The organism is Chromobacterium violaceum ATCC 12472 (assembly GCF_000007705.1).
GTDB classification, from domain to species: domain Bacteria; phylum Pseudomonadota; class Gammaproteobacteria; order Burkholderiales; family Chromobacteriaceae; genus Chromobacterium; species Chromobacterium violaceum.
Genome location: NC_005085.1, coordinates 1,811,709 through 1,927,051, shown reverse-complemented (window position 1 = coordinate 1,927,051; position 115,343 = coordinate 1,811,709). Strand labels below are relative to the sequence as shown.

Below are 115,343 nucleotides of genomic sequence, written 5' to 3'. Positions count from 1 at the left end.
GACGTGCTGGCCTACGTGGGGCTGGGCAAGGACTACTACGAACCGGCCGCCCACTCCGCCATCGGCGAGATCACCCGCCGCGCGGTGGAGCAGGACCAGATCATCATCGAGAACGACCTGCGCCAGTACCGGGTGGCGGACTTCCACTCGGTGATCATCATTCCGCTGCGCGAAAACGGCCGCGTCACCGGCACGCTGAAGATCTTCTTCCGCCAGAGCGGCGGCATCACCGGCTCGCTGCGCGAGCTGGGGCTGGGCCTGTCGCAGCTGATCTCCACCCAGATGGAGGCGTCGCGCATCAAGCAGCTGCAGGAGATGGCGCGCAAGGCCGAGTTCGCCGCGCTGCAGAGCAAGATCAACCCGCACTTCCTGTTCAACGCGTTGAACGCCATCTCGTCCTTGATCCGCATCCAGCCGTCGGAGGCGCGGCAGCTGATCGCCAAGCTGGCCGACTACCTGCGCTACAACCTGTCGCTGGGCGACACCCTGATCGACATCCAGGAAGAACTGAAGCAGGTGCGCGACTACGTGGCCATAGAGCAGGCACGCTTCGGCAGCAAGCTGTCCGTCGCATTCGATATCGACGAAGTCCACGCCCGCGTGCCCAGCCTGCTGCTGCAGCCCTTGGTGGAAAACGCGATACTGCACGGCATCCAGCCGCGCAAGGAGGCGGGCGAGGTGCGCATCGCGGTGAAGAAGCTGGACGACCGCATCCGGGTATCCGTGCGCGACACCGGCTACGGCATCAGCCAGGAAGTGATGGACGGCATCGCCGAGGGCAAGGTGGAGAGCCGCAGCATCGGCCTGTCCAACGTCAACGAGCGCATCAAGCTCTTGTACGGCGAGGGCCTGCGGCTTACCCGGCTGGAGCCGGGCACCGAAGTCAGTTTCGAATTGCCGCTGGAGGAAAAAGCATGATGAAGGCGCTGATCGTCGAGGACGAATACCTGGCGCGCGAAGAGCTCGCCTACCTGATCCGCGAGCACAGCGCCATCGAGATCGCCGCCAGCGTCGAGGACGGGCTGGAAGCGTTCAAATTCCTGCAGGAAAACGACGTGGACGTGGTGTTCCTGGACATCAACATCCCGTCGATAGACGGCCTGCTGCTGGCCAAGAATCTGCACAAGACCACGCGGCCGCCGCGCATCGTCTTCGTCACCGCCTACAAGGAGTTCGCGGTGGACGCCTTCGAGCTGGAAGCCTTCGACTACATTCTCAAGCCCTATAACGAAACCCGCATCGCCAGCGTGCTGGCCAGGCTGGAAGCGCAGGAGCGGCCTGTTTCCGCGCCCGCAGCGCCGGCCGCGCCTCAGCCAGCCGAAAGCGCGCCCGTCAGCCGCACGGTGAACCTGGCCAAGGGCGACAGCATCATCGTCACCCCCTGCGACGACATCTATTACGTCGAGGCGGACGAGAAAGTCACCCTGGTCTACACCGCGCGCGACCGCTACGTGATGGCGATGAGCATCAGCGAGTTCGTGTCCCGCCTCCCAGCAGACAGCTTCTTCCGCTGCCACCGCTCCTTCTGCGTCAACATCCACAAGATCCGCGAAATCGCGCCCTGGCAGAACAGCACCTACATCATCAAGCTGTACGACCTGAAGGCGGAAATCCCGGTCAGCCGCAGCAACATCAAGGCGTTCAGGCAGCTGATGCACCTCTGATTGCAGCTCATTCCGCGCCGCCTGCATTTCATTCCCGCGCTGCGCCACCTCTATAAGCGCGGGCTTATAGTCATGCCAACAGTAATGACTTTAAGCGAGCAGCGCCATGAACGCCTCAAGCAACGCCATCCGCTACCGTACTCTGGCCGGTACCGTCCTCATCCAGTTCGCGCTGGGTTCCGTCTACACCTGGAGCCTGTTCAACGCCCAGCTGTCGCACAAGCTCTCCGAGCCGGTCAGCCAGGTGGCCTTCGCCTTCGGCCTGCTTAGTCTGGCGCTGGCGGTGGCGTCGTCGATGGCCGGCAAGCTGCAGGAACGCTTCGGCGTGCGCAAGGTCGCCATCGCCTCCGGCCTGATGCTGGGCCTGGGCTTCTACCTGACCTCGCAAGCCAACAACCTGATCATGCTCTACCTGTGCGCCGGCCTGCTGGTGGGCTTCGCCGACGGCGCCGGCTACCTGATGTCGCTGTCCAACTGCGTGAAATGGTTTCCGGAACGCAAGGGCCTGATCTCCGCCTGCGCCATCGGCGCCTACGGCCTGGGCAGCCTGGGCTTCAAGTTCATCAACCTGGCGCTGCTGTCCCATTTCAGCCTGGAAGCCACCTTCCAGCTATGGGGCCTGATCGCCATGGCCATGGTGGTGGCAGGCGCCTTGCTGATGAGCGACGCGCCCCAGCAGCCCGCCGCCGCGCAAACCGGCGGCAGCCGAGACTTCACGCTGGCCGAAGCGATGCGCCAACCGCAGTACTGGATGCTGGCGCTGATGTTCCTGACCGTGTGCATGAGCGGCCTCTATGTGATCGGCGTGGCCAAGGACATCGGCGAGAGCTTCGTCCACCTGTCGGCCGCCACCGCCGCCAACGCCGTGGCCGTGATCGCCGTCGCCAACCTGTCCGGCCGCCTGGTGCTGGGCGTGCTGTCCGACAAGATGCCGCGCATCCGCGTGATCACCCTCGCCCAGATCGCCGCGCTGGCCGGCATGCTGACCCTGCTGTTCGCGCCGCTCAACGCCGGCCTGTTCTTCGCCGCCATCGCCTGCATCGCCTTCAGCTTCGGCGGCACCATCACCGTCTACCCATCGCTGGTCAGCGACTTCTTCGGCCTGAACAACCTGACCAAGAACTACGGCGTGATCTACCTGGGCTTCGGCATCGGCAGCATCGTCGGCTCCATCGTGGCCTCGCTGTTCGGCGGCTTCCTCGCCACCTTCCACCTGATCCTGGCGCTGCTGATCGTCGCCCTGCTGTTCTCGCTGACCATCCGCCAGCCAGGCGCGGCCCAGTCCAAGCGGGAAGACTTCGACGCCGAGCCGCAGCTGGGCAAGGCCTGAGCCTCTCCCCTTCCTGCATGACAAAGCCCCCGGATTCGGGGGCTTTTCTCATGCGATGTGATAGTGACAGCTTGTTGGCTTTTCCAATTCAGGCACATGATCGTCCATGCGACCATATCCCCTTCAGCACGCGCCGGTAAAAAAGCGCCTGGCCAGGTTTTAAGACGCCGACTTGTTCGACGCCGCGCGACAGTAGCGCGCAGCTAGTTTCGGCGGCTCCTGGCTAGGCGCTTTTTTACCGGGGTTTCACGGGCTGCAGGGGCGGCCTGGGGGTGTCGGGGGGCTGGCCGCGCAGCCCCCTGACCCGCCTACCAGGCGGAATTGGTGCCAGGACATCATCACCCTGCGGCCATGGCTTAAGGGAACGCCCGGCCTGAGCCGGACTTCCGCCCTACCGCCGCGCCAGCCAGATATCCAACTGTCGGGCAAAAGCCTGCCGATCCGCCTGGCTCAAGGGCGGCGGCCCCTCGGTCTGCACGCCGCTGGCGCGCAGCGTATCCATGAAGTCCCGCATCGTCAGTTGGGCGGCGATGGTCTCCTTGGAAAAGGCGTCGCCGCGCCAGTTCAGCGCCTGCGCGCCCTTGGCCAGCGCCTCCGACGCCAGCGGAATGTCGCCGGTGATCAACAGGTCCGTCGGCTGGATGCGGCGGGCGATCTCGTTGTCGGCCACGTCGAAGCCCTTGGGCACCTGCAGCGCGCGGATATTCGGCGCCTTCGGCACCGTCAGCAGCTGGTTGGCGACGAACACCAGCTCCACGCCGGTGCGCTGCGCCGCGCGGCACAGCACTTCCCGTATCACCTTGGGACAGGCGTCGGCGTCTACCCAGATCGTCATATCGCATCTTTCTCTATCGACAGGCCGCCATGATACCCGCCCTTGTCCATGACATGAGAATCCGCTATCCTGCGCGCCCGCCAAAAATGTCAAGGAGATAGCAAATGATCAGCATCGACATAGCCGGCACCCGCTTCAATCTGCGCGCCGCCGCCATCATCGAGCATGAAGGCAAGGTCTTGCTGCACCGCCTGATCCGCGACGACTTCTGGACCTTGCCCGGCGGCCGTGTCGAACCCGATGAGGAAGCACCCAAGACAGTGGAACGGGAAATGCTTGAGGAACTGGGCGAGACGATGCGCTGCGGCAACCTGGTGATGCTGATGGAAAACTTCTTCGCCGCCGATGGCCAGCGCAACCATGAGCTGGGCCTGTATTTCCAGGCGCATCTGGCAGTCGACTCCGCGCTGCCTGGCCGCGCCGCGCCTTTCATTATCGAAGACGGCGGCGCGTGCCTGGAGTTCGACTGGTACAGCCGTGAACAGCTGGCGACGCTGCGCATTCTGCCGCTGGCGGTGAAAGACTTGCTGAGCGGCGAAGACCGCAGCCTGCGCCACGTCGTCAATCGCGAATAGGCCTCCTCGCCGATCGTGGCCTGATCATCCCGCCATATTGACGCTTACGTAAACGTAAGCGATGATGTGCTCATCAGGCGCCGCCAGCCGCGCCGCACGCCAACGAGGAGAATTCCATGTACAGCAGCCTGCGCTTCGCCTTCGGCGAGACTTACGACCTCCTGCGCGAATCGGTGCGCGACTTCGCCGAGCGCGAGATCGCCCCGCGCGCCGCCGCCATCGACCAGGACAATCTGTTCCCGGCCGATCTGTGGCGCAAGTTCGGCGAGCTGGGCTTGCTCGGCATCACCGTCAGCGAGCAGTACGGCGGTGTGGACATGGGCTACCTCGCCCACATGATCGCGATGGAAGAAATCAGCCGCGCCAGCGCCTCGGTGGGCCTGTCCTACGGCGCGCACTCCAATCTCTGCGTCAACCAGATCTACAAGAACGGCAACGACGCCCAGCGCAGCCGTTACCTGCCCAAGCTGATCACCGGCGAACACGTCGGGGCGCTGGCGATGTCCGAGCCCAACGCCGGCTCCGACGTGGTCAGCATGAAGCTCAGGGCCGACAAGACCGACGGCGGCTACCTGCTCAACGGCAGCAAGATGTGGATCACCAACGGCGGCGATGCCGACACGCTGGTGGTTTACGCCAAGACCGACGTCAACGCCGGCCCCAAGGGCATCACCGCCTTCATCATTGAAAAAAGCTTCGCCGGCTTCAGCCACGGCAGCAAGCTGGACAAGCTGGGCATGCGCGGCTCCAACACCTACCCCATCTTCTTCGACAACTGTTTCGTGCCGGACGAAAACGTGCTGGGCGGCGAAGGCAACGGCGTGAAAGTGCTGATGAGCGGCCTGGACTACGAGCGCTCGGTGCTGGCGGCCGGCCCCCTGGGCATCATGCAGGCCAGCCTGGACATCGTCGTGCCCTACCTGAACGAGCGCAGCCAGTTCGGCCAGCCGATAGGCGACTTCCAGCTGATGCAGGGCAAGCTGGCCGACATGTACGTCAAGCTGTCCGCCAGCCGCGCCTACGTCTACGCCGTCGGCCAGGCGCTGGACCGAGGCGAGACCGGCCGCCAGACCCGCAAGGACGCCGCCGGCGCCATCCTGTACGCGGCAGAGAACGCCACCCAGCTGGCGCTGGACGCCATCCAGTGCCTGGGCGGCAACGGCTACATCAACGAATACGCCACCGGCCGCCTGTTGCGCGACGCCAAGCTGTATGAGATCGGCGCCGGCACCAGCGAGATCCGCCGCTGGCTCATCGGCCGCGAACTGATGGCCGAAACCAGGTAGTCGCGGCGGATAAAGGGGCCGATGCCGCGTTGCGCCGCCTGGCCGTACGATTTGTACTGTCTGCGGCGGCGCGCCTTGCCTCGGTCCCTTTCTCCACCACGCTCCGGCTTATCTCAGCAAAGCTAGAAGAAACCCGAACATGACCGACGCCGAACGCATCGTCCAGGCCCAGCTGGACGCCTACAACGCCCGCAACCTGGACGCCTTCGCCGCCTGCTACGCCGACAACGTCAAGGTCTACCGCCTGCCGGCCATGGCGCTGAGCCTGTCCGGCCGCGCCGCGCTGGCCGAGCACTACGCCGCCAAGCGCTTCAACCTGCCCAAGCTGCACGCCGCGCTGCTGCACCGCATCGTCCACGGCAGCCGCGTCATCGATCATGAGGACGTGACGCTGGACGGCGAAAGCCGTTTTCGCGCCGTCGCCATCTACGACATCAACGCCGACGGCCTGATCGCCGCCGTCTGGTTCGTCGACGCCGAATGACAAGGTAAACCACATGCCCATCCTCGAATCCAAGCTGTCGCCGCGCGCCGCGAACTTCGTCGCCAACGCCGACAAGATGCGCGCGCTGGTCGACGATCTGAAAGACAAGGTCGCCCAGGCCGCGCTGGGCGGCGGCGAGAAAGCCCGCGCCAAGCACACCGCGCGCGGCAAGCTGCTGCCGCGCGAGCGCATCGACCTATTGCTCGACCCCGGCGCGCCGTTCCTCGAGCTGTCCCAGCTGGCCGCCTACGGCATGTATGGCGGCGACGCGCCCGGCGCCGGCATGATAGCCGGCATCGGCCGCATCAGCGGCGTCGACTGCCTGATCATCGCCAACGACGCCACCGTCAAGGGCGGCACCTATTACCCGATGACGGTGAAAAAGCATTTGCGCGCGCAGGAGATCGCCCGCGACAACCGCTTGCCCTGCGTCTACCTGGTGGACTCCGGCGGCGCCTTCCTGCCGCTGCAGGACGAGGTGTTCCCGGACAAGGAGCACTTCGGCCGCATCTTCTACAACCAGGCCAATCTGTCCGCCGCCGGCATTCCGCAGATCGCGGTGGTGATGGGCAGCTGCACCGCCGGCGGCGCCTACGTGCCGGCGATGAGCGACGAGACCGTCATCGTCAAGGAACAGGGCACCATCTTCCTCGGCGGCCCGCCGCTGGTGAAGGCCGCCACCGGCGAAGTAGTCAGCGCCGAGGAACTGGGCGGCGGCGATGTGCACACAAAAATCTCCGGCGTGGCCGACCACCTGGCCCAAACGGACGCCCACGCGCTGGCCATCGCCCGCCGCATCGTGTCGGACCTGAACTGGAAGAAACAGGGCGAGCTGGACCGCGCCGAGCCCAAGCCGCCGCGCTACGCCGCGGAGGAAATCTACGGCGTGATCCCGGCCGATCCGAAAAAACCGTTCGACGTGCGCGAAATCATCGCCCGGCTGGTGGACGATTCGGACTTTGACGAATTCAAGCAAAACTACGGGACCACACTGGTAACCGGCTTCGCCCGTTTGAACGGCTACCGCGTCGGCATCCTGGCCAATAACGGCATCCTGTTCAGCGAATCGGCGCTGAAGGGCGCGCACTTCGTCGAACTGTGCTGCCAGCGCGGCATTCCGCTGATCTTCCTGCAGAACATCACCGGCTTCATGGTGGGCAAGAAGTATGAGAACGGCGGCATCGCCAAGGACGGCGCCAAGCTGGTGACGGCGGTGGCCTGCGCCAAGGTGCCCAAGTTCACCGTGCTGATAGGCGGCAGCTTCGGCGCCGGCAACTACGGCATGTGCGGCCGCGCCTACTCGCCGCGTTTCCTGTGGATGTGGCCGAACAGCCGCATCTCGGTGATGGGCGGCGAACAGGCCGCCGGCGTGCTGGCCCAGGTGAAAAAGGAACAGCTGGGCGACGCCTTCACGCCAGAGCAGGAAGAAGCGCTGAAAGCCCCGGTGCGCCAGCAATACGAAGAGCAGGGCCACCCCTACTACGCCAGCGCCCGTTTGTGGGACGACGGCGTGATCGACCCGGCCCAGACCCGCGACGTGTTGGCGCTGGCGCTGGAGGCCGCGCTGTCCGCCCCGGTTGAAGCCACGCGCTTCGGCGTGTTCCGGATGTGAGGAGCGGATGATGAGCTACACCACGCTGCAAATCGAGCAAACCGGCAAGGTGGCCACCGTCTGGCTGAACCGGCCGGAGCTGCACAACGCGCTGAACGAGGTGCTGATCGCCGAGCTGACCGAGGCGATGCGCCAGCTGAACCGCAACGAGGCCGTTCGCGTCATCGTGCTGGCCGGCCGCGGCAAGAGCTTCTGCGCCGGCGCCGACCTGGACTGGATGCGTCGCGCCGCCGGCTACAGCGAGGCGGAAAACCTGGCCGACGCGCAAAAGCTGGCCGCCATGCTGAAGGGCATCTACCGCAGCGCCAAGCCGGTGATCGCCCGCATCCACGGCGCGGCGATGGCCGGCGGCACCGGCCTGGCCGCGGTCTGCGACGTCGCCATCGCCACCGACGCCGCCAAATTCGCGCTGACCGAGGTGCGGCTGGGCCTGGTCCCCGCCACCATCGGCCCCTACGTCGCCGACGCCATCGGCCCGCGCCAGGCCCGGCGCTACTTCCTGTCCGCCGAGCGCATCACCGCCGGCACCGCGCTGAAGCTGGGCCTGATCCACGAACTGGTCAGCGAGGAACTGCTGGACGCGCGCGTGGCCGAGATCGCCGAGGAGCTGGCCAAGGGCGCGCCCGGCGCCTTGCGCGAGGCCAAGCTGCTGCTGGCCGAGCTGCGCGAAGGCTCGCCCTGGGACGACCAGCTGCTGGAGCGCACCGCCGGCCGCATCGCCTCCATCCGCGCCGGCGACGAGGCCCGCGAGGGGCTGGCTTCGTTCTTCGACAAACGCGCGCCGAAATGGCAGGAATAACAAGGATAACGCCATGTTCAACAAGATCCTGATCGCCAACAGGGGTGAGATAGCCTGCCGCGTCATCAAGACCGCCAAGGCCCTGGGCATCGCCACCGTCGCGGTTTATTCGGACGCCGACGCGAACGCCCGCTTCGTCAAGCTGGCCGACGAGGCCTACCGCCTCGGCCCGGCGCCGGCCGCCGAATCCTATCTGCGCGCCGACCTGATCCTGGCCATCGCCAGACAAAGCGGCGCCCAGGCGGTGCATCCCGGCTACGGCTTCCTGTCGGAGAACGAAGATTTCGCCGCCGCATGCGAAGCCGCCGGCATCGCCTTCATCGGCCCGCCGGCCTCGGCCATCGCGGCGATGGGCAGCAAATCCGCCGCCAAGGCGCTGATGGAGAAGGCCGGCGTGCCGCTGGTGCCCGGCTACCATGGCGACGAACAGGATCCGGCGCTGCTGCAACAGCAGGCCGACGCCATCGGCTACCCGGTGCTGATCAAGGCCAGCGCCGGCGGCGGCGGCAAGGGCATGCGCATCGTCGAGCAGGCCGGCGACTTTTCCGCCGCCCTCGCCTCCTGCCAGCGCGAAGCGCGCGCCAGCTTCGGCGACGACAAGGTGCTGGTCGAGAAATACCTGACCCGCCCGCGCCACGTGGAGATCCAGGTCTTCGCCGACAAGCTGGGCGGCTGCGTCTACCTGTTCGAACGCGACTGTTCGGTACAGCGTCGCCACCAGAAAGTGCTGGAAGAAGCCCCAGCCCCCCACCTGCCGCAGGCCACCCGCGAGGCGATGGGCCAGGCGGCGGTGGCCGCCGCGCGCGCGGTGGGCTATGTCGGCGCCGGCACCGTCGAGTTCATCATGGACGTGGACACCGGCAAGTTCTACTTCATGGAAATGAACACCCGGCTGCAGGTGGAACACCCGGTGACCGAGATGATCACCGGCCAGGACCTGGTGGCTTGGCAGTTGGCCGTCGCCGCCGGCGGCGCGCTGCCGCTGGCTCAGGAACAGTTGGCGATGCGCGGCCACGCGATAGAGGCCCGCATCTACGCCGAAGACCCCGACAAGGGCTTTCTGCCGTCCACCGGCACGCTGGCCCACCTGGCGACGCCGGCCGAATCCGCCCACGTGCGCATCGATACCGGCGTCGAGCAGGGCGACGCCATCTCGCCGTTCTACGATCCGATGATCGCCAAGCTGATCGTCTGGGGCGAGACCCGCGAGGCCGCGCTCAGGCAGATGGATGCCGCGCTGGCGCAGTACCGGATCGTGGGCCTGTCCAGCAATGTGTCCTTCCTGCGCCGCATCGTGAACCATCCCAGCTTCGCCAGCGGCCAGGTCGACACCGGCCTGATCGCCCGCCACCACGACGCGCTGCTGCCGCCGCCCGCCGCGCCGACCGCCAGGCAGCTGGCCTTGCTGGCGCTGGCCGAAGCCCTGGCGCATCCAGCCGCCTACCCCGCGCCCGCCGGCTGGCGGCTGAACGGGCGGCTGACGCGCCGCTTCGCCTTCCAGCGCGACGATGAAGACTACGGCGTGGAACTCCAATACCAGGACGACGGCTGCGTCGTCCGCGTCGGTACGGAAAGCTTCCACGCTCGCGCCAGCCTTGCCGGCAACCAGCTGGAAGCGGTGCTCAATGGCCTTCGCGTCAAGGCCGTCATCGTCCGCCACGGCGCGCGGCGCGCGCTGTTCGAAGGCGGAGAGCGGCTGAGCGTCGACTTCGTCGATCCCTACGCCTACACCGAGCTGGGCGTGCACGGCGAAACCCACCTCAAGGCGCCGATGCCGGGCCGGGTGGTGGCGCTGCTGGCGGAAATCGGCAAAAAGGTGGCCAAAGGCTCGCCGCTGCTGATCCTGGAGGCGATGAAAATGGAGCACACCATCACCGCGCCGGGCGACGGCGTGGTGCAGGACTTTTACTTCGCGGCAGGCGAACAGGTTAACGATGGTGACGAGCTGGTCGATTTTGCCGCAGAATGACGAAGTCATTACCATAGCAACCAAAGGCAAGGATATGCATATCGCCCTGGAAAACATCCAGCAACTGCGCCGGCGCGGGGAGCACGAGGCCGCGCGCCGCCAGGCGCTGGAGCTGCTGCAACACCAGCCCCAGCATGCCGACCTGCACTACCTCGCCGCCTGCATCCACGACAGCCTGGGCCTGGAAGCGGAAGCCATTCCCCATTACCAGCAGGCGCTGGAGCTGGGCTTGAGCGGCGACACCGCGGCCGAAGCCTGGCTGGGACTGGGCAGCAGCCATCGCGCGCTGGGCCGCTTCGACGAAGCCGAAACCGCGCTGCGGGAGGGCGTGCAGCGGTTTCCCGAACACCATGCGCTGCGCACTTTTCTGGCAATGGCGCTGTACAACCGCGGCCAGCACAAGGAAGCCACGCAGAGCCTGCTCGCGCTGCTGGCCGACGGCAGCGCCGACAACGGCATCCGCGCCTACCGCCGCGCCATCCGCTTCTATGCGGAAGACCTGGACCGAACCTGGTAACGAGACCGACATGGAACCCGTCATCATCAATCATCCCGGCCTGTCCCTGGCCGGCTACAGCATCCCCACCCGGCTGGAAAACGGCGATAACCTGCGCCAGATTCCCGCTTTTTGGGATGATTACGCCAAACGACTGCGCCAGCCGCTGCTGGACGCGCTGGGCAAGCCCCACGCGCCGGAATACGGCGTCACCTGCGACTTCAACCCGGAAACCGGTGCCTTCCGCTACCTGATCGCGATGGAATGCCCGGCGGACGGCACGCCGCCGCCGGACAGCGAGCGCCGAAACGTGGCCCCGGCCAAGTACGCGGTGTTCACCACGCCGCCGGCCGCCGACCCGGCCAGTTTCGGCGACGCCATCGTCGCCACCTGGCAGCACATCTACCAGAACTGGCTGCCCGCGTCCGCCAAGTGGGAGCACGCCGCCGGCGCATCCTTCGAACGCTACGACGGGCGCTGCGCGCCGGGCCGGGACACGCTGCAGATGGACATCTACATCCCCATCCAGCCCAAGCGCTGAAGGAAAGCCATGCAGAGCGTCAAGATAGTGGAAGTGGGCCCGCGCGACGGGCTGCAGAACGAAAAACGGCCGCTGAGCGCCGAAATCAAGCTGGAGCTGATCCGCCGCCTGGCCGGAACCGGCCTGTCCGCGATCGAGGCCGGCGCCTTCGTTTCGCCCAAATGGGTGCCGCAGATGGCGGGCAGCGCCGAAGTGCTGGCCGCGCTCGACACAACCGGCGCCATCGCCTACCCGGTGCTGGTGCCCAACGACATGGGCCTGGACGCCGCGCTGGCAGCCGGCGCCCGCGAGATCGCCGTGTTCGGCGCCGCCAGCGAAAGCTTCAGCCAGAAGAACATCAACGCCAGCATCGCCGAAAGCCTGCAGCGCTTCGCCAGCGTGGCCCGCCGCGCGCTGGACGCAGGCGTCAAGGTGCGCGGCTACGTGTCCTGCGTGGTCGGCTGCCCTTACGAGGGCCGGATCGCCCCGCACAAGGTGGCCGACGTGGCCAAGGCGCTGGCGGATCTGGGCTGCTACGAAATCTCGCTGGGCGACACCATAGGCGTGGGCACCCCGGCTTCGGTGCGCGAGATGCTGGACGCGGTGCTGGACGTCCTGCCGGCCGGGCAGCTGGCCGGCCATTTCCACGACACCTATGGCATGGCCGTCGCCAACATCCGCGCGGCGCTGGATGTCGGCCTGCGCGTGTTCGACGCTTCGGTGGCGGGACTGGGCGGCTGCCCGTACGCGCGCGGGGCATCCGGCAACGTCGCCACGGAAGACGTCGCCTATCTGCTGGCCGGCGAGGGCTACCACACTGGCATCGATCTCACTAAACTGGTGGACGTCGCCTGGTTCATCGCCGACGCGCTGGGCAAGCCCCCCGCCTCCAAATTGGCGCACGCGCTCGGCCGCCAGGGCTAGGCCTGCCGACTCTCGTTCCGCCGCCGCGCGCCGAGCGTTGACGGAGCCCGAATCATACCGGCCGGCTCGCCCTTCCAATCAAAAAACATCGCGGGCCGCCACAGGAGAAATCATGCAAGCACGCGTTACCCCGATCTGGAGCCCGTCCGCCGAACGGCTGGCCGGCTGCCATCTCACCGCCTTCGCCCGCCTGGCCGAAACCGTCTGGGGCAAGGAATTGCCCGATTACCACCGCCTGTGGCGCGCCAGCGTGGAAGACCCGGGCCGCTTCTGGTCGCTGGTCTGGGACTACTGCGGCGTGATCGGCGACAAGGGCGCCGTCGCGCTGGAGAACGGCGACGACATGCTGGCCGCCCGCTTCTTCCCCGAGGCCCGGCTCAACTTCGCCGAAAACTTGCTGCGCCGCGACGACGACGCGCTGGCGGTGGTGTTCCGCGGCGAGGACAAGATCGAACAAAAGCTGAGCTGGCATGAGCTGAACCAGCTGGTCTCCCGGCTGCAGCAGGCGATGCGCGCCGCCGGCATCCAGCCGGGCGACCGCGTCGCCGGCTTCATGCCCAATATGCCGGCCACGCTGGCGGCGATGCTGGCCGCCAGCAGCCTGGGCGCGGTGTGGACCAGCGGCTCTCCCGACTTCGGCACCGACGGCGCGCTGGACCGCTTCGGCCAGACCGAGCCCAGGATCCTGTTCTGCCCGGACGGCTACTGGTACAACGGCAAGGCGGTGGACATCCGCGCCAAGATGATCCACCTGGCGGAAAAGCTGCCCAGCGTGGAGCGCTTCGTGGTGGTGCCTTACCTGGGCGACGGCGCCGACTTCGCCGCCGCCGTGCCGCGCGCGCAGACGCTGGACGCCTTCCTGGCCGGTTTCGACGCCCGTCCGGTCGAATACCTCCGCCTGCCGTTCAACCATCCGCTGTACATCCTCTATTCCAGCGGCACCACCGGCAAGCCCAAGTGCATCGTCCACGGCGCCGGCGGCACGCTGCTGCAGCACCTGAAGGAGCACCAGCTGCACGCCGACGTTCATGCCGGCGACCACCTGTTCTACTTCACCACCTGCGGCTGGATGATGTGGAACTGGCTGGTCAGCGGCCTGGCCTCCGGCGCCGCGCTGATGCTGTACGACGGCTCGCCGTTCGCCGACGAGGGACGCGTGCTGTGGGACTACGCCGCCGAGCACGGCTTCACCCATTTCGGCACCTCGGCCAAGTACATCGACAGCCTGAAGAAGACGCCCATCGTCCCCGCGCGCGACTGGCAGCTGCCCAAGCTGCGCAGCCTGTTCTCCACCGGCTCGCCGCTGGTGGCGGAAAGCTACGACTGGGTGTACGAGAACATCAAGTCCGACCTCAACCTCGCCTCCATTTCCGGCGGCACCGACATCGTGTCCTGCTTCGCGCTGGGCGCCGCCACGCTGCCGGTCTACCGCGGCGAGCTGCAATGCCGCGGCCTGGGCATGGCGGTGGACATCTACGACGAGCTGGGCCGCCCGCTGTACCGCGAGAAAGGCGAGCTGGTTTGCCTGAAGCCGTTCCCGTCGATGCCGATAGGCTTCTGGAACGACCCGGACGGCGAGAAATACCGCCAGGCCTACTTCGGCCGCTTCCCCAACATCTGGTGCCACGGCGACTACGCCGAAGTCACCCAGCACGACGGCGTGATCATCTACGGCCGCTCCGACGCGGTGCTCAACCCCGGCGGCGTGCGCATCGGCACCGCCGAGATCTACCGCCAGGTGGAAGTTTTCCCGGAAGTGCTGGAAAGCCTGGCCGTCGGCCAGACCTGGCAGGACGACGAGCGCGTGGTGCTGTTCGTCAAGCTGCGCGAAGGCGTTCAGCTTGACGAGGATCTGAGCAGCCGGATCAAGGCCCAGATCAAGAATGGGGCCAGCCCTCGCCACGTGCCGGCCCGCATCGTCGCCGTGGCCGACATCCCGCGCACCGTCAGCGGCAAGATTGTCGAGCTGGCGGTGAAGAACATCATCCATGGCCGTCCGGTCAGCAACGTCAGCGCGCTGGCCAATCCGGAAGCGCTGAAACTGTTCGAAAACCTGAGCGAGCTGGGAGAATGAGCGGCGACCACGCATGCCATTGACAAACGAGGGCCGCGCGCCCTCGTTTCCTTTCGCGCCACGGCAAGCACACGCGGAAAACCGCCGCGGGTTTTAAGCCAGCAGTCGCGAATCCGGATGTTTTTAAACACTGAATGCTGCAAGCTGAATTATCATGAAAACAGGGGCAGCGTATTTCCCGAGTCGCTATCGGCCTGCGGGTCCAGGCGAAATCCGTCCGACACGCCAGAAAACGGAGCGCGACGATTTTCGGAGCAGAGCATCATGTTGAGCCGGCACCAGCGAGGCTGGGGTGTTGAACAGTGGGCGGCCTATCTGAAAGACAGGGACATCCCGGTTTTATCGGCGACCCGGGATGTTTTCCAGACGCTCAAGTCGCAAGGCAAGGACGCGCCGGAATTCTCGCCGCGGGAAATGGTCGATTTCGTCCATGACGATCCTTATCTGGCGCTCAAATTGCTGATAGAGGCCGAACGGCACCGCTCCAGGCGGCTGGGCAAGGAAACCACCACCCAGCTGGGCACCATACTTCAGCTGGGCAGCGATGAATTGTATTCGCTGATCGCGGGAAGCCCGGTGGTGAATGTCGATCATTCGGGCTGGAAAGCGGCGGTATCCACCGCCGTCATGGCGTCCAGCATCGCGCGCGCCTGGTCGAATTTGCGCGCCGACGCCTCCCCCGAGGAAATTTCCCTGGCCACCCTGCTTTCCGAAACCGGTGAATTGCTGCTCTGGCATTTCGCCCCGGAACTGCCGACCGAGGCGATCGCGGAATTCGAATCCGGACGCGCCAGCCGCACCGGCCTCGCCCAATTGAACACCGCCGGATTCACCTTCCGGCAATTGACGCTGGTTTTATCCGATGTCTGGCAATTGCCGCAAATGATCAGCCAACTGATACGGGGCGTCGACAGGCCGCGCACCCATATCGCGCAAATCGCCATCGACTGCGCCCGCCATCTGACGCAAAACCCCGACAATCCGGCGCTGCCTTCCGACATCGGCAATATCGCCCAATACATCCCGGGCGTCTCCAAGGAAAAACTGGTCTCCGTCCTGCCGATTTCCGATGAGCAGAGGGCCCATGTTCTTGCGGGCCTGCAAACATAAAAACCCGCCTCGGCTCCTCCGCGGATTCGGGACTGCGCCATACACATTCGGCATCGGCTTGCGTCCCATCAACGCGAAAATATTTACATTGAGTAAAATATCGCTCCTCCTCTCTGCCGGACACGGACCATGAGCGAGCCATTCACCCCTGGCGATCTGAAAACCATCCTTCACTCCAAGCGAGCCAACCTCTACTACCTGGAACACTGCCGGGTGCTGGTCAACGGCGGCCGCGTCGAATACGTCACCGATGCCGGCAAGCAATCGCTGTATTGGAACATTCCCATCGCCAACACCACCACCCTGTTGCTGGGCACCGGCACCTCCGTTACCCAGGCGGCGATGCGCGAACTGGCCAAGGCCGGCGTGATGGTGGGATTCTGCGGCGGAGGCGGCACGCCGCTGTTCAGCGCCGGAGAAGTAGAAATGGAAGTGGCCTGGCAGTCGCCGCAAAGCGAATACCGCCCCACCGAATACCTTCAATGGTGGGCTCGCTTCTGGTTCGACGACGACAAACGGCTGCAAGCCGCCAAACAATTGCAGCAAGCGCGGCTTGCCCGCATCCGCGCGCAATGGCTGGACAACCGCCAGTTGCGCGAGGCCGGCTTTGAAATCGAACCCTCCCGGCTGACACAGCTGCTCGACGCCAGCCTCGCCTCGCTGGAGCGCGCGCCGGACCATACCGCCCTGCTGACGGAAGAGGCCCGCTTGTCCAAACAGCTGTTCCGGCTGGCGGCGCAAGCCACCGCTTATGGCGAATTCACGCGCGCCAAGCGCGGCGGCGGCGTGGATCCAGCCAACCGTTTTCTGGACCACGGCAACTACCTGGCCTACGGCCTCGGCGCCACCGCCGCCTGGGTGTTGGGGTTGCCGCACAGCCTGGCTATCCTGCACGGCAAAACCCGCCGCGGCGGCCTGGTGTTCGACGCCGCGGACTTGGTCAAAGACGCAGCCATCCTGCCGCAAGCCTTCGTCAGCGCGATGAAGGGCGACGACGAACAAACCTTCCGCCAACAATGCATCGAACAGCTGGCGCGCGGCGAGGCGCTGGACTTCATGATCGATCAGCTTCAGCGCATCGCGGAGCAACTGGGGCGGGATGGATGAACATCCTGCTGATCTCGCAATGCGACAAGCGGGCGCTGACTGAAACCCGCCGCATCCTGGACCAGTTCGCCGAGCGCCGCGGCGACCGCGTCTGGCAAACGCCCATCACTCAGGCTGGACTGGACACGCTGCGCCGCCTGCTGCGCAAGACCGCGCGCAAGAACACCTCCGTCGCCTGCCACTGGATACGAGGACGCGACCACAGCGAGCTGTTGTGGATAGTCGGCGACGCCCGCCGCTTCAATCTCCAAGGCGCGGTGCCCACCAACGCCACCCAGCGCGATGTGCTGCGGGCCGATGACGAGAACGACTGGCTCAGCGGCGAGGACATCCGTCTGATCTCCGGCCTGGCTGCGCTGCTGCACGATCTGGGCAAGGCCTGCTCGGCATTCCAGGTCCGGCTGCGTCCAAATGGCCCGGCCGGGGCCAACCTCTATCGCCATGAATGGGTATCGCTGCGGCTGTTTCAGGCGTTTGTAGGCGACGACGACGATGCCGGCTGGTTGTCACGGTTGCAGGATCCGGCAAAGATCGACGGCGCAAGCTGGATCAAGCGGCTGAAGGCGCGCAAGCTGCGCGACGGCCTGGACGCGGATGCCCGCCATGCCAAACCGTTCGCTCCCGGCGCGCTGCCGCCGCTGGCCGCAGCGCTCTGCTGGCTGGTGCTCAGCCATCACAGGCTGCCGCAACAGGCCGGCGACATCACCGCCCTGCGCATGCAAAGCGGTCTGGCCGAGCTGGATGCCGGCTGGAACCAACCCTTGTCGGAGGCAGGTCGCCGCGAAATCGAAACTTACTGGACCTTTCCCTACGGCCTGCCATGCGACGACGCGCTATGGCGCGACAGAACAGCGGCGCTGGCAAACGAACTGCTCAAGCGCCAGCCCGGCCAGCCGGCGCCATGGCTGGACAACGCCTACCTGATGCACATCTCCCGACTGCTGCTGATGCTGGCCGACCACCATTTTTCCAGCCAGACCGTAAAACAGCGCTGGCAACGCGAAGACGAGGACCGCATCGCCTTCGCCAATACGCTGAAAAACGATCCGCAGCGCCGCTTCAACCAAACGCTGCCCGAACACCTGACAGGCGTGGCCCGCCACGCTTTGGCCGCTGCCCGCGCCCTGCCCGGCCTCGCGCGCGAACTGCCCGCGCTGGGGATGCACAAGGCGCTGCGGCAACGCAGCGCCGATCCTCGTTTCCGCTGGCAGGACAAGGCATTCGATCTGGCGGCGGGCATCCGCGACAAGGCCGCCGCCCACGGCGCCTTCATCGTCAACCTGGCCTCCACCGGCTGCGGCAAAACCCTTGCCAATGCCCGCCTGCTCTACGCGCTGGCCAACCCTGCCGCCGGCTTGCGCTGCGCCTATGCGCTGGGCCTGCGCGCGCTGACGCTGCAAACCGGCCTCGCGCTGCGCGACCGCCTGCGGCTGGATGACGGCGACCTCGCCATACGCGTCGGCGGCGCGGCCAGCCGCGAACTGTTCGAGCACTATGCGAATGCGGCGGAGCAAAGCGGTTCGGAATCCAGCCAAGCGCTGCTGGACGAGGATAGCCATATCCGCTTCGACGGCAATCCCGACCATCCGCTGCTGCAAAAGCTCAGCCACGATCCGCGCTTCAACGCGCTGCTGGCGGCGCCGGTCCTGGTTTGTACTGTCGATCATCTGACGCCGGCCACGGAAAGCGCGCGCGGCGGGCGGCAGATCGCGCCAATGCTGCGCTTGATGAGCTCCGACATCGTGCTGGACGAAATAGACGACTACTCGATGGAAGATCTACCCGCGCTGACGCGTCTGGTTCATTGGGCCGGCCTGTTGGGCAGCCGCGTGCTGTTGTCCTCCGCCACGCTGCCGCCGGCGCTGGTGAGCTGCCTGTTCGACGCCTACCTGGCCGGCCGCCGCCACTACCAGGCCAACCGCGGCCAACCCGGCTTGCCGCTGAACGTCTGCTGCCTGTGGGTGGACGAAAACGACGCCCGCGCCGCCGATTGCGCCGAGGCCGCCGCCTTTGCCGCCGCCCATCTGGATTTCGCCCGGCCGCGCGCGCAATGGCTGGCCAAACAGCCGCCGCGCCGCGCCGCCGAACTGCTGCCCCTGTCCGGCCTGCCGCGGCATGGCAACGCCAGCTTCTACCCGGCGCTGGCCGAACGCCTGCGCGAGGGCGCGCTGCGCCTGCACCGGCTGAATGCGGAAACCGATCCGGCCAGCGGCAAGCGCGTCAGCGTCGGGCTGATCCGTATCGCCAACATCGACAAGCTCTACCAACTGGCCCAGTCGTTCTACGCGCTGGGCCGGCTGGATGGCGTGCAGATCCACCTCTGCGTCTACCACGCGCAATACCCGCTGCTCCTGCGCTCCGCCATTGAGCGGCGGCTGGACGCCGCGCTGTCCCGCCACGACAGGCAAGCGCTGTTCCGGCTCCCCGACATCCGCCAGCGCCTGGACGCCAACCCGGCTGCGGACCAGCTGTTCATCGCGCTGTCGTCGCCGGTCAGCGAGGTGGGAAGAGACCACTGCTATTCATGGGCGATAGCCGAGCCCTCATCCATGCGTTCGCTGATTCAACTGACCGGCCGGGTCCGGCGGCATTGGACCGAACCCTACGCGCCGCTCAACCTTTTGATCCTGCAACAGAATATCAAGAGCTGGCTGGAACCGGACAAGGCAGCCTATCTCCGGCCCGGCTTCGAAACCGAAAGGGAATACCGGCTGGACAGCCACGACCTGGCGCAGCTGCTGCGCGAGGACGAATACCGCCATCCGGACGCCCGCCCGCGGCTGCTGCCGAGCGCCGCGCTCCAGCCCAAGACCCGCCTGGCCGATCTGGAACATGTTCGGCTGAACGCCGAGCTCAACGGCGACAGGCCACAAGACGCCCAGGCCAGGCTATGCGCCGCCAGCTGCTGGCAAATCAAACACGCGATGCTGCATGCCGGCCTGCTGCGCCGCCAACCCTTCCGCGACAGCCAAAACCGGGAAGAGCGCGAAATGATGCTGCTGCCCAATGAGGAAGAGGACGATTTCAACTTGGTCTGGCTGGCGGAAGGAGACAAGCGCTACCAGAAAAACGAACGGCCCAGCGATTACCTGATGCATCGGATAAGCGACGAGGCGCTGTTCCGCGCGGACGGCATCTCGCCCTGGAGCAACGAGAGCTACCTCAATGAACTGGAACGGCTGGCCGCGGAGCTTGAGCTGCCGCTGGCCGACTGCGCGCGGCGTTTCGGCTGCGTGTCGCTGCCGTTTGACCAGAACCATCACCAGGGCTGGCGCTTTCACCCTGCGCTGGGGTTCTGCAAGGTGTGAATGGAGCGGCCAAGCAGGAATGCTTGGCCGCGGCTGCCTGTCCGGCAGTGACTACATATCTCTCTTTGCTTAGCTGCCTATCCGACAGTTTCATATTTCTCTGGTTGATAAAATGCCAAATGAGTTTTAACATGCAAAAAGCTTGCCAATCAACTATTTATTCCGGATGACAAATTGATTGGCATGTCCGCGCAAACTTTTGACAGGTGGGGGACATGAACGAGCACAATCCACGAGCAAGGGGACTACAAACCCTTATTCAGGACTTCATCCAGCAACGCCTCTCCGACAAGCTGGACAAGCTGGCCGACGACGATCCCAAACGCGCCGAGCTGCGCGCGCAATACCGGCCGCAAGCCTGGCTGGCCGATGCCGCCCGCCGCGCCGGCCAGCTGCAGCTGGTCACCCACCCGGTCAAGGCCAGCCATCCGGATGCGCGCGGCAGCAGCCTGTTCGTGACGCCGGAATCGCTGCCGCCCCGGCCAGAGGCGGGCAGCCACCACCTGGCTTCCGCCGCCAGCGATGTGGTGGGCAATGCCGCCGCGCTGGACGTCTACAAATTCCTGAAGCTGGAACACGAAGGACACACCCTGCTGGCGCTGCTGCGCGCCGGCGATCCGGACCTGCTGGCGGCGCTGAGCGACGACGCGGAGCAAGCCGCCGCCTGGCGCGACGCCTTCTGCGCCATCGCCGAACCCAGCGGCGGCCCGGCCAGCCACACCCGCGCCAAGCAGATCTACTGGCCGGTTCCCCCCGAGTCCGGCCTTCCAGCCAACCCGCACGACGACAGCCACTACCATCTGCTCGCCCCGCTCTACTCCAGCTCGCTGTCGCACTGGCTGTACCAGCGCATCCAGCGGGACCGTTTCGGCGAGGAAGCCAAGGCGGCGCGGCAGGCGCGGCGCGACCGCGTCGACCACCCGCGCGGCTACAGCGACTACCCGCTGCTGGCGGAGGAGAAGAAAGGCGGCACCAAGCCGCAGAACATTTCCCAGCTCAACAGCGAACGCAAGGGCAGCAGCTACTTGCTGGCCTCGCTGCCGCCGCTGTGGGACAACAGCGACCTGCGCCCGCTCTATCGCCTCGACAGCGTTTTTTCCCGCTTCGGCCGCCGTAAGACGGTGAGGGAAACCATTCGCGAGCTGAAGCAATGGCTGGCCAAGCTCAACCCGGAAGCCACGCCGCCGGACCAAGCCAAGCCCGGCAACAGGCATGTCCGCAATCGCCGCGACGCTTATCTGGAACAGATTTTCGAGGAACTGCTGCAATTCGGCGCGGCCTACGCCAACCAGCTGCCGCGCGGCTGGACAGCCGACAGCGAATGCCGGCTGCCGCTGGAGGAGCAGTGCTGGCTGGACCCGCGCCGCGCCGACAGCGATGAAGACTTCAACCGGCATTTCCAGTTTCAGGACTGGCCGCGGCAACTGACGGAAAGCTTCGCGCGCTGGCTGAACGGCCAGCTCGGCGGCGACAGGCTGCAGTTGGCGGAGGCGGAATTCCACCACTGGCGGCGCGAGCTGGCGCACGACATCGACTGGCAGCGCCAGCAGGACAATAAGCTGCGCGAGCAAAACACCCGCTTGCTGCCCGCTGGACATAATCCGGGAGGCCAAAATGCCGATTAATCCCCGCTCTCTCGCCCAAGGCCTGCTGATTCTGCCCCGGCTGCGCGTGCAGAACGCCAACGCCCTCTCCAGCCCGCACACCTGGGGCTTTCCCGCGTTGTCGGCCTTCACCGGCCTGATGACGGCGCTGGAGCGCAAGCTGGGCGCGGACAGCGAGCTGGCATTCCACGGCGTCGGCGTCATCTGCCACGGCTACCAGGCCCACACCAACGGCGACTACATCCAGCGCTTCAATCTCAGCCGCAATCCGGTGGACAAGGATGGCGGCACGGCCGCCATCGTCGAGGAAGGACGCATCCACCTCGACCTCACCCTGGTCTTCGGCGTAAGCGGCAACGCGCTGGCGCAAAACGACGACGCGCTGGCGGAGCGAGCCGCCGCAATCAGCCGCGCGCTGGAAACCATGCGCGTGGCGGGCGGCACGCTGATTCCGCCCCCCGCCGGCCATTACGCGCCCAAGCCGCAATTGATCACCCTGCCGGAAGGCGAGGACGAACGCGCCGCGCGATTCCGCGCCCTGCGCCGCCGCTGGCTGCCCGGCTTTGCGCTGGTGGCCCGCGACGACCTGCTGAGCGGCCACCATGCCAGGCTGCGCGAGACAGCGCCCGGCGCCACGCTGCTGGACGCCTGGCTGGACAAATCCCGCCTCAACCACTGGCCGGAAGCCGGCGATGGCGGCCAAACCATCTGGCGGCACTCGCGCCAGCAGGGCGAAGGCTGGATCGTGCCCATCCCTGTGGGCTATGGCGCGCTCTCCGAACTTTACCCTGCCGGCAGCGTGGCCAACGCGCGAGACGCCGCCGCGCCGTTCCGCTTTGTGGAAAGCCTGTACTCGCTGGGCGAATGGATCAGCCCGCACCGCCTGCAGGATGCCGCCGATCTGCTGTGGTACCCCGCCTACGATGCCGAACTTGGCGTCTACCGCTGCCGCAACGATTACCAACCCCCCTCCCCCTCCACTCAAAACGATTTGGGAGTTGAAGCATGAGCAAGCTGGAAAATCCGTCCGTCCTCGCCTTCGAACGCAAGCTGGATCCGTCCGACGCCTTGTTCTACGCCGGAAACTGGGATGCCCGCGACGCCAGCCAGACCTGGCCGCACATCGCCATTCAGGAAAAATCGGTGCGCGGCACCATCTCCAACCGCCTGAAAACCAAAGACCAGGACCCGGCCAAGCTGGACGCCGCCATCGAAAGCCCCAACCTGCAGACAGTGGACGTGGCCGCGCTGCCGCACGACGCCGACACGCTGAAAGCCAGCTTCACCCTGCGCGTGCTGGCCGGCGCCGGCGCGCCGTCCGCCTGCAACAGCGCCGCCTACCGCGCCAAGCTGCTGGTCACCGTCAGCGCTTATGCCCGGGATATCGGCTTTGGCGAACTGGCGCGCCGCTACGCTCACAATCTGGCCAATGGCCGCTTCCTGTGGCGCAACCGCGTCGGCGCGGAACAGGTGGAAGTGCGGATTCAGCGGTTGGCGGATGGCCAGGAGCAAGCTGGCTGGACCTTCGACGCGCAGGCTCTCCGCCTGCGCGACTTCGCCGCCTCCGGACAGGCCGCCAGTGATCTGGACGCGGTGGCCAAGCTGATCGCAGCAGGCCTGAATGGCGAGCAGCATGTGCTGCTGCGCGTCACCGCCTTCGTCCGCATCGGCGCCGGCCAGGAAGTGTTCCCGTCGCAAGAGTTGATTCTGGACCGCCAGCGCGGCGACAAGAGCAAAACCCTGTACGCGGTGAAGCAGAAAGACGGCGATATCGCCGCCATCCACTCGCAGAAGATAGGCAACGCCATCCGCACCATAGACACCTGGTATCCCGAAGCCGACGACAACGGCCCCATCGCCATCGAACCCTACGGCTCGGTCACCACCCAGGGCAAAGCCTACCGGCAACCCAAGCAGAAGCAAGACTTCTATAACCTCCTGGACAACTGGGTGCTGAAAGACGAAGCCCCGCCCCTGGAGCAACAGCACTTCGTCATTGCCACGCTGATACGCGGCGGCGTCTTCGGCGAGGCCGGCTGATGGACCACTACCTCGACATCCGCCTGCTGCCGGACGCCGATTTCGGCCCGCCGGTGCTGATGAACGCGCTGTACGCCAAGCTGCACCGCGCGCTGGCTGCCCAGCAAAGGCAGGATATCGGCGTCAGCTTTCCCGGCTACGATCCGGCGCCGAGCAGCCACGACGGCAAGCCGCTGCCGCCCACGCTGGGCCTGACGCTGCGGCTGCATGGCAGCGCGGCGGCGCTGGATGGCCTGATGGCGCGCCGTTGGCTCAGCGGCTTCGCCGACCACGCCATCGTCGGCGACATCCGCCCCGTCCCCGCCGGCGCAAGCGCGGTCAGCGTGCGCCGCCGCCAGGCCAAGAGCAGCCCCGCGCGCGCGCGCGACAGGCTGATGCGCCGCCAGGGCATCAGCGCGGAAGAAGCGCGCCGGCGGATACCGGACGAAACGGCGCAGCGGCTGAACCTGCCCTACCTCACCGTAGACAGCGCCAGCACCGGCCAATGCTTCCGGCTGTTCGTCGAGCAACAGGCCGCGCCAAGCATCGCCGCGGGCAGCTTCAATGCCTACGGCCTCAGCGCCGCCGCCGCCCTGCCGGCTTGGTAGCCCGAAAGGGTCGCGGCCAGGCCCGCGACCCTTTTCTCTCCCGCCAACCTCCACCTTTTAAAATCAGAGACTTAACATCATGCCGGCAAAAAGGGTTTTGCCGGCAGAAATGGCTGACAGCCTTGCCGAACAAGGCTGATGGGCAATAAGATCTCTAGTTCACTGCCGGATAGGCAGCTTAGAAACTCACGGCACATCAACGAATAGAAAGGACAAAAGTTCACTGCCGGATAGGCAGCTTAGAAATGATCTTGGTAGGTCGCCTGGATCAGGTAGGAGGTTCACTGCCGGATAGGCAGCTTAGAAATACTGCTGGGGCGCGGTGTTCGCGCTGGCCGGGTTCACTGCCGGATAGGCAGCTTAGAAAAGTCATCGGTGCAGAGCATCGCCAACGCGACGGGTTCACTGCCGGATAGGCAGCTTAGAAAGACCGGGGGCGTCACGACGGTGTCCGGCATCGGTTCACTGCCGGATAGGCAGCTTAGAAACATCCGTCCGGATCGCCGTAGCTGGCAAACCCGTTCACTGCCGGATAGGCAGCTTAGAAAAGCACCGCATCCTCAAGGCGGCATCGGTTTCAGTTCACTGCCGGATAGGCAGCTTAGAAAATCTGCCGCCCTGCCGTGACGCGCCCCTTCGCGTTCACTGCCGGATAGGCAGCTTAGAAATGTCCAAGACGCCACGCATACGTGATGTTCAAGTTCACTGCCGGATAGGCAGCTTAGAAAGCCCGAACCGCCATTGAGCGTAATGCTGACTCGTTCACTGCCGGATAGGCAGCTTAGAAATGCGCAATTCAACCCTGCTGCGGCTGTTGAATGTTCACTGCCGGATAGGCAGCTTAGAAATCGCCCAGGTGAGTTCGGTGTCGATCACAGCAGTTCACTGCCGGATAGGCAGCTTAGAAATCCAGCGCGCTGGGCAAACCCAACTACTACGGGTTCACTGCCGGATAGGCAGCTTAGAAAACACCCAGACACCCATATAGACGTCACACCGAGTTCACTGCCGGATAGGCAGCTTAGAAAAGGTCAGCCCGCGCTCGCTCTCGCTCGAAAACGTTCACTGCCGGATAGGCAGCTTAGAAATACCTGAAACCTGGCCATTTCATGAACCCAGAGTTCACTGCCGGATAGGCAGCTTAGAAAAATGCCAATACCGGCAGCAAAACAATCAATCTGTTCACTGCCGGATAGGCAGCTTAGAAAACCTGGAGAGCAAAACCCACTCGAAAGCCCCAGTTCACTGCCGGATAGGCAGCTTAGAAACGGAACCATCACAGGCAATGCACGGTCGATGACGTTCACTGCCGGATAGGCAGCTTAGAAATACAGGTCGCAGGTAAGCCATCCAAGCGTCAGGTTCACTGCCGGATAGGCAGCTTAGAAAACACTCGGCCGCGCGGCAGCAAGCGCTGCAGCGTTCACTGCCGGATAGGCAGCTTAGAAAACCGCCGTAATTGGTCCCGTTGTTTGCTGCGCGTTCACTGCCGGATAGGCAGCTTAGAAAATCTCCAAAATGGAAACAGGCCATTTCTGGCCGTTCACTGCCGGATAGGCAGCTTAGAAAATGAAATTATGGGTGACGCCCAAGGAGCGTGAGGTTCACTGCCGGATAGGCAGCTTAGAAACACCTCCAGGTCCACCGGTCTACTGTAAATCGGTTCACTGCCGGATAGGCAGCTTAGAAAATCCAATGCCAAGGGGCTGTGAACTTCGGCATGTTCACTGCCGGATAGGCAGCTTAGAAAGTAGTACGCACGTCCGTCATTCCGGAGCATTACGCGCTGCGCCTGGACACCTGGATCACCATGCACGAGGACCTACGGCACAATCCCGCCTGCAAGGCGGTGTTCAGCGCGCTGGTGGGAGGCATGCGGCGGCATGCCGGGGATGTGTCCTCCGGCGGCTGTCCGCCATGAAAAAAGCCGTCCCGGCATTGACCCGGAACGGCTTCTTCGCAGCCGGCCGCCCTTACTTGGGCGCTTTCGCCTGCGGCAGCCGCTGCAGCAGCGCGAAGGTCATGTTCTGCTCGCGCGGGCGGTTGCCGGTCCACAGCACCTGCCAGCCTGGCTCGGCCACGCCCTCCTCGCTGCTGCGCACCACCAGCCAGTAATCGCACGGCGGCGTCTCCCCGGATGGGAAGGACAGCAGGTCGATGCCGGCGTAGTAGCGCCAGCTGATCATGGCCAGGCTGTTGCGGTTTTCCGTCGCGATGCAGGTGGCCGTGGCAGGCAGCTTGCGCAGCATGCTGTTCACCACCGGGCGGTAACTCTTGGCGGCGTCGAACCACGGCAGCCACAAGGTCATGCCCAGCCCCCACAGCAGCGTCAGCCCGGCCGCCCAGTTGGTGATCGCCTGGCGGCCGCGCAGATGGGGCCGGGTCAGCGCCCACAGCCACACCAGGGTGGCAATCAGGCCGCCTGCAGCCTGCAGCCAGGAGACATGCGGCTGGTAGAAGGGGCTGAAGTACTGCGCGCGCCCGGCCAAGCCCTCTGGCCAGCCATAGTTCATCGCCGCCCAGCCCAGCCACACCAGCAGGCCGAACAGGCCGAAGGTCATCAGCGCGAACCAGTTGAGGAAGGCTGCGGCGCCGCGCCGCAGATTGTCCAGCTCCACCGCGCCCAGCACGGCCAGCGGCAGCAGCAGCGGCATCGCGTCGGTGATGTTGGTGCGGTCCGACAACGTCAGCAGCACCGCGTTCATCAGCGCGAACAGCAGCGGCAGCTGCAGCTTGGGCGACTGCGGCAGCCGGTGGCGGTACAGCGTCCACAAGGCGAGCGGCCAGGCCGGAAAAGCGAACCACAGCACGTTCAGGCTGTAATAGCCGAAGTCATGGAACAGGCGGATATGATGGAAGCCGCTGGTCTGCCCCAGCGCGTAGCCGCCCCACCACTCGGCGTACACCGCCGGATACAGACGCTGCAGCAGCATCGGCCATACCAGGATGGCGGGCAGCGCCAGCAGCAGCCCCAGCAGCAGCGTGATCGCGTAGTTCTTCCGCCGCCAGCCGCTGAAGGCGGGCAGCATCAGCGCCACCAGCCAGATCAGCGCCAGGTCCAGCAGGCTGCCGCCCAGGAAGATGGCCACGCTGGCCGCGCCCAATACCGCGCCGGCGAGCCCTGGCGAGCGCAGCGCCAGCGACAGCGCGTAGAACGCGGCGGTGAGGCCGGCGAAGCTGGCGACGCTGGGCGTCAGCTGGTGGCCCGACTCCACCAGGCCGATGCAGCCTATCAGTATCATCACCACGCTGCGGCCGTGGCGGCGGCCTATCAGGTCGCGGCCCGCCATGCCGGCCAGCAGCAGCGACAGCGACATCAACAAGGGCGTCGCCAGCCGGGCCGCGTCGTGCGCGGGCAGCAGCCAGGACGAGAACAGCTTGATGCAGCCGGCCGCCAGCCAGTAGTACAAGGGGGGATTTTCGAGATACGGCGCGCCGTTGAGCGTGGGCAGCAGCCAATTACCGCTGTCCAGCATGCCTTGCGCGACAGCCAGCACGAAGGGTTCGTCCGGTTTCCAGGGATCGTGCCCCAGAATGCCGGGCCACAGCCAGATGAAGCACAGCAGCAACAGCATCCAGGGTTTTTCGGTCGGCTTGGCCAGCGAGCTGGCCTGAGCGGAATAAGTCAGCATCCGTTTGCCACCTTGTTGTTCCGAAGGATCTGATGATTATCCCACGCATGCTGCGCAGGAATGAAAAAAGGCAGCCGCAGGCTGCCTTTTTCGGGGTCCAGATACGGCAACGCGCTTAGCGCTTGAAGAAGCTGCCGAACTTCTGGTTGAACTTGTCCACGCGACCGGCGGTGTCCACGATCTTCTGCTTGCCAGTGTAGAACGGGTGGCAGCTGGAGCACACTTCGATCGAGAAAGCGTCTTTGCCCATGGTGGACTTGGTCACGAACTGTTGACCGCAGGAGCAGGTCACGGACAGTTCTTTGTAGTTCGGGTGAATATCGTTTTTCATCTCTCTACCTTTCAAATCGGGTACAGGGGTTTTGCCTGTACTGCTTGCGAAACATGGCATTATCCGCCGTTTGACCGCCGTTGACAAGCGCTGGCGGCTAAACCGGGATCAGGCGCGGCGCCAGATGGTGCCGCCGGCGCCATCCTCCAGCACGATGCCCTTGGCGGTGAGCTCGTCGCGGATGCGGTCGGATTCGGCCCAGTCCTTGGCGGCGCGCGCGTCCTTGCGCGCCTGGATCAGCGCCTCCACCTGCTCGGCCGACAGCTCGCCCTCGCCCACGCCGCCTTGCAGGAAAACTTCCGGATCGCGCGTGAGCAGGCCCAGCACACCGCCCAGGTCCTTCAGCAGGCGGGCCAGCTGCGGGTCGCGGCTCTTGTTCACTTCGCCGGCCAGCTCGAACAGCACCGCCACCGCTTCGGAAGTGCCGAAGTCGTCGTCCATCGCCGCCTTGAAACGGGCGGCGTAGGCGTGGTTCCAGTCGATGCCATCGGACGTCGGCAGCTCGATGCCGCGCAGCGCGGTGTACAGCCGGGTCAGGCCATGCTTGGCGTCGTTGAGGATGCTGTCGGTGTAGTTGACCGGGCTGCGGTAGTGGCTGCGCACGATGAAGAAGCGGATCACCTCGCCGTCAAAATGCTGCAGCACGTCGCGGATGGTGAAGAAATTGCCCAGGCTCTTGGACATCTTCTCGCCGTCGACATTGATGAAGCCGTTGTGCAGCCAGTAGTTGACGTACTGGTGGCCGTGCGCGCCCTCGGACTGGGCGATCTCGTTTTCATGGTGCGGGAACTGCAGGTCCTCGCCGCCGCCGTGGATGTCGAAATGCTCGCCCAGATGGTGGCAGCTCATCACCGAGCACTCGATGTGCCAGCCCGGACGGCCCTTGCCCCACGGGCTGTCCCAGGACGGCTCGCCCGGCTTGGCGGCCTTCCACAGCACGAAGTCCAGCGGGTCGCGCTTGTTCGGATCCACTTCCACGCGCTCGCCGGCGCGCAGCTTGTCCAGCGTGCGGCCGGACAGCTTGCCGTAGCCCTCGAATTCGCGCACCGCGTAGTAGACGTCGCCGTTGGCGGCCGGATAGGCCTTGCCGTTGGCGATCAGCTGTTCGATCATCGCGACCATGCCGCCCACGTGGTGGGTGGCGCGCGGCTCGTGCGTCGGCGGCAGCAGGCCCAGCGCCGCGGCGTCCTGGCGCATGTCGGCGATGGTTTCCTCCACCAGTTGCTCCGGCGTGATGCCGCGCTCCAGCGCGCGCTTGATGATCTTGTCTTCGATGTCGGTGATGTTGCGCACGTAGTTCACATCGTAGCCGGAGGCCTTCAGCCAGCGGTAGATCACGTCGAAAGCAGCCAGCATGCGCGCGTGGCCGATGTGACAGAGGTCGTAAACGGTCATGCCACAGACGTACATGCTCACTTTGCCGGGTTCGATGGGTTTGAACGCTTCCTTCTGGCGGGTCAGTGTGTTGTACAGGCTCAGCATGATCAAAAAAACCTATGGTTGATGATTCAAAGGAAAGAGATTGTAACAGAGCGGCGCCGGCTTCTGTCATTCGAGCCGCGACATTACGCGCTGAAATGCGCAAACGGCCGCCGCGCCTCTCGACGCGGCGGCCGCTTCGCCGTTCGATCCCGCTCAGACCCGCGGCCAGGCGATCGGGCGGTAGTCCGGCAAGCCGTCCTTGAACGGCGGGATGCGCTCGCCCTCTATCAACGGCTTCACGTAGTCCAGGAAAGCCTGGGTGACGCTGAAGCCGTCGGCGCCGATGAACTCCGGCGGCAGCCGCTTCTCCTTGTCGCCCACCGCCGACAGCGGCACTTCGGCCACGTCCCAGCAGTAAGGATGGTCGTTCAGCCGCCTGATGCCGGCCATCAGGCCGGTCTTGCCGGCCAGCAGCCACTCCACCGCCCTCTCGCCCATCACGTAGGCCTGGCGGACGTCGGTGGCGGAAGCCAGGTGGCCGCCGGCGCGCTGCAGATAGTCCACCTGCGCCACGTGGGCGGAGATGCCGCGCTCGCGCAGGATCAGCTGGGCCAGCCAGTGGCCGGCGCCGCCCAGTTGCTCGTGGCCGTAGGTTTCGGACTTCTTGGCCTCGGCGACGAAGCGGCCGTCCTGGCCGGTGATGCCTTCGGCCACCGCGATCGCGCACTGGCCGTACTTCGCCAGGCTGGCGTCCAGCGCCGCCAGGAAGCGCGCCTGGTCGAACGGCACCTCGGGCAACAGCAGCAAATGCGGCGCTTCGTGCGGATTGCGGGAGGCGGCGGCGCAGGCGGCCGCCAGCCAGCCGGTGTGGCGGCCCATGGTTTCCATGATGAACACCCGGCCCCAGCCCATACTGGTCATGTCCAGGCCGACCTCGCGCATCGCGCTGGCCAGGAATTTGGCGGAGGAGCCGTAGCCGGGGCTGTTGTCGGTGCCGACCAGGTCGTTGTCTATGGTCTTGGGGATGCCGATCACGCCCAGCTTGTAGCCGGTGTGCTTTTCGAAATCGACCAGGCGCTCGGCGCAGCCCAGCGAACCGTTGCCGCCGTTGATCAGCAGGTAGTGGATGTCGTGCTTGGCCAGCACGTCGCGCAGCCGCAGCCAGTCTTCCGGCGCTTCCTCGAACGTGCCTATCATGCGGCGGCTGACGCCGAAGCTGCCGCCGGGCATGAAGGCCAGCTGGGCGATGGCGGTGTCGGACACGCCGTCGGTATCGCACAGGCGGCCATCCAGCAATCCCGCCAGGCCATCGTAAGCGGCGTACAAGGAAAGGCCGAGGCGACGCGCGGTTTCAATCGCGCCCTGGGCGGAAGCGTTCAGAACGGCGGTGGGTCCGCCGGATTGCAGATATACGGCTCTTGGCTTGGTCATGATCGCAACCTGAAAAGTGGACAATCTGGGCAGCGCAAAGGCCGACAGCACGCCTACGCTGCTAACGCCACCACCATACCACTGGCCCGAGAACAGCCTCAAGCCGCAGAGCCGCGGCAAAAAACGCTTCCTTGACCGGCGGCAAACCGCAAGAAAAGTAGCGTCGGCGCTACACGGAGGGACAAAAGAAAAGCCCCGCCGCCATGGCGGGGCTGCGCTTGCGCGCCGGATCAGCCCAGCGGCCAGTTCAGGATGACGATGGAGTCGTTGTAGTCCATGTCGGTACCATCCTCGGAACCAACCACGGCCAGATTCAGCTTGTTGGCCAGGACAAGCTGGCTGGATACCAGGTCGGACTGCCTGCCGTTGGCAGTAATCTGCACCCGAACATTGCCGGAACCAGAGTTGATGACCTTGGTGCCCAGATTGTTGTCGCCGGTGCCTACGCCGCTGAAAGCGGCGCGCGGCTCATTATCGACAAAGATTTCGACATGCTGAGTCGCCGCGGAATTGACCAGAACGGTGACGCCGAAATTGATGCGGGCGGGAAGCGTGAACACGCCTTGCTGAGCCATGGTAACTCCTTTGCCAAGAGTGAGCCCCGCATGCCGAAACCGCCGCTCTCAAGCGGCGCCGACGGCGCGGCGGGGCAGCTGCGCCGTCCGCGAACGAAGCCGCGTCCGGCCCAGTCAGGCTAGACCACCCTCCGGAACCCCACACCAGTACTAAGGGCTAGTTCCGCGCCGCGTGCAAACACCGCGGCCGACTCGGCGCCTACTGGCGCACCACCGCGTCGGCCGGCGCGTAACGAGCGGCCTGGATAGGCGAATGCCTGGCCACGTAATCCTTGAGCACTTCGGCGTCGACGAAGCCGGTATTCACATAGCCCGGATGGTCGACCATTTTCGGGTAACCATCGCCGCCGGAGGCCATGAAGCTATTGATCGCCACCCGGTAGCGACCGGTCGGCACGATGGCCTTGCCGCCCGCCTCCGCCCGCTGCAGCTCGCCGCCGACGATGCGCAGCTTCACGCCGGCGAACTGGGCGAAGGCGCCCGCGCCCGGCGTCATCCGCGCCGCGGCCTTCAGGTAATCCAGCGCCTCGGCCCCGCTCATGTCGACGTAGGCCAAGGTGCTGCCGAACGGGAACACCTTGAGCACGTCCTTGTAGCTGACCACGCCGGCCGGCAGCGAGTCGCGGATGCCGCCGGAGTTGATCACCGCGAAGTCGGCCTGGGTCCTGGCCATCATCGCCTCGCCGACGAACACGCCCAGATTGGTGGGCTGGCCGCGCACCACGGAACGGTCGCCCTCCAGCTTGGCCGACAGCTCGCCCACTTTGACGCCCAGCTCCGCCTGGCCCTTGTCCTGGTAGGCCTTGAGGAAGCTGCGCAGCTTGCCGTCCTCTGGAATCAGCTCGGTGTACGGCACTTTCTCGGTCTTGCCGTCGGCGGTCTTCACCGTCTTTTTCAGATTGACCGGAATCAGCTGGTATTTGACCAGCTTGAGCTTGCCGTTGCGGAACTCGAAATCGGCGCGGCCGACGTACTTGCCCCACTCGTGCGCCTGCACGATCCAGGCGCCGTTCTGGCGGTCCGGCGCGCAAGGCGCGCCCGGCACGTAGGCGTCGTCGCGGACGTTCTCAGCCTTCATGCACACCGGATTCTGGCTATGGCCGCCGACGATCAGGTCCAGCCCCTTCACCGCGCGCGCCATCTCCACGTCGCCCGGCGCGTTGACGCCGTGATTGCCGTCGGCGTAATGGCCCATATGGGTGGCGGCGATGACAATGTCGGCCTTCTGGCGCAACTCCGGCACCAGCGCGGCGGCCTCGGCGATCGGGCTTTTGAATTCGATGCCCTTGATCTGCGCCGGATTCACCATCTTGGCGGTATCGTCGGTGGTCAGGCCCATCACCGCCACCTTGACGCCGCCCAGGTTGAACATGGCGTAAGGATCGAACATCCGTTTGCCGTCCTGGTAGATGTTGGCGGACAGCATCGGGAAGTTGATCCACTTGCGCTGCTGCATCAGCACCGGCACCGGCTTGTCGAACTCGTGGTTGCCGACCGCCATCGCGTCGTAGCCGATGCGGTCCATGCCGCGGAAGTCCGGCTCGGCATTCTGCAGATCGGATTCCGGCACCCCGGTGTTGATGTCCCCGCCGGACAGCAGCAGCATGTAGCCGCCGTCGGCCTTCACCTCGGCGCGCACCGCGTCCACCACCGTCTTCTGCGCGGCGAGGCCGTACTCGCCGTCGCTGTTCGGCCAGAAGCGGCCGTGGTGGTCGTTGGTGTGCAGGATGGTGATCTTGTAGGTCTTGCCGCTTTCGTAATTGCCCTTGCCCGGCGGGGTGGCGCAGGCGGACAGCAGGCCGGCGGCCAGCAGGGATACGGCGATGGATTTGAGCTCGGTGCGCATTTTTTCTCCTGGTAGGCCGGGCCTCGCGCGCGGAAACGGCTTCCGCATGCAAAAATGGCGAACCCTGGGGCTCGCCATCCGGCAGTGCTGCGGTGATTTACTTCCAGCTGTCTTTCAGCCCGACGGTGCGGTTGAACACCGCCTTGTCGCCCTTCCGGTGCTCGTAGCGGTCGGTGACGAAGTAGCCCAGACGCTCGAACTGGAAACGCGACTCCGGCTCCGCCTGCAGCACCGAGGCCTCGACATAGGCCGGCACCAGTTTCAGCGACTCCGGGTTCAGGAACTGGCGGAAATCGACGTATTCGCCGTCCTCGCCGCGCACCGCGTCCGGACGCTGCTCGGTGAACAGGCGCTCGTACCAGCGCACGTCGGCCTGGATCGCATGCTCGGCCGACACCCAGTGGATCACGCCCTTGACCTTGCGGCCTTCCGGGTTCTTGCCCAGCGTGTCGTGGTCGATCGAGCACTTCAGCTCGACGATCTCGTCGGCGGCGTCCTTCACCACCTCGTCGCACTTGATCACGTACGAGTAGCGCAGGCGCACTTCGCCGCCGGCGGTCAGGCGCTGCCACTTCGGCGGCGGCGTTTCGGCGAAGTCGTCGCGCTCGATCCAGATCTCGCGGGCGATCGGCACGTCGCGCTCGCCGAATTCCGGATGGTGCGGGTGGAACGGCGCGCTGCGGCTGGCGGTGACGGCGGCGTCGTAGTTGGTCAGCGTCACTTTCAGCGGATTGACCACGGCCATCACGCGCGGCGAATCGTTTTCCAGCGTCTCGCGCACCGCGCCTTCCAGGATGGCCATGTCGATGATGTTTTCGCTCTTCGACACGCCGATGCGCTGGGCGAACAGCTTGATGCCGGCCGGGCTGTAGCCGCGGCGGCGCATGCCGGCGATGGTGGGCATGCGCGGATCGTCCCAGCCGGTGACGGCGCCGTCGTTGACCAGCGCCTGCAGCTTGCGTTTGGAGGTCAGCGCGTACAGCAGTTCCAGGCGCGAGAATTCGATCTGCTGCGGATGGTGCTCGATGCTGATGTTGTCCAGCACCCAGTCGTACAGCGGGCGGTGGTCCTCGAACTCCAGCGAGCACAGCGAATGGGTGATGCCCTCGATCGCGTCGGAGATGCAGTGGGTGTAGTCGTACATCGGGTAGATGCACCACTTGTCCCCAGTGCGATGGTGATGCACGCGGCGGATACGGTAGATGGCCGGATCGCGCAGATTGATGTTGCCGGAAGCCATATCGATCTTCAGGCGCAGCGTCTTGCTGCCATCCGGGAACTCGCCGTTCTTCATGCGGGTGAACAGGTCCAGGTTCTCTTCCGGCGTGCGGTCGCGGTAGGGGCTGTTCTTGCCCGGCTCGGTCAGATTGCCGCGGTACTGGCGCATTTCCTCGGCGGACAGGTCGTCCACGTAGGCCTTGCCGGCCTGGATCAACTCCACCGCGTAGTCGTACAGGCGGTCGAAGTAGTCGGATGCGTAGCGCACCTCGCCGTTCCACTTGAAGCCCAGCCAGGAGATGTCCTGCTTGAACGCCTCGACGAACTCGTCCGATTCCTTTTCCGGATTGGTGTCGTCCATGCGCAGATTGCACTGGCCGTTGTAGTCCTCGGCCAGGCCGAAGTTGATGCAGATCGCCTTGGCGTGGCCGATGTGGGCGAAGCCGTTCGGCTCGGGCGGGAAGCGGGTCACCACCGAGCTGCGGCGGCCGGTGGCCAAATCCTCGTCGATGATGCTGCGAATGAAGTTGTTGACAACCGGCGCGTTGTTTTCCGTGCTCATGTTCTGGCTGTGGGTATGGATAGCGAATCGGGCATTGTAACCGATTTTTCCAGCATTTTCGCCAATGACCGGATTCGCCGCGCGCACCGACCAAGCCGCTTCAACCGGTCTTTTCCAGCGCGGCCTCCCACAAAGCCTTGGGCAGCGCGTACTTGCCGCTGACGCGATGCTCCAGCGACAGAATGCGCCAGCCGTCGGCGAACAGCGCGCGCGCCGACCGCTCGTCGAAAAAGCGCTTGGGCTCGCCATCGACCAGATAAAAATCGGGCGCGATCTCAGGATGGCCGCTGGCGCCGTAATGGTGGTCGTCAGTCGCGTTCAGCCGGCACAACAGCTTGCCGCCGGGCGGCAGGCAGTCGCGGATGCGCTCCACGATCTCCACTGTTTCATCCCAAGGGAAGTAATGCAGGGACAGGCTGGCCACTACCGCGCCGGCCCTCTCGCCACCCAGGGGAAAGGCTTGCCTGACATCCTGGCAAACGAATCTGGCGCCGGGCGCGCGGGCCGATGCCGCGGCCACCGCGTCGGCCGACAGGTCGAAAGCGATCAGCCGCACCCCCGCCTCCGCCAGCGCCCGCGAATCTTCCCCCTCTCCGCACCCTATCTCCAGCACCGGCCCTTGTCCGCCCGCCTCCCGCAACAAGGGCAGCCAGCGCTCCAGCCAGGGATCCCGGCTCACGGGCGGCTCAGGCCGGCTCACCGCGTCTCGCCCAGGAAATCGGCCAGCGGGCGGCGCTGCTTGCCATCGGCGCTGAAATTGCCGTTTGCCAGATAGGCGGCATAAGCCGGCTTCAGCGCGTCCCATTCGCCATCCAGCATGGAAAACACATGCGTATCCCGATTGCGGCGCTTGACCACCATCGCCTGCCGCAGGGTGCCCTCGAACTGGAAGCCAAAGCGTCGCGCCGCGGCGGCCGAAGCGGCGTTGCGCGAGTCGCAGCGCCATTCGCAACGCCGGTAGCCCAGCTCGAACGCGGTTTTCAGCAACAGGAACACCGCCTCGGTGGCCAAACGGGTGCGGCGCAGCGCCGGCGAAAAGTTGACGTGGCCGATTTCGATCGCCCCATGAGCCTGAACCATCTGCCGATAACCCAGGAAACCGAGCGCCTGGTCTGAATCCTTGGCGCAAACGACGTACAGCGCGGTGTCCGACTGCGCCACCGTCAGCGCCAGCCAGGTGATGAAAGCGTCCTCATCCTCGAAGGGGCCATACGGCAGATGCTCCCAGTGCGAATCATCGCCGGCAAACAGCCTGAACAGCGCGGCGCCGTGGCGCGGCGCATCCAGCGGCTGCAGGGACACGGCTTCGCCGCGGATGGCGGCTTCCGGCGCCTTGCCGGCGGAACGCCATCCGGCCAAGAGCGGGGTTGAGGGAGCGATGGGCGGGGATATCTGCGGGGAATGCATGCTCGTGCGGCCGTTTCTTATGGTTCAAGGTGGGAAACAAGACGTCCGGCACGCGAAAACGCGCCGCCGGATCGCAAGGACATATTGATTCTGCTACAGAATAGCAATCTGTTTTACCTATCCTTATGGACAGGTGACGCACTCAGGCCAGCGTTCTGCCCGTCAAGCGCTCCAGCTGCCGCAGCGGCGACTTGGCCGGATCATCCATCTTCTCCAACGGCAGCCACAGCGTCTGCTCCAGCATGAACTGGCCGGACATCACCGCGTGCGACGCGTGGTCGGAGAAGCAGATCCAGGCGCCGCCGGGCGCGAACGGCACCGTCTCCTGCGGGCAATTTTTCTGATACTCCAGGTCCGCCTTCATCGCGTCATGCAGGTGCAGCATGATGTGGTCGTAGCCGCTGCGCTTGCGCTTGGTGATCTTCAGCGCCGCCAGCAGCGCTGCCGAGCCGGGCCATTGCACGGGCACGCGCGGCAGCATCTTCCTGGCCATGTCCTCGAACGGTTCGCCGACGCGCCACACCCGCGGCTCGCCCGCCGGATTGATGTTGCAGAACACGCGCAGGATGCGTTCGCCGTAGGTGGGGCGGGATGGAAAGGCGTCCACGTGCAGGCGGCTGTCGTCCTTGCGCCACGAGGTCTTGCGATCCTCCACCCGAACCAGACGCAGGCTAGTCGGGGCGGCGCGCGTCTTGCCCTGGTATTCCGGCAGCACCCGGGCCAACAGATCGGCCGCGGCGTGCTGGTAGCGGGAAATCAACGCCCTCACCGCCCGCTGGGCATCGTCGCCGCCCAGCACGCCATGCAGCGCGCCGTTGTTCGGTTCCAGGCTGATGTTCTTGCGCTTGGGATCGGCGATGGCCGGGTTCAGCAGCGCCTGCTCGGCGGCGCTGAGCGTAAAGCCGAAATCCGGCACATGCAGCACCGCGCCCGCCTCCAGCCTGCTCACCAGGCCCTTGTCCCCTTCTTTCACGCCGACAATGCGTTCCACCATGATTGGTCTCCTACCCGACAATATATCGCCGCGGCGCCGCGTGGCCGCGCCTCACAAGCCGGCAAGGGTACACCCAAAGCCGCGGCGCGGGCACCCTTCGCTGGGACGGGCCGGCCAGCGCCTTGATTCGGCTGGAGAATCCCCCGCTGGAAAGCCCCTATCGCCATGCGGGCGATTGGCCGGAATAAACAATTGTTTATGCTGATTTTTTTGCCAAAATGCGGCATAATAGCCGGCTGCCTGAATTCGACGTGAACGCATGACTACTCCGCAAGCCAAACCAATCGATTCCTACCGCAAGTACTGGGCCAGCCGCTTCGGCACCGCCCCGTTCCTGCCGATGACCCGCGCCGAGATGGACGAGCTGGGCTGGGACTCCTGTGACATCATCCTGGTCACCGGGGACTGCTATATCGACCATCCGAGCTTCGGCATGGCGCTGGTGGGCCGCTTGCTGGAGGCGCAGGGCTTTCGCGTCGGCATCATCGCCCAGCCGGACTGGCACAGCGCGGACGCCTTCCGCGAACTGGGCAAGCCGAACCTGTTCTTCGGCGTCACCGCCGGCAATATGGACTCGATGATCAACCGCTACACGGCGGACCGCAGGCCGCGCTCGGACGACGCCTACACGCCGAACGCCGAGCCTAACAAGCGGCCGGACCGCGCGGTCACCGTCTACGCCCAGCGCTGCCGCGAGGCCTACCCCGGCATAGGCGTGATGATAGGCTCGATCGAGGCCAGCCTGCGCCGCATCGCTCATTACGACTACTGGAGCGACAAGGTGCGCCAGTCGGTGCTGATCACCTCCAAGGCCGACATCCTGCTGTACGGCAACGCCGAGCGCGCGCTGGTGGAAATCGCCCACCGCGCCGCCAAGGGCGAAAAACTGTCCGAGATGCGCGACATCCGCGGCACTGCCTTCATCGTGCCGCACGGCTGGCGCCCGGACGAGGAATGGCAGGAGATGGACTCCAGCGTGGTGGACATTCCCGGCCGCGTCGATCCGCACCTGAATCCGTATCAGGAAATCCCGGAGCAGGCGGCCGAGGCCACCAAGGGCATCGATCCGTCCAAACCGCAGGTGATCCGCATCGAATCGCGCGAGGAACGGCTGGCCAAGCGCCGCGCCGAACGCGCGAAGACCGTGATCCGCATCCCGGCCTATGAGGCCGTCGCCCACGATCCGGTGCTGTACGCCCACGCCAGCCGCACGCTGCATCTGGAATCCAACCCGGGCAACGCCCGCGCGCTGGTGCAGATGCACGGCGAGCGCGACGTGTGGCTGACCCCGCCGCCGATTCCGCTGACCACCGAGGAAATGGACTTCGTCTACGGCCTGCCGTACGCCCGCAACCCGCACCCGGCCTATGGCGACGCCCACATCCCGGCCTGGGAGATGATCAAGTACTCGGTCAACATCATGCGCGGCTGCTTCGGCGGCTGCACCTTCTGCTCGATCACCGAGCACGAAGGCCGCATCATCCAGAGCCGCTCGGAAGAGTCCATCCTGCACGAAATCGAGGAAATCCGCGACAAGACCCCGGGCTTCACCGGCCACATCTCCGACCTGGGCGGCCCGACCGCGAACATGTACCGGCTCAGCTGCAAGGACCCGAAGATCGAGCGTTCCTGCAGAAAGCTGTCCTGCGTGTTCCCGGACATCTGCGAGAACCTCAACACCGACCACAGCCACCTGATCCAGCTGTACCGCAAGGCGCGCGCGCTGCCAGGCGTGAAGAAGATCAACATCCAGTCCGGCCTGCGCTACGACCTGGCCGTGCGCTCGCCCGAATACATCAAGGAGCTGGTGCAGCACCACGTCGGCGGCTATCTGAAGATCGCGCCGGAACACACCGAGGACGGCCCGCTGTCCAAGATGATGAAGCCGGGCATGGGCGCCTACGACAAGTTCAAGGAACTGTTCGAGCGCTTCAGCCGCCAGGCCGGCAAGGAACAGTACCTGATCCCCTACTTCATCGCCGCCCACCCTGGCACCAGCGACGAGGACATGATGAATCTGGCGCTGTGGCTGAAGAAGAACAACTTCCGCCTGGACCAGGTGCAGACCTTCACCCCGACGCCGATGGCGATGGCCACCACCATGTGGCACACCCGCCGCAATCCGCTCAAGCGGCTGAGCCGCAGCTCGGAAAAGGTGGACGTGGTGCGCGACGGCTACCGCCGCAAGCTGCACAAGGCCTTCCTTCGCTACCACCATCCGGACAACTGGCAGATCATCCACGACGCGCTGATCCAGATGGGCCGCAGCGACCTGATCGGCCACAGCAAGCACTGCCTGATTCCGCCGACGCCGCCGGGCGACAAGGCCGCCGCAGTGCGCCACAAGATGGGCGCGCCGATGAACCGCGGCAAATCCCCCGGCGCCCGCCACCCGCAGCAAGGGCAGCGCGCCAAGCCGGCCGCAGCCGTCGGCGCGCGCGGCCAGGGCGGGCAAGGCGGCAGGCCGGGTGCTGGCAAGCCGCAGGCTGGCCGCTCGCCGGCCAAACCCGGCGGCAAGACCAGCCGCAGCCGCTGACGCAACACGGAGCCACTCAGCACTCGAACCGGATGGCGCGGCGCGTGAAAACGCGGCGCGCCATTTTCTTATCTTGCTCACTTTGCGCATATAAAAACCCGGCAAGCTTGCTTGCCGGGTTCTCCGATTCTAAGTCCGAGAAACAGAAAAGAACCGATCTATACGAACAGCACGTTAGGTTTGTGCAACTCTTCGGGAGTCAGCGTCACATTATGCAGCACCAAAGAGCCGGCAAAACCGCTGTCCTGAGCAAACGTCAGCTTCACATCCCCGCCAGCCTGCTCCGCACTGACCTTGCCCGACAAATCGGTATCCGCCGTTACCGCCAAGCCTTCCAAATGAATATGGTCCATGGTCTTGTTGAATTTTAATACCACTTTGGAAGCTGGATCAGCTTTTTGGATATCAAACTGATCCGCCTGCGTCGTCGTGGAATAGAAGGTTTTTACGGCGGCAGACACATTGCCGCCTTCATCAACCTGATGCGCTAGATAACTGCCAAATTGAGGCTTGAAGGGCAGTATCAGGGGCTTGACCCCATCCCACTGAATACCATCTACGCTGTACCACAATGACGCATGCTCTTCCGCTACAAAATTGATACTATTACCCGCTGCAAACGTGAAGCCTGGGGCATCGGGAGCCTGGGTATCAATCCTAAGCGACCCGCTAGTCGTATCCGATGCATTTCCAGCCCCATCAACCTGGCGCACATTCACCGCCACCAGCTCTCCGTTAAACGCCCCATCGCGAGCGGTATAAATGTCCCACTGCTTCGCACCATCAAACGACTTGACAAACTTCGTCAAATCCACCCCAATCACCTCCGCCCCAGCGTCTACGCCAAATCCATGAGCAATGGCACGCCCGCCAACACTATATATTCCTGACGTGTGCGGCGCTGTAGTATCTATCTTAGGCTGGATAGTCGCCTTGGCCACGTTGCCGGCCGCATCCTTCAGGCTGGCACTAATAATCGGAGACTCGCCATCAAACGCCCCAGCCTTGGCAGTGTAGATATATAGCTGGCCCGTACTGTCCACCGTTTTGTCAAACTTATCCAGCGGCCCATCCACCTCCGCATCCTTGGTCACGGTGAAGCCGCTGCTATAACTGCCTTTATGGGGAATCGCGCGCAGCTCCAAAGTCGGAGGGACGTTATCTATTTTGATCGTCAATTCAGCTTGACCAACATTGCCAACCTGATCCTTTAGGCGCGCGACGACCGTCACCATCTCATCATTAAACTTTATCGTCGACGGCCTATAAACATCCGCCCCCCCGTAATAGTCTGGGGAATCCATCTCTGTAGTCTTATAAAAATCTTTCAAATCCACACCAGAGACTTCCGCCCCAGCTGGCACGATAAACCCATCAGAAAAACCGTTATGTGGGTTTAAAGGAGTCACACGCACATCCGGCGGAGTAGTATCCACCTTGAATCGCTGAAACGCCTTACTCTCGTTTCCTGCGGCATCCGTCAGGCTGGCATTAGCCAATAAAATCTCGCCATTAAATGCATTATTTTTGGCAATGTAGAAATCGAGACCGTCGTGGCTGCTCTTATCAAACTTAGCCAGATTCACGCCAGTCACCGTCGCGCCCGTCGTTACCGAAAAGCCCTTGCTGTAATCCACCTGCCCGTCAAGGTACAGCGCTCGGATATCCAGCAGAGGCGCGGGCTTGTCCAACTCGAAAGTAAATTCGCCGCTCGATGCGCTGTTGCCAGCCGCGTCGGTATCAATCACTTCAATAGTGTGTTTGCCTTCTCCCAACTTGCCGGGATCATAACCATCTACCTTGACATGATCCAGCTTAATCACACGCGTTGCGCCATCCTCAAGCTTGCTAAACTCCAGCGCGGCATCGTTAGTAATCTTATCTCCCACGATCCCACTGTCCACCTTCAACGCAATAGTCGGCACATCCGGGGCATGAGTATCTAGAATGAAACGCAACTCTGCGGCAGATGAAGCCCCCCCCGCCTCAGGCCTTGCAATCACCTTGATGACATTCAAACCTTCTACTGCATCTGGCTTGTATTGGGACCATGTCAAACCGCCATCCGAGCTATAAGAGAATGTCGCACCAAGTTCGGGCATGGCAGTCACATCAAAATAGCCATCCGAAGTAATTCCATCCACTGCACTACGCCCAGTATCATGAACCAAGAAAATATGAGGCGTTATTGTATCCAGTGTGAAGTCTTTATAAGATACGGTCTTATTACCTGCCTTATCGTAGCTCAAAACTTGTATCTTATAAACTCCATTTATTAGACCTTTGGGATCTATGACATAACTTCCATTCACATCAGAATTAGCTGCAAAATCACCAAACCCCATACCCGAGAATGAAACTAGCGTCTTAACAACATCATCTGGATTCTTAACCGTGAAAGAAAAGGGACTCTTTGCCCGATCTCCATTTATCAAAGGATCGATATTAATTTCTGCAGGAGCAGGAGGAATAGTATCTTTCGTAAAGGTATATTCTCCAATTTCCGACACATTTCCAGCTTCATCAGTAGCGCGAGCATAGAAATGATTCACCCCTTCCGCACTTCCAAGATAAGATGCACCAGCATTCTGCTCCAAATGCGTCCAACGCTTACCGTCAACACTATACTCTGCCCAATAAGCACTAGAAATGCCATGCAAATTCTTATTGGTCAACAAAGGATCATCAACTATGTTATTAGACACATCGATAAGCAAAGATGGCTTAGGTGGCGGAGTGGTTACCAAGGTAAATTTAAGCTCAGTTTCGTCTGAAACATTACCCGCCTTATCAACCGCACGCGCCATAATAATATTAGTATAATTGCGCCCCTCTACGGCCACAGGCTTATTAGCATGCCATTCAGCATCGCCATACACTTTATACTCGACACGAACACCGTCCTCAGCAGAAACCGTGTATTCGCCATTGCGAGTAATGTTATCGCCCTTAGTTCCCGTATCCTCAACCAGCTTCAACAACGGCCATTTCGGAGGTGTTTTATCAAGCACGAACGAGAACTCGCCACTAGATATGCTATTACCCACCGCATTGGTATCGATTACCTCCACCTTATGCAAACCGTCAGTCAGCTTGCTTGGATCATAATGATCCATATGGTTCGGGTTATAGTAATCCAGTTTAAATCCATCCAGCTTGATCACACGCGTCACGCCCGCTGCTGTCTCACTGATGTTCAACGTAGCATCATTGGTCAACTGATCGCCAGCAATGCCGCTATCCACCTTCAGTGCGATCGTCGGCTGCGCCGGCACAGTGCTATCAATCTTCAGCTCAACATCCCGTGACTTGCCCTCGTTCCCGGCAGCATCCTTCAAACTCGCGCTTAGCTTCAATACTTCATCGCCCTTGAACTCCCCTACTTTGGCGATATAGGTATCGACGCCATTCTTGCTAGTCTTGTCAAACTTTGCCAAATCAACGCCCGCAACCACAGCGCCAGCAGTCACGGTAAAGCCCGAGTAGAAACCAGCTTCCCGATATATCGTTTCCAGCGTTACCACTGGGGCAGTTCTGTCAAGCTCGAAGGCGAACTCACCGCTCGATACGCTGTTGCCGGCCACGTCGGTGTCGACCACCTCAACAGTGTGCTTACCCTCCGTCAGCTCGCCCCCGTAGTAGCCATCCACCTTGACACCATCCACCTTGATCACGCGGCTCACACCATCGGCTGCAGAGCTAATGTCCAACGTGGCTTCGTTGGTCAACCGGTCGCCAGCAATGCCACTATCCACCTTCAGCGCGACTGTCGGTTGCGCAGGCACAATGGTGTCGATCTTCAGCTCCAGGCCAGCCTTGCCTTCATTGCCAGCTGCATCAATCAGGCTTGCATCCAGCTTCAGCGCTTCATCGCCCTTGAATGCCCCCGCCTTGGCGATATAAGTATCGATGCCGTCCTTGCTGGTCTTGTCAAACTTGGCCAAATCCACACCGGTGACGACCGCGTCCGTATTTACCGTGAAGCCATGGCTAAAACCACCCTCGCCTGTTATCGCCTTCAGCGCGACAACCGGCGCAGTCTTGGCCAGGTCAAAAACAAACTCGCCGCTCGATACGCTGTTGCCGGCCGCATCGGTGTCGATCACTTCCACCGTATGCTTGCCATCCGCCAACTTGCCCGCGTCGTAGCCGCTTGTCTGAACGCCATCCACCTTGTACACGCGACCCACACCATCCGCTGCCGGGCTGATCTCCAGCGTGGCGTCGTTGGTGATCTTGTCGCCCACGGAGCCGCTGTCGACTTTCAGCGCGATCGTCGGCACGGCCGGCGCAATGGTGTCGATCTTCAGCTCCAGGCCAGCCTTGCCTTCATTGCCAGCGCCATCAATCAGGCTTGCATCCAGCTTCAGCGCTTCATCGCCCTTGAATGCCCCCGCCTTGGCGATATAAGTATCGATGCCGTCCTTGCTGGTCTTGTCGAACTTGGCCAAATCCACACCGGTGACGACCGCGCCGGCATTTACCGTAAAGCCATGGCTGAAGCCACCCTCGCCTGTTATCGTCTTCAGCGCGACAACCGGCGCAGTCTTGGCCAAGTCAAAAACAAACTCGCCGCTCGATACGCTGTTGCCGGCCGCATCGGTGTCGATCACTTCCACCGTATGCTTGCCTTCCGCCAGCTTGCCCGCGTCGTAGCCGCTTGTCTGAACGCCATCCACCTTGAACACGCGACCCACACCATCCGTTGCCGGGCTGATCTCCAGCGTGGCGTCGTTGGTGATCTTGTCGCCCACGGTGCCGCTGTCGACCTTCAGCGCGATCGTCGGCACAGCCGGCGCAATGGTGTCGATCTTCAGCTCCAGGCCAGCCTTGCCTTCATTGCCAGCTGCATCAATCAGGCTTGCATCCAGCTTCAGCGCTTCATCGCCCTTGAATGCCCCCGCCTTGGCGATATAAGTATCGATGCCGTCCTTGCTGGTCTTGTCGAACTTGGCCAAATCCACGCCAGTGACGACCGCGCCCGCATTTACCGTGAAGCCCTTGCTGAAACCAGCCTGGCCGCCCAGCGCCTGAATTTCCACTACCGGAGCAGTTGTATCGATAGTGATCGTCTGGCTGCTAATGGAAGCATTGCCGGCCTTGTCGGCACTGATCACCTCCACCTTGTAATCGCCATCGTCCAGCTTGCTGGCATCAATGCTATAAGCGCCCTTGCCATCCGCAACCAGTACCTGGCCATTGAATTTGACTACTACGGTCTCGGCATCACTCGCCGCCTTAACTTTCAACGTCAGCGGAGATTTCGCCGCCTCGGCCCCAACCAGAGTTGTAACGTCGATATGCGCTTTTTCGGGCGGAGTGGTATCTCCGGCGATCACTTTTTGGGATTCGGAGATTTTCTGAAAGTCCGCAGCCGCATCAATAGCTTTCATCTGCAACTCAACAGTCGCAGATTTCTCGCTGCCCACATGCTGCTCAACCAAAGTCTTCAACGTCTGGTTCAGATCTTGCAACGAATTCGATTTGATCGACGCCACCAAATCGGCCAACACCTTGTCCGTAGCCGCGGAGCCCGCGCCAATACCTGCAATGACAATCGCCACCTTGACCGCGGCCTTGTGCGCTTCAAGATTCTTGGCCTCAATAGGATCTTGGGTCAGCAAATCCGCATCGCCCTTCAAGCTCAATGCCTTCTGCACCTGGGCTTTCGCATCCGCGTTCGACATGCCGTGCGCGGTGACTAACTTGTGCACCAACGTGGTCAATGGTGTAACCATCACCTTGCCGGACTGGCCTGCCGGGGCATACAACTCCAAGGTATTAGCCGCGCCGGTATCAACGTTTACTCCGCCGGTGATCTTGACTGCCAAACCATTAGGGTTGTTGATGCTGAAATTACCCTTGTCATCAGTTTTTTGCCCAGTAGCGATTTCCTTGCCATTCCTATCCACCAGGAAGACATCGGCACCCTTGATGTAGCCGTCGATAACGGTGCCTTTAAACTGAGCCGTCGGCTGCGGCGCTGGACCTCCCCCATTGCCTCCGTTGCTGCTGCTACCGCTACTGCCTCCACCGCCCCCACCACCGCCTGCTGCCGCAGCCAGACCGCCCACCAACGCCGTGCCGAGCAGCCACGGCGAATAACCGGTTTTGCCTGCGACGACCTCATGTGATGCAGAAGCCGACGGATCAACTTGTCCAGCATTGCTGACTACCGAGGAAGCGGAAGATGCATCGGCTTGAGCCACCACCTCATTTTGAGCACCCGAAACAACGTGCTCTTCGGCAGCCATGCCTTTCGCCTCCGCATCAGACTTGATGATGGCATCCGCTTCCGCTACCAGTATTTTCTTCTTAGCTTGCGTTTCTTTTTTGCCTACCGGCTTTTCAACAAGCTGCGTCGCAACAATATTATCCTTCGTTTCGATAACACCAGAAACGCTGCGAGCCGGTGCCGATTTTTTTATAGCCATGCCAGAAAACCCCTAAACAATTAATATTCATCACGAAAATAAAGGGCGATGTGCTTTAGCGCTCACCCATGGAATCCAACAAAGTCTTGGTAATAGGTTTTGTCAGATATTGCAGGACTGTTCTCGTCCCTGTCTTTATATCAACCTGAGCAGTCATGCCCGGTTGCAGTTCAATCAACTTCCCCTTGACGTTCAAGAAATTCTGCCTGGGCAAACTAATCTTCACCCGATAGAACAACTGATCGCCGTGCTTGCCCTCTTCCGTCAAGGTATCAGCGCTGATATAGCTCACCACCCCCTTGAACGCACCGTAGATGCTGTAGTCCCAAGCATCAAACTTAACTGTGGCCGGTAGGCCTTTTTTTAGATATGCGATATCAGCGGGCTTGATCTTGGCTTCCACCACAAGCTCATCGCCAGCTGGCACAATCGACAATAACTCCTCGCCAGGCTTCAACACTGCACCCGGCGTGGTCATCCGGACACTCTTGATCACGCCATCGACCGGTGCGGATAGACGAGTATTATTGAGCGCGTCTTGCCTTTGCGCCTTGATCTGCGATACAGAAGCCAAGTCCTCTTCCGCCTTGGACAATTCCGTTTGACTATCTTGCAAGTATTTGTTTTTTCTATTGGTAATTTGCCCGCTCAGCTCAGCCATCTGACGCTGCAAGCGGAGAATATCCGCCCTACTGACATCACCCTGCTTCACCAACGGCAGATTCATGTCCAATTCGTTCTTGACTATGGCCAGCGAGGACTGCAACGAGCTCAGCTCCTCGCGTATTGCCGCCTGCCGCTTGATAAACAAAATGCTCTGGTTGCGCTGAAACTCTGGATACCCGTTCACCTCAACCGGAAATTGCGGCTCGCCTCCAAATACTTCTGCTTTCAAGCGAGAGATATTGGCATACAACGCCGCAGCTCTAGCCTCGCTTTCCTTAACCATCGATTCGGCTCTAGCTCGGTCCATCTCTGCTAAAAGCTGGCCACGCTTGACCCTATCCCCCTCTCGCACATACAGGTGCTGCATAGTGCCGCCATCAGCCGCTTGTACGATCTGCGTGTGAGAGCTTGCGATTACTTGGCCCGATCCGCGAGTAATCTGATCCAAAGGAGCATTCGCTGCCCAGACACCAGCGCCAAGCACCGCCGCGGCACTGGCCCAAATCAGACGTCCGCCATGAGTTGAAGGCGGTTTCAATGTTCGTTGCTGCTTGAGGACATTCATGAAAATCAATTCGCTTCTACAGTTTGCTGCGCACGGGCATTACCCTGCAGTTTGGCCAAAACAATATCTCGAGGACCATCTAGAACAACATTGCCATTCGCGATAACAATCAAGCGATCAAACAGAGGCAGCAGACTTTGCTTATGCGTCACCACAACCATGGTGCGGCTGCCCCCCTGCTGTTTCAGCATGCTTAGTATTTTTCCTTCACTATTTCCATCCAGCGAGGCGGTGGGCTCGTCCAACAGCCAAACCTTGGCATTGGCCAGCAACAAGCGGGTCAGGCCGATCAGTTGACGTTGCCCTCCAGATACCCCACGCCCTCCTTCACTGATCAGCAGCGCCAAACCCTTCGGGCTGGCATTGATCAATTGGATCAATCCCGTGGCGCGACAAGCATCAAGCAGGACCTCATCACCTGGATCAGCCAAACCCAAGGTCAGGTTTTCGCGCAGGGTGCCGCCCACCAGACGATAGTCCTGAGCCAAGTAGCCCAGATTGGCGCGTACAAACCCCGGATTCAGATGGCGCATGTCCACACCATCGAGGCGGACCTGTCCTTTTTGCGGCTCATACAAACCTGCCAGCAACTTCAGAAGAGTCGATTTGCCGGAGCCGACTTCGCCGACGATCCCCACTTTGCAACCCGCATGGATGGACAATGGCGCGCGCAACGCCACACTCGCGACAGAAGATTCTGCATAGCCAAAACCCAGTTCGTCCGACCAAATATCACCTGTGCAGAAATCGGGCGTAAGCTGCTCGCTTTCCTCCGGCGCATCCGCCGGCAAAGCCAGCATCTGATCCAATGTCTGCAGCGCAGACTTCGCTTGCGACCATTGCAGCAACAATGAAGGTAACTGCAGCAGCGGGCTTACAGCGCGGCCATTCAAGATGGAACACGCCAGCAAAGCACCCGTGGTGATGTAGCCATCCATAGCCAGCACCGCTCCGGTGGCGATCATCGCGACATAGCCGACACTTTGCAGCAGCGCGACGAGATAGCTGACATTTGAGTTATGGTTTTTCAGCTCCAAGTCATCCAGAGCGACTTGCTCGACCAAATGGCGCCATTTGCCCAACAGCCGCCATTCACCGGCACCCGCCTTGAGTGTTTCGCCCGCCTCGATCGCCTCGACCAGCACACCCATTTTGCGGTTGCTGTTGTGCAAGCTTTGCGCGCTCAGCCTCCTTACCCTCTTGGCGGCATACAATCCCAGCAAAATGCTGATCACCACCACCACGATGGGAGCGATCACCGCCACGCCGCCCAACAAGGCAATCACCGCGATGAAAACCAATCCAAACGGCAAATCGATAGCGAAGAACAGCGTGGTCGACGTCATCAAGCCACGAATGTAATCAAAGCCTCGAACCTGGGCCGCCAAAGTGCCGACCTGGGCTGGACGCGCATCGAGGCGGCTGCCCAGCAGCCGGCCCACCAGCTGATTGGAAACCTCGCAATCCACTACTGCACTGGCCTGATCAATGGCATGGCCGCGCAGCCACTTGAGCGCAAACTCGAACAGTGCCGCCAATACCGCGCCGAAAGTGAGCACTGTCAGTGTGGCCACACCTGAGGTCGGAATCACTCGGTCGTACACTTGCATGCTGTAAATGGATACGATCAGCGAGATCAGATTGACCAACGCCGTCGCCACCATGGCATGGATCAACGTTTGGCGATGTTTCAGCACCGAGGCCTTGATCATGTCCCACGACAAAGCTCCAGCCTGACTCTCCTTCTTGGGGAGGACAAAGCCTTGCAGGCGTGGTTGTTGCTCCTTGGCAATGGCTATTTGCTCTCCCAGACCATTCGCCACCACCAGTCGCCCCTGGGCATCGAGAGCTTCAGCCACCCCCCAGCCTGATTGCGGATGAAAAACCAACGCAGGCAGACGGTCAGGAGTCAAAGCGTCAAGCATCGCAAGCTCCCCCGGCTGCTCAAGCCTGCGCCATAGCTCCGCAAGCTCTTCCCTCGCCCCGCTCGTCGGCAGACAAGTCTCAACCGCAAAAGTCACGCTGTGATAGTTGATCCGATGCCGCTGCAAACGACAGAGATATAACAACGCCGCGCCAAGATTATTCATTGCGGCTCCTTGCTTATTTCGCCAAGACCAAAAGCCCGCAGGCGCAGACGCCACCAAGCCTGCGATCGCTGAGTTTTCGCATCGATAATGGAAAGGTCAGCCGCCACCGACTCGCGCACCGCGTTCAGCACGTCAAGCCAGCTTTTCCTCCCGGCGACAAACTGCCTGGCATATGAAGCAGCCACCTCACGGGAAGAGATCTGTAATTGTTCGTAGGATTGGATCCGGCCCAAGGCAGAGTCATAATCGGAAAAATCGGTGTCCAGCATTTGCCGCAATTCCAGCTCAGCGCTGCGCCGCGCATCCTTGGCAGCTTGGTAGTAAGCTTCCGAGGCCTTAACGCCGGAAAGACCGGACAAACCCGCGCCTGGCTGCGCGGACACTTGAAGGAACACGCCGGATCCCTTTCTAAACCCGGAAGCGTCGTAGTCGTAACGGACACTCACAACAGGAGACAGCTGTCCACGCTTCACTCGGATCTCAGCGGCGGCAGCGTCGGCCTCCGCATCCAACTTTGCCAAACCAGGGGCTCGCGCAATCGCTTTCTCGCGCCAGTCGACAGACGGGGCCTCCCTCACCCGCTGATCGGCGGAAGGAACTGGGAATGTGCTCAGATAATGGATTTGTGCGCCGGCCAACTGGACAAGCTGTGCATAAAGATTGCGTTCGGCTGATTTGGCTTGCTGTAAATCGCCCTCGGCCTGCGACAAACGCGCCACAGCCAGCGTCAGATCCGCCTGCGCGCTCACCCCCTCCTTGACACGCCTGCTAATCTGGTCGCGCAGGCGCTGATGTGCTTGCACGCTATCCATCAGCACCATCTTGCGCTCCCGCTGGCGATGCCACTCATACCAGACAGTGCTCAAGCGCACGCCCAGATCAACAGCCACCTGATCCAGATTGCCTTCGCTCGCAGTGTATTTCGCTTCTGCCTCATCAATGCCTGCATCAATCCGTCCGCCCGCGAAAATTGGCTGCTCAAGGGAAAACCGATTGACTGGCTCAGAACGGGAACGGTCCTGCGGCGTCACGCTCTGAAAACTGGGCATGGGATATCTTTGCCAGCGAGCGGCTTGGCGCTCACCGTCCGCGCCTTCGCGCTGACTTTGCGCCATGGCAACTTGGGGGTGGGAGTAAGAGGCACGCTGTAACAACTGCAGAAAATCGTTTGCTGTGGCGTGAACCCATTGCCCTCCGAATGATAAGAAAAGCAAGACACACCACATCGGACTAGAGATGGCCAAAAGCAATCTCTTCAAATGGATAGTAAAATTCAAATTCATATGCAAATAGTTTATGTATACAATATTCACATTAAGTCCGCAACATAAATTAACACTTTGCACGCAAATTAAATGCCATTACCATGTCAATTCGACAATTGAAAAACCCGCTCCAACGAGAGAAAATCGTTCTGACCTATGCCTCCCAGAACTGGATGCATAACCGAGCAGCATTACGTCTTGTAAAACTTTTCAGTTAGCATCCAAGCCAACTCATCCAAAATCACGCCAGCCATGATCCGCATCGCCTTCGACCATAGCTACGCCCGCGACCTGCCCGAGGCCTGGGCGCCGGTGCGGCCGGAAACGCCGCCCGCGCCGGAACTGCTTTACTGGAACGCCGAACTGGCCGATGAGCTGGGCCTGGACGCCGGCCAGACCGACAAGGGCGAACTGGCGCGGCTGTTCTCCGGCGCGGACATCCCCGAAGGCGCGCAACCGATCGCCCAGGCCTATGCCGGCCACCAGTTCGGCGGCCTGTCGCCGTCGCTGGGCGACGGGCGCGCGCTGCTCTTGGGCGAAGTGACGGACCGCAACGGCCAGCGCCGCGACATCGCCCTCAAGGGCAGCGGCCAGACGCCGTTCTCGCGCCGCGGCGACGGCAAGGCCGCCGTCGGCCCGATGCTGAGGGAGCTGATCGTCGGCGAGGCGATGCAGGCGCTGGGCATTCCCACCACCCGCGCGCTGGCGGTGACGACCACCGGCGAGCCGGTCTACCGCGAACGGCCGCTGCCCGGCGCGGTGCTGACCCGCGTCGCCGCCAGCCACCTGCGCGTCGGCACCTTCCAGTACTTCGCCATCCGCGGCGAAACCGCGATGCTGAACAAGCTGGCCGACTACACCATCGCCCGCCACTACCCGCAGCTGGCCGGCCGGGACGGCCGCCACCTGGCGCTGCTGGCCGCCGTGGCGGAGCGCCAGGCGGCGCTGATCGCCCGCTGGATGCACGCTGGCTTCATCCACGGCGTGATGAACACCGACAATATGGCGCTGTCCGGCGAAACCATAGACTACGGCCCCTGCGCCTTCATGGACGCCCACTACCCCGGCACCGTGTTCAGCTCGATAGACCACCAGGGCCGCTACGCCTACGGCAACCAGCCCGCCATCGCCCAGTGGAATCTGGCCCGCTTCGCCGAGACCCTGCTGCCGCTGATCTCCCCCGACGATCCGGCCGCCGCCGTGCCGGCCGCGACCGAAATCGTCGAAGGCTTCGAAGACCTGTACCAGCGCCGCTGGCTGGAGCAGGCCCGCCGCAAGCTGGGCTTGGAAGGCGAGCGCGACGACGACCAGGCGCTGGCCGACGACTGGCTGATGCTGCTGGCCGCCCACGGCGTCGACCACACGCTGGCCTGGCGCTACCTGGCGGACGAAGCGGAGGGCAAGGGCGAACGGCTGGCTGCGTTATTCCCATCTCCGGACGCGCTGACGCCCTGGCTCAAGCAATGGCACGCCCGCCACGTGCCGCGCACCCGCCGCCCGCCCGACATCGCCGCCGCGATGCGCCGCGAAAGCCCGCTCTACATCCCGCGCAACCACCTGGTGGAGGAAGCGCTGGACGCCGCCAGCGAGCGCGGCGACATGGGGCCGACGCTGAAGCTGCTGGAAGCGCTGCACCAGCCGTTCGCCGAGCGCGACGGGCTGGATCGCTACGCTCAGCCGGCGGCGGCGGAGCTGGCGGAGGGCTACAGGACGTTTTGTGGGACGTGACAGAACTGAGCTTTTCGCTGCGCCAAAGCCACTGACTTTCGGCATTGCCAATGCCTTAATGGACATCAAAAACCACTTACCTGCCGAGACACCATTAAATGCAGTTCTTTCGCATAGATGAATACTTAGCCGTCTCGATGATTACAGGCCCCAAACACAACTTACTACAGGTGCGAGTCACCCAGGAAACACAAGGCAGCCCAGTATGCGAAACGCTTCCCTCAAACTGCATCTGCAAACACAAACCATTAGATAAAAAAAACATCACACAAAGAGTCATCGAAGGCGCAGCCGAAGCTAACCGCAGGATGGGAACAAATTACTCAATCACGCATATACGATATGTTGCAAGCGACACGGGCCCTGAAGTTGTATATGGATACTTATGCTTAAAACTATTAGAGCATCTAGAACATAGCAAGAAATTTCAACCCTCAGGCAATACGACCAAATAAACCCCACTCCAAATCAGACGCACATATCAACCTTAAAAAACCAGCGCTTTCTATGATTCGGCACAAATCACAAATATTCTTCCCTGCCTATTGAAAAATTCAACCACACACGGCTGAATCCTCCTGATCAAACTCTTCTCTATCGAGAAAGCAGTTTCTCCATCATATAATCGTCCATCACGAAGCCATTGCCGATATCGGCCACCACCTCTTCCCGCACGGCAAAGCCGCGCTTTTGATACACGGCGATGGCGCCGGCGTTATGGCGGTTGACGGTCAGCATCAGCGTGGCGCAGCCCAGCGCGCGCGCGGCGGCCTCCGCCTCGTCCATCATGCGGCCGCCCAGCCCCCAGCCGCGCATCTCTTCCAATAGATACAGCTGCTCCAGCTTCATCTCGCCCGGCTGCCCGGTCAGCGCGTAGCTGCAATAGCCGACCGGCCTGCCGTCCACCCGCAGCAGGCGGAACCAGCGGTCCGGCGCGTCCAGGTAGCGGCCCAGCCTCTGTGGCGTGTAGCGGCTGGACACCATGTAGTCGATCTGCTCTCGGCTGATCATGCCGATGAAGTGCTTATGCCAGATGGCCGCGCCCAATTCGGCCACGGCGGGAAAATCGTCGGAAGTCAGAAAATCCAGAACAACGGAGGCAAGCATGGCGCGGTCTCCAGGGGCATGGCGGGAACGGATGGCAAGCAAGATGTCGATGGCATTTTCAGACGCCAGCTCCGCGCTGTCCAGCGCATCCGTTCTGATTTTTATCTGAAAAACGACTGTCATTGCGAAAATGCCTCCCGCCACGCATAAACAAAACATCCCCACCACGCCCTACGGCAAGGGAGCGCCGATGGCCGCCACCCTGAAACTGTCGCAACTGATCAGCGCGCTCAGCTACGCGCTGGACATCACCGAAGGCCAGCCCGAGGGCCATTGCGTGCGCAGCTGCTGGATAGGCATGCACATCGGCCGGGCGCTGGGCCTGGCGCCGCAGGAATTGTGGGATCTCTACTACGCCATCCTGCTGAAGGACCTGGGCTGCAGCAGCAACGCCGCCCGCATCTGCGAGCTGTACCGCACCGACGACCGCAGCTTCAAGCAGGACTTCAAGCAGGTGGGCGCCAGCCTGCCGCAAATGCTGGGCTTCGTGTTCAGCCACACCGGCACCCATGCCGCCGGGTGGCGCGAGCGCGCGGCCTCCGTGGTCCAGGTGCTGCGACGGGGCAAAGAGATGGCCGACGAATTGATCAACACCCGCTGCCACCGCGGCGCCGACATCGCCCGCCAGCTGCGCTTCAACGAGAACGTGGCCAACGGCATCCAGTATCTGGACGAGCACTGGGACGGCTCCGGCCGGCCGCTGGGGCTGCAGCGCGACGCCATTCCGCTGAACGCGCGCATCGCGCTGCTGGCCCAGGTGATAGACGTGTTCCACGTCACCCATGGCCGCCACGCGGCGCTGGACGAGGCGGTGCGCCGCGGCGGCGGCTGGTTCGACCCGGAACTGGTGGCCGCCTTCCGCGGCGCCAGCCGCGACACGGCGTTCTGGCAGCGCCTGGAATCCGACGACATAGAGCGCGCGGTGCTGGCGCTGGAACCCGCCCAGTGCACGGTGCCGCTGGACGAGGACTATATGGACGAGATCGCCGAGGGCTTCGGCCAAGTGGTGGACTCCAAGAGCCCGTTCACCGCCGGCCACAGCCAGCGCGTCGGCCACTACGCCGACCGCATCGGCGAGGAGCTGGGCCTGAGTCCGCAGCGGCGGCGCTGGCTGAAGCGCGGCGCCTTGCTGCACGATGTGGGCAAGCTGGGCGTCAGCAACACCATCCTGGACAAGCCGGGCAAGTTGACCCCCGAAGAGTGGGAAGCGGTGAAACTTCACGCCAGCCACACCGAAACCATACTCGGCCGCATCGAATCGTTCGCCGAACTGGCCAAGGTGGCCGGCGCCCACCATGAGCGGCTGGACGGCAAGGGCTACCCGCGCGGCCTGATGGCCAGCGAGATCGCGCTGGAAACCCGCGTCATCACCACCGCCGACATCTTCGACGCCATCCACGCCGCCCGCCCCTACCATCCGGAAAACCCGGTGCCGGAAACGCTGGACATCATGCGGAAAAACCTGGGCAGCGCGCTGGACCCGGCCTGCTTCGAAGCGCTGGAAGCCGTGCTGAGGGAAGAGGACGCGCTGGAAAGCGACGCCATCTGCCTGACCTGAGCCATGTCCACGAACGAGAAGCTGGACCGCCTCGCCGCCGCCCTCCGGCTGGATTCGCCGGAGCGGGAAACCCTGCGCCTGCGCTTCGGCCTCGCCTGCGCGCGCCGCGTCGCCCATCAGCTGGAAGATCGGGAAGTGCTGGCTTGCCTGGACGGGCTGGAACGCTGGCTGGAGAGCGGATTGGACCGCGGCAGCCTGGCCGCGCTCGCCGCCCGCGCGGCGGCGCTGGCCGGCGCCCACCCCGGCTCCCGCTCGCTGGACGGCTGCGGCCACGCGGCGGTATCGGCCAGTTACGCGGTAGCCAAGGCGCTGGCGGGACAGGCGCTGCAGGCGGCGGATTACGCGGCCTACGCCGCCGTTTACGGACAAGGCGGCTATGGCGCGGTGTCGGAGCGGGAGTCTTTTCAGCCGGAATTCGACTGGCAGACGGACTGCCTGGCGGCGCTGGCCAAAGCCGCCGGCGATGGATGACAATGAGGTCACTGCCCCACTTTAGCGGAATGCGAGACATGCGCCCCCGCCGATACGCCGCGCCATGGCGGCCGACCTGGAACAAATGAACCGGATCGCGCTGGCGTCCAAGGCCCACTGGGGCTATGCGCCCAGCCAGCTAGAGGCCTGGCGGATCAAGTCAGGCCGCAGTTGCGGCTAAACTGCGGCGCGCTGGCCTAAACACCGCTCAGGCGTAGGCGTCGATGCCGCGTCCGACCGCTCCGCCCGCCGACTGCCGGGCCGGGTGGCCGTCCTGCCAGCACCGGTAATCCTTCCACGCCTGCTCCAAGCGCTTGCTGGGACTGCTGTCCCCCTCCATCGGCGTCAGCTCCACGCCCATGCGCTGCAGCACGCGGAAGATGCCGTCCACGTCACTCAGGCTGCGAAACTCCGGCTCCACGCCTTCCGCATTGCGCGCGCCCTTGCTCTCGACCTGGGCCCATTTGTCGAAAGCGGCCTGGTCGCCGGCCTGCCGCAGATTATCCGTCGGCGCGGTCCTCACCCTGTCGTCGTTCTGCAAGGCCTGGTGCAGGGACTGCAACCGTTCCAGCACGCTTTGCCCCCGCTGGTCGTTCCGCATTCTCCCTGTCGGATTCGCCAAATCGGCCATGCCGCCGACCGTCGAAAATTGCGGCGTACGCCCCTGCGCCGCCATGTCCGCCAGCCAATTCAAATCACGCTTGTAATAGTTCATCGGGTCGGCCATCCCGCGCTGGGTTAACGGCAATAGCGACTCCGCGTCGTCCTTGGACAACGCGCCGCCTGTCTGCAACAGCTGGCTGTATTGTTTGAGCTGCTCGACCGACAAGCCCGCCACGTCGGTCCCCTTGATCAGCTGCAGCATGGGGAGGCTCATGCCGTACTGCGCCTGTACCTGCTGCTTGGCCAGCGCCTCGCGGGCCAGCTTGGCCGGACTGGGCGGCGCTTGCTGCGGCAACTGCTCCCCCACGGTATCCGTCGTCGGCCTCGGCGGCTCCTTGAAGACCTTTTTGTCCTCCTCCTCCGCCGGTTTCAAATCTATGTCGAGCTTGTCGCCCGGATGCTGGAACTGCCACGACCGATACGCTTGCAAGGCCTGTTTGGCCCAGGCCCCGTCCTCCAAGTCGCCCGTCATCGGCGGCAGCGTCGCGCCGGCGCGCTGCATGACCCGGCCGATCGATTCCGCGGTGTCCTTGTCCAAAACCAGCGGCTCGCCCTTGGCTTCGGCCTGCTGCGCCGTGCGCATCCAACGTTCGGCGTGCAGCAAATCCGCGGCCTGCGCCATACCGTCGCCAGTGGCCGACTGAACATCGTCTTCGCTCTGCAGCGCGTCGTGGATCGCCGCCAATTTGTCCAACGCCTGCTGGGTCCGCTCATAGCCCTTGATGTTGTAACTCGCGAACTTCAACGACACCTCGCCCGCCTTGACCTCCGCCAGCGCGTCATCGCGCCGCTTGGAGAAGATTTCCAGCGCGTTGCTGGCGCCAGAATTCTTCCAGCCCCGGACCTCGATGTCGGAGCGTATGGTTGCCGCCACCTCGCCGCCGATCTCGTCCCCAGCCGCCAGGATCTCCGCCAGCGCATGGAGGTCGGTGCCGGAGATGTTGCGCACATCGTATTGCTTCAGCAACTGCAATGTCCGCATGCTCAAGCCGTAACGCGACTCCGGCGAGCCGACTGTCCGGCCGTTAATGTCTTGCAGCGGCTCGACCTTGCTCCTCTCACCAGCCGCCGAAGCCTCCGCCCGCGCCGCGCCGGCAACGCCGATGCGCGGCGGGAGCAACGATACGGCCTGTCCGATATTCACATTCACGACTCACCTCACAAAATGCCATCCTCTTTTCATATCGGCCGCATTGGTGCAATATTTAGTCAAAATATAAACAAAATCAGCAATTCAACGTCCACTCCCACCCCAAATCGGCACAATCTTAAATAAATCATGCACTTCATCTTCGACATAGACGGCACCATCTGCTTCGACGGCCGCAGCGTCAGCCCCGCCATTCAAGATGCGCTAAGCGGACTGGAACGGCGCGGCCACAGCATCGGCTTCGCCTCCGCCCGCCCGTATCGCGACATCCTTCCGCTGCTGGAGGAGCGCTTTCACGATGGCCTGTTCGTCGGCGCCAATGGCGCGATGACCTGGCATCGCCGCCAATTGACCGATCTGACGCCGCTGGACGAGGACACGTTGGCGCAGCTGTTCGCGCTGGCCGAGCGGCACGCCGCCTCTTGCCTGGTGGATCTGGAATGGCACTACCACTACAGCGGCGATCCCGCCCATCCATTCATGAAAATGGTGGATCCGGGCCGTCTGGCGCGGCAGGTGGCGCGGGCGGAGGTCAGCCGGGCGACCAAGCTTCTGTTCACCGAATGCGAGGATGCAGAAAGCCTGAAGCAGGCGCTGGAACAGCGCGGAGACATCCGGATACACCATCATTCGGATCAGCAGATCATGGACATCACCGCCGGCGGCGTGGACAAGGCGAGCGCGCTTGCCCGCCATGGCATCGCCGCGGACCAGATGGTGTGCTTCGGCAACGACAGCAACGACCTCTCGATGTTCGCCGTCGCCCGGCACGCGGTGCTGATTGGCGACCATCCCCAGCTGCGGCCCCATGCCAGGGAGCGCATCATCCGCGACCAGCATGTGGAGCGCGAATTGATCGCCGCCATTCAACGATTGGGCGAGCGCTACGCCGGCATGCCGCATTGACGGCGGCCGCGGGCAGCTAGCGCTTCCCGGCCAGCGCGCCCAGGCTGGCCGCCACCACCAGGGCCAGCCCGGCCTGCTGAACCGCCGCCGGCGTTTGTCCCAGCAGCAGGCCGCCCGCCGACACCGCGAGCGCGGGCTCCAGGCTCATCAGCACGCCGAACGAGGCGGCTGGCATGCGGCGCAGGGCCTCCAGCTCCAGCAAGCAGGGCAGCGCGGGCATCAGCAGGGACAAGCCCGCCAAACGCAGCAGCATGGAGGCATCGGGCCAGGCACCGCCGTCCAGCCAAATCCAGGGCGCGGCCGCCAACGCCGCCACCAGCAAAGCCAGCGCGACGCCGTCCCCGTCGCGGCACACTTCCCCGGCCCGCCGCAACAGAACAATGTAAACCGCCCAGCATGCGGCGGACAGTCCCGCCCAAGCCAGGCCAGCGACGTCGATCAGCCAGCGCTCCTCGCGCCTCGCCAGCAGCACCGTCCCGACTAGGGCCAGCATGGGCCAGGGCCAGCGCCGCCTGTCCTTGCCCCAGGCCAGCGCCAGCGGCCCCAGCAGTGTGATCGCCACGGTCAAGCCTTGCGGCAGCGTCCGCAAGGCGGCAAAGAAGCCCAGCAACAGGCCTGCCATCGCCAAACCGAGCCCAAGCAGAACGGGCTCGCCGCGCAGCGCGCGCCGCAACGGCGGACGACGCCACAGCCACAAAAACGCCGCCGCGAACGCCAGCTTCAGCGCGGTGGCGCGAAATACGCCCAGGCTCTGCGCCGCGGGCTGGGACAGCGCCGCGCCGAACTGCGCGCAGCACATCGATGCCAGCGCCAGCGCCGCGCCCGACCAGGCGCGGCTGCGCCCCCTCCCGGTCATGTCCGTGGCGGCGTCAATAGGTGACGAATTCGCCACGCAACCTCCGCTTCATCAGCCTGTGCTTTTCCGCCAATTCCGCCGACAGCCCGTCGCCGCCGCGATGCACCAGCGCCGCGCCGCGCAGTTCGGCCTGCGCGCGGCCGACCACCTCGCCGACGTCGCCGCCCCGCTCGATCAGCCTGAGCAGCACCAGCGCATGCCGCATATCGTCGGTCACCAGGCCTATGGCCGCCGCCCGCGCCGCGTCCGGCCCGTTGACCCCTATCGACCAGCGGGCGCGGCGCAGCATCGCCGCGTCGTTGGCGCCGTCACCCATCGTCACCAGCCTGTCCAGTCCTCCCGCGCGGCGCGCCAGGCCCAGCGCCAACGCGGCCTTGGCGCGATCGCCCACCATGGCGCAGGCCTCAATGACGCGGCCCAGCGCAGAAGCGGCCGATCGGCCCGCCCGCTCGCCGCGGGAATAGGAAATGCCGAGCTCCCCGCGGTAAAGAAGGCGGAAACGCTGCCGCAGCAGCTTGCGGCCGGTGTCGGAGAAATGCCGCCGCCGAACCGATCCATCCAGCCATGCCTCGGAATGCCGGTCTATCAGCTCGTAAGCGTCGCGCAAATACGTCCTCACCCAGCCGATTTCCATTTCCCAACGGCCAAGCCGGCGCAGCAGGGCTTCCGCCTCCGCCAACGGAAATGGAGATCCCAGCAGCCGTTCCGCCGCCAGCCAGCCGCAACGCTCGGCCACCGCCCGGTACGGCTGTTGCGGCGCCGTGGTGATGCCCGCCCGCTGCCAACCCATTTCGTCCAGCCGCCGCGCCATTTCAGCCGCGCCGGGCGTCTGCTGCGAACGCAGCGCCAAGCGCTCCAGGTAGAGATGATCGACGCCGGCGGCCAGCAGCAGCGGCAAGGCGAAGATGGTGTCGCTGCCCTCCTGCGCCAGCGTGTAGCCGCCTACCGGCGGCGTCTTGCCGCCCCTCTTGCCTTCCGGCCGCCGCAAGGCGCCGTTGTCGGCGCTGAAGGCGGCATAGCCTTCGGCGTAAATAATCTGGCCATAGGACGGCGTAGCGTCCACCGCGCCCTCGACGGGCTTCAGGCAGGCGGCCAAGGCCTCGGCGATGAAATCGCCCAGAAACATCGGGCCTTCCACATCGCTGGCCAGCAACCAGCCACGCGGCCGGATGCGCGCTCCGTCCAGCCGCTCGCGCAGATGCCCCCCGGTCTCCAGGCCCGCCATGTCCCCCCGCTCCATCTCTCGCTCCGCCGTTCCCACGATGCTTACGGTATAGGGAGGCTGTCCCAAGGCGGCAACACATTGCGGTTTGTCCTTAATCTCAGGCCATCCGCAAGAACAGACCCGCAGCGGCAAAGCCTTGGCGGCCAGGCGCCGATGTATACTGGGGGCATAATCCCAACAAAGCGTCGCCGCCATGATCCTCGTACACACGCCCAATCCCAAGGAAGTCGCCGCCTATCTCGACCTGTTCCGCGCCGAGATGCCGGAACAGACCTTCGCCAGCCTGGAACATGGCGATTGCGCCGAAGCGCAGTACCTGATCGCCTGGGGTCTGCCCGATGGCCTGCTCGGCAGGCTGCCCAAGCTGCGGGCGCTGTTCGCGCTGGGCGCGGGCGTGGACAAGCTACTGTCGCGGCCCGATCTGCCGGCCAGCCTGCCGATCTACCGGCTGCTGGACGGCGGCATGGCGTCCCAGATGACCGAGTACATCCGCTACGGCGTGCTGGGTTACCAGCGCAATATGGACATCTACCGCCGGCAGCAGGCGGCTGGACAGTGGCGGATGCTAGCGCCCCGCCTGCCCGACGAGATCCGGGTCGGCATCCTGGGCCTGGGAGAGATCGGCTCGGCGGTGGCCAAGGCGCTGGCGAAGGACGGTTACCGGGTCAGCGGCTGGAGCCGCGGCCCCAAGCATATCCACCACGTCCACAACCTGCATGGCGAAGCCGGGCTGGAAAAACTGCTGGAGAACAGCGACGTGCTGGCCTGCGTGCTGCCTTCCACCCCGCAGACCCGTGGCCTGCTGAACGGCGAGCGGCTGTCGCTGATGCCCGCAGGCGCCATGCTGATCAATGCCGGCCGGGGAGACCTGCTGGATCAGGATGCCCTGCTGGCCCTGCTCAACAACGGCCACATCCGCTGCGCGCAACTGGACGTGTTCGCCGAAGAGCCCTTGCCGCACGGACATCCGCTGTGGAGCCATCCGTCGGTCGCCGTCACCCCTCACATCGCCGCGATCACGCTGCGCCGCCAGGCCGTGGAACAGATCGCCGCCAATCTGCGCAAGCTCGCCGCCGGGCAAGCGGCGGACGGCCGGGTGGAACGCGGCAACGGCTACTGAGCCCCTGCCCTGGCCGCCTGGACGGCGGCCTGTCCCAACATCCAGTTGACCCGCAAAGCATTCATACAGTCGTTTGATAAGAATCTGAATTAAAAGGCATTTCCATCATTAAAAATTAATGTCAAATGCATAGCGATAAAGGACAGTAGCGATCGCTGCCACCGATTCCTACCATGCCGCCATTTCTCTGCTGCAACGCACAAAGAGGTATGAAATGGCCCGCATCGCCCAGTCCATCCGCGTGGAGCCCGCCCGTCTGCCCGATCATGAAAGGGAACAACTGGCGCGGGAGCTGTTCCAGGTCCACGACGCCATCTTCGCCGGCACCGACCTTCCCGCCTTCATCAACCTGGTGATGTCCCCGCCGGCCGAGCACAGCAGCCTGCTGCTGCACCGGGACGAGAACGGCCGCCTGGTCGGCTATTGCACGATGCACCGCTTCCGCCGCCAGATAGGCGGGCGCACCTGCAGCGTGCTGCGCGTCCAGTCCGGGCTGTACAAGGAATTCCGCGGCAAGAACAGCAACATCACCTTCCTGATGCGCCAGGTGATGTACCACTGGCTGCAGCATCCGCTGCGTCCGCTGTATTTCTTCGGCGTGATGCTGCATCCGTCCAGCTACGCGGTGCTGCACCGCTTCTCCCACCGCTTCTGGCCGGCGCCGGGGCAGGACGACCGCCATCCGCTGGCGGCCAAGGCCTACGAGCTGTTCGCCAGCTTCAACATCACGCCGGTGTCGCCGGACCGCCCTTTCATCGCCAACCTGGGCATCCTGACCCGGGAAGGCAAGGACGACCACCAAATCTGGCAGAACTCAACCAAACCGTCCGACCGCTTCTTCCTCAGCGTCAATCCCGGCTACCACCAGGGGCGACGGCCTGCTGGCGCTGGTGCCGCTGTCGCCGGTGGCGGTCGGCCACGCGCTAGCGCGCTGGCTGAAGATGCGCAAGCAGAAGCGCGCCCGCTGAAAACGCCAGCCGTCCGCCGGATGCCCGCCGACGTCCGGCGGGCGGCTCACCCCCACACCACGCCGTCGGTCAGCACCGCCTCCGCCCGCCGCAGCGCGCTGGTCAGGTCGGGCTGCAGATTGCCCTCCCCCAGCCGCTCCGCCAGCCTGGACCCCTCCAGCATGGCCATCACTTCGTCGGCCGCGCCGCACAGGATCAGCGTCTTGCCCTGCTCCGCCAGCCGCGCGCGCAAAGCCTCCAGCGCCAGCAGCCCCGAGGTATCGAGCAACACCAGCCGGTGCAGCTGCAGAATCACTGCCCGCGCCCGCGGCGCTTCCCGCAGGATGATGTCCACGCTGTCCGCCGCGCCGAAGAACAGCGCGCCTTCGACGCGGAAAGCCGCGCAACCGTCCGGCACGCTCTTGCCCGCGATGCTGTGCCGCTCGAACAGCTGCGCGTGCTCCGGCAGCAGCCTGCGGAAGCCGGTATGGCTGGCCATGCTGCGGATGAAGAACACCGCCGCCATCAGCAGGCCGATTTCCACCGCCACCGTCAGGTCGAACGCCACCGTCAGCACGAAGGTCACCACCAGCACCAGCGTGTCGTGGCGCGGAAACTGCCTGGCCTTGCGGATATCCCAGTCCCCCATCTTCAGCGCCACCGACACCAGAATGGCCGCCAGCGCCGCCAAAGGCACGTGCGCGGCCAGCGGCGCGGCCAACAGCAGCACCAGCAGCAGCAGCGCCGCATGGAAGACGGCGGCGAGCGGCGTGCGGGCGCCGTTGCCGATATTGGTGACCGAGCGCACCACCGCGCCGGTGGCCGGGATGCCCCCGAAAAACGGCACGACCATATTGGCGATGCCCTGGCCGATCAGCTCCTGGTTGGCGTCGTGCCGATCGGCGGTGAGGCTGTCCACCACCACCGCGCACAGCAGCGATTCGATCGCGCCCAGCAATGCGATGGTGAAGGCCGGCGCCAGCAGGTCGGACAGATGGGCGGGATTGAGATCCAGCCCTGCCGGCGCCGGCAGCCCCTGCGGAATGCCGCCGAAGCGGCTGCCCAGCGTCGCGACCGGCAGGTCGAACAACATCGTGGCCAGCGTGGCCAGCACCAGCGCGGCGAACGGCGAAGGCAACAGCCGGTTCAGGCGCCTGGGCCACAGCAGGATCAGCAACAGCAGCGCGGACGACAGCAGCGTGGTCGGCCAGTGCAGCCCGGAGAAGTGCCTGCTCAGCTCCGCTATCACCGCGAAAAAGCCGGACGGCATCTTGGCGATGGGCAGGCCGAAGAAGTCCTTCAGCTGGGTCAAGAAAATCAGCACCGCTATGCCGTTGGTGAAGCCGGTAATCAGCGGCATCGGGAAGAAGCGTATCACCTGCCCCAGCCGGCACACGCCCATCAGCACCAGCATCGCGCCGGCCATGAAGGTGCAGATCAGCAGGTTGGCCACCCCGTACTTGCTGACGATGCCGTACAGGATGACGATGAAGGCGCCGGTGGGACCGGTGACGCACAGCCGGGTGCCGCCCAGCGCGGCCGCCAGCGCGCCGGCGATCACCGCGGTGAAGATGCCGGCCTGCGGCGGCACCCCGCTGGCGATCGCGAACGCCATCGCCAGCGGCAGGGCGACGATGCCGACGGTGACGCCGGCCATCAGGTCGGCTCGAAGCAAAGCGCGGTTGTAGCCGCGCAGGGCATCCAGCAAGCGGGGGCGAAAGGCAATCGCGGGCATCGGGCGCTTTCGGTATGACGCGGCGTCGCGAACGCGAGGGCCGCGTGAATCATGGGTTGTCTTACTCAATCATAGCGGCAAACCGGCATGCCTTACCCGATATGGCTGGCTCCGCGCCGCTCGCTGCGCCAGTTCGAATATCCTCGGCGACTCAGGCGCACCCTCCATGCACGGCGCTTCCCGCAGATGGCCGACCTGATGCTGGCCGCGCCCAGCGCCTTGCCGCTGTCCGGCATGTCGATGGCTCACCACGCTGACGGGCCTGTTGCGCTTGACGATCCCGCGACGGCGCCGGCATCTGCGCAGCCCCCATCCGGACAGCAGATTCCCCAAAAAGAAGGGCCACCCATTCTCCGCCATCGACACCCCGCGCCAGCCGGCGTACGATAAACCATGTCATCCACATGGAAAAGGTTCAGCCATGACGCAAGACAAGGATCCAGTCTCCGCGCTGCCGGAAGCGGACGCTCCTGCCGCGCCGGCCAAGCCGCGCCGTCAATCCGCGCGCGAGCGCAACGTCCAGCGGGTGCACGACGAATCGGTCCAGATCATCGAACAGATCAGCCAGCAACCGATGGCGCTGCAGGTGGCGCTGGCGCCTCACGGCAGCGACGAGGACAGTTCCAGCGCCGATCTGCCCGCGGACTACCCCTACCGCACCCGGATGCGCCGCGCCGAATACGAGCGGCTGAAGCAGGAGCTGCAGATCGAGCTGCTGAAGGTCCAGAGCTGGGTCAAGGAAACCGGGCAGAAAATCGTGATCCTGTTCGAGGGACGCGACGCCGCCGGCAAGGGCGGCACCATCAAGCGCTACATGGAGCACCTGAACCCGCGCGGCGCGCGCGTGGTGGCGCTGGAAAAGCCGTCGGATCTGGAACGCGGCCAATGGTACTTCCAGCGCTACATCGCCCACCTGCCCAGCGCGGGCGAAATCGTGTTCTTCGACCGCTCCTGGTACAACCGCGCCGGCGTCGAACGGGTGATGGGCTTCTGCTCGCCGCACGACTACCTGGAATTCATGCGCCAGACCCCGCAGCTGGAGCGGATGCTGGTCAACAGCGGCATACGCCTGTTCAAGTTCTGGTTCTCGGTCAGCCGCGAAGAGCAGCTGCGCCGCTTCATCTCCCGCCGCGACGATCCGCTCAAGCACTGGAAGCTGTCGCCGATCGACATACAGTCGCTGGACAAGTGGGACGACTACACGGCGGCCAAGCAGGCGATGTTCTTCCACACCCATACCGGCGACGCGCCGTGGACGGTGGTGAAGTCGGACGACAAGAAGCGCGCCAGGCTCAACTGCATCCGCCATTTCCTGTCCCATCTGGATTATCCGGGCAAGGATCCCCGCGTCGCCCACGCCGCCGATCCCTTGATCGTCGGCGATCCCACCGCCATGCTGACCGGAGAAGAGCGCGACACGCTGAGGTTCTGAACGCGCCATCACGCGGCCAGGCCGGCGCCTTGCGCTGGCCTGGGATTGTCCACACCTGTCCTTTCGAACTATCCAGGCCATTTTTCGCTTGTGATCGTCTAGATCAAATGCATAATTGGCAGCCCGCCTCGCTCGCGGCGGCATCCGAAACTTCGCCCCAGTCAGGCGTCAAGGCGGCAGACAGACATGGATTCCAACCCTAACACCACCCACCGCGCGCGGCGCGGACCTGCTGCACGCCGGTCCTTCGCCGCCGTCCTGCTCCTGGCCGCCAGCCTGCTGCCGCACACCCACCCGGCTATGGCCGCGGGCGTCACGCTGACCATCAGCGGCAACATCGGCAAATTCACCAACCCATCCGCCCACAGCTATGTCTTCAGCGAAGCCGAATTCAACGCGCTGCCGATGCGCGAGATCACCACGGCGACCGACTGGACGCCCAAGGGCACCTTTCGTGGGCCGCTGCTGCGGGAGCTGCTGGCCAAAGTCGGCGCGCACGGCCGCCAGATCAAGTTCTACGGCGAAGACAACTACAACGTCACCATTCCCGCCAGCGACTTCAGCAAGTACGACGTCATCCTGGCCCGAACCTGGAACAACCAGCCGCTGCAGTTGAACGACTTCGGCCCGTTTTGGGTGATGTACCCCATCCAGAACATGTCGACCTCCGAAACCAGCGGGATCTTCATCGCCAAGCTCGCCTGGCAAGTCAGCCGCATCGAGGTCAAATGACTCGCTACTTCCGCCTCGTGTTCCGCAGCGTGGGGGGAATCGAACGCGCGTTCCTGGCCCTGTCGCTGCTCGCGACCGTGATCATTTCCTTTACGCTGTACGCGGCGGTGATCAAGCGTCCGATCACCAACAAGGTCTCCGACCTGTACTGGATGGCGGCGCAGATGCAGCTGACGTTCAACCGCCTGGAAATGGACGTCTGGCGGTACCGCGCCGGCCAGATCACCCGCGAGGAAACCGACAAGAGCTACGCCATCGCCTACAGCAAGTACCGGATGTTCACCCGGCCATCGGCCGTCAATACCGACTTGGAGAAGATAGAAGGCTTCGACCAGATCAAGGCGCTGCTGGCCAGAATTTTCCAGCATCCGCCGCGCCAGTGGACGCAGCAGGACGCGCTGGAACTGTCGCGCGACATGGAGGAGATGCGTCCATTGCTGGCCGATTACGGCGTCAAGGCCCGCTACGCGGAAAACAGCCTGGTGGCGCAACAGCTGCGCATGGTGGAGCGGCACCAGACCATGTACCTGCTGGGCCTGATGTGCTGGCTGGCCTTCCTCGGCATTTTCTGGTTCGTGCTGCACCGGCTGGCGGAAATCAGGCGACACTCGCTGCAACAGCAACAGGTGCTGGAGAGGGAGCAGGCCGCCAGGGCCGCGCTGGTGCAAACCGAGCTGGCCCGCGACACCTTCCTCGCCACCATCAGCCACGAAATCCGCTCACCGCTGCAAAGCATACAGACTTGCACCGAGCTGCTGGAATACAGCATCCCGCCCGACAATCCGGGTTACGGCTATCTGTCCCGCCTCAAGCAGAGCAACGCCTATCTGCTGGCCCAGGTGCGGGACATCATGGACATCTCGGCGCTGAAAAACCATCAGCTCGCGCTCGAACCCGCCACCACGGACATAGAGGAATTGGTGGCCTGCGTCGTCGCCGTCCACCAGGGCAATGCCGAGGCCAAGGGACTTGCGCTGACGGTGGCCGTGCCGCCGATGCCGCTGCTGTGGCTGGACGGCAACCGGCTGCGGCAAATCATGTGGAACCTGCTGTCCAACGCCATCCGCTACACCGACCAGGGAGGAATCCGCCTGGAACTGGAATATCGGCCGCGCAATCTGGTGCTCAGCGTCGCCGACACCGGCGTGGGCATTCCCGAAGACATCAGGGTCCAGTTGTTCCGCCCCTTCACCCGCGGCAAGACCCGTCGCCCAGGCAGCAGCGGCCTGGGCCTGGCCATCGTGCACGAGCTGGTCACGCTGTTCGGCGGCCAGATCGAGATCGACAGCCAGGAAGGCCGCGGCAGCACGTTCACGCTGAGCTTGCCGGTCCAGGAAGCGTCCACCCCGGAAGACTGCGACGGCGCCAGCTACGGCCAAGGCCGCATCCTGCTGCTGGACGACGACGATCCGATACGCGAATCCTACAGCGCGCTGCTGCAGGAAAACGGCTACAGCGTGTCCAGCTTCGCCACGGTCAACGACGCGGCGGCCCAAGTGGTGCGCCACCGCTTCGACATCCTGCTGATAGACCTGCAAGTCGGAACAGCCAGCGGTTACGAAGTCGCCGAAGCCGCCCGCCGCTTCGGCCCCAACCGGAATACGCCCATCATCGGCATGACGGCGTTCCGGCAGGAGTTCAACGATGCCCGCAGCGCGCTGCTGGCGGGCAAGCTGGAAAAGCCGTTCAGCTTCGCCCAGCTGGAACAACTGCTGTCGCTGCACCTGCCGCGGAACAATACCGGCACGCCGGCGCAAGCGTAAGCGCCGCGGCGAGCGGAGGCTGTTACCGGAACGCCACACACCATCTTGCCCGCTCCGGAATCGATGGGCACAACACCTTGCCGGAAAAAACAAAAAAACCTTTATCTTCAACCACATCTTGCCCCACGGATTGCCCCGGAACATACTGAGGGCAAGCCCATTCCCCAAGCATCGAGATCCAGACCCGTCCAGGTCCATCCGGGGAGAAACGCATGCACGACCTACAATTCGTCCGCGAGCACAAGAGCCAGATCAATCACGCGCTCAAGCCCTTCCATCCCCATCACCTGCGCTACGTTCCGGGCGTCTGCGCCGACGACGCGGAGTTGGTCTTGCTGATATCCCCATCCCCCGACACATCCTATTTCGACATGTTCGAGATGGAGGAAAGGCTGGCGGAACAATTGGGCGTCCATGTGCAGCTGATCAGCGAGAACGGCCTCACCGGCCGGGAACGCAGCCGGTTGCTGGAAATCGCCCAGGAAATCTAGCGCGTGCCTGTTGCTGAACGCTGCCGGCGGATGCCGAATGCGTCGCATGGCATCCAGCGGGAGGTGAGCGGCGCCAGCCTGGCATCCAGCCTGGCCGCTCGCTTGCCGCCAAACGGCTGCAACTGCCGCCTTGTCATCGCAGATGCAGCCGCCAAGGGATTGCCGCGCCAAGCCGCCGCGCAGATCGCCCTTCAACTGGGCCAGCCGCTCCGCCATGCCTGCAAACGGGGATGCAGACCGGTGCATGACGGCCGTCGCGCGGACCCAAACCTCATCTGACGCCTCCTCCGGAAAGAGCTGCCCGCCTTGCGCCCAAACCTGGCGCAACGGCTGCCGCCCCTGTGGCAGACAGCCCCGCCGGCGGCCCATGACGCGAGCACGCCCGGGCCACCGGGTGCACAAGCTCGTTGCCTGTATCGACAGTCAGCCGTTATATTCAATTCAACTAAGAATTTTTACTTAGTTGCTTAATGCATGATCCGCCACCCACGCAGGAAACGCCATGAGCCAAGCACAAATAAAATGGGGCCGGCTGAGCACCCGCATCACCCTGGTGGCCGCCGCCGCCATTTCCCTGGCGTTCGCGGCGATGATCGCGCTGATCGCCCGCCTCAACTACACCTCCGCCCTCGATACCGGCTATCAGCTGTCCTCGGAACAGGCCGACAGCTATGCCAAGGACGCCGAGAACATGATGTCGCAGGGCTTCCTGCTGCCGCGGCATCTGGCCGACACGGTGGCCGGCATCAAGCGCGCCGGCAGGCCGGATCGCAAGCAGACCGACAACATCATCCAGGAAATGCTGGACCATGCGCCCCAGTCCATCGGCCTGTGGATGCTGTGGGAACCCAACGCCTTCGACGGCGACGACAATGCCTTCCGCTTCGACTGGCCGCGCCACGACCCTACCGGCCGCTACCAGCCTTACATCACCCGCAACGCCCAGGGCAAGGCGCAGATGGACGTGATGATGTCGGCCGACCGCATCAAGGACTTCCCCAAGTACAAGGAACATCCGGAAACCTACAAGCCGGATTACGAGAAACCCGGCTGGGGCGATTTCTACTACGTGCCCAAGCAGCGCGGCCGCGACACCGTCACCGAGCCCTTCCCCTACGAGGTCCAAGGCAAGATGGTGCTGGAAAGCTCGCTGGCGGTGGTGATCAAGGACGCCGCCGGCAAGATGCTGGGCGTGTCCGCCACCGACGTGGCGCTGGACCAGTTGCAAAAGCGCTTCGGCCAGATCCAGCCCGGCGGCAACGGCTACATCCGCATCGTCTCCGAGGGCGGGCTCTACGTGGTCAGCCCCAAGGCGGAACTGCTGGGCAAGCCGGTGCCCAAGGAGGACGCGCTGTTCGCCCACTTGGCGGACGTCAAGAAAGGCGAGGACTTCGTCTACGAGGACGGCGGCTTCACCCACTTCTTCCATCCGATACGGATAGGCGAAACCGGCCAGTTCTGGTCGCTGGGCATCAGCATCCCCACTTCGGCGCTCACCGCCGACGCGCGCAAGGCCATGCTCAGCGCCATCGCCATCGGCGTGGTGGCGCTGGCCTTGATCCTGTTGCTGCTGGCCGGCGTGATCCGCGCCCAAACCCGTCCGCTGAACCGGCTGGCCGACACCATGGAGCAACTGGCCGGCGGCGGCGGCGATCTGACCGTGCGCATAGACATCGCCAATCGCGACGAGATCGGCCGCACCGCCGATGCCTTCAACCGCTTGCTGGACAGCCTGCGCGACATGTTCGGCAAGGTGCGCGAGCAGAGCCGCCAGGTATCGGAGGCGGCCCTGACCCTGAGCCAGTCGGCCGGGCAGGTGCACGACGCGTCCGCGCAGCAATCCGACGCCGCCACCGCCAGCGCCGCCAGCGTGGAGCAGGTCACCGTCGGCGCCCAACACATCGCCAACACGGCCCAGCAGGCGGGCGACATCGCCCGGAAAACCGGCGCGCTGACCGAGCAAAGCGTGGCCAAGGTCAACCGCGTCACCAGCGAAATCCAGCGCATGACGGACAGCATGCACGCGCTGGCGGAACGGATGAACGGCCTGGGCGAGCGCTCCAACGAAGTGACCACCATTGTCGGCGTGATCAAGGACATCGCCGACCAGACCAATCTCTTGGCGCTGAACGCGGCGATCGAGGCCGCCCGCGCCGGCGAGCTGGGCCGCGGCTTCGCGGTGGTGGCCGACGAGGTGCGCAACCTGGCCGGGCGCACCGCAGAGGCGACAGTGCAGATCACCCGCATCGTGGACGCGATCAGCAGCGAAACCCGGCAGGCGGTCAGCGACGTCCAGCACAGCAGCCAGCAAGTGGATCTCAGCGTCGGCATCGCGGAAGAGGCCAACCAGGCGATGCGGGAGGTGCAGGACTACAACGGCCAGCTGGTCACCAGCATCGTCGACATCGCCTCCGCCACCCGCGAGCAGTCCAGCGCCAGCGTGGAGATCGCGCAGAACGTCGAGCGCATCAGCAGCATGGCCCAGGGCAACAACCTGGTGGTGCGGGAAGTCAGCGCCGCGGTGAACCAGCTGCGCGGGCTGGCGGAAGGCTTGGAGCGGCTGGTCGGCCATTTCAAGCTGTAGTCCGGCCTTGATCCGGCGCGGCCCGGAACAACACCCAGACTGCGATCGCCGCCGGGACTCAGCCCCCGGCGGCCTTCCACGCCAGCGCGGCGGCCATCGCCAGCAGCAGCATGCCGCAGGCGATGTCCAGCCCCCGCCTCCCCTGTTGGCCGAGCCGCGACAGCAAGGCGCCGCCGCCGTAAGCCAGCAGCAGCCACCATAGCGCCGAGCCGGAGAACACGCCGGCCACCACCTGCGCCTGTCCGGCGGCGGTCAGCGGCAAGCCGCCCGACAGGCCGGCGGCCACCGCGGCGAAGGAAACGATCGTCATCGGATTGCTCAGAGTCAGCGCCAGCGTGCCCAGGTAGGCGCGTCCAAGCTGGCTTTCTCCATCCATCGCGCCCTCCCGCGCGGGAGGCCGGCGCAGCGTCGACCAGCCCAGCCAGGCCAGCAGCAGGCAGCCCGCCCACGCCAGCGGCCGGGACAGCGCGCTCGCCCAAGCGAGCAGCAGGCTGCCGCCGCACACGCCGGCCAGGGCGAACAAGGCGTCGGCGCTCGCCGCGCCCAGCCCGGTGGCCAGGCCCAATGCCGGGCCGCCTCGCAGCGTGCGGCTGATGCACAGCAGGCCTATCGGCCCCACCGGCGCCGCAATCGCCAGACCTATCCACATCGCTTGCCAGAACATGTCCGCTCCTTTCTTGATACCTCGCCATAGTCTGCGGCAAACCCGACATCGAAAACATGGCGCCTTTAAGGCAGAGATCGATGCTAACCTTGGAAATCAAGGTCATAGATGCGAATGGGTTTACGAATGGAAGTGGACGTCAAATCCTGGGCGATACTCGCCGCCCTGCAGGCCAACGCGCGGCAGTCGCTGACCGAGCTGGCCCAGACCGTCGGACTGTCGGTGCCGGCGGTATCGGAGCGGGTGCGGCGGCTGGAGGAAGCCGGCGTGATCCAGGGCTACCACGCGCAGGTGGCGCCGCTGCGCGCCGGCTACGCGCTGTCGGCGCTGGTGGGCATCACCGTGCCGCAGCCGGACAAGAAGACGCTGCTGGCGCGGCTGGAGGCGATGCCGGAGGTGATGGAGTGCCATCACGTCACCGGCGTCGATTCCTACACGTTCCGCCTGCTGGCGCGCGACGTCTCCCACCTGGAACAGCTGGTGGCGCAGCTGAACGATCTGGGCGAGACGCGCACCGCCATCATCCTGTCCACGCCCATTCAGGGACGGCCGGTGCGGCCGCCCCGCTGAGCGGGTTTACAAGTCCAGCGACACCTGATGATGGCGCAGCCATTCATCCAGGCCCAGCGCCATTTCCAGCCCGGCGCGCTCCGGCGAGGTGCTGGTCTTGCCGAATGGCCGGTCCAGCAGCTTCCACGCGGCGGCCTTGTCCAGCAAAGGCAAGGCCGGCGAGCGGGAGTCGTCCAGCACCCGGGCCAGCCCCTGGCGCAGCGCCTGCTCGTAAGCCGGATCCTGGGTGGCCGGGTACGGGCTCTTGACGCGCCGGACGATGGACTCCGGCAGCACGTCCTTGCCGGCAGCGCGCAACAGGCTCTTCTCCCGGCCGTCGAAATTCTTCATGCTCCACGGCGCGTTGAACACGTACTCCACCAGCCGGTGGTCGCAGAACGGCACCCTCACCTCCAGCCCCACCGCCATGCTCATCCGGTCCTTGCGGTCCAGCAGCGCCTGGACGAAGCGGGTCAGGTGCATATGGCTGATCTCGCGCATCCGCCGCTCGCGGGTGCTGTCCGACGCCAGCCGCGGCACCTCGGCCAGCGCCTGCGCGTAGCTGTCGCGGCGGAAGCCCGGCATGTCCAGCTCGCGCAGCAGGCCCGGCGCGATCAGCGACTGGCCGTCGAAGAAGGCGCCGCTCGACCCGGCCAGCCACGGAAACGCGTCGCCGTCCACCGCGGCGGCGTCGTGGAACCAGCGATAGCCGCCGAACACCTCGTCCGCCGACTCGCCGGACAGCGCCACCGTCGATTGCGCCCGGATCGCCTCGAACAGCTTGTACAGCGACGGCAGCATGTCGCCCCAATACGCCGGCGGCAGATCCTGCGCGCCCAGCACCGCGGCGCGCAAGCGCGGATCGGCCAGCTCGCGGCTCTCCAGCAGAATTTCCCTATGCTCGGTGCCGGCGTGCGCCGCCAGATCGCGCACGAAGGGCGCGTCCGGCGAGCCGCGCAGGTAGTCGGCCTCGAACGCGGCGCCGTGTTTGACGAAGTCCACCGAGAACGAACGCACCGTTCCCTTGCCCTGGCGCCGCATGCTCCGCGCGGCCAGCGCGGTGACCACCGACGAATCCAGCCCGCCGGACAACAGCGTGCATAGCGGCACATCGGCGATGATCTGCCGTTCGACGATGTCGTCCAGCAGCTCGCGCACGGTGCGGATGGTGGTCGGCAGGTCGTCGGTGTGCTCGCGCGCCTCCAGCTGCCAGTAGCGGCGCTTGCGCAGGCCTCCACGGTCTATCGTCACCACCTGACCGGGCCGCACCTCGTGCATGCCGGCGAACGCCGCAGCCTCCGGCGTCTTCACCAGATCCAGCATTTCGCGCAGGCCGCCGGCCGTCACCCGTCGCTCGGCCTCGGGGTGCGCCAGGATGGCCTTGGGCTCGGAGCCGAACAGCACGCCGTCCGGCATCGGATAGTAGTACAGCGGCTTGACGCCCATCCGGTCGCGGACCAGCAACAGCCGCTGTTCTCGGGCGTCCCACAACGCGAACGCGTACATGCCGTTCAGCCGCTCCAGCATCGCTTCGCCCCACTGCAGATAGGCGCGCAGCACCACCTCGGTGTCGCTGCGGGTGCGAAAAGCGTGGCCCAGGCCCTGCAGCTCAAGGCGCAGCTCCCGGAAGTTGTACACCTCGCCGGTGTACACCAGGCAGGCCAGCGTCCTGCCATCCTCGTCGGCTGTCATCGGCTGCCGGCCGCCCTCCAGGTCGATGATGGACAGGCGGCGATGCCCCAGCGCCGCGCGGCGGTCCAGCCACAGTCCCTCGTCGTCCGGCCCGCGCAGGGCCATCGTTTTCGTCATCGTCTCCGCGACCGCGCGCTGCGTGCTCAGATCACGCTCGAAACTCACCCATCCGGCAATTCCACACATTGTTCGGCTCTCCTCTTGTCAGCGGCCGGGCGAAGGGGTCCGCCGGCTCGCATTATGCCTAAAGCATAATTAGTGCAGAGGGGGCCGCCGCGAAAGCGGGACTGGTAATAAGAATGGGATATTGACGTATTTTGTCGAAGCCCGGCCCCCGCCGAGCTTCGACCTCAGCCGGCCTGGCGGCAGGCCTTGTCCGGCGCCGGATACTGGCGGGACACCTCCAGCGGCACCGCATGCGGCGAGGACCAGGTCTGCTCGTGCAGTTCGGCGATGCGCCTGGCCATCGCCTCGTTGCGCAATACCACCTCGACATTGCGCGACTTGTCCATATAGCCGCCGCTCCAGTTGCTGGTGCCCACCCAGGCTATGCTGCCGTCTATCTCCATGGTCTTGCTGTGGATGACGCGGGCGAAGGGGATGCAGGTGCCGTCGCGCGGAATGGTGACGATGCGCAGCTCCATGCCGGGCAGCACCGCCAGGCTTTTCAGATAGTCCACGCCCGGCTTTTCCAGATTCCAGTCCGACACCATCAGCTTGACCTTGACGCCGCGCGCCAACGCGCCGCGGATGGCGTTGTCGAAAACCGGATAGTAGCTGCGCGGCTTGCCGAAGCTGAGCGGCGCGTAATCCAGCAGCTGGATGCGCACCTCGCGCTTCGCCTCGGCCATCAGCCGCGGCAGCGCTTCTTCGGAATCGCCGACGCCGTCCGGATTGTAGGCGTTGGGGCTGGCCAGCAGCGCCGCCGGCTGCGACAGGTCGGCCGCCTGCTCGGCCGTCCGCAGCGGCTTGACCTTTCCGCCGGCGGCCAGCGTCGCCTGCGCCGCCCAGTCCTGTTCGAAGATGGCCTGCATGCGGCCGGCCATCGCCGCGTCGTCGACCTTGAGCCCGGTTTCGTGGATGTGCTGCAGCGAGCGCCAGTCGAAATTCTGGCTGCCGACATAGGCGGACTTGCCGTCCGCCACGATGAACTTGGCGTGGATGATGCCGTTGCCGGTCAGCTGGTTGTAGTCCAGCTGGCGGTATTCCAGATTGGGGATGCGCTGGAGCCGTTCTATCGTCGCCGGGTCGCTGGCGAACATGCCCTTCTTCTCCATCAGGAAGCGGATCTTCACGCCGCGGCGCCCGGCGGCGTCCAGCCGCTCGATCACGCCGTCCAGCAGGCTGCCCGGCTGCCCGGCTACATAGAACTGCTCCAGCGCGATTTCGCGCTTGGCCGAATCGAACATCTGCCGCCACACCGCGGCCGGATCGCGCAGATCCGGCGTGTTCAGGCCGGCGCGCTGCGGCGCGGTGTGCACCAGCTCGAAACCGGGGATGGAGAAGTCGGCGCGGGCCAGCGGCGCGGCCAGGATCAGGGCCAGCGGCCACCCGTATTTGAACATTGCGGCTTCCTTGCGAAACTGTTAATCATGCCATGGACATGTTAAGCAGGTATGTAGCCGGCATGAAAAAAGGCTGCCCGGGAGGGACAGCCGTCAAGACGTACCCGCTGTGGTCCGTCAACGAAGCGAAAGCAGCGAGATCACGCGGTAGCGGCTGATGCCGAGCAATGCCGGCACCAGTTGCTGCAGATGATTGAAATCGGCGGTCTGGTTGAGGCGGGCGTTGAAATCGCTGGCGAAGCCGCTGGCCCAGCTCTGCTCGTCGGTGCGGGCCAGCTGGCTGATCGACTGCCTGGCCTCGGCGATCGCGCTGTTGATCGCCGCGCGGGTCTGCTGCAATTGGGCGATGGAGCGCACCACGCCCTGCAGCGTCTGGCGCACCTGGGCATGATCGTCCACCTGCCATTGGCCGGCGTCCAGCGCCGCCTGCTCGGCCTGGGCCGGCAAGGGCTGCGGCATGCCGCCGGGAAAGCGCACGCCGCCGCCGCGCACGGTCAGGCTGTCCCGCAGCTTGGGCCAGTCCTGTTCGACGCAGCTGAAGCCAAGGCGGCCGTGGTCGTCCAGCTCGCAGCGCACGCCCAGCGGACCCAGCGCCTGGTTCAGGCGGCGCAAAACGGCATCGCGGCCGATACCGTCGCCCACCCGCACCGCGGCCGGCGCGGTCTGTCCGTCCAGCGCGAACACCAGGGTTTCCGGCTGCCCGCCGGTCAGGCTGTCCAGGTCCAGTCCGCGCACGGTGAAGCTTTGCCGCGCCGGCGCCCCAAGCGACAGGCGCAGCTGGCTGTCCAGGCTGCCGGCGCTGTCTGCCTGGCGGCGTCGCCAGTCGGCATCCAGTTCGCCGCGCTGCTGCTTCAGACCGTCGCTGTCCAGCCGGCGCTGGGACAGCTGGCGGCTAAGATTGCCCTTGAAGCTTTCCAGTTGCCGCAGCATGCCGTCGACGAAGCCCAGCGCGCATTGGGCGGCGCTCAGTTGCTCGTTGAGCTGGGTGCTGTAGCGCCAGCCGCTGGCCGCGCCCGCCGAAGGGCGCGGGCTTTCCAGCGCCGGACGGGCGGACGAGAACGGGCGCGGGCTCGCCGGCGCGACCGCCGCGCCATCCTTGCTCCAGCGCTTGTCGCCGCTGGTCTGGTTGATGCCGCTGAAAGTGGTGGACATGGCTTAGATCACGTCGAACAGCGTCAGCTGGCTGACCTTGCCATAGGCTTTCTGGCTGGTCTGCAGCGCCATCGACAGGTTGTTCATGGCGATATAGGCGGTGCCGTAGTCCAGGCTGCCCAGCTCGATGATGCTCTCCTGGTTGGCCAGGCTCAGGCTGTCGTGGTTGCCGTCCAGCGTCTTCAGCACGTTCTGCGCGCCACCCAGCTCGGAAATGGTGCCGCCCACGCGATCAAGCGCCGTGTCCACGCCGCCCATCACCTCGCGGATGGTGGCGCCCACCGCCGGGTCCTTGCTGTCCAGCGTCGGGCTCTGCAGCGTGGCGATCGCCTTGTCCAGCTGGTTGAGCAGCGGCGCCATCGACTCCAGCGTGACGTTGGACGCCTCGGTCACGCCCTCGCCCACCGTCACCCGCTGGCGGTCGCCGTTGCCGTTGTAGCGGTAGCGGCTGCCGGCCGGCTGAGTGTCGTCGACGACGATGGCCGCGTTGTTCACGGCGCTGCCGGAAAACATGTAGCGGCCTTCGCTGTCCTTGGTATTGGCCGCGTACAGGATGCTGTCGCGCAGGCTGACCAGCGGCGAGGCCATCGCCTTCAGGTCGTCGGTCGGCGGCTGGTTGGCCGCGGCCACCAGCAGGTCGCGCGCGTCGCGCAGATTGGCGCTGATGCCGTCCAGCAGCGTTTCGTTCTTGGTCAGCTGCGACTTGAGCGCGCCGATATTGTCGCGGTACTGCTGCAGCGACGCCTCTTCGCGCTGCAGGCGCAGCAGGCGCACGCTGGCGATCGGGTTTTCCGACGGCACCAGCATGCTCTGGCCGCTGGACATCTTCTGCAAAAGCTCGGACATGCCGGCGCTGCTGTTCTGCATGGCCAACAGCACGACGGATTGGTACTGGTTGCTGGAGATACGCATGCTAGGTCCTTACAGGATGGCCAAGGTGCTTTCGAACAGCTGGTTGGCCACCGCTATCACTTTCATGTTGGCCTGGTACATCTTCTGGTATTCGATCAGGCTGACCGCCTCTTCGTCGCGCTGGACGCCGGAGGTGCTCTGCCAGTTCTTTTCCGCCTCGGCGCGGATCACGTTGGCGGTATCGAGGCTGGACGAGTTCTGCTGGCTGGAAATGGCGAGGTGGCCGATCATCTGCGAATAGGCGTCGCCCAAGGTCACATTGCCGATGCCGGCCAGCGGGAACGCCTGCTGCTTGACCTTCAGCACCTCGCGCAGATTGTCGTTGTTGCCCGGCTTGGCCGGATCGGCGGAAAAGCCGAGCTCGGCGGAAAGGATGCCGGTGGTCTGCAGCAGGCCGTGGGCGGCGCCGGCGTCGTACTGGAACAGCGGCTTGCCCGGCTGGCCGTTCATGTCGTAGCCCTTGGCCAGCTGGTCGTTGACGCGGGTGGCCAGCTCGCCGGCCAGCGTGCGCACCTGGGCCTGCACCGGCCGCAGGTTTTCGGTTTCGAAGCGGTTGAGGCCGCCCAGCTGGCCGCCCAGGTCGCCGCCCGGCATCGCGTACTTCTCGGTGCCGAAGGCCAGCTTCAACTGCTGGCTGCCGTCAGGCTGGGCCTCGCTGCTCAGCGTGGCCGCGCTGTCGCCGGTCACCAGCGGCAAGCCGTTCTTCAGCGAGATGGACTTGCTGCCGTCCGGCTGCGCCACCACCCTGACCTCGATCAGCGAGGACAGCGCGTCCACCTGGCGGTCGCGCTCGTCCTCCAGACCGGAGGTGTTGATGCCCTGGGCCTTGGCCGACATCAGCTTCTCGTTCAGCGCCGCCAGGTTGGCGGTGGCGCTGTTGATCTGCGTCAGCGTCGCGTTGCGCTGCTCGGAGATGGCCGCCAGCTGCGAGGTCAGCACGCCGTCCAGGTTGTTGAAGCGCTGGGCCAGCGCGTCGGCCGAGCGGATCACCTGGTCGCGCATGGTGTTGGAGTCCAGGCTGGCGGCGTTCAGCGCGGCGAAGAACTGGTCGAAGCCGTCGGACAGGCTGCTGCCCTTGCTGCCCATCACCTTTTCCAGCTGGGTGAAATAAGGCTGGGCCGCGGCCCGCGAGCCGACATTGGAAGCGGCCTGCCACTGCAGCAGATTCTTGTAGTCGTCGCTGAAGCGGCGGACATTGCTGACGTTGACGCCGTAGCCGGCGCTCAGCGGGTCTCCGGCGCCCGGCGCCTGGGTGGCCAGCACCACGCCCTGGCGGGAATAGCCGGGCGTCTGCTGGTTGGCGATGTTCTGGCTGGCGGTGTTCAACGCGACCTGCGCCGCCTGGGCGCCGGACAGCGCGTTATTGATCATGCGCATGGTTGGCTGTCATCACTTGGTGAGTGGGAACATGGCCGGGGCGAAGGCCGCCAGGCCCTGGCCGGCATCCCGGCCCTGCTTCAGACTGGCGACGGCGGCGTCCACGTCCTTAACGGGAATATTCCCATTCTCCGGCAGCAGTTGGGCCAGGATGACCTTGGCGATGCCGAAGGTGCGCTGGCTGGCCAGCTGGTCGGCCAGGGCGCCGTCGGCGATGTCCAGCATGTCGGCGTTGACGGAGCTGGCGAAAATGCTGTCCTCGCCGGCCATCTCGCGGGTGGTCTTGCGCATCTGCTTGAACATCTCTCGCACGAACTGCGCCTCGAACATCTCGGCCGCCTTTTCCGCCTTCTTGCGGTACTCGGGATTGGCGGGGGCCACCGCGCCCTCCCCGCCGCCGGCGTTCGGCGCGGGATTCTGCAAATCGTTGTTCAGCATCAGATCACCACCAGTTCGCCGTCTATCGCGCCGGCCTGGTCCAGCGCCTGCAGGATGGCCATCACGTCGTCCGGCGTCGCGCCGGTGCGGTTGACCGTGTCGATGATGGCGCGCAGGCTGGCGCCGGCCGGCCACTTGAACATCCGCCCCTGGCCCTGCTCCACCTGCACCCGCGAGTCGGGCACCACCTGGGTGGTGCCGTTGCTGAACGGGCCGGGCTGGCTGACCTGGGACGACTCCGAAATCACCACACGCAGGCTGCCGTGCGACACCGCGGCCGGGCGCACGGTGACGCCCTCGCTGATCACCACGGTGCCGGTGCGGGAGTTGAACACCACGCGCGGGATTTCGGCGCCGACGTCGACGTTCATCTTCTCCAGCCGCGCGACGAAGGCGACGCGCTCGGTCGGATCGCCGGGCGCCCTCACCTCGATGGTGGTGGCGTTGCGGGTGGTGGCGATCTTGCCGTAGTTGCGGTTGATCGCCCGCACCACATTGGTCGCGGTCTCGAAACTGGGGCGGCGCAGGCTCAGGCGTATGCTGTCGCCCTGCTCGAAATCGCTGGGAATCTCGCGCTCGATCGACGCGCCGTTGGGAATGCGGCCGGCGGTGGGCGTGTTGACGGTGACGCTGGAGCCGCTCTTGCCCTGCGCCGACAGGCCGCCTATCACCACGCTGCCCTGGGCCAGCGCGTACACTTCGCCGTTGGCCGCCTTCAGCTGAGTGAGCAGCAGGGTGCCGCCCCGCAGGCTCTTGGCGTCGCCCAGCGACGACACGGTCACGTCTATGGTCTGGCCGCGGCTGTAGCCGGGCGGCAGGCTGGCGCTGACCATCACCGCGGCCACGTTCTTGACGCGGGTGTCGGTCTTCTCCGGCATCTTGAGGCCGAACTGCTTGAGCATGTTGGCGACCGACTGGCCGGAGAACTTGACCTGGGAGTTGTCGCCGGTGCCGTCCAGGCCGACGACGATGCCGTAGCCTATCAACTGGTTGTCGCGTATGCCTTCCACATTGACCAGCTGCCGCAGCGGCTGGGCCGCGGCCGGCAGCGACAACGCCGCCAGCAAGGCGGCGGCGATCAGGCGTCGAATCTGTTTGAATATCATTGCGAACCCTAGAACGGCATCAAGGGACTGGCGAAGAAGCGCATCAGCCAGCCCGGGCTGTTGGCGTCGGCCAGCGCGCCGCTGCCGGAATAGCCGATGCGGGCGTTGGCGATGCGCAGCGAGGACACGCGGTTGTCGGTGTCGATGTCCTCCACCCGCACGTAGCCCGCCACGCGCAGCATCTCCTCGCCCTGGTTCAGCGTCAGCTGCTTCTCGCCCTTGACCTGCAGCAGGCCGTTGGGCAGCACCCGGTGCACCACTACGGTCAGCGAGCCGGCCAGCGCGTTCTGCTGGGTGGAGCTGGACGAGCCGTTGAAGTCGCGGTTGGCGTCGATGCCGACCTGGGCGTTGAAAGTGGTGTTGCCGATCAGCGAAGGGCCGATCTTGGCGCCGGACTTCTTGCCGAAGCTGGTGCCGGCCTGCTTGCTGGCCTGGGTGGTCTCCTCCAGCACCACGGTCAGCACGTCGCCGGGGCGGAAGGCGCGGTTGTCCGAAGTCAGCGACAGCGAGCCGCCGGCGGTGAACACGCCGCCGCCCTGCGGCAGCGAAGTTTGCTGGCGCATCAGGTCGGGCAGCGGATCCGGCTCCGGCGGAGGCGGCTGGAACTGGGCGCAGGCCGCCAGCAGCAAGGCGGCCAGCGGCGCGAGGCGGGCAAGCGTCATCGTACCGACTGGCCCAGTTGCTGCAGCATATTGTCGGCGGCGGACAGCACCTTGGTGTTCATCTCGTAGGTGCGCTGGGCGGCGATCATGTCCACCATCTCTTCCACCACCTGCACATTGGAGCCTTCCAGGCTGCCCTGCTTCAGCTTGCCCAGCGCGCCGTTGCCGGGATCGCCTGGGTTGGCGTCGCCGCTGGCGTCGGTTTTCTGGAACAGATTGTCGCCCAGCGCCAGCAGGCCGGCCGGATTGATGAAGCTGGCCAGCTGGATGCGGTCCACCGCTTCCGGCGTGGTGCCGCTGCCGCGGGTCACGGCGACCTCGCCGGTTTCGCTGATCGAAATCTTGGTGGCGTCGGCCGGGATGCGGATCTCGGGCTCCAGCGGCAGGCCCTGGGCGGTCTGCAGCACGCCGTCCTTGCTCAGGCTCAGCTGCCCCGCCCGGGTGTAGCCGGTCTCGCCGTTGGCCATCTTCACCTGCAGGAAGCCCTGGCCGATGATGGCCACGTCCAGGCTCTGGTTGGTGGTGGTGATGTTGCCCTCGGTGAACACCTTCTGGCTGCCCACCAGCCGGGTGCCGTTGCCCATCTGCACGCCGGACGGCGACACGTTGTTGTCGTCCACCTTGCTGCCGGGCTGCTTCTCGACCTGGTAGAACAGGTCTTCGAATATCATGCGGTCGCGCTTGAAGCCGGTGGTGTTGACGTTGGCCAGGTTGTTGGCGATGGCGGTCAGGCGCGCGTCCTGCGCCTGTATGCCGGTCTTGCTGATCCAAAGTGCCGGATTCATCGTATCTCCCAATCAGTCGGCCGTTCAGCCGCGCACCAGGCGGTTGCCCGCCTCGTTCATGTCGCTGGCGGCGTTGAACAGTTTCATCTGCATCTCGAAATTGCGGTTGAGCGTCATGGTGGACACCATTTCCTCCACCGCGGACACATTGCTGCGCTCCAGGTGGCCGCTCTGCACCCGCACGCTGTCGTCCACCGGCAGCGGCCCGCCCTGGCGGGCGGCGATCAGCCCGTCGGGGCGCTTGCCCACCTCGCGCGGATCGGGCTTGACCAGCTTGAGCTTGTCCACCGGCTGCATCGCGGCGTCGTCCGGGTTCAGCACGGAAATCGTGCCGTCGGCGGCCACGCTGACCTTGAGGAAGCCTTCGGGCAGGCGGATCGGGCCGCCGTCGCCCAACACCGGGTGGCCATTGACGCTGAGCGTGCCGTCCGGCCCCGCCACCATGCTGCCGGCGCGGGTGTAGGCCTCGCTGCCGTCAGGCGCGGAAACGGCGAAAAAGCCGTCGCCCTGCAGCGCGATGTCCAGGTCGCGGCCGGTTTCCACCACCGTGCCGTTGCGGTCGGACAACGCGGTCGGCGCGTTCTGACTCAGCAGGCGCGCGTCGTAGCCGTAGCCCGGCACCTGCTGGCTGACGGCGGTGTCGATGTCGGCGCGGAAGCCGCCGGTTTCGGCGTTGGCCAGGTTGTTGGCGTGGATCTGCTGCGCGCGCAGCATGCGGCCGGCGCCGCTCATCGCGGTGTAGATCAGCTTGTCCATCGCCTTACACCGCCTGCATCAGCGCCTGCATCACCTGGTTCTCGGTGGAGATCACCTTGGTGTTGGCCTGGTAGTTACGCTGCGCGGTCATCAGCGACACCAGTTCGGAGGTGACGTCGACGTTGGATTGCTCCAGCGAGCTGGTGACCAGCTTGCCGGCCATATTGCTGCCGGCCGGCGACAGCAGCGCCGGACCCGATGCCGACGATTCCTGCCAGCTGGTCTGCGACGCGGCGGTCAGCGCGCCCTGGTTGGCGAAGTTGGCGATGGCCAGGCGGGCGACGACCTGCTTCTGGTCGTTGCTGTAGCTGACGATGACCTCGCCGTTCTCGCCCAGGCTGACACCGGTGCGCGCGCCCGGCGGGTAGCCGTTGGCCGCGTTGCGCACGGTGCTGGGCTCGCCGGCGAACTGGGTGGTGCCGCTGTAGTCCACCGCCACTTTCAGCGCGTTGGCGCCGGCGGGCGTGCCCAGGTCCAGGTCCACCGCGGCGGTGGGCTGCGTCATCTTGCCGGCGGTGTCGAACTTCAGGTCGGTGGTGGCGGGCAGCATCTTGTCGTCCAGCTGGTAGTGGACGGTGATGGTGCTGTCGGCGCTCTTGCAGAAGTACTGGGTGAGATTGTGCTTGTTGCCCAGCGAGTCGTACACCGGCGACACCGTGGAATGGTTGAAGCTTTGCGACACGCCCTTGTCGAACGGCACCGTCTGCACCGCCCAGCCGGCCGACATATTGCCAGAGTACTTCAGCTGGTCGCTGGGTTTGGCCGCGATGTTGCCGGTCGGGATCTGGATGTCGCCCAGCGCGCCCAGCGCGCCGCCCTCGGACTGGGCGTAGCCCTGCACGCGGCCGCCGTAGTTATCGACCAAGTAGCCATCCTTGTCGGTGTCGAAAATGCCCACCCGGCTGTAGCTCACGGCGCCGGCGACGCTGCGCGACACGTAGAAGCCGCGGCCGTCGATGGCGGCGTCCAGCGCGCGGCCGGTGTTGACCAGGCCGCCATTGCGGCCGATGTTCTGGCTGTTGGGATTGGCGTTGACACCCATCGCCTGGCTGCCGGCGTAGGCGGAGGCAAAAGTCACCCGGCCGGACTTGAAGCCGTAGGTGCCGGAGTTGGCGATGTTGTCGCTGACGCTGCCCAGCTGGTTGTTGACGGCGTTGATGCCGGAAAGGGCGATCTCGAAGCTCATGGTTATCTCCGGGGTGGCTTAAGCGGAAAGCAAGGCGGATACGGAAGAAGCGGGGAAGTCGCCGAGGCCGGCCAGGCTCAGCACCGGCTCGCCGCCGTTGACCGGCAGGCGCACGCCGCTGACCTCGGCCTTCAGCTCGAACAGCCCCTTGCTGCCGGACGCGGTGGACAGCTCCACCTGGTAGTTGCCGGCGGCGAGGTGGTAGTCGGCCAGCTTGATCTTGAAATCCGATGCGCCGGCCTCGCGCTTGCCCAGCTCGATGCGGGTGCGCTGGCCGGCCGCGTCGGTCAGGATCAGCGTCGCGCTTTCCTCCTGCCCGGACAGCGTCAAGCGGCCGTTCAGCTCGCCCTGGCCGTCGCTGCGGATGCGGTCGGTCTGCAGCAGCACCGGCTTGCCCACCTGCGCGCCCAGCGCGACGCCCTGCAGCTCGCGCAGCATCGCGCCTTGGCTCTGCAGCTGCTTGAGCATGTCCTGGGTGCTCTGCATCTGGCTCATCTGCGCCAGCTGGCTGACGAACTGCGACGGATCGGCCGGATCCAGCGGGCTCTGGTTGCGGATCTGCGCCAGCAACAGCGTCATGAACATGTCGTTGCCCGGCTGGGCGCCGTTCTTGCCCGCCGCCGGGGCGACCTTCTGTTCGCCGCCCTGCTGGTTGCTTGCGCTGAATTGCCGCGCCTGCGCCTGTTCCACGCTCATGCGCTATCTCCCAGTTTCAGCAGGTCCTGCTGCATGGTCTTCACCTTGGCCAGCACCTCGACATTGGTCTGGAAGGCGCGGGTGGCGGACAGCATGTCGGTCATTTCCTCCACCGCGTTGACGTTGCTGTAGAAAACGTTGCCGTCGGCGTCGGCCAGCGGGTTGCCCGGCTCGTGCGCCTTGCGCACCGGCTCCTGGTTCTGCACCACGTCCAGCACCTGCACGCCCATGCCCTCGCCCTGCATCTGGCTGCTGAACACGGGTTTGCGGCCGCGGTAGGCGGACTGTTCCGCGCCGGAAGCGGTGTCGGCGTTGGCGATGTTGCTGGCCACGGTATTGAGGCGCACCGTCTGCGCGGTCATGGCGGAACCGGCGATGCGCGAGATGTCGCGGAATGACATGGATTATTGCCCCGCTATCACTTTGGCCAGACCGTGCAGCTTCATGTTGATGAAGGTGAGGCTGGTCTGAAATTCGGAAACGTTCTGCGAGAACTCGGCCTGCTCGACGCTGAGTTCGACGGTGTTGCCGTCCCGGGACGGGTGGTTGGGGAGGCGGTACAACAGGTCGCCGCCGCCGTCGTCGAACGCCAACGGCGAATCGGCGGCCGCCGATGCCAGCGCCGCCTTGAAATCGATGTCACGCGCCTGATAACCCGGGGTGTTCTCGTTGGCGATGTTGGACGCCAGCACCCGGGTCCGATCCGCCCGCAGCCGCAAGGCCTCGGGGTGGATGCTCAGGGCCTTGTCCAAATGCATGCCCATTGCCTTGACCCTATCAGTTCACTACCATGTTCAAGCTATTTGCTATGAATAGCCATTCAATTGGAAAGCGATACTAATAAGCGCGCCCGTCACCGTATACGCAACAATTACCACGCATTTTGTAATGGCCAAATTCACCAAAACCCGTTATATCTCAGCCGGCTGCCTGCTGCTCGCCCTCGTCCAGGCCCCCCAGATCGCCCTGGCCGCCTCGCCGGCCGAACAGGAAGTGGAGCGCCAGGCGCAGAAGCTGATCCGGCAACGGCTGGCCGACGCCGGGCTTGACCAAGCCGACATCCGGCTGCAGACGCTCCCGCCGCGCGACCTGCCCGCAACCTGCGCCTCGCCCTGGCAGGCCGAGGCCGGCGACAGCCGCGCCTTCAGCCGCATGCGCTTCGACCTCGCCTGCCCCGCCAGCGGCTGGCGCGGCGGCGTCATCGTCCGCGCCGCCGTCAGCGCCCGGGTGGCGGTGGCCGCGCGCGACCTGCCCGCCGGCGTCGCGCTGGCGCCGCAGGACGTCGCCTGGGCGCGGCGCCCGGTCGGCGACCCCGCCGACCTGTTCGGCCAGGCCAGCCCGCCGCAGGGCCTGGCGTCCAGGACGCCGCTGCGCCAGGATCAGCCGCTGCGCCGCAGGCAGCTGCAGCCGCCGCAATGGGTGAAACGCGGCGACGCCGTCAGCATCGTCGCGCGCCAGGACGGCATCGAGGTCACCAGCGCCGGCGAAGCGCTGGCCAATGGCCGCCAAGGCGAGGTGATCCGCGTGCGCAACACCTCCAGCAACAAGATCATCAACGCCCGGGTCAGCGCCCAAGGAGAAGTCGCGCCGCTGGAGTGAGCGCTTTCCCTTCCGGCGAATTTGCTAAGCCGAATCTTTCATTTCACAGATTCCATTCGCATCGATACATTTTGCATATCGTCTTATGTATTTTGTATCCATGATGCAGCCACACACCTCTTCTCATTCCGCGCGACGCCTCCGCTGTCGCCGCCTGTCCGGCTGACTCCCGCCGGACAGGCCCGCCGCTTCATTTCATAACCAAGAAAGTCTCCGTGATGATCAAACACACCCTGCTGCTGGCCGGGCTGGGCGCCGCTTTGCCTTTTTCCGCCCTCGCCGCCGACGCCGGCGACAACTCGCTGGAACGCGTCACCGTCACCGGCTCCAATCTGCGCGCCAGCGCCAAGGCCAAGACCAATCCGGTGCAGGTCCTCAGCGCCGCCGACATCGAGCGCAGCGGCAAGACCAGCCTGCCCGACGTGCTGCGCGCGCTGGCCGTCAACAGCGGCAACAGCTTCAACGAACAGTACACCGGCAGCTTCTCCGCCGGCACCGCCGGCGTCTCGCTGCGCGGCCTGGGCCAGCGCAACACCCTGGTGCTGGTCAACGGCAAGCGCGTATCCAACTACGCCACCGCCCAGGACCTGCAGGAAACCTTCGTCGACCTGAACTCGCTGCCGCTGAAAGCGGTGAAACGCATCGAAATCCTGAAGGACGGCGCCTCCGCCATCTATGGCTCGGACGCCATCGCCGGCGTGGTCAACATCATCCTCTACCCGTCCTACCAGGGCCTGGAGCTGGGCGCCGACATCGGCCGCGACACCAGCACCGGCCAGGACGAGCGCCGCATGAACCTGCTGGCCGGCAAAGGCGACCTGGACAAGGACGGCTACAACGTCTGGTTCTCCTTCGACGCGCAAAAGCGCGACCGGCTGGACCAGAGCGGCGTGGACTGGCTGAAGGACAACGACTTCCGCGGCCTGCCCGGCGGCAAGCTGGTGCGCACGCCGACCAACTACTACAACGGCAATCCGACCCAGCGTTTCCCCCACGCCGCCGGACCGGCGCAGGACCTGGACTACGGCGCGGTCAATCCCGGCAAGAGCGGCCGCATCTGGGCCTACAACCCGGCGCAGTACACCACGCTGATGCCGGGCATCGAGCGCTATCACGCGGCATTGCACGGCAGCTACCGGCTGACCCCGGCGACCGAGGCTTACGCCGAATTCCTCTACGGCGCCAGCCACAGCGCCCAGATCTTCGGCCCGCCGCTATCCATCTCCAGCAGCCTGCGCGCCTGGGACTCCGCCTCGCAATCGCTGACGCCGGTCAGCAATGTGCTGCCGGCCGGCAACCCCTCCAATCCCAACGCCTCGCCGACGCCGTTCACCGCCAACCTGTTCGACCTGGGCCAGCGCAACAAGACCGACAGCGTGTCGTTCCGCCGCCTGCTGCTGGGCGTCAAGGGCAGCGGCGACGCCTGGGACTGGGACGTGTCCGGCCTGTATTCCGACAGCCGCCTGCGCGAATACGCGTACAACTTCGTCAACCGCTACGCTTACGAGCAGCTGCTGGCCAACGGCGGCTACAACTTCATCGATCCCTCGCGCAACAGCGAGGCGGTGCGCGACAGCCTGCGCATCCGCACCATGCGCCCCGCCTGGTACCGCGTCGCCAGCCTGGACGCCACCGCCAGCACCGAGCTGGCCCAGCTGCCGGCCGGCCCGGTGGGCTTCGCCGCCGGCTACCAGCTGCGGCGCGAAATGATGAATTCCGGCACCTCGTCAGAAGTGGCCAGCGGCACGGAGCTGCGGCCGGCGCTGGACCTGATCCGCGGCGGCCGCACCATACAGGCGGCTTACGGCGAGTTCAACGTGCCGATCAGCAAGACCCTCAGCCTCAACGCCGCCGCCCGCGCCGACCACTACAGCGACTTCGGCAACGCCTTCTCGCCCAAGCTGGGCCTGCGCTACCAGCCGCTGCAAAGCCTGACGCTGCGCGGCTCGGTGTCGCGCGGCTTCCGCGCGCCGTCGCTGCCGGAAATCACCAGCAGCACCGCGGTCAGCTACGGCTCGGTGCAGGACCCGTACGATCCGCTGACGCCGAACCAGAACGTGTCCTTCACTCATCTGATCACGGCGAATCCGAATATCAAGCCCGAGCGCTCGACCAACGCCAACCTGGGCCTGGTGCTCGCCCCGACCGCCGATACCAGCGTCAGCCTGGATTACTACCGCATCCGCCAGCGCGACGTGATCGGCCTGGAAGACGTGAGCGACATCGTGCGCCATCCGGACGCCTACCCCGGCGCCATCGTCCGCGACGCCCAAGGCCGGCTGCAAACCATCACCCAGCGCTTCACCAATCTGGGCGGACGCGACACTTCCGGCTTCGACATCGAACTGCGACAGGGCTGGAAGCTGCCCGGCGGCAAGCTGACTCTGGCGGCGCAGTGGAGCCGGCTGCTGTCGTTCAGCCAGCCGCTGCAGCAGGGTGGCGAGATGCAGGAAGGCGCCGGCAGCAACCTGCTGGGCGCGCTGCCGCGCTGGAAGGGCCAGACCTCAGCCAATTGGGACGCCGGCGCCTGGTCGTCCACCCTCACCTGGTTCCATACCGATGGCTATGCCCAGACCGGCGGCGATGCCACTCAGCAACGGGTCGACGGCCTGGACACCTTCAACCTGAGCGCCAGCTACGCCGGCATCAAGCGCGTCACGCTGACCGCCGCCGTGCAAAACCTGACCAATCGCCGCCCGCCCTGGGACGCGAGCGCCAGCCATTACTACGACGCCACCCAGTACGATCCGGGCGGCCGCGCCTTCACGCTGGGCGTGCGCTACAAGCTGGACTGACGCCCTTCTCAACGGCGGCGCCCAACGGCGCCGCCGTTCTTTTTCACGCTCCGCCGGCAAGAAAATACTAAGTAGAATCACGAAGCATGCATTAACCTTCAAAATGGAAGCGCGTCCCACCCTTCCTGCCTCCCCCATCGCAACACCGCAACAGCACAGCGCCGGAGATTCACCATGGTCTTTTTCACCCGCAAGCTCGCCGCCGAACTGGAACACGCCAATCAGCAACTTCGCCAGTCGCGCAGCCTGCTTGCCGCCATCGAGCGCTCGATGGCGGTGATAGAGTTTTCCGTCGACGGCAAAATCGTCCACGCCAACGACAATTTCCTGCGCGCCATGGGCTACAGTGCCGATGAAATCCGGGACAAGCACCACCGCATGTTCTGCCAGGACGACTACGCCAACAGCCCCGCCTACCGCGACTTCTGGCAAAAGCTGGCGCGCGGCGAATTCCAAGCCGGCCATTTCCTCCGGCGCCGCAAGGATGGATCGGACATCTGGCTGGAAGCCAGCTACTCGCCGATATTGGACGGCGACGGGCGCGTGACCGGCGTGATCAAGGTCGCCACCGACATCACCCAGCAGGTTCGCGACGAAGAGGACAGCAGGGCGCTGCGCCAGGCGATAGACCACTCGATGGCCCGCATCGAGTTCGACCTGGACGGCAACATCCTCGACGCCAACGACAACTTCCTGAAAGTGTTCGGCTATCGGCGCGCCGACGTGATAGGCAAGCACCACCGCATGCTGTGCGAGCCCAGCTACGCCCAGGGCCCGGAGTACGGCCAGCTGTGGCAGCAACTCAGACAGGGGCGCTTCCTGGAGGGGCAGTTCCGCCGCATGAACAGCCATGGCGAGGTGATCTGGCTGCAGGCCACCTACAACCCGGTGCTGGATCCGCAAGGCCGACCGGTGCGGGTGGTGAAGTTCGCCAGCGACATCAGCGAGCAAATGCTGAAACTGAGGCAGCAGGCGGAAAACGCCCGTTCGGCGGTGCATGCGTCGGAGAGCACCGAGCAGCTGTCGATACAGGGCAGCTCGGTGCTGGAGCAGGCCACCACCGAGATCAACCGCGTCGCGGGCAGCGTGGAAACCTCGTCCGGCATCCTGTCCAAGCTGGGCGACAGCTCCGACCAGATCGGCAGCATCGTCAACACCATCAGCGACATCGCCGACCAGACCAATCTCTTGGCGCTGAACGCGGCGATCGAGGCCGCGCGGGCCGGCGAGATGGGCCGCGGCTTCGCCGTGGTGGCGGACGAAGTGAGAAAGCTGGCCGAGCGCACCAGTCAGTCCACCGGCGAGATCTCCGGCATCGTCAAGAGCATCCAGGACGATTCCCGCTCCGCGATCGAGGCGATGCGGCAGATGCAGGCGCTGGCCGGCAATAGCCTGCAGCTGGCGGACCAGGCGCGCGACGCAATCCAGGAAATCCGCAGCGGCGCGCGCGACGTGGTGCTGGTGGTGAAAGAAGTCTCGGAGCTGCTGCAGCAGAGCTGAACCGCCCAGCCGCAAAAAAAAACGGACCGCATGATCGCGGCCCGTTTTTCATTTCTCCCGTCCATGGCGCGGACAGAGCGGCATCAATAGCCGAGGCCCATCGCGGCGCGCACGTCGTTCATCGTTTCGCGCGCCACCTTCTCGGCGCGGGCGTTGCCGTCGGCCAGGATTTCGGCGACCAGCTTCGGATTGGCCAGATACTTCTCCGCGCGCTCGAACATCGGCTGCTGCTCGCGCACCACGGCGTCGATCACCGGCTGCTTGCAGTCCAGGCAGCCGATGCCGGCGCTGGTACAGCCCGCCTTCACCCATTCCTTGGTCTCGCCGTCGCTGTACACCTCGTGCAGCTGCCATACCGGGCAAAGGCTCGGCGTGCCCGGGTCGGTGCGGCGCACGCGGGCCGGATCGGTCGGCATGCCGCGGATCTTCTTGCTCACGGTTTCCGGCGCTTCGCGCATGGTGATTGTGTTGCCGTAGGACTTGGACATCTTCTGGCCGTCCAGACCCGGCATCTTGGACGCGGCGGTCAGCTTGGCCTCGCACTCCGGCAGGATGGTCTTGCCCTTGTTTTCCAGCCAGCCGTGCAGCCGCTCGCGATCGGCCGCGCCCAGGTTCTGGCTGGCCGCCAGGATTTCGCGCGCCTTCTCCAGCGCGCCGGCGTCGCCGTCCTGCAGGTAAGCGGTGCGCAAACGATCGAAATCCTTGCCCGCCTTGCCGATTTTCTTCACCGCGGCGCGGGCCAGCTCTTCGAAGTTGGGCTCGCGGCCGAACATGTGGTTGAAGCGGCGCGCCACTTCGCGGGTCAGCTCGATGTGCGGCACCTGGTCCTCGCCAACCGGCACCAGCCCGGCCTTGTACACCAGGATGTCGGCGGCCTGCAGCAGCGGATAGCCGAGGAAGCCGTAGGTGGTCAGGTCCTTGTGGCTGAGCTTCTCCATCTGGTCCTTGTAGGTCGGCACCCGTTCCAGCCAGGACAGCGGCGTCACCATGGACAGCGCCAGGTGCAGCTCGGCGTGCTGCGGCACCTTGGATTGGACGAAGACGGTGGATTTTTCCGGGTCGACGCCGGAGGCCAGCCAGTCGATGACCATCTCGTCGATGGACTTGCCGATGATGGACACGTCGTCGAAATTGGTGGTCAGCGCGTGCCAGTCGGCCACCATGAAGAAGCATTCGTGGCTGTGCTGCAGCTCCACCCAATTCTTGATCACGCCGTGGTAATGGCCAAGGTGCAGGCTGCCGGTGGGGCGCATGCCGGAGAGAATGCGGTTGGCGGACATATTGTTATGCTCTCGGTTGCGCGGGAAATGAAAAGCCGCCGGCACCATCCGGCGGCCAGGCCCGCTCAGGGTTCTAGAAAAACAGTTGCAGCAGATGATACATCAAGACGTACAAGGGCTGCAGGATGGCACCCAACAGGCCGCTGGCCACCAGCAGCAGCAACAGCCACATGCCCCAGCTCTCGGTCTGCGCGTAGCGCCAGGCGACGCCCGGCGGCAGCAGGCTGTAGACGATGCGTCCGCCATCCAGCGGCAGGATCGGCAACAGGTTGAGCAGCATCAGCGAGATATTGATGCTGATGCCCGCCTTGCTCATCAGCATCAGCGGGTCGCGGTAGGCCCCGTCCATGCCCAGCGCCAGCTTGAGCAGCACGGCCCAGCCCAGCATCATCGCCAGGTTGGCCAGCGGCCCGGCCGCCGCCACCCAGCGCATATGCTGGCGCGGCTTGCGCAGCGCGTTGAAATTGACCGGCACCGGCCTGGCCCAGCCAAAGATGAAGCTGCCGAGCCAGATGGTCAGCAAGGGCAAGAGCACCGTGCCTATCGGGTCGATGTGCTTGAAGGGATTGAGCGTCATCCGCCCCTGCAGATAGGCGGTGTCGTCGCCGAAGCGGCGCGCGGCGTAAGCGTGCGCCGCCTCATGCAGGGTGATCGCCAGCAATACCGGCAAGGCGAAAATCGTGACCTGCTGCACCAGCTGATTGAAGTCGAACATGCCCGTCCTCCTCGCACTGCCATGCTATGAACATGACAGCCCCGCGCGGATTTGGCAAATCCGACCGCAATCGGCCGCTACAGCGCCAGGCTCAGGATCAGCAGGTTGACCAGCTTCAGCAGCGGCATCAGCAGGCCGCCGAGCACGCCGCTGAACATCAGCAGCAGCAGGATCCAGAAGCTGTAGGGCTCGATCTTGGAAAACTGCCAGGCGGCGCGCGCCGGCAGCAGCGACTGCAGGATGACGCCGCCGGGCAGCGGCGGCAGCGGGATCAGCGTGAAGATCATCAGCGCCACATTGACCTTGACGCCTATCAGCCCCATCCACTGCAGCGGCGCGCGGAAATAGTCCGGCGCGTAAGCGGAGGCGGCGATGGCCCCGGCCCACAGCAAGGCCATCACCAGATTGGCCAGCGGCGTGACCATCGCCACCTTGGCCAAGGCGGTGCGCGGCTTGCGCATCGCGCCCGGATTCAGCTGCAGCGACTTGGGCCAGCCGATGATAAAGCCGCCCATCGCCACGCCTATCATCGGCAGCACGATGGAGCCGATGGGGTCGATGTGGGCAAAGGGGCTGAAGGTGCGCCGCCCGGTCATGTAGGCGGTGCGGTCGCCCAGCCGGTCGGCCATGAAGGCCTGGGCGCCGGCGGGCATGGTGATGGCGAACAGCACCGGCAGTATCGATACCGCCAGCGTCTGGATCAGGGAGAGTTCCTGCATGATTTCCTAACAGACTAAAGATGAATCAAAAACCGAACGGCGCCAGCGCGCCCTTGCCTTCGCGCACCAGCTCGACACCGTCGGTCATGTCGACCACGGTGGTCGGCTCGGTGCCGCACCAGCCGCCGTCCAGCACCGCGTCCACCAGATGCTCCAGCCGCTCACGGATTTCGTAGGGGTCGGACATCGGGACGTCGTCGCCCGGCAGCATCAGGGTACAGGACAAGATGGGTTCGCCCAGCTCCTCCAACAAGGCCAGCGCCACCTTGTGGTCCGGCACGCGCAGGCCGATGGTGGCCCGCTTGGGGTGGAGCGTGCGGCGCGGCACCTCGCGCGTCGCCTGCAGGATGAAGGTGTAGCTGCCCGGCGTGGTGCTCTTCAGCAGCCGGTACTGGCGGTTGTCCACCTTGGCGTAGTTGGCCAGTTCGGACAGATCGTGGCACACCAGCGTCATCAGCCGCTGCTTCAGGTCCACGCCGCGGATCTCCAGAATCCGCTCCATCGCCTCCTTGTCGCCGAGCGCGCAGCCCAGCGCGTAACAGGAGTCGGTGGGATAGGCGATCACCCCGCCCTCGCGCAGGATCTTCACCGCCTCGCGGATCAGCCTGGCCTGGGGGTTCTCGGGATGGATCACGAAGAATTGCGCCATGTTCTTGTCCTTGTGGTGTCAGTCAGCGGGCCGGAGGATGCGCGCTTCCAGCTCGCGCCAGATCGGCCTGCAGATGGGCGGCAGGTCCTCGGTGTGGCCGACGTCGCGCCCGCCCTCGCCCGGGGCGTGGAAGTCGCTGCCGCTGCTGGCGTAAAGTCCGTGCCGGTCGGCGTGCAGCGCGAACTTGTGCATGTCGTCCAGACTGTGGCTGCCGCTGGCCACCTCTATGCCCTGTCCGCCGGCAGCCTGGAAGTCCAGGATCAGCCGCTCGATCAGCGTCCTGCCCATGTCGTAGCGGCCGGGATGGGCGATGACGGCCATGCCGCCGGCGCCGACGATCCAGCCGACGGCGTCCTCCAGGCTGGCCCACTGGTGCGAGACGTAGCCCGGCTTGCCCGGCGTCAGATACTTGCGGAACACGGTGCGCATGTCCTTGACCGCGCCGCTGTCCACCAGGTGGCGGGCGAAATGGGTGCGGCTGATCATCTCGGGGTTGTCGCACCAGCGCATCGCGCCGTCGAAACAGCCGGCGATGCCGGCCGCCTCGAGCGAGGCGCCCATCTGCCGCGCCCGCTCCAACCGGCCTTCGCGTATCGATTTCAAGCCCGCGGCCAGCGCCGGCTCGGCCGGGTCTATGCCCAGGCCGACGATGTGCACCGTGTGCCGGCCCCAGCTCACCGACACTTCCACGCCGTTGAGAAAAGGTATGCCGCGCCGCGCGGCGGCCGCGGCCGCCTCGGCCAGCCCGCCGGTGCAGTCGTGGTCGGTCAGCGCCAGCAGGGCCGGCGCGCGCGCGGCGGCGCGGTCTATCACCTCGGTCGGCGTCAGCGCGCCGTCCGAAGTGCGGGAATGGAAATGCAGGTCAATGTTGGCCATCGTCGCCTCCCGCGGCCTGCCGCGCGGCCCTGCGCCTCTGCCATGCGGCCAGCCGCTCGCGGTAGGCGCGCCACTCCTGCTGGTGGATATCCAGGATGCACGGCTCGCAGCCGCTGCCGCAGCACATGTCGTCGCTCACCTCGAACGGCGGCTCGGGCATGATGTCGGCGGGGTCCTCCATCTCAGGCGGCCTCGACCACGATCAGAAATCCGTCGCCGCTGACCTGTTGGCCGGCGCGGATCTTGCAGGTCTTGCGCAGCTCGACCTGACCGTTCACCGACACATTGCCTTCGGCGATGAAATGCTTGGCCGCGCCGCCGGAATGGCAGACATTGCAGGCTTTGAGCAGATCGCACAGCGCGATGTACTCGCCGGAGAGTTGGTAAGTTTCCTTCATGTTTTGCACACTCGTTCTGGACAGGCTTGTGAGCGGCCTGTGGACAAGGCCGACAAGTCCTTAATCTGTCTTAACTTTTCCAGGCCGCCCATTTTTTAGGCAACCGCGCCGGGCTATCCACGCGCCCGGAGAACAATGTTGTGGAGCCGCTGTGGACAAGCGCCCCAAAACCATGATTTTTCAAATCTTTCGCCAGCTGATTATTTTTTAGGCAATCAACAAGGGCGACAGCGCCGCCATCGCCCGCGCCAGCCGCGCGTCGCGCGCGCCGCTCAGCTCCACCGCCGCGATGCCCTGCCGCGCCAGTTCCTGCCGGTGCAGATCCAGCAGCCAGCCGCGCTGGGTCGGATGGCTGCGCAGCGGGTCCGGCTCCCAGGGGATGTCCGGGCAGGCCAGCACCGTCAGCGCGTAATCGCGCGGCCGGTACAGGTCCAGCAGCGCGGCCGACGCCCGCCCGTGCGCCACTTCGGCCCAGATCTTGCAGGTCAGCGCCGTGGTGTCGCACAACAGGATTTCCGCCCCGGCCTCTTCCGCGCGCATTTCCAACGCCAGCTGGCCGGCGGCGATCGCCTCGATGTCGGACATCGCGGAAACGTAGGGCCGATCGGCGTAATAGGCGCGCGAATACTCCTCCACCCACGCCGCGTTCCAGCCCAGCTCCCGCAGGCGCGCCGCCCAACCCTCAGCCAGCGTGCTCTTGCCGCTGGACTCCGGGCCGACTATCGCCACCCGGATCGGCCCGCCGGCCTGTCTTCGCTCCATCATCGCCCATCTTCCCCGGCTCGGCCGGCGACCCGCCGGCCATCGTTCAGGCCAAGCCCGCTATTATACCGCGACAGATCGTGCTTTCCCGGATTTTCAATGGCTCCGCGGCAAACGCGCCAAGCAGCCCCCCGCCATCCTCAGCCATCCGCCGCGCGCGGAAGTTGCCGGCACATCCCAACAATCTTTGATTTGACCATAACGCCTGATCAAAATCGCCGCGCGCCGCGTCAAGCGCGCTTTTCCGCCTCCAACCGCGTTGACAATGGAGGCTCTGATGCGAATCCCTGGCTGCACGCCCGCGCAGTCCGGCGCGCTGCCGGCCGACACTCCCGCGGAAATGTTGGAACGCCGCCCGGACATTCAGGCACCGAGGCCACGCTTCCAGGCGACGTTTTACGGCGAGGAGGCCGCCAGACGCGCGCGGCGCGGCCGCCGCGCGGATCCTCCCGCCCCGATTCCCAACACAAGCCGGGGACAGCCCTGTGAGCCGGCTGTGGACAGATGAGGCAAGCGACTGAAAGCCTTCGCTTTTCAGATGCAGCCTATTTTTTAATCAATTCCGTATTTTTTCCCCACCTCCGGTGCAGAGTCGTGTGGGTCGACTGTGGATAGATTCCACAAGGCGCTGTATGGAAAAGGAAATTCTTTGCCGCCTTTTTTTTAGGCAGCTTTAAGCATGCTGGGCGTGAAGTCATCCCCCGCTCCGGTACACAAAGCTGTGCGCGGAATGTGGACAAGTCCGGCAAATGCCTGATTTTCCATGGCTCGGCGCAGGCTGCCTATTTATTAATCAAAAACCGCCCACCCGCAGGATGTCGCCCGTTTCTGCCAACGCGCCGGTTTCCCACATCGCCGGTGCAAAGCCATGTGGAAGCGTTGTGGAAAAGCCTCGCAAGCCTCTGAACGGAAAGCATGAAAAAAGGCTGCCCATTTTTTAGGCAGCCTTTCACTCCAACAGAGAAAACTCAGACCGTCATTTCGCCACGCAGCGGGCGGACCAGCCGCTTGCGCAACTCGTCGCCGGACACGCCGGCCGACAGCAGCGCCTGCAGCTTGGCCAGCGCGGCCTCCGGCGTCAGGTCCGCGCCCGGCAGCGCGCCGGCGCGGGCCAGCGGCTGGCTGGCGGCGTAAGCGCCCACCTCCACCGCGCCGCTGGGCGCCTGGGTCAGCGTCAATACCGGGCAGCCGCGGGCGGTCATCGCCGCGATGCCGTCGAGCAGAACCGGGTCGGCCGGCGCGTTGCCGCTGCCGTAAGCCAGCAGGACGGCGCCATCCAGCCCGCCGTCGCGCAAGACCTGCCCGGCGAGCGCGCTGCCGTGGCCGGGCGTCAGCATCAGCGCGGCCAGCTTCAGATTTTCTTCTATCCGCAGCGGATTCCACTCGCCGTCGGGCTTCAGCCACCGCTCCTTGCGCCAATGCGCGTGGATGGCGAACTCAGCCAGCGGCTCGGCGTTGGGGCTGTTGAAGCCGGCGAAACGCTCGACATCCAGCTTGCGGGCGCGGCTGCCGCGCAGCAGCAGCCGGTCGAAGGCGATCGCCACTTCGTTGAGGTCAGGCTGGCAGGCAGCTTCCAGCGCGTCGGCCAGATTGCTCCAGCCATCGGAGCGCGGATGGACCAACGGCAGCTGCGCGCCGGTCAGCACCACAGGCTTGGCCAGGCCGCGCAGCGCGAAGGCCAGCACGCCGGCGGTGTAGGCCATGGTGTCGGTGCCGTGGATGACGACGAAACCGTCGTAGTCGTGATAGCGGGAAACCAGCGCGTCCAGTATCTGGTTCCATTGGCGCGGCGTCAGCGCCGAGGAGTCGATCAGTTGTTCGAATTCGACGATATCGAACTCCAGGCCTGGACGGGCGAAACGCTGCAGCAGGCGCGGCAGTAGGCCCGGCACGGGGGCCAGGCCTTCAGGGGTGTGGTCCATGCCTATGGTACCACCGGTGTAGAGCACCAGGATTCGGCTCATTGCATACTCCATCGCACTTGGTCTGCGGACGATGGTAGCGCAAGCCTCAGCCGGCGTCACACGCCGGCGGAACAGACCGGATCAGCGCAGCGCGTCGGACACCGCCACGTCGACCGCGCGGCGCGCCTCGTCGATGTGATGGACGATGTCGCGCTGCAGCGAGCGCAGGTAGGGATCGTCCTCGCGATGGGTGGCGTCCTGCCGGGCCTTGTCCAGCAACATCCGGGCCTGATGGAAGCGGTCATCCGGCCGCCAGCGCGCGTCGGGCGGCATGCGGTCGTCGATGTCCTTGCCGTCGTCGATGGCGGCGTCGCGCATCTTGCGCAGCGCCTTGTTGATTTCATCGACGGCATGGCGCTCGTCGTCCATCACCCGCGGATAGTCCGGACGGGCCAGCAGATCGCGCGCCAGGCGCAGATCGCTCATCGCGTGCAGATAGTAGGGATGCGCTTCCGGATGCCACTGGTGCTGCTGCCAGGTCCACGCATCGCCGTCGCGCCAGCCGTCGGCCAGCGCCGGCGCGCTCAGGATCGCGTTGCCGGCGGCGGCCAGCGCCAGAATGGCCAGAATTCCGCGCAGTTTCATGATGGTCTCCTCGTATGATCGAAATCGGCCCGGCGCTCAGCGCAGGGCGTCGTTGACGGCTTGCTGCACGGCGCGGTGCGCGCCGTCGATGTGGCGCAGGATGCGGCGCTGCAGATCGCGCACCCAGGGGTCGTCTTCCTGGTGGCCGGCATCGCGGCGCGCGGCGTCCAGCAGCTCCATCGCGCGGTGGAAGCGGTCGGTCGGGCTCATGCGGGCATCCGGCTGCTCGTAGCGCCACGGATCCTTGCCGTCCTCGATGGCGGCGCGCTGCATCTCGCCCAGCGCCGCGTCGATTTCCGCCACCGCGCGTCGCTCGTCGTCGGCGATCTGCGGATAGTCCGGCCTCGCCAGGTAGGCGCGCGCCTGGCGCAAATCGCTCATCGCGTGCAGGTAGTACGGATGCTCGGCCGGCCGCCAGCTCCGGGGCGCCTCCACCTGGACCGTCATCACCGGCCGATACGCGGCCGGCGCGCGCGGCGGCGCCACCACGCAGGCGCTGAGCCCGCATGCCGCCAACAGCGGCGTCAACCTCATGACGCCGACAATCATCGTTTTCATCATTCGTCTCCTTGGATTCCGGGCTGGATCGGTTCAGCCGTCCAGCCTGCTGTATTCAGCCTCATGCAAAACCGATTACAGCTTGACGGCATCCCGTGACGAATTCAGCAAGGTTCAGGTTTCCGCGTGTAAGCGTTTGTAGCGCGGAATGGCCGACGGCATGGCCGCTTTGCATAGTCATGTCCCAAGCCGGCTGCCTGATTAACAAGCGTTAAGACTTTCTCCCTCTGGATATATACAGTCGGCAAAAAAGTAACAGACAGACTGTCTGTTTGTCATTTTTGTAGAGTTTAAATTCAAAAATTGACATGAGTTAAACAAATGGAAGTTTCATAATGCTAAAACGAACTTTGATTGCCAATGGCAAGTCAATTTGCATTCAAATTTGAAAATCCATTACACCAATAAGCGAACGACACCTGTATCGCGATACCGAACCGGGGCAATGGCGGAACCCCGGCTTCGTTGTAAGAAACCTGCCAGTTAGCCAAAACAAGCAAGGTGCACCATGTCCTTACATCGCAGTCACGATATCCAGGCATTGCAGGGCCAGACCCTGACGATACACATCAATGATCAACCGGTCGCCGCGGCAAGCGGCGAAACCGTGCTCAGCGTCCTCAACGCCGTCGGCCTGCGCCAGCTCAGCCGCAACGACAACCAGCAGATCGCCGGCTCCTATTGCGGGATGGGGGTCTGCCACTGCTGCCTGGTCAAGATAGACGGCCGCCACAAGCGCCGCGCCTGCCAGACCGTGGTCCGCCCCGGCATGAAGGTGGAAACCGCCAGCAACCGTCTGAATACGGAGGGTTTGCAATGAGCGCCAAACCCGTCATCGTAGGCGGCGGCCCGGCCGGCATGTCGGCCGCCATGGAGCTGGCGCGCCACGGCGTGGAGTGCGTGCTGCTGGACGAGGCCTCCCGCGTGGGCGGCGTGGTCTATCGCGGCCCGCTGCGGGAAGGCGTGGTGCTGGACTACCTGGGCGAGCGCTATCGCGAAAACATGCAGGCGCTGCACCGCGAATTCGAACAAGTCCGCGACCGCATCGACATCCGGCTGAACACCCGCGTCGTCGGCGGCGGAGAGGGCGAACTGTTCGCGCTGACGCCGGACGAGCGAGTCGAGGCCGTCCCCTTTTCCCAGCTGCTGCTGGCCGCCGGCTGCCATGAGCGCAGCGTGCCCTTCCCCGGCTGGACCCTGCCCGGCGTGATCATGCTGGGCGGCCTGCAGCTTCAGATCAAGAGCGGCGTGGTCAAGCCGCTGGGGCGCACCGTGCTGGTCGGCACCGGCCCGCTGTTGCCGCTGGTGGCGTGCCAGCTGCACCGCGCCGGCGTGGAAGTGGCCGGCGTTTACGAAGCCAGCGCCTTCGGCCGGCTGGCCAAGGAAACGATCGCCCTGCTCAACCAACCGCAGCTGTTCCTGGACGGCCTGAGCATGGTGGCCTACCTGAAGCGCCACGGCATCCCGCTGCACTACGGCTGGGGCGTGGTCGAGGCCCACGGCGACGCCGAGCTGGGCGAAGTGACCGTCGCGCCCTACGACGCGGAATGGCGCGCCGACCTGACGCGCAGCCGCCGCCTGCCGGCGCAGACGCTGGCCGTCGGCTACGGCTTCATCCCGCGCACCCAGCTGACCCAGCAGATGGGCCTGGAGCACCGCTACGCCGACGACGGCTACCTGAAGCCGGTCAACGACGAATGGCAGCGCAGCAGCCGCGGCAACATCCACCTGGCCGGCGACATCGGCGGCCTGCGCGGCGGCGAAGCGGCGATGATCAGCGGCCGCATCGCCGCGCTGTCCATGCTGCTGCAGCTGGGCAAGCTGGACGAGCAACAGGCGCTGCGCCAACGCCAGGCATGCCTGGACCAGATGGCGTCCATCCTGCGCTTCCGCAAGGGCATAGACAGCTTCACCCGCCGCGGCCGCGGCCAGTTGGCGCTGCCGGCGCGCGACACCGTGATCTGCCGCTGCGAGCACGCCACCCGCCAGGACATCGACACCGCGCTGGAACAGGGCGTCAACGACCTGATCAGCCTGAAGATGCGCACCCGGGTCAGCATGGGCGACTGCCAGGGCAAGATGTGCGTCGGCTATTGCAGCGACCGCCTGCGCGAGCACACCGGCAAGCGCGACGTGGGCTGGATACGCCCGCGCTTCCCGCTGGACCCGCTGCCGTTCTCGGCCTTCTCCGCCATCGACGCCCAACAGACTGAAGAGATTTGACATGAGCAAGCAATACGACATCGTGATCGCCGGCGGCGGCGTGATCGGCGCCTCCTGCGCCTACCAGCTGTCCAAGCGCCGCGATCTGAAAATCGCGCTGATCGACAGCAAGCGTCCCGGCAACGCGTCGCGCGCGTCGGCCGGCGGCCTGTGGGCGATAGGCGAGTCGGTGGGCCTGGGCTGCGGCGTGATCTTCTTCCGCATGACCTCGGCCAAGCGCAAGCGCGAGGCGGCCGGCGCGGCGGTGGCGGTGGACGCCAGCACGCCGCACATCCTGCCGCAGAGCTTCTTCGACTTCGCGCTGGCCTCCAACGCGCTGTACCCGGCCCTGCACCAGGAACTGATGGAAAACCACGGCATGGACTTCAAGTTCGAGCGCACCGGGCTCAAGTACATCATTTACGATGAAGAAGACCAGCTGTACGCCGAGCACATCGCCGCCCAGATTCCGCACCTGGCCAGCGAGGTGAGCTGGCTGGACCGCGCCCAGCTGCGCGAGAGCGAGCCCTATGTCAGCGGCGAGGCGCAAGGCGCGCTGGAATTCCTGTGCGACCATCAGGTCAGCCCGTTCCGCCTGACCGACGCCTACACCGAGGCGGCGCGGCAAAACGGCGTCGACGTGTTCTTCAACGTCAACGTCACCGGCGTCACCCGCCAGGGCAGCCGCGTGACCGGCGTGCGCACCGCCGAGGCCGGCGATTTCTCTTGCAATACGCTGATCAACGCCGGCGGCTCCTGGGCGGCCGAGCTGTCGCGCTGGGCCACCGGCCGCACCATCCCGGTCAAGCCGGTCAAGGGCCAGATCGTGCTGTCGGAGAAGATGCCCAAGCTCTTGCGCGGCTGCATCACCACCAGCGACTGCTACATCGCGCAGAAGGACAACGGCGAGATCCTGATCGGCAGCACCACCGAGGACAAGGGCTACGACACCGCCATCACCTATCCGGAAATCAACGGACTGGTGCAGGGCGCGATACGCTGCGTGCCGGAGCTCGCCAACGTCAACATCAAGCGTTGCTGGGCAGGCCTGCGCCCCGGCACGCCCGACGAGCTGCCTATCCTGGGGCCGGAAGACGGCGTCGAGGGGTATCTGAACGCCTGCGGCCACTTCCGCACCGGCATCCTCACCTCGGCCATCACCGGGGTGCTGCTGAACGGGCTGGTGCGCGGCGAGCCGCTGCCGCTGGACATCGCGCCCTTCCTGGCCGGCCGCTTCCCTAACCGCACCGAAAAAGAAATGGATTTCGCGCTGCACGCCTGATCAAGTTCCTCTCACTGAGCCGCCACGGCCTGATGGCCTGGCGGTTTTTTTTCGCGCATCGGCCCGACATCCGCCGATGAAACCGTTTTGTCATATTAATGACGTCGTTTTGTCATCAATCCCTCATACCATCGCATCAGTTTTTCGATAGATAGGCCACCGGCCGCAGAAGGGGAGCAATGATGAAGCACAAACTGGGTTACATCGCCGTCGCCGGCGCCTTGGGTCTGATCGCCAACGCGGCCAGCGCCGACAATCTCGCCGCCCTGGTCCAGGCCGCCAAGAAGGAAGGCGAGCTGAACACCATCGCCCTGCCCCACGACTGGTGCGGCTACGGCAATGTGATCGCCGGCTTCAAGGCCAAGTACGGCATCAAGGTCAACGAACTGAATCCGGACGCCGGTTCCGCCGACGAGCTGGAAGCCATCAAGGCCAACAAGAACAACAAGGGACCGCAGGCGCCGGACGTGATCGACGTCGGCCTGTCCTTCGGCCCGCAAGCCAAGGCCGCCGGCCTGCTGCAGCCGTACAAGGTGTCCACCTGGAAGAGCATTCCCGACAACGTCAAGGACAAGGACGGCTACTGGTACGGCGACTACTACGGCGTGCTCACTTTCCAGGTCAACCGCGACCTGGTCAGCAAGGCCCCGGCCGACTGGGCTGACCTCTTGAAGCCGGAATACAAGAACGCCGTGGCGCTGGCGGGCGACCCGCGCGCCGCCAACCAGGCCATCCAGGGCGTGTTCGCCGCCGGCCTGTCCCACGCCAAGGGCGACGTGAACAAAGCCGCCGACGCCGGCCTGAAATTCTTCTCGCAGCTGAACAAGAACGGCAACTTCGTGCCGGTGATCGGCAAGGCCGCCTCGCTGGCCCAGGGCACCACCCCCATCATCGTGCGCTGGGACTACAACGCGCTGGCCGACCGCGACACGCTGAAGGGCAACCCGAAAGTGGACGTGATCGTGCCGAAGAGCGGCGTGGTGGCCGGCGTCTACGCCCAGGCCATCAGCGCCTACGCGCCGCACCCGAACGCCGCCAAGCTGTGGATGGAATACCTGTTCTCCGACGAAGGCCAGGTGGCTTGGCTGAAGGGCTATTGCCACCCGATCCGCTTCAACGACCTGACCGCCAAGAAGAAGATTCCTTCCGAGCTGATCAGCAAGCTGCCGGACGCCGCCGCCTACAAGAAAGCGGTGTTCCCGACCATCGAGCAGCAAGAGGCCTACAAGGCCGGCATCACCAAGCAGTGGGACAGCGTGGTCGGCAGCAACGTGAAGTAAAACGCTGCGCCTAGCTTCATCTCCGGGCCGCCGCTGGCGGCCCGTTCACCTAGAGAAACACCGATGTCCGCATCCTCAGAATCCATGCCGACGCCCTCCTCCCGCACAGCCAGTCCGCCCAGCGCCGCCCGCGCGCCGCTGCTGTCGTGGCTGGGCGTCGCGCCCTTCCTGATCTTCGCGCTGCTGTTCCTGATCCTGCCCACCGGCATGCTGATGGTGGGCGCCTTCCAGGACGCGCAGGGCCATTTCACGCTGAACAATATCGTCCGCCTATTCGACGACAACATCCTCGGCGCCTACCAGATCAGCCTGCAGATCAGCGCTGCCTCTGCCATCCTGGGCACCTTGCTCGGCCTGCTGCTGGCGCTGGCGGCGATACGCGGCGGCCTGCCGGCCTGGATCCGCCCGACGCTGACCACCTTCTCCGGCGTCGCCTCCAACTTCGCCGGCATTCCGCTCGCCTTCGCCTTCCTGTCCACGCTGGGCCGGATGGGCCTGGTGACGATGCTGCTGCGCAAGTATCTGGACGTCGACCTGTACGCCGGCGGTTTCTCCATCCTCAGCTTCGCCGGCCTGACCCTGACCTATCTTTACTTCCAGGTGCCGCTGATGGTGCTGATCATCGCCCCCGCCGTGGAAGGCCTGAAGGACGAATGGCGCGAGGCCTGCGAGAGCCTGGGCGGTTCCGGCCTCGCCTACTGGCGCTACATCGCGCTGCCGGTGCTGTGGCCCAGCATGGTGGGCGCCGCGCTGCTCCTGTTCGCCAACGCCTTCGGCGCGGTGGCCACCGCCTACGCGCTGACCGGCAGCTCGCTCAACATCGTCACCATCCTGTTGTACGCGCAAATCCACGGCGACGTGCTGCACGACCAGAACCTGGGCTACGCGCTGGCGCTGGGCATGGTCCTGATCACCGGCAGCGCCAACGCCGGCTACATCTGGCTGCGCAAGCGCAGCCAAAGGGAGGCCGCATGAAACCCACCGCCACCTCGCGCCTGGGCGCCTGGCTCGCCATCCTGCTGGGCAGCGGCTACTTCCTGCTGCCGCTGATCGCCACCTTCGAGTTCAGCCTGAAGATGAGGCGCGAAGGCTACAGCTTGGAAGCCTATAAAGTCGTTCTGAGCGATCCCGGCTTCCAGGCCAGCTTCGGCTACTCCGCGCTGCTGGCGCTGCTGACCATTCTGGCCGGCATCCTGCTGGTGGTGCCCACCGCCTTCTGGATCCAGCTCAAGCTGCCCAGGCTGCGCCCGCTGATCGAGTTCATCACCCTGCTGCCGCTGGTGATCCCCGCCATCGTGCTGGTGTTCGGCTACCTGCGCCTCTACGGCAGCGGCGGCTGGCTGCCGTTCACCGGCAGCGAGCGCGGCACCGACCTCTTGCTGGTGTTCGGCTACGTGACGCTGGCCCTGCCCTATCTGTACCGCTCGGTGGACACCGGCCTGTCGGCGATAGATGTGCGCTCGCTGACCGAGGCGGCGCAAAGCCTGGGCAGCGGCTGGTTCGACATCCTCAGGCTGGTGATCTTCCCCAATCTGAAAACCGCCATCCTGTCCGGTGCCTTCCTGACCTTCGCCATCGTCATCGGCGAGTTCACGCTGGCCAGCCTGCTGGCCCGCCCGGCCTTCGGCCCCTACTTGCAGCTGATCGGCGCCAACCGCGCCTACGAACCGGCCGCGCTCGCCATCATCGCCTTCCTGGTCACCTGGGCGGCGATGGGGCTGATGCAGGTGGTCAGCCGCAACCGCGCCGCCTTCGGCGCCGACGAACATTGAATTGGAAACGGAAAGCATCATGGCATTTCTGCAAATCGACCATCTGAACAAACGCTTCGGCCAGCAGGCCGTGGTCCACGATTTCAACATGCAGGTGGAGGCCGGCGAGTTCGTCACCTTCCTCGGCCCGTCCGGCTGCGGCAAGACCACGGTGCTGCGCATGATCGCCGGCTTCGAGACGCCCAGCGGCGGCAGCATCCGCCTGGCCGGCGACGACATCACCCGCCAGTCGCCGCAAAAACGCGGCATCGGCATGGTGTTCCAGAGCTACGCGCTGTTTCCCAACATGAACGTGGCCGACAACATCGCCTTCGGCCTGAAGATGCAGAAGCGCTCCGCCGACGAGATCCGCCGCAAGGTGGGCGAGGTGATCGCGCTGGTGGAGTTGAACGGCCGCGAGAAGCACTTCCCGCACCAGCTGTCCGGCGGCCAGCGCCAGCGCGTGGCCCTGGCCCGGGCGCTGGTGGTGGAGCCGCGCGTGCTGCTCTTGGACGAGCCGCTGTCTGCGCTGGATGCCCGCATCCGCAAGAACCTGCGCGAGCAGATCCGCGACATCCAGCGCCGCCTGGGCCTGACCACCGTCTTCGTCACCCACGATCAGGAAGAGGCGCTGACCATGTCGGACCGCATCTTCGTGATGAACCAGGGCAAGGTGGAGCAGGAAGGCGCGGCCGAGACCATCTACACCCAGCCGGCCACCGAGTTCGTCGCCCGCTTCATGGGCAACTACAACCTGCTGTCGGCCGAGCAGAGCCATGCGCTGCTGGGGCTGGAAGTTCGCGGCCACCTGGCGGTGCGGCCGGAATCGATAGAACTGCTCGGCAACGATGACGCCGACGACAACCAGGCGCTGCCGGCGGTGATCCGCCAGCACCAGCTCCTGGGCAACATCATCCGCTACCAGGTGGACGCCGGCGGCGCGACGCTGCAAGTGGACCGGCTCAACCGCCACGCGGGCGACCTGCTGCCGGCCGGCGCGCCGGTGCGGCTGCGCTTCGACCGCGACAATCTGCGCGAGGTGCGCTGACCGTCAATCCGCCGGGGGCTGCGCGCCCTGCTGAAAGTAATGCATCTGCCGGCGCAGGCTGTCGGCGCGCATCGCCACCTCCTGCGCCGCCGCCGACAGCTCCTCGCTGGCGGCGGCATTGTCCTGCGACAGCTGGTTCAGCCGCTGCATCGCCTGGTTGATCCCGCCCACCCGCTGCGCCTGCGTCGTCGCCTCGCTGGAAATGCCCTTCACCAGCTCCAGCGTCTGGCGGCTGGATTCGACGATGTCGCTCAACTGCTGGCCGGCGTTTTCCGCCAGCTCGACGCTGTCTATCGCCACTTTGCCTATCTCCTTGGCCGCCGTCTGGCTGCGCATCGCCAGCTTGCGCACCTCGTCCGCCACCACCGCGAAGCCCCGGCCGTGCTCGCCCGCCCTCGCCGCCTCTATCGCCGCGTTCAGCGCCAGCAGATTAGTCTGGTAGGCGATGTCATCGATGATGTCGGTGCGCTTGGCGATCTGGCGCATCGCCGCGATCGTCTGCTGCACCACCCGGTTGCCTTCGGCCGCCTGCCCGCTGGCGGTGTCCGCCATGCAGCCGGCGTCGTTGGCGTCGCCGGCCATGTGGAACATGCAACGGGCGATGTCGTCTATCGCGCTGCTGCTCTCCTCCACGTCCGACGAAGTGCGCGCCGCGCCCTGGGACAAGCCTTGCGACGCCGAATTCAGCTCGGTGGAGGCGTTGGCCACCGCGTCGGCGTCCTCCTTCACCTGCAGGATCACGCCGGACAAGCGCTCTCCCATCTGGCGGATGTGGGCGGCCAGGCTGTGGTCGTCGCCATGCCGCAGCGGCAGGAAGAAATCCAGCCGGCCGGCGGACAGCTCGCGCATGCCGCGCGCCACTTCGTCTGGCTCCGCGCCCAGCGTGCGTATGATGTTGCGGCCCACCAGCACGGCCAGGCCGATAGGCAGCAACAGCAGCAGCAGACCCAGCAGCACCAGGTAGCCGTACACCCGCGCGCTATGCGCCTGCGCGTCCAGCTGCCGGCGGATTTGCTGCAGCAACTGGCTCTGCAGCTGGTACAGCTCCGCTATCCTGAACCCGGCGGTGCGGAACCAGTCGTCCGGCGTCTCGCTCTGCATCGCGCCGGCGCCGCGCGCCAGCACAGAATCCCTCATGGACTCGAACTGCCGGCTGCGGTCCATCGCCGCCTTCAGCGCGGCCTGGTCGCCGCCGTACTGCCGGTACTGCGAGCGGCACAGCTCCTCCTGCGACACCATGCCGCTGACCAGCCGGAAATTGGTGATGCTGAAGCTGCCGACGGTCAGCACGCCGGTCACCAGGCCGCGGCTGCGGCTGGTGAACTCCTTCTGGCAGTTCACCGCCGACCATTGCAGCAACAGCGCCTGCGCTTCGGGCGTCTGGGCATTGAACAGCGTGATGATGCCCGACAACTGCTCGATCATGTCCGAATAGCGGTTGAACTCCGGAGTGGGAGAGATATGGCGGGCGTTGATGTCGCGCCGCAGCTGGTCCAGCTGATCCTGCGCCGGCACGCTATGGGCGAGATAGGCGCGCAAGCCGTCGGACTGGTCGTCCTGCGGCTGGGCGCGCAGCCGCTTCAGCACCTCGTCCGCCGCCGCGCGCGCCTGCACCAGCTCCGGGGGCAGCGCCTGGTGGCGGCTCAGGTAGCCGTACCCCAACCCGCGCTCTATCTGCAACTGCTGGATCAGCTCGCCGACCATCTCGATATTGGCGCTGAGCACCTGGTCGCGGTCCAGCTCCTGCAGCAGCTGACGCTGGTGCCAGGCGTAGCCTACTGCCACGCAGGACAGCGCCAGCACCAGCGGCGCGATCAGCAGCACCAGTTTGTGGGCAACCGTGAAACGAACCCGCATATCCGTCATCCACCCCGAGCCGGAACACTTCCCACTATAGGAGAGGCTGGCAGCTAAGCGTAAATACCAGGGTACGGCGTTCAGCCGAGCGTCTTCAGATCCTCCGGCGCATCGATGTCGATCAGTACGCCCGGATCGTCCAGCTCCAGCCTCAGCGCCGCGCTCCAGTCCAGGACGTTCCGCGCGCCGGCATCGCCCCGCAAGTCGAGCAATCCAGGCAGGCAATCCGCCGGCAATCCGCGCGGATGGCCTGGCTGGCCCTGGTAGCACGGCAACACCAGCCGGCCGTGCGCCAGCGCCGCGGCCACCTGGCTGACGGTATGCGGCCGCACCGCCGGCATGTCGGCGAGACCCAGCACCAAGCCCCGGCATCCGGGCAGGCCCAGCGCCCAGGCGGCGGCGCAGGCCAGAGAATGCCCGATGCCGCCGCGGTTGAGCCTGCAGGCCAGCGGCTGCAGGCCCAAGCGGCCGCACAGCTCCAGTCCGAAGGCGTCGTCTTCCGGCAGCACCAGCGCCAACGGCTCTAGCCGGCCGATAAACGCCCCGGCGCTGGCCTCCAGCAGGGTGCGGCCGTCCAGCAGCCGCGCCTGCCGCTTGTCGGCGCCGAATCGGCTCCCCTGGCCCGCCGCCAGCAGCGCGCCCGCCATCATGCCCGGCAGCTCCCTTCCTCGCCATGAACCCCCTCCCGGTGACAAGCGCTGCGGCTGGCGATCAGATCGGCGGCGATGGAGACCGCGATCTCGGCCGGGGTCCGGGAGCCGATAGGCAGCCCCACGGGTCCGTGCAGCCTGTCCAGTTGCGCCGGCGTCAGGCCGAAGTGCTCGGCCAGCCTCGCCTTTCGTTTCATCGTAGTCGTGGCGGAACCCAGCGCGCCGACATAATGGCAAGGCAGCCTGAGCGCCTCCATCAGCGCTAGGTCGTCCAGCTTGGGGTCGTGCGTCACCGCCACCACCGCGGTGCGCTCGTCGCAGCCGAAAGCCAGCACCAGGTCGTCCGGCATCTGGGCCGACAGCGCGACGCCGTCCGGCTCCCAGCCCGCCGCGTACTCCTCGCGCGGCTCGCACACCGTCACCGCGTAGTCCAGCGTCAGCGCGATCTGCGCCAGGTAACGGCCCAGTTCGGCGCCGCCTATGATCAACAAGCGCCAGAGCGGGCCGTGTAGCGCGGAAAAACCCGCCTCATCCTCGGCGAAGGCGGCCGGCGGCCCGCTCTCCAGCAGATGGGCGGCGCCGTCCCGGTAGTCGACCCGCCGCCACAGGCAGCGGCGTTGCCGCACCGCGGCCAGCAGAGCCTCCAGCTGCGCCGGATCCGGCATCGTTTCCACCGCCACCCGGAGGCTGTTGCCGCAGGGTAGCCGGTAACGCTGCCTCTCCTCGACGCTGACGCCGAAGCTGCGCACCCGGGCCGAGGGCGCCGCGCCGAACACGCCGCCTTCGGCGATTTCCCGCCGCAGATCGTCCTCGACGCAGCCGCCGGACACCGAGCCGCAGATCACGCCGTCGTCGCGTATCGCCGCCAGCGCGCCCGGCGGCCTGGGACTGGCGCCGTAGGTGCCCAGCACCGTCAGCAGCGCGACGCGGCGGCCCTGGCGCAGCCAGTCCAGCGCCTGCGCCAGCACGGTCTCGTCGTTGCCGCGCATCGCCGCACTCATTTCGGACAGTAAGCGCCGGTGTCGGCCCAACGCCGCACCGCGACGTGGAAGTCGCGCTGCGACAGCGGCGGCAGCGTGCGCCGCCCGCCCGGCTGCCAGGCCCATTGCACCAAAGGGTCCGTCGTCATGTGGGCGACCAGCTCCGGCACGCCGCGGCCGCCGTTTTGCTTCTTGTTCACCAGACTGCGGCACAGCTGGCCGGCGCTCAGCCCTTCCCAGCCCATGCTCAGCGGCGCCAGACGCCAGCTGGGCGCGCCCGGCACCGCGCCGTCGGCCGAGTTGGCCGTCTGGTGGCACGCCAGGCACATCAGCGAGGGATGGCCCATGTTCGCCGGCCCGCGCTTGATCATCTGCTGATGCGGATGGCGGTCGTCGCCTTGGCGGGGAAAGTCGGTGACGGTGTGGCAATTCAGGCAGCGCGGCGATTGCAGCACCCGGGCCACCTCGCCGAAAGCCTGCCGCGACGCGGCCGGATCGTCCGCCGCCCAGGCGGCCGGCAGCCAGGCGGCCAGCGCCCAGCACAGGACAGTCGAGATGTTCATGTCGGCCTCCCTCATACCGCCTGGTAACCGTGCCGGCTCAGCGGCAGCTCTCGCAGCCGCTTGCCGGAAGCCGCGTGGATGGCGTTGGCCAGCGCCGGCGCCACCACCGGCACCGCCGGCTCGCCGGTGCCGCCCGGCGCCTCTTCGCTGGCGACGATGGAAACGTCCACCTTGGGCGCCTGGAACATCCTGACGATGGGGTAGCCGTCGAAATTCTTCTGCTCCACCTCGCCGTCCTTGAAGGTGATCTCGCCGAACAGCGCCGCCGACAGGCCGAACAGGATGCCGCCCTCCATCTGCGCCGCCACCTGGTCGGGGTTGACCACCACGCCGCAATCGATCGCGCACCAGACATGCTCGACTTTCAGCTCCTTGCCCTTGAGCGACACCTCCACCACCTGGGCGACATGGGAGCCGAAGGAGCTGTGCACCGCCGCGCCCAGGCCGTGGCCCTTGGGCAGCTTGCGGCCCCAGCCGGCCATCCGCGCCGCCTCGCGCAGCACGCCCTGCTCGCGCGGCGCCTTGCCCAGCAGCGCCAGCCGGTAGGCGACCGGGTCCTGGCGCGCCAGCCGCGCCAATTCGTCGATATAGCTTTCCTTGGTGAAGGCGCTGTGGGAATGGCCGACCGAGCGCCACCACAATACCGGCAGCGGCGTCTGCGCCGTGTGCAGGTCCAGCGCCACCGCCGGCAGCGCGTAGGGCATGTCGTCGGTGCCCTCCACCGACACCGCGTCGATGCCGTTCTTGATCATCATCGGCGCGAACGGCGTGCCGGCGATGATGGACTGGCCGACGCCGGTCTGCAGCCAGGCGGCCGGTTTGCCATCCGCGGCTATGCCGCCGCGCACGCGGTCCAGCCACATCGGCCGGTAGTAGGCGCCGGCCAAATCGTCGTCGCGGGTCCACATCAGCCGGATCGGCGCGCCCTGGCCGTGACGCTTGGCCACTTCCATCGCCTCCTTCAGCCAGTCGGCCCCCGCCGGCACCGCGCGCCGGCCGAAGCCGCCGCCCAGCAAGGTGGTGTGCAGCGAGACCTGCTCCGGCTTCAGCCCGGCCATTGCGGCGGCCATGCCGGCGTCCAGCGTCTGCGACTGGGTGCCGCTCCAGATCTGGCAGCTGCCGGGCTTCAGCCAGACCACGCAGTTGAGCGGCTCCATCGGCGAGTGGGACAGGTACGGCACCTCGTACCAGGCTTCCAGCTTCTTGGCCGCGCCGGCCAGCGCGGCCTCGGCGTCGCCCTCGCTGCGATAGGTTTGCCCGGGCGTGGCCGCGCGCGCGCGATAGTCGGCGCGCAGCTTGGCAGAATCCAACCCGGCATTCGGCCCATGATCCCAGTCCACGGTCAACAGATCGCGCGCCTTCTTGGCCGGCCAGAAACCGTCAGCCAGCACGGCGACGCCGTTGCTGATCGCGAACACGTCCCTGACGCCGGGCACCGCCCTGGCCGCGTCGGCGTTGAAGCCCTTGGGTTTGCCGCCATAGCTGGGGCAGCGCTTGACCAGCGCCGTCAGCATGCCGGGCAAGCGGACATCCATCGCGAACTGCGCGCGGCCGTCCAGCTTCTCGTCGCCGTCCACCCGGTGCACGCGGGTGCCCAGCAGCTTCCAGCGGTGGCGCGGCTTCAGCTCCACCGTGTCAGGCACCGGCAACTTGCCGGCGGCCTCGGTCAGCTCGCCGTAACCCAGGCTGGCGCCGTTGGCGTTGTTGAACACTCGGCTGTTTTCGGCGCGGCATTGCGAGGCCGGCACCCGCCAGCGTTGCGCGGCGGCCGCGATCAGCATGTCGCGCGCGGCGGCGCCTATCTTGCGGTACTGGTCGTAGCTGGACAGCGTGCTGGTGCTGCCGCCGGTGATCTGGATATGGAAGGCGGTATGGACATAGACCGGAGCCGCCGGCGCCGACACCACCTTGATCCGGTTCCAGTCGCACTCCAGCTCCTCGGCGATCAGCATCGCCAGCGAGGTGTAGATGCCCTGCCCCATTTCCGACTTGTTGCTGACGATGGTGACGCCGCCGTCCTTCTCGATGCGGACGAAGGCGTTGGGGGCGGGGATGGCGCTCTTGGCCTCGGCCGCCTCGGCCTTGCCCCCCCTCTCGTTCAGGACAAAGCCCAGGCACAGCGCCCCGCCGACCGCGCCGCTCATCTTCAGGAAACCGCGGCGGGAAACTCCGGTGGTCGTCATCGCGGCCTCCTACAACAGTTTGGCGGCGGCGTGGATGGCCGCGCGGATGCGGGGATAGGTGCCGCAGCGGCATAGGTTGCCGCTCATCGCCAGGTCGATGTCCTGATCGGAGGGATGAGGATTCGCGCTGAGCAAGGCGGTGGCGGCCAGCAGCTGGCCGCTCTGGCAAAAGCCGCACTGCACCACGTCCAGCTCGTGCCAGGCCTGCTTGACCGCCTGCGCCACCTTGTCGGCGTTGCCTTCCACCGTGGTGATGCTGTCGTCCGCCGCCAGTGAGGAAATCGGCGTCACGCAGGAACGTATCGGCAGGCCGTTCTTCAGCACCGTACAGGCGCCGCACAGCGCCGCGCCGCAGCCGAACTTGGTGCCGGTCAGGCCCAGCTCGTCGCGCAATGCCCACAGCAGGGGCGTGTCGGGGGAGGAGCCGAGCTCCACCGCCTTGCCGTTGATGGAAACCTTCATGCCTTGCCTCCCGAGCCGAGAAACAGAAGACGACGACCATGGAATGGCCGCCGTCCGGATGCGTGTCGGCGCCCAGGCGCCGCTGCAATCACTATAGGTGCTATCGGTCCAGACTCAAGCCGGCGGGCCGCTCAGCCTCCGCGCTGCAGGCAGCGCTGGTAGCGGCCGTCGACGCGGCGCGCGAACCACTCGGTGGTCAGCTTGTGGGTGAACTTGGGGCTGACCAGCACGATCTGCGGGATGATCTCCCGCGGGGCCTTGGGACCGGCCAACGCGAACACCTTCTGATACAGCGGGCTCTGGCCGAAGCCGGACAGCTTCTCCAGCCGCAGGTCGCGCATCATGTCGGCGTCGCTGATGCCCAGCCGGCCGGCGATGGATTGCAGCGCGCGCTGGGTGTCGCTGGTTTCGCCGGACAGCACGCGGTTCATCTTGTCGCTGTACAGCATGATGTCGCCGTCCAGCGCCAGCTTGCGGCCGGACAGCCGGGACACCGCCAGCTGGAAGGCGGCGTTGCGGCTGGCGTAGCGGCCGGCGTTGTAGTCGGCGAAGCGGTAGACCATCTCGTGATACGGCGCCGGGTACTGCAGCAGGATGGCGGTGCCGAAGTAGACGCTGCCGCGGCGGCCGAACACTTCGTCGCGCAGGCTGGAATAATTGTACGGGTACGGCCAGGCGCGGATGTGGGTCTCGGCGAAAGCGACGCTGACCTGCATCGGCCCGCCGTCGCGGATAGGGTTCTTGTGTTCGAAGATGGTCTGGCCGAACGGCAGCTCGCGAACCATGTCTTCGTACAAGGCGTTCATCTCGCGCTTGGTGCGCAGGGCGTCGACGCGCTGCTTGAAAGTGCGGCCGTCGGGGGATTTCTTGCCCATCGCCGCATCGACGACGAACTGCGGGATCAGGTACTTCTGCCGGCGCTGCTCGATCTCGCCCCAGACGATCTTGGACAGATTCGGCACCACCGGGTCCGGGCTGAAGCCGGACTCCTGCTCCGCCACCGCCAGCACCGCGCAGAAGAACTGCGGCGTGTACGGAATCTTCAGGTGGCTGAACGCGCCCATCACGTCGTTGCTCCAGCCCTTGCGGTCCGGAATGCCTGGCGGCAGCAGGCGGTCCAGCAAGGCGCGGCCCTGGCTTTCGGAGATCGCCGTCGGCGGCTGCACCGGCCGCGCGACCGGACGCGACGGCAGCGCGGCGGCCGGCGCAGAAGCCGGCTGGGAGGATGCAAACACGTCGACTGCCGGCGCGGAGGCCGGCATATCCGGCGCGACGATGGGCGCAGGCGCGGAGGCGGGATGGGGGGGCGTGGCGCAGGCGGCCAGCAGCAGGCAGCCTGCCAGCAGGGTCAGACGGGCGTTCAAGGTGTTCTCGCAGAC

96 protein-coding genes, 1 pseudogene and 1 CRISPR repeat array (1 of these 98 only partly in view) are annotated in these 115,343 nt (G+C 65.1%); of the genes and pseudogenes, 43 read left to right on the top strand and 54 right to left on the bottom strand.

Annotated elements, in window-relative coordinates:
• From CV_RS08675 to CV_RS08665, 3 genes are all read left to right on the top strand, one after another.
• A protein-coding gene (locus CV_RS08675) for a sensor histidine kinase (protein ID WP_011135323.1) crosses the window boundary here: on the top strand, window positions 1–918 show its 3' portion. 753 nt of this gene lie to the left of the window's left edge; only the last 918 of its 1,671 coding nucleotides appear in the window; the start codon falls outside the window, past its left edge; its stop codon occupies window positions 916–918.
• Entirely contained in the window at window positions 915–1,664 is a 750-nt protein-coding gene (locus CV_RS08670) for a LytR/AlgR family response regulator transcription factor (RefSeq protein ID WP_043595881.1), read from the top strand. Before CV_RS08675 ends, CV_RS08670 begins: the two co-directional genes overlap by 4 nt.
• 106 nt (window positions 1,665–1,770) lie before the next feature.
• Window positions 1,771–2,994: an L-lactate MFS transporter gene (locus CV_RS08665; RefSeq protein WP_011135321.1), complete on the top strand. Its 1,224-nt coding sequence runs from the start codon at window positions 1,771–1,773 to the stop codon at window positions 2,992–2,994.
• Window positions 2,995–3,385: 391 nt separating this feature from the next.
• Here CV_RS08665 and CV_RS08660 read toward each other — a convergent pair whose 3' ends face one another.
• A complete protein-coding gene (locus CV_RS08660) occupies window positions 3,386–3,829 on the bottom strand; it encodes a YaiI/YqxD family protein (RefSeq protein WP_011135320.1) in 444 nt (147 codons plus the stop codon).
• A gap of 104 nt (window positions 3,830–3,933) precedes the next feature.
• On the opposite strand from CV_RS08660, the gene CV_RS08655 reads away from it, so the two are divergent.
• The 17 genes from CV_RS08655 (at window position 3,934) to cas6f (ending at window position 24,324) form a co-directional block, all read left to right on the top strand.
• On the top strand, window positions 3,934–4,404 hold the full coding sequence (locus tag CV_RS08655) for an NUDIX hydrolase (RefSeq protein WP_043595879.1): 471 nt from the start codon (window positions 3,934–3,936) through the stop codon (window positions 4,402–4,404).
• 116 nt (window positions 4,405–4,520) lie between these two features.
• The gene (locus CV_RS08650; protein WP_011135318.1) at window positions 4,521–5,690 is read left to right on the top strand and encodes an isovaleryl-CoA dehydrogenase; all 1,170 of its coding nucleotides are present in this window, start codon (window positions 4,521–4,523) and stop codon (window positions 5,688–5,690) included.
• Window positions 5,691–5,829: 139 nt separating this feature from the next.
• A complete protein-coding gene (locus CV_RS08645) occupies window positions 5,830–6,174 on the top strand; it encodes a nuclear transport factor 2 family protein (protein WP_011135317.1) in 345 nt (114 codons plus the stop codon).
• A gap of 13 nt (window positions 6,175–6,187) precedes the next feature.
• Entirely contained in the window at window positions 6,188–7,786 is a 1,599-nt protein-coding gene (locus CV_RS08640) for a carboxyl transferase domain-containing protein (protein WP_011135316.1), read from the top strand.
• 7 nt (window positions 7,787–7,793) lie between these two features.
• Window positions 7,794–8,585 carry an enoyl-CoA hydratase/isomerase family protein gene (locus CV_RS08635; RefSeq protein ID WP_227590076.1) on the top strand — a complete coding sequence of 264 codons (792 nt, stop codon included), beginning with the start codon at window positions 7,794–7,796 and terminating at the stop codon, window positions 8,583–8,585.
• 13 nt (window positions 8,586–8,598) lie between these two features.
• A complete protein-coding gene (locus CV_RS08630; protein ID WP_011135314.1) occupies window positions 8,599–10,554 on the top strand; it encodes an acetyl/propionyl/methylcrotonyl-CoA carboxylase subunit alpha in 1,956 nt (651 codons plus the stop codon).
• Between the two features lie 34 nt (window positions 10,555–10,588).
• Window positions 10,589–11,071: a tetratricopeptide repeat protein gene (locus CV_RS08625; protein WP_011135313.1), complete on the top strand. Its 483-nt coding sequence runs from the start codon at window positions 10,589–10,591 to the stop codon at window positions 11,069–11,071.
• A gap of 10 nt (window positions 11,072–11,081) precedes the next feature.
• The gene (locus CV_RS08620) at window positions 11,082–11,591 is read left to right on the top strand and encodes a GyrI-like domain-containing protein (protein WP_011135312.1); all 510 of its coding nucleotides are present in this window, start codon (window positions 11,082–11,084) and stop codon (window positions 11,589–11,591) included.
• Window positions 11,592–11,600: 9 nt separating this feature from the next.
• The gene (locus CV_RS08615) at window positions 11,601–12,494 is read left to right on the top strand and encodes a hydroxymethylglutaryl-CoA lyase (RefSeq protein WP_011135311.1); all 894 of its coding nucleotides are present in this window, start codon (window positions 11,601–11,603) and stop codon (window positions 12,492–12,494) included.
• 112 nt (window positions 12,495–12,606) lie between these two features.
• Complete coding sequence (locus CV_RS08610; RefSeq protein ID WP_011135310.1) at window positions 12,607–14,568, top strand: acetoacetate--CoA ligase; 1,962 nt, start codon at window positions 12,607–12,609, stop codon at window positions 14,566–14,568.
• Between the two features lie 264 nt (window positions 14,569–14,832).
• Window positions 14,833–15,678 carry an HDOD domain-containing protein gene (locus tag CV_RS08605; RefSeq protein WP_011135309.1) on the top strand — a complete coding sequence of 282 codons (846 nt, stop codon included), beginning with the start codon at window positions 14,833–14,835 and terminating at the stop codon, window positions 15,676–15,678.
• Window positions 15,679–15,807: 129 nt separating this feature from the next.
• Window positions 15,808–16,785 carry a type I-F CRISPR-associated endonuclease Cas1f gene (cas1f, locus tag CV_RS08600; protein WP_011135308.1) on the top strand — a complete coding sequence of 326 codons (978 nt, stop codon included), beginning with the start codon at window positions 15,808–15,810 and terminating at the stop codon, window positions 16,783–16,785.
• Complete coding sequence (gene cas3f, locus CV_RS08595; RefSeq protein ID WP_011135307.1) at window positions 16,782–20,093, top strand: type I-F CRISPR-associated helicase Cas3f; 3,312 nt, start codon at window positions 16,782–16,784, stop codon at window positions 20,091–20,093. The genes cas1f and cas3f overlap by 4 nt, the downstream gene beginning before the upstream one ends.
• Before the next feature lie 215 nt (window positions 20,094–20,308).
• The gene (csy1, locus tag CV_RS08590) at window positions 20,309–21,718 is read left to right on the top strand and encodes a type I-F CRISPR-associated protein Csy1 (protein WP_011135306.1); all 1,410 of its coding nucleotides are present in this window, start codon (window positions 20,309–20,311) and stop codon (window positions 21,716–21,718) included.
• Complete coding sequence (csy2, locus tag CV_RS08585; RefSeq protein ID WP_011135305.1) at window positions 21,708–22,706, top strand: type I-F CRISPR-associated protein Csy2; 999 nt, start codon at window positions 21,708–21,710, stop codon at window positions 22,704–22,706. Before csy1 ends, csy2 begins: the two co-directional genes overlap by 11 nt.
• The gene (gene csy3 / locus CV_RS08580) at window positions 22,703–23,737 is read left to right on the top strand and encodes a type I-F CRISPR-associated protein Csy3 (protein ID WP_011135304.1); all 1,035 of its coding nucleotides are present in this window, start codon (window positions 22,703–22,705) and stop codon (window positions 23,735–23,737) included. Before csy2 ends, csy3 begins: the two co-directional genes overlap by 4 nt.
• Window positions 23,737–24,324, top strand: coding sequence for a type I-F CRISPR-associated endoribonuclease Cas6/Csy4 (gene cas6f, locus CV_RS08575; RefSeq protein ID WP_011135303.1), 588 nt, complete (start codon window positions 23,737–23,739; stop codon window positions 24,322–24,324). Before csy3 ends, cas6f begins: the two co-directional genes overlap by 1 nt.
• A 157-nt stretch (window positions 24,325–24,481) precedes the next feature.
• Window positions 24,482–26,074: a CRISPR direct-repeat array (repeat unit 28 nt; unit sequence GTTCACTGCCGGATAGGCAGCTTAGAAA).
• Window positions 26,075–26,297: 223 nt separating this feature from the next.
• Here the strand turns inward: cas6f and CV_RS08570 are convergent.
• The 10 genes from CV_RS08570 to CV_RS08525 form a co-directional block, all read right to left on the bottom strand.
• Complete coding sequence (locus CV_RS08570; RefSeq protein WP_011135300.1) at window positions 26,298–27,956, bottom strand: ArnT family glycosyltransferase; 1,659 nt, start codon at window positions 27,954–27,956, stop codon at window positions 26,298–26,300.
• A 115-nt stretch (window positions 27,957–28,071) separates the two neighbouring features.
• On the bottom strand, window positions 28,072–28,287 hold the full coding sequence (gene rpmE, locus CV_RS08565; protein WP_011135299.1) for a 50S ribosomal protein L31: 216 nt from the start codon (window positions 28,285–28,287) through the stop codon (window positions 28,072–28,074).
• Between the two features lie 108 nt (window positions 28,288–28,395).
• On the bottom strand, window positions 28,396–29,769 hold the full coding sequence (gene cysS / locus CV_RS08560) for a cysteine--tRNA ligase (protein ID WP_043597661.1): 1,374 nt from the start codon (window positions 29,767–29,769) through the stop codon (window positions 28,396–28,398).
• 153 nt (window positions 29,770–29,922) lie between these two features.
• Entirely contained in the window at window positions 29,923–31,140 is a 1,218-nt protein-coding gene (locus tag CV_RS08555; protein WP_011135297.1) for a 6-phosphofructokinase, read from the bottom strand.
• A gap of 230 nt (window positions 31,141–31,370) precedes the next feature.
• A complete protein-coding gene (locus tag CV_RS08550) occupies window positions 31,371–31,715 on the bottom strand; it encodes a fucose-binding lectin II (protein ID WP_011135296.1) in 345 nt (114 codons plus the stop codon).
• A gap of 199 nt (window positions 31,716–31,914) precedes the next feature.
• A complete protein-coding gene (gene ushA, locus CV_RS08545; protein WP_011135295.1) occupies window positions 31,915–33,561 on the bottom strand; it encodes a bifunctional UDP-sugar hydrolase/5'-nucleotidase UshA in 1,647 nt (548 codons plus the stop codon).
• Window positions 33,562–33,658: 97 nt separating this feature from the next.
• Window positions 33,659–35,341 carry a glutamine--tRNA ligase/YqeY domain fusion protein gene (locus tag CV_RS08540; protein ID WP_011135294.1) on the bottom strand — a complete coding sequence of 561 codons (1,683 nt, stop codon included), beginning with the start codon at window positions 35,339–35,341 and terminating at the stop codon, window positions 33,659–33,661.
• A 100-nt stretch (window positions 35,342–35,441) separates the two neighbouring features.
• Window positions 35,442–36,020: a class I SAM-dependent methyltransferase gene (locus CV_RS08535; RefSeq protein WP_115610219.1), complete on the bottom strand. Its 579-nt coding sequence runs from the start codon at window positions 36,018–36,020 to the stop codon at window positions 35,442–35,444.
• A 17-nt stretch (window positions 36,021–36,037) separates the two neighbouring features.
• Window positions 36,038–36,748: a GNAT family N-acetyltransferase gene (locus CV_RS08530; RefSeq protein WP_011135292.1), complete on the bottom strand. Its 711-nt coding sequence runs from the start codon at window positions 36,746–36,748 to the stop codon at window positions 36,038–36,040.
• Window positions 36,749–36,890: 142 nt separating this feature from the next.
• Window positions 36,891–37,742, bottom strand: a complete 852-nt coding sequence (locus CV_RS08525) for a Kdo hydroxylase family protein (RefSeq protein ID WP_011135291.1) — start codon at window positions 37,740–37,742, stop codon at window positions 36,891–36,893.
• A gap of 259 nt (window positions 37,743–38,001) precedes the next feature.
• On the opposite strand from CV_RS08525, the gene CV_RS08520 reads away from it, so the two are divergent.
• The gene (locus tag CV_RS08520; protein WP_011135290.1) at window positions 38,002–40,278 is read left to right on the top strand and encodes a YgiQ family radical SAM protein; all 2,277 of its coding nucleotides are present in this window, start codon (window positions 38,002–38,004) and stop codon (window positions 40,276–40,278) included.
• Between the two features lie 158 nt (window positions 40,279–40,436).
• Here CV_RS08520 and CV_RS08515 read toward each other — a convergent pair whose 3' ends face one another.
• Genes CV_RS08515 through CV_RS08500 form a run of 4 tightly spaced genes read right to left on the bottom strand, consistent with a single transcriptional unit; the run spans window position 40,437 to window position 51,346 of the window.
• Window positions 40,437–46,712: an Ig-like domain-containing protein gene (locus CV_RS08515; protein ID WP_043595875.1), complete on the bottom strand. Its 6,276-nt coding sequence runs from the start codon at window positions 46,710–46,712 to the stop codon at window positions 40,437–40,439.
• Between the two features lie 55 nt (window positions 46,713–46,767).
• Window positions 46,768–47,943 carry an HlyD family type I secretion periplasmic adaptor subunit gene (locus CV_RS08510; protein WP_052278907.1) on the bottom strand — a complete coding sequence of 392 codons (1,176 nt, stop codon included), beginning with the start codon at window positions 47,941–47,943 and terminating at the stop codon, window positions 46,768–46,770.
• 5 nt (window positions 47,944–47,948) lie between these two features.
• The gene (locus CV_RS08505) at window positions 47,949–50,033 is read right to left on the bottom strand and encodes an ATP-binding cassette domain-containing protein (protein WP_011135287.1); all 2,085 of its coding nucleotides are present in this window, start codon (window positions 50,031–50,033) and stop codon (window positions 47,949–47,951) included.
• Window positions 50,030–51,346, bottom strand: a complete 1,317-nt coding sequence (locus CV_RS08500; RefSeq protein WP_147296186.1) for a TolC family protein — start codon at window positions 51,344–51,346, stop codon at window positions 50,030–50,032. The genes CV_RS08505 and CV_RS08500 overlap by 4 nt, the downstream gene beginning before the upstream one ends.
• A gap of 204 nt (window positions 51,347–51,550) precedes the next feature.
• Between CV_RS08500 and CV_RS08495 the strand changes: the two genes are divergently transcribed.
• Window positions 51,551–53,026, top strand: coding sequence for a protein adenylyltransferase SelO (locus CV_RS08495; protein WP_043595869.1), 1,476 nt, complete (start codon window positions 51,551–51,553; stop codon window positions 53,024–53,026).
• Between the two features lie 594 nt (window positions 53,027–53,620).
• Here the strand turns inward: CV_RS08495 and CV_RS08490 are convergent.
• On the bottom strand, window positions 53,621–54,133 hold the full coding sequence (locus CV_RS08490; protein ID WP_158303307.1) for a GNAT family N-acetyltransferase: 513 nt from the start codon (window positions 54,131–54,133) through the stop codon (window positions 53,621–53,623).
• A gap of 190 nt (window positions 54,134–54,323) precedes the next feature.
• Between CV_RS08490 and CV_RS08485 the strand changes: the two genes are divergently transcribed.
• Window positions 54,324–55,691: an HD-GYP domain-containing protein gene (locus tag CV_RS08485; RefSeq protein WP_011135282.1), complete on the top strand. Its 1,368-nt coding sequence runs from the start codon at window positions 54,324–54,326 to the stop codon at window positions 55,689–55,691.
• Between the two features lie 3 nt (window positions 55,692–55,694).
• Window positions 55,695–56,162, top strand: coding sequence for a hypothetical protein (locus CV_RS08480; protein WP_011135281.1), 468 nt, complete (start codon window positions 55,695–55,697; stop codon window positions 56,160–56,162).
• A gap of 208 nt (window positions 56,163–56,370) precedes the next feature.
• Here CV_RS08480 and CV_RS08475 read toward each other — a convergent pair whose 3' ends face one another.
• Window positions 56,371–57,975 carry a hypothetical protein gene (locus CV_RS08475; protein ID WP_011135280.1) on the bottom strand — a complete coding sequence of 535 codons (1,605 nt, stop codon included), beginning with the start codon at window positions 57,973–57,975 and terminating at the stop codon, window positions 56,371–56,373.
• Between the two features lie 129 nt (window positions 57,976–58,104).
• Between CV_RS08475 and CV_RS08470 the strand changes: the two genes are divergently transcribed.
• A complete protein-coding gene (locus CV_RS08470; protein ID WP_011135279.1) occupies window positions 58,105–58,881 on the top strand; it encodes an HAD family hydrolase in 777 nt (258 codons plus the stop codon).
• A 16-nt stretch (window positions 58,882–58,897) separates the two neighbouring features.
• Here CV_RS08470 and CV_RS08465 read toward each other — a convergent pair whose 3' ends face one another.
• Both CV_RS08465 and CV_RS08460 read right to left on the bottom strand, forming a co-directional pair.
• Window positions 58,898–59,773: an EamA family transporter gene (locus CV_RS08465; RefSeq protein ID WP_147296184.1), complete on the bottom strand. Its 876-nt coding sequence runs from the start codon at window positions 59,771–59,773 to the stop codon at window positions 58,898–58,900.
• Window positions 59,751–60,977 carry a hypothetical protein gene (locus tag CV_RS08460; protein WP_147296183.1) on the bottom strand — a complete coding sequence of 409 codons (1,227 nt, stop codon included), beginning with the start codon at window positions 60,975–60,977 and terminating at the stop codon, window positions 59,751–59,753. Before CV_RS08460 ends, CV_RS08465 begins: the two co-directional genes overlap by 23 nt.
• A 178-nt stretch (window positions 60,978–61,155) precedes the next feature.
• Here CV_RS08460 and CV_RS08455 point away from each other — a divergent pair, with 178 nt between their 5' ends.
• A complete protein-coding gene (locus tag CV_RS08455) occupies window positions 61,156–62,082 on the top strand; it encodes a 2-hydroxyacid dehydrogenase (RefSeq protein WP_011135276.1) in 927 nt (308 codons plus the stop codon).
• Window positions 62,083–62,203: 121 nt separating this feature from the next.
• Here the strand turns inward: CV_RS08455 and CV_RS08450 are convergent, their stop codons facing one another.
• A complete protein-coding gene (locus CV_RS08450; RefSeq protein ID WP_148206060.1) occupies window positions 62,204–62,716 on the bottom strand; it encodes a hypothetical protein in 513 nt (170 codons plus the stop codon).
• 380 nt (window positions 62,717–63,096) lie between these two features.
• Window positions 63,097–64,764 (bottom strand): SulP family inorganic anion transporter, encoded by a 1,668-nt coding sequence (locus CV_RS08440; RefSeq protein WP_011135274.1) that lies wholly within the window; start codon window positions 64,762–64,764, stop codon window positions 63,097–63,099.
• A gap of 574 nt (window positions 64,765–65,338) precedes the next feature.
• On the opposite strand from CV_RS08440, the gene ppk2 reads away from it, so the two are divergent.
• The 5 genes from ppk2 to CV_RS08415 all read left to right on the top strand — a co-directional run bounded on the left by ppk2 (window position 65,339) and on the right by CV_RS08415 (window position 71,766).
• A complete protein-coding gene (ppk2, locus tag CV_RS08435) occupies window positions 65,339–66,196 on the top strand; it encodes a polyphosphate kinase 2 (RefSeq protein WP_217806114.1) in 858 nt (285 codons plus the stop codon).
• A 186-nt stretch (window positions 66,197–66,382) separates the two neighbouring features.
• Window positions 66,383–66,928, top strand: a complete 546-nt coding sequence (locus CV_RS08430; RefSeq protein WP_011135271.1) for a molybdopterin-dependent oxidoreductase — start codon at window positions 66,383–66,385, stop codon at window positions 66,926–66,928.
• Window positions 66,925–68,691 carry a hybrid sensor histidine kinase/response regulator gene (locus CV_RS08425; RefSeq protein WP_043595863.1) on the top strand — a complete coding sequence of 589 codons (1,767 nt, stop codon included), beginning with the start codon at window positions 66,925–66,927 and terminating at the stop codon, window positions 68,689–68,691. The genes CV_RS08430 and CV_RS08425 overlap by 4 nt, the downstream gene beginning before the upstream one ends.
• 212 nt (window positions 68,692–68,903) lie before the next feature.
• Complete coding sequence (locus CV_RS08420) at window positions 68,904–69,182, top strand: hypothetical protein (RefSeq protein WP_043595862.1); 279 nt, start codon at window positions 68,904–68,906, stop codon at window positions 69,180–69,182.
• Window positions 69,183–69,684: 502 nt separating this feature from the next.
• Window positions 69,685–71,766: a methyl-accepting chemotaxis protein gene (locus tag CV_RS08415; protein WP_011135268.1), complete on the top strand. Its 2,082-nt coding sequence runs from the start codon at window positions 69,685–69,687 to the stop codon at window positions 71,764–71,766.
• A 58-nt stretch (window positions 71,767–71,824) separates the two neighbouring features.
• Here CV_RS08415 and CV_RS08410 read toward each other — a convergent pair whose 3' ends face one another.
• Window positions 71,825–72,430: a LysE/ArgO family amino acid transporter gene (locus CV_RS08410; RefSeq protein WP_011135267.1), complete on the bottom strand. Its 606-nt coding sequence runs from the start codon at window positions 72,428–72,430 to the stop codon at window positions 71,825–71,827.
• A 126-nt stretch (window positions 72,431–72,556) separates the two neighbouring features.
• Between CV_RS08410 and CV_RS08405 the strand changes: the two genes are divergently transcribed.
• Window positions 72,557–73,000, top strand: coding sequence for an Lrp/AsnC family transcriptional regulator (locus CV_RS08405; protein ID WP_043595860.1), 444 nt, complete (start codon window positions 72,557–72,559; stop codon window positions 72,998–73,000).
• A 6-nt stretch (window positions 73,001–73,006) separates the two neighbouring features.
• Here CV_RS08405 and asnB read toward each other — a convergent pair whose 3' ends face one another.
• From asnB to flgB, 14 genes are all read right to left on the bottom strand, one after another.
• Window positions 73,007–74,857, bottom strand: a complete 1,851-nt coding sequence (gene asnB, locus CV_RS08400) for an asparagine synthase (glutamine-hydrolyzing) (RefSeq protein WP_011135265.1) — start codon at window positions 74,855–74,857, stop codon at window positions 73,007–73,009.
• Between the two features lie 164 nt (window positions 74,858–75,021).
• A complete protein-coding gene (locus tag CV_RS08395; protein ID WP_011135264.1) occupies window positions 75,022–76,236 on the bottom strand; it encodes a phospholipase D-like domain-containing protein in 1,215 nt (404 codons plus the stop codon).
• A 117-nt stretch (window positions 76,237–76,353) separates the two neighbouring features.
• A complete protein-coding gene (locus CV_RS08390; RefSeq protein WP_011135263.1) occupies window positions 76,354–77,388 on the bottom strand; it encodes a hypothetical protein in 1,035 nt (344 codons plus the stop codon).
• Between the two features lie 3 nt (window positions 77,389–77,391).
• Window positions 77,392–78,300 carry a flagellar hook-associated protein FlgL gene (gene flgL / locus CV_RS08385; RefSeq protein ID WP_011135262.1) on the bottom strand — a complete coding sequence of 303 codons (909 nt, stop codon included), beginning with the start codon at window positions 78,298–78,300 and terminating at the stop codon, window positions 77,392–77,394.
• 9 nt (window positions 78,301–78,309) lie between these two features.
• Window positions 78,310–79,677, bottom strand: a complete 1,368-nt coding sequence (flgK, locus tag CV_RS08380; protein ID WP_011135261.1) for a flagellar hook-associated protein FlgK — start codon at window positions 79,675–79,677, stop codon at window positions 78,310–78,312.
• Window positions 79,678–79,689: 12 nt separating this feature from the next.
• Window positions 79,690–80,115 carry a rod-binding protein gene (locus CV_RS08375; protein WP_043595858.1) on the bottom strand — a complete coding sequence of 142 codons (426 nt, stop codon included), beginning with the start codon at window positions 80,113–80,115 and terminating at the stop codon, window positions 79,690–79,692.
• A complete protein-coding gene (locus tag CV_RS08370; RefSeq protein WP_011135260.1) occupies window positions 80,115–81,221 on the bottom strand; it encodes a flagellar basal body P-ring protein FlgI in 1,107 nt (368 codons plus the stop codon). The genes CV_RS08375 and CV_RS08370 overlap by 1 nt, the downstream gene beginning before the upstream one ends.
• Window positions 81,222–81,229: 8 nt before the next feature.
• On the bottom strand, window positions 81,230–81,883 hold the full coding sequence (gene flgH / locus CV_RS08365) for a flagellar basal body L-ring protein FlgH (RefSeq protein ID WP_011135259.1): 654 nt from the start codon (window positions 81,881–81,883) through the stop codon (window positions 81,230–81,232).
• Complete coding sequence (gene flgG, locus CV_RS08360) at window positions 81,880–82,668, bottom strand: flagellar basal-body rod protein FlgG (protein WP_011135258.1); 789 nt, start codon at window positions 82,666–82,668, stop codon at window positions 81,880–81,882. Before flgG ends, flgH begins: the two co-directional genes overlap by 4 nt.
• Before the next feature lie 24 nt (window positions 82,669–82,692).
• A complete protein-coding gene (locus CV_RS08355) occupies window positions 82,693–83,424 on the bottom strand; it encodes a flagellar basal body rod protein FlgF (RefSeq protein WP_011135257.1) in 732 nt (243 codons plus the stop codon).
• A 4-nt stretch (window positions 83,425–83,428) separates the two neighbouring features.
• Window positions 83,429–84,610: a flagellar hook protein FlgE gene (locus tag CV_RS08350; protein WP_011135256.1), complete on the bottom strand. Its 1,182-nt coding sequence runs from the start codon at window positions 84,608–84,610 to the stop codon at window positions 83,429–83,431.
• A gap of 18 nt (window positions 84,611–84,628) precedes the next feature.
• Window positions 84,629–85,306 carry a flagellar hook capping FlgD N-terminal domain-containing protein gene (locus CV_RS08345; protein ID WP_011135255.1) on the bottom strand — a complete coding sequence of 226 codons (678 nt, stop codon included), beginning with the start codon at window positions 85,304–85,306 and terminating at the stop codon, window positions 84,629–84,631.
• On the bottom strand, window positions 85,303–85,707 hold the full coding sequence (flgC, locus tag CV_RS08340) for a flagellar basal body rod protein FlgC (protein WP_011135254.1): 405 nt from the start codon (window positions 85,705–85,707) through the stop codon (window positions 85,303–85,305). Before flgC ends, CV_RS08345 begins: the two co-directional genes overlap by 4 nt.
• A 3-nt stretch (window positions 85,708–85,710) precedes the next feature.
• Complete coding sequence (flgB, locus tag CV_RS08335) at window positions 85,711–86,064, bottom strand: flagellar basal body rod protein FlgB (RefSeq protein WP_011135253.1); 354 nt, start codon at window positions 86,062–86,064, stop codon at window positions 85,711–85,713.
• A gap of 130 nt (window positions 86,065–86,194) precedes the next feature.
• On the opposite strand from flgB, the gene flgA reads away from it, so the two are divergent.
• From flgA to CV_RS24390, 4 genes and pseudogenes are all read left to right on the top strand, one after another.
• Window positions 86,195–86,905: a flagellar basal body P-ring formation chaperone FlgA gene (gene flgA, locus CV_RS08330; RefSeq protein WP_011135252.1), complete on the top strand. Its 711-nt coding sequence runs from the start codon at window positions 86,195–86,197 to the stop codon at window positions 86,903–86,905.
• Between the two features lie 218 nt (window positions 86,906–87,123).
• Window positions 87,124–89,700: a TonB-dependent receptor plug domain-containing protein gene (locus tag CV_RS08325; protein ID WP_043595855.1), complete on the top strand. Its 2,577-nt coding sequence runs from the start codon at window positions 87,124–87,126 to the stop codon at window positions 89,698–89,700.
• A 174-nt stretch (window positions 89,701–89,874) separates the two neighbouring features.
• Window positions 89,875–90,639 (top strand): annotated as a pseudogene (locus tag CV_RS24395) (PAS domain-containing protein); the annotation flags it as partial.
• A gap of 12 nt (window positions 90,640–90,651) precedes the next feature.
• Complete coding sequence (locus tag CV_RS24390) at window positions 90,652–91,200, top strand: methyl-accepting chemotaxis protein (RefSeq protein ID WP_246880908.1); 549 nt, start codon at window positions 90,652–90,654, stop codon at window positions 91,198–91,200.
• 83 nt (window positions 91,201–91,283) lie between these two features.
• Here CV_RS24390 and CV_RS08315 read toward each other — a convergent pair whose 3' ends face one another.
• From CV_RS08315 to CV_RS08265, 11 genes are all read right to left on the bottom strand, one after another.
• The gene (locus CV_RS08315) at window positions 91,284–92,480 is read right to left on the bottom strand and encodes a tryptophan--tRNA ligase (protein WP_011135249.1); all 1,197 of its coding nucleotides are present in this window, start codon (window positions 92,478–92,480) and stop codon (window positions 91,284–91,286) included.
• Window positions 92,481–92,553: 73 nt separating this feature from the next.
• The gene (locus tag CV_RS08310; RefSeq protein ID WP_011135248.1) at window positions 92,554–93,195 is read right to left on the bottom strand and encodes a site-2 protease family protein; all 642 of its coding nucleotides are present in this window, start codon (window positions 93,193–93,195) and stop codon (window positions 92,554–92,556) included.
• A 77-nt stretch (window positions 93,196–93,272) separates the two neighbouring features.
• Window positions 93,273–93,914 (bottom strand): site-2 protease family protein, encoded by a 642-nt coding sequence (locus CV_RS08305; RefSeq protein ID WP_011135247.1) that lies wholly within the window; start codon window positions 93,912–93,914, stop codon window positions 93,273–93,275.
• A 25-nt stretch (window positions 93,915–93,939) separates the two neighbouring features.
• Complete coding sequence (locus CV_RS08300) at window positions 93,940–94,563, bottom strand: L-threonylcarbamoyladenylate synthase (protein WP_011135246.1); 624 nt, start codon at window positions 94,561–94,563, stop codon at window positions 93,940–93,942.
• 18 nt (window positions 94,564–94,581) lie between these two features.
• The gene (locus CV_RS08295; protein WP_011135245.1) at window positions 94,582–95,439 is read right to left on the bottom strand and encodes a 3',5'-nucleoside bisphosphate phosphatase; all 858 of its coding nucleotides are present in this window, start codon (window positions 95,437–95,439) and stop codon (window positions 94,582–94,584) included.
• Window positions 95,426–95,620 (bottom strand): oxidoreductase-like domain-containing protein, encoded by a 195-nt coding sequence (locus CV_RS08290; protein WP_011135244.1) that lies wholly within the window; start codon window positions 95,618–95,620, stop codon window positions 95,426–95,428. Before CV_RS08290 ends, CV_RS08295 begins: the two co-directional genes overlap by 14 nt.
• Window position 95,621: 1 nt before the next feature.
• Window positions 95,622–95,837 carry an RNA-binding S4 domain-containing protein gene (locus CV_RS08285; RefSeq protein WP_011135243.1) on the bottom strand — a complete coding sequence of 72 codons (216 nt, stop codon included), beginning with the start codon at window positions 95,835–95,837 and terminating at the stop codon, window positions 95,622–95,624.
• Window positions 95,838–96,044: 207 nt separating this feature from the next.
• Complete coding sequence (locus CV_RS08280) at window positions 96,045–96,602, bottom strand: AAA family ATPase (protein WP_011135242.1); 558 nt, start codon at window positions 96,600–96,602, stop codon at window positions 96,045–96,047.
• A 965-nt stretch (window positions 96,603–97,567) separates the two neighbouring features.
• Window positions 97,568–98,563: an asparaginase gene (locus tag CV_RS08275; protein ID WP_011135239.1), complete on the bottom strand. Its 996-nt coding sequence runs from the start codon at window positions 98,561–98,563 to the stop codon at window positions 97,568–97,570.
• Window positions 98,564–98,644: 81 nt separating this feature from the next.
• Entirely contained in the window at window positions 98,645–99,148 is a 504-nt protein-coding gene (locus CV_RS22120; RefSeq protein ID WP_011135238.1) for a hypothetical protein, read from the bottom strand.
• 36 nt (window positions 99,149–99,184) lie between these two features.
• Window positions 99,185–99,706: a hypothetical protein gene (locus CV_RS08265; RefSeq protein ID WP_011135237.1), complete on the bottom strand. Its 522-nt coding sequence runs from the start codon at window positions 99,704–99,706 to the stop codon at window positions 99,185–99,187.
• A 508-nt stretch (window positions 99,707–100,214) separates the two neighbouring features.
• Between CV_RS08265 and hcnA the strand changes: the two genes are divergently transcribed.
• The 7 genes from hcnA to CV_RS08230 all read left to right on the top strand — a co-directional run bounded on the left by hcnA (window position 100,215) and on the right by CV_RS08230 (window position 107,269).
• Window positions 100,215–100,526 (top strand): cyanide-forming glycine dehydrogenase subunit HcnA, encoded by a 312-nt coding sequence (gene hcnA / locus CV_RS08260; protein ID WP_043595852.1) that lies wholly within the window; start codon window positions 100,215–100,217, stop codon window positions 100,524–100,526.
• The gene (locus CV_RS08255; protein WP_011135235.1) at window positions 100,523–101,929 is read left to right on the top strand and encodes an NAD(P)/FAD-dependent oxidoreductase; all 1,407 of its coding nucleotides are present in this window, start codon (window positions 100,523–100,525) and stop codon (window positions 101,927–101,929) included. The genes hcnA and CV_RS08255 overlap by 4 nt, the downstream gene beginning before the upstream one ends.
• A gap of 1 nt (window position 101,930) precedes the next feature.
• Window positions 101,931–103,190, top strand: coding sequence for a cyanide-forming glycine dehydrogenase subunit HcnC (gene hcnC / locus CV_RS08250; protein ID WP_011135234.1), 1,260 nt, complete (start codon window positions 101,931–101,933; stop codon window positions 103,188–103,190).
• Window positions 103,191–103,369: 179 nt separating this feature from the next.
• Entirely contained in the window at window positions 103,370–104,470 is a 1,101-nt protein-coding gene (locus CV_RS08245) for an ABC transporter substrate-binding protein (protein ID WP_011135233.1), read from the top strand.
• A gap of 63 nt (window positions 104,471–104,533) precedes the next feature.
• Window positions 104,534–105,445, top strand: coding sequence for an ABC transporter permease (locus CV_RS08240; protein WP_011135232.1), 912 nt, complete (start codon window positions 104,534–104,536; stop codon window positions 105,443–105,445).
• Complete coding sequence (locus CV_RS08235) at window positions 105,442–106,242, top strand: ABC transporter permease (RefSeq protein ID WP_011135231.1); 801 nt, start codon at window positions 105,442–105,444, stop codon at window positions 106,240–106,242. Before CV_RS08240 ends, CV_RS08235 begins: the two co-directional genes overlap by 4 nt.
• Before the next feature lie 19 nt (window positions 106,243–106,261).
• On the top strand, window positions 106,262–107,269 hold the full coding sequence (locus CV_RS08230) for an ABC transporter ATP-binding protein (RefSeq protein ID WP_011135230.1): 1,008 nt from the start codon (window positions 106,262–106,264) through the stop codon (window positions 107,267–107,269).
• A gap of 3 nt (window positions 107,270–107,272) precedes the next feature.
• Here CV_RS08230 and CV_RS22115 read toward each other — a convergent pair whose 3' ends face one another.
• From CV_RS22115 to CV_RS08195, 7 genes are all read right to left on the bottom strand, one after another.
• A complete protein-coding gene (locus CV_RS22115) occupies window positions 107,273–109,126 on the bottom strand; it encodes a methyl-accepting chemotaxis protein (RefSeq protein ID WP_052278789.1) in 1,854 nt (617 codons plus the stop codon).
• 80 nt (window positions 109,127–109,206) lie between these two features.
• Window positions 109,207–109,776 (bottom strand): nucleotidyltransferase family protein, encoded by a 570-nt coding sequence (locus tag CV_RS08220; protein WP_043595850.1) that lies wholly within the window; start codon window positions 109,774–109,776, stop codon window positions 109,207–109,209.
• Complete coding sequence (locus CV_RS08215) at window positions 109,773–110,765, bottom strand: XdhC family protein (protein WP_011135227.1); 993 nt, start codon at window positions 110,763–110,765, stop codon at window positions 109,773–109,775. The genes CV_RS08220 and CV_RS08215 overlap by 4 nt, the downstream gene beginning before the upstream one ends.
• 8 nt (window positions 110,766–110,773) lie before the next feature.
• Window positions 110,774–111,319 carry a hypothetical protein gene (locus CV_RS08210; protein WP_043595848.1) on the bottom strand — a complete coding sequence of 182 codons (546 nt, stop codon included), beginning with the start codon at window positions 111,317–111,319 and terminating at the stop codon, window positions 110,774–110,776.
• Between the two features lie 11 nt (window positions 111,320–111,330).
• The gene (locus tag CV_RS08205; protein ID WP_011135226.1) at window positions 111,331–113,502 is read right to left on the bottom strand and encodes a xanthine dehydrogenase family protein molybdopterin-binding subunit; all 2,172 of its coding nucleotides are present in this window, start codon (window positions 113,500–113,502) and stop codon (window positions 111,331–111,333) included.
• Between the two features lie 9 nt (window positions 113,503–113,511).
• Entirely contained in the window at window positions 113,512–113,964 is a 453-nt protein-coding gene (locus tag CV_RS08200; RefSeq protein WP_011135225.1) for a (2Fe-2S)-binding protein, read from the bottom strand.
• Window positions 113,965–114,095: 131 nt separating this feature from the next.
• Complete coding sequence (locus CV_RS08195; protein ID WP_043595846.1) at window positions 114,096–115,328, bottom strand: DUF1615 domain-containing protein; 1,233 nt, start codon at window positions 115,326–115,328, stop codon at window positions 114,096–114,098.
• Between the last annotated feature and the right edge of the window lie 15 nt (window positions 115,329–115,343).

Coding starts and splice junctions, on each gene's coding strand:
- CV_RS08670 (WP_043595881.1), top strand. CDS start 915: ATGATGAAGGCGCTGATCGTCGAGGACGAATACCTGGCGCGCGAAGAG.
- CV_RS08665 (WP_011135321.1), top strand. CDS start 1,771: ATGAACGCCTCAAGCAACGCCATCCGCTACCGTACTCTGGCCGGTACC.
- CV_RS08660 (WP_011135320.1), bottom strand. CDS start 3,829: ATGACGATCTGGGTAGACGCCGACGCCTGTCCCAAGGTGATACGGGAA.
- CV_RS08655 (WP_043595879.1), top strand. CDS start 3,934: ATGATCAGCATCGACATAGCCGGCACCCGCTTCAATCTGCGCGCCGCC.
- CV_RS08650 (WP_011135318.1), top strand. CDS start 4,521: ATGTACAGCAGCCTGCGCTTCGCCTTCGGCGAGACTTACGACCTCCTG.
- CV_RS08645 (WP_011135317.1), top strand. CDS start 5,830: ATGACCGACGCCGAACGCATCGTCCAGGCCCAGCTGGACGCCTACAAC.
- CV_RS08640 (WP_011135316.1), top strand. CDS start 6,188: ATGCCCATCCTCGAATCCAAGCTGTCGCCGCGCGCCGCGAACTTCGTC.
- CV_RS08635 (WP_227590076.1), top strand. CDS start 7,794: ATGATGAGCTACACCACGCTGCAAATCGAGCAAACCGGCAAGGTGGCC.
- CV_RS08630 (WP_011135314.1), top strand. CDS start 8,599: ATGTTCAACAAGATCCTGATCGCCAACAGGGGTGAGATAGCCTGCCGC.
- CV_RS08625 (WP_011135313.1), top strand. CDS start 10,589: ATGCATATCGCCCTGGAAAACATCCAGCAACTGCGCCGGCGCGGGGAG.
- CV_RS08620 (WP_011135312.1), top strand. CDS start 11,082: ATGGAACCCGTCATCATCAATCATCCCGGCCTGTCCCTGGCCGGCTAC.
- CV_RS08615 (WP_011135311.1), top strand. CDS start 11,601: ATGCAGAGCGTCAAGATAGTGGAAGTGGGCCCGCGCGACGGGCTGCAG.
- CV_RS08610 (WP_011135310.1), top strand. CDS start 12,607: ATGCAAGCACGCGTTACCCCGATCTGGAGCCCGTCCGCCGAACGGCTG.
- CV_RS08605 (WP_011135309.1), top strand. CDS start 14,833: ATGTTGAGCCGGCACCAGCGAGGCTGGGGTGTTGAACAGTGGGCGGCC.
- cas1f (WP_011135308.1), top strand. CDS start 15,808: ATGAGCGAGCCATTCACCCCTGGCGATCTGAAAACCATCCTTCACTCC.
- cas3f (WP_011135307.1), top strand. CDS start 16,782: ATGAACATCCTGCTGATCTCGCAATGCGACAAGCGGGCGCTGACTGAA.
- csy1 (WP_011135306.1), top strand. CDS start 20,309: ATGAACGAGCACAATCCACGAGCAAGGGGACTACAAACCCTTATTCAG.
- csy2 (WP_011135305.1), top strand. CDS start 21,708: ATGCCGATTAATCCCCGCTCTCTCGCCCAAGGCCTGCTGATTCTGCCC.
- csy3 (WP_011135304.1), top strand. CDS start 22,703: ATGAGCAAGCTGGAAAATCCGTCCGTCCTCGCCTTCGAACGCAAGCTG.
- cas6f (WP_011135303.1), top strand. CDS start 23,737: ATGGACCACTACCTCGACATCCGCCTGCTGCCGGACGCCGATTTCGGC.
- CV_RS08570 (WP_011135300.1), bottom strand. CDS start 27,956: ATGCTGACTTATTCCGCTCAGGCCAGCTCGCTGGCCAAGCCGACCGAA.
- rpmE (WP_011135299.1), bottom strand. CDS start 28,287: ATGAAAAACGATATTCACCCGAACTACAAAGAACTGTCCGTGACCTGC.
- cysS (WP_043597661.1), bottom strand. CDS start 29,769: ATGCTGAGCCTGTACAACACACTGACCCGCCAGAAGGAAGCGTTCAAA.
- CV_RS08555 (WP_011135297.1), bottom strand. CDS start 31,140: ATGACCAAGCCAAGAGCCGTATATCTGCAATCCGGCGGACCCACCGCC.
- CV_RS08550 (WP_011135296.1), bottom strand. CDS start 31,715: ATGGCTCAGCAAGGCGTGTTCACGCTTCCCGCCCGCATCAATTTCGGC.
- ushA (WP_011135295.1), bottom strand. CDS start 33,561: ATGCGCACCGAGCTCAAATCCATCGCCGTATCCCTGCTGGCCGCCGGC.
- CV_RS08540 (WP_011135294.1), bottom strand. CDS start 35,341: ATGAGCACGGAAAACAACGCGCCGGTTGTCAACAACTTCATTCGCAGC.
- CV_RS08530 (WP_011135292.1), bottom strand. CDS start 36,748: ATGCATTCCCCGCAGATATCCCCGCCCATCGCTCCCTCAACCCCGCTC.
- CV_RS08525 (WP_011135291.1), bottom strand. CDS start 37,742: ATGGTGGAACGCATTGTCGGCGTGAAAGAAGGGGACAAGGGCCTGGTG.
- CV_RS08520 (WP_011135290.1), top strand. CDS start 38,002: ATGACTACTCCGCAAGCCAAACCAATCGATTCCTACCGCAAGTACTGG.
- CV_RS08515 (WP_043595875.1), bottom strand. CDS start 46,712: ATGGCTATAAAAAAATCGGCACCGGCTCGCAGCGTTTCTGGTGTTATC.
- CV_RS08510 (WP_052278907.1), bottom strand. CDS start 47,943: ATGAATGTCCTCAAGCAGCAACGAACATTGAAACCGCCTTCAACTCAT.
- CV_RS08505 (WP_011135287.1), bottom strand. CDS start 50,033: ATGAATAATCTTGGCGCGGCGTTGTTATATCTCTGTCGTTTGCAGCGG.
- CV_RS08495 (WP_043595869.1), top strand. CDS start 51,551: ATGATCCGCATCGCCTTCGACCATAGCTACGCCCGCGACCTGCCCGAG.
- CV_RS08490 (WP_158303307.1), bottom strand. CDS start 54,133: ATGCTTGCCTCCGTTGTTCTGGATTTTCTGACTTCCGACGATTTTCCC.
- CV_RS08485 (WP_011135282.1), top strand. CDS start 54,324: ATGGCCGCCACCCTGAAACTGTCGCAACTGATCAGCGCGCTCAGCTAC.
- CV_RS08480 (WP_011135281.1), top strand. CDS start 55,695: ATGTCCACGAACGAGAAGCTGGACCGCCTCGCCGCCGCCCTCCGGCTG.
- CV_RS08470 (WP_011135279.1), top strand. CDS start 58,105: ATGCACTTCATCTTCGACATAGACGGCACCATCTGCTTCGACGGCCGC.
- CV_RS08460 (WP_147296183.1), bottom strand. CDS start 60,977: ATGGAGCGGGGGGACATGGCGGGCCTGGAGACCGGGGGGCATCTGCGC.
- CV_RS08455 (WP_011135276.1), top strand. CDS start 61,156: ATGATCCTCGTACACACGCCCAATCCCAAGGAAGTCGCCGCCTATCTC.
- CV_RS08440 (WP_011135274.1), bottom strand. CDS start 64,764: ATGCCCGCGATTGCCTTTCGCCCCCGCTTGCTGGATGCCCTGCGCGGC.
- ppk2 (WP_217806114.1), top strand. CDS start 65,339: ATGGCGCTGCAGGTGGCGCTGGCGCCTCACGGCAGCGACGAGGACAGT.
- CV_RS08430 (WP_011135271.1), top strand. CDS start 66,383: ATGGATTCCAACCCTAACACCACCCACCGCGCGCGGCGCGGACCTGCT.
- CV_RS08425 (WP_043595863.1), top strand. CDS start 66,925: ATGACTCGCTACTTCCGCCTCGTGTTCCGCAGCGTGGGGGGAATCGAA.
- CV_RS08420 (WP_043595862.1), top strand. CDS start 68,904: ATGCACGACCTACAATTCGTCCGCGAGCACAAGAGCCAGATCAATCAC.
- CV_RS08415 (WP_011135268.1), top strand. CDS start 69,685: ATGAGCCAAGCACAAATAAAATGGGGCCGGCTGAGCACCCGCATCACC.
- CV_RS08410 (WP_011135267.1), bottom strand. CDS start 72,430: ATGTTCTGGCAAGCGATGTGGATAGGTCTGGCGATTGCGGCGCCGGTG.
- CV_RS08405 (WP_043595860.1), top strand. CDS start 72,557: ATGGAAGTGGACGTCAAATCCTGGGCGATACTCGCCGCCCTGCAGGCC.
- asnB (WP_011135265.1), bottom strand. CDS start 74,857: ATGTGTGGAATTGCCGGATGGGTGAGTTTCGAGCGTGATCTGAGCACG.
- CV_RS08395 (WP_011135264.1), bottom strand. CDS start 76,236: ATGTTCAAATACGGGTGGCCGCTGGCCCTGATCCTGGCCGCGCCGCTG.
- CV_RS08390 (WP_011135263.1), bottom strand. CDS start 77,388: ATGTCCACCACTTTCAGCGGCATCAACCAGACCAGCGGCGACAAGCGC.
- flgL (WP_011135262.1), bottom strand. CDS start 78,300: ATGCGTATCTCCAGCAACCAGTACCAATCCGTCGTGCTGTTGGCCATG.
- flgK (WP_011135261.1), bottom strand. CDS start 79,677: ATGCGCATGATCAATAACGCGCTGTCCGGCGCCCAGGCGGCGCAGGTC.
- CV_RS08375 (WP_043595858.1), bottom strand. CDS start 80,115: ATGCTGAACAACGATTTGCAGAATCCCGCGCCGAACGCCGGCGGCGGG.
- CV_RS08370 (WP_011135260.1), bottom strand. CDS start 81,221: ATGATATTCAAACAGATTCGACGCCTGATCGCCGCCGCCTTGCTGGCG.
- flgH (WP_011135259.1), bottom strand. CDS start 81,883: ATGACGCTTGCCCGCCTCGCGCCGCTGGCCGCCTTGCTGCTGGCGGCC.
- flgG (WP_011135258.1), bottom strand. CDS start 82,668: ATGAATCCGGCACTTTGGATCAGCAAGACCGGCATACAGGCGCAGGAC.
- CV_RS08355 (WP_011135257.1), bottom strand. CDS start 83,424: ATGGACAAGCTGATCTACACCGCGATGAGCGGCGCCGGCCGCATGCTG.
- CV_RS08350 (WP_011135256.1), bottom strand. CDS start 84,610: ATGAGCTTCGAGATCGCCCTTTCCGGCATCAACGCCGTCAACAACCAG.
- CV_RS08345 (WP_011135255.1), bottom strand. CDS start 85,306: ATGAGCGTGGAACAGGCGCAGGCGCGGCAATTCAGCGCAAGCAACCAG.
- flgC (WP_011135254.1), bottom strand. CDS start 85,707: ATGTCATTCCGCGACATCTCGCGCATCGCCGGTTCCGCCATGACCGCG.
- flgB (WP_011135253.1), bottom strand. CDS start 86,064: ATGCATTTGGACAAGGCCCTGAGCATCCACCCCGAGGCCTTGCGGCTG.
- flgA (WP_011135252.1), top strand. CDS start 86,195: ATGGCCAAATTCACCAAAACCCGTTATATCTCAGCCGGCTGCCTGCTG.
- CV_RS08325 (WP_043595855.1), top strand. CDS start 87,124: ATGATCAAACACACCCTGCTGCTGGCCGGGCTGGGCGCCGCTTTGCCT.
- CV_RS24390 (WP_246880908.1), top strand. CDS start 90,652: ATGCTGAAACTGAGGCAGCAGGCGGAAAACGCCCGTTCGGCGGTGCAT.
- CV_RS08315 (WP_011135249.1), bottom strand. CDS start 92,480: ATGTCCGCCAACCGCATTCTCTCCGGCATGCGCCCCACCGGCAGCCTG.
- CV_RS08310 (WP_011135248.1), bottom strand. CDS start 93,195: ATGTTCGACTTCAATCAGCTGGTGCAGCAGGTCACGATTTTCGCCTTG.
- CV_RS08305 (WP_011135247.1), bottom strand. CDS start 93,914: ATGCAGGAACTCTCCCTGATCCAGACGCTGGCGGTATCGATACTGCCG.
- CV_RS08300 (WP_011135246.1), bottom strand. CDS start 94,563: ATGGCGCAATTCTTCGTGATCCATCCCGAGAACCCCCAGGCCAGGCTG.
- CV_RS08295 (WP_011135245.1), bottom strand. CDS start 95,439: ATGGCCAACATTGACCTGCATTTCCATTCCCGCACTTCGGACGGCGCG.
- CV_RS08290 (WP_011135244.1), bottom strand. CDS start 95,620: ATGGAGGACCCCGCCGACATCATGCCCGAGCCGCCGTTCGAGGTGAGC.
- CV_RS08285 (WP_011135243.1), bottom strand. CDS start 95,837: ATGAAGGAAACTTACCAACTCTCCGGCGAGTACATCGCGCTGTGCGAT.
- CV_RS08280 (WP_011135242.1), bottom strand. CDS start 96,602: ATGATGGAGCGAAGACAGGCCGGCGGGCCGATCCGGGTGGCGATAGTC.
- CV_RS08275 (WP_011135239.1), bottom strand. CDS start 98,563: ATGAGCCGAATCCTGGTGCTCTACACCGGTGGTACCATAGGCATGGAC.
- CV_RS22120 (WP_011135238.1), bottom strand. CDS start 99,148: ATGAAACTGCGCGGAATTCTGGCCATTCTGGCGCTGGCCGCCGCCGGC.
- CV_RS08265 (WP_011135237.1), bottom strand. CDS start 99,706: ATGAAAACGATGATTGTCGGCGTCATGAGGTTGACGCCGCTGTTGGCG.
- hcnA (WP_043595852.1), top strand. CDS start 100,215: ATGTCCTTACATCGCAGTCACGATATCCAGGCATTGCAGGGCCAGACC.
- CV_RS08255 (WP_011135235.1), top strand. CDS start 100,523: ATGAGCGCCAAACCCGTCATCGTAGGCGGCGGCCCGGCCGGCATGTCG.
- hcnC (WP_011135234.1), top strand. CDS start 101,931: ATGAGCAAGCAATACGACATCGTGATCGCCGGCGGCGGCGTGATCGGC.
- CV_RS08245 (WP_011135233.1), top strand. CDS start 103,370: ATGATGAAGCACAAACTGGGTTACATCGCCGTCGCCGGCGCCTTGGGT.
- CV_RS08240 (WP_011135232.1), top strand. CDS start 104,534: ATGTCCGCATCCTCAGAATCCATGCCGACGCCCTCCTCCCGCACAGCC.
- CV_RS08235 (WP_011135231.1), top strand. CDS start 105,442: ATGAAACCCACCGCCACCTCGCGCCTGGGCGCCTGGCTCGCCATCCTG.
- CV_RS08230 (WP_011135230.1), top strand. CDS start 106,262: ATGGCATTTCTGCAAATCGACCATCTGAACAAACGCTTCGGCCAGCAG.
- CV_RS22115 (WP_052278789.1), bottom strand. CDS start 109,126: ATGCGGGTTCGTTTCACGGTTGCCCACAAACTGGTGCTGCTGATCGCG.
- CV_RS08220 (WP_043595850.1), bottom strand. CDS start 109,776: ATGATGGCGGGCGCGCTGCTGGCGGCGGGCCAGGGGAGCCGATTCGGC.
- CV_RS08215 (WP_011135227.1), bottom strand. CDS start 110,765: ATGCGCGGCAACGACGAGACCGTGCTGGCGCAGGCGCTGGACTGGCTG.
- CV_RS08210 (WP_043595848.1), bottom strand. CDS start 111,319: ATGAACATCTCGACTGTCCTGTGCTGGGCGCTGGCCGCCTGGCTGCCG.
- CV_RS08205 (WP_011135226.1), bottom strand. CDS start 113,502: ATGACGACCACCGGAGTTTCCCGCCGCGGTTTCCTGAAGATGAGCGGC.
- CV_RS08200 (WP_011135225.1), bottom strand. CDS start 113,964: ATGAAGGTTTCCATCAACGGCAAGGCGGTGGAGCTCGGCTCCTCCCCC.